General features: G+C 71.5%; 90 protein-coding genes, 1 tRNA gene, 1 pseudogene and 1 riboswitch (1 of these 93 cut by a window edge). Of the genes and pseudogenes, 40 read left to right on the top strand and 52 right to left on the bottom strand.

Annotated features, from left to right (window positions below):
- Nucleotides 1–1,565: the 3' portion of a GTP-binding protein gene (locus ACFY3L_RS07250; RefSeq protein ID WP_389319620.1), read on the top strand. Its footprint begins 403 nt before the window's first position; only the last 1,565 of its 1,968 coding nucleotides appear in the window; its start codon lies off the left edge, out of view; the stop codon is at nucleotides 1,563–1,565.
- Here the strand turns inward: ACFY3L_RS07250 and ACFY3L_RS07245 are convergent.
- A complete protein-coding gene (locus ACFY3L_RS07245) occupies nucleotides 1,533–2,018 on the bottom strand; it encodes an SRPBCC family protein (RefSeq protein WP_389319618.1) in 486 nt (161 codons plus the stop codon). The two genes, ACFY3L_RS07250 and ACFY3L_RS07245, sit on opposite strands and share 33 nt — an antisense overlap.
- Nucleotides 2,019–2,192: 174 nt before the next feature.
- Entirely contained in the window at nucleotides 2,193–2,924 is a 732-nt protein-coding gene (locus tag ACFY3L_RS07240) for a DUF4132 domain-containing protein (RefSeq protein WP_389319616.1), read from the bottom strand.
- On the opposite strand from ACFY3L_RS07240, the gene ACFY3L_RS07235 reads away from it, so the two are divergent.
- Complete coding sequence (locus ACFY3L_RS07235; protein ID WP_389319614.1) at nucleotides 2,919–3,194, top strand: hypothetical protein; 276 nt, start codon at nucleotides 2,919–2,921, stop codon at nucleotides 3,192–3,194. The genes ACFY3L_RS07240 and ACFY3L_RS07235 overlap by 6 nt on opposite strands.
- 31 nt (nucleotides 3,195–3,225) lie before the next feature.
- Here the strand turns inward: ACFY3L_RS07235 and ACFY3L_RS07230 are convergent, their stop codons facing one another.
- Nucleotides 3,226–5,550 carry an ABC transporter permease gene (locus ACFY3L_RS07230; protein WP_389319613.1) on the bottom strand — a complete coding sequence of 775 codons (2,325 nt, stop codon included), beginning with the start codon at nucleotides 5,548–5,550 and terminating at the stop codon, nucleotides 3,226–3,228.
- Between the two features lie 325 nt (nucleotides 5,551–5,875).
- The gene (locus ACFY3L_RS07225; RefSeq protein WP_389319612.1) at nucleotides 5,876–6,598 is read right to left on the bottom strand and encodes an ABC transporter ATP-binding protein; all 723 of its coding nucleotides are present in this window, start codon (nucleotides 6,596–6,598) and stop codon (nucleotides 5,876–5,878) included.
- Between the two features lie 133 nt (nucleotides 6,599–6,731).
- On the opposite strand from ACFY3L_RS07225, the gene ACFY3L_RS07220 reads away from it, so the two are divergent.
- Complete coding sequence (locus ACFY3L_RS07220; protein WP_389319610.1) at nucleotides 6,732–7,787, top strand: sensor histidine kinase; 1,056 nt, start codon at nucleotides 6,732–6,734, stop codon at nucleotides 7,785–7,787.
- The gene (locus ACFY3L_RS07215; RefSeq protein WP_389319608.1) at nucleotides 7,784–8,467 is read left to right on the top strand and encodes a response regulator; all 684 of its coding nucleotides are present in this window, start codon (nucleotides 7,784–7,786) and stop codon (nucleotides 8,465–8,467) included. Before ACFY3L_RS07220 ends, ACFY3L_RS07215 begins: the two co-directional genes overlap by 4 nt.
- 155 nt (nucleotides 8,468–8,622) lie before the next feature.
- Here the strand turns inward: ACFY3L_RS07215 and ACFY3L_RS07210 are convergent, their stop codons facing one another.
- The 3 genes from ACFY3L_RS07210 to ACFY3L_RS07200 all read right to left on the bottom strand — a co-directional run bounded on the left by ACFY3L_RS07210 (nucleotide 8,623) and on the right by ACFY3L_RS07200 (nucleotide 13,316).
- Nucleotides 8,623–10,542 (bottom strand): RICIN domain-containing protein, encoded by a 1,920-nt coding sequence (locus ACFY3L_RS07210; RefSeq protein WP_389319606.1) that lies wholly within the window; start codon nucleotides 10,540–10,542, stop codon nucleotides 8,623–8,625.
- A 359-nt stretch (nucleotides 10,543–10,901) separates the two neighbouring features.
- Nucleotides 10,902–12,830 carry a discoidin domain-containing protein gene (locus tag ACFY3L_RS07205; RefSeq protein WP_389319604.1) on the bottom strand — a complete coding sequence of 643 codons (1,929 nt, stop codon included), beginning with the start codon at nucleotides 12,828–12,830 and terminating at the stop codon, nucleotides 10,902–10,904.
- 192 nt (nucleotides 12,831–13,022) lie between these two features.
- Nucleotides 13,023–13,316 (bottom strand): metal-sensitive transcriptional regulator, encoded by a 294-nt coding sequence (locus ACFY3L_RS07200; RefSeq protein ID WP_389319602.1) that lies wholly within the window; start codon nucleotides 13,314–13,316, stop codon nucleotides 13,023–13,025.
- A gap of 96 nt (nucleotides 13,317–13,412) precedes the next feature.
- Here ACFY3L_RS07200 and ACFY3L_RS07195 point away from each other — a divergent pair, with 96 nt between their 5' ends.
- The 3 genes from ACFY3L_RS07195 to ACFY3L_RS07185 are packed head-to-tail and all read left to right on the top strand — an operon-like array spanning nucleotide 13,413 to nucleotide 16,967.
- Nucleotides 13,413–13,628, top strand: a complete 216-nt coding sequence (locus tag ACFY3L_RS07195) for a heavy-metal-associated domain-containing protein (protein WP_389319600.1) — start codon at nucleotides 13,413–13,415, stop codon at nucleotides 13,626–13,628.
- An 8-nt stretch (nucleotides 13,629–13,636) separates the two neighbouring features.
- Nucleotides 13,637–14,509, top strand: a complete 873-nt coding sequence (locus ACFY3L_RS07190) for a hypothetical protein (protein ID WP_389319599.1) — start codon at nucleotides 13,637–13,639, stop codon at nucleotides 14,507–14,509.
- The gene (locus ACFY3L_RS07185; protein WP_389319597.1) at nucleotides 14,496–16,967 is read left to right on the top strand and encodes an HAD-IC family P-type ATPase; all 2,472 of its coding nucleotides are present in this window, start codon (nucleotides 14,496–14,498) and stop codon (nucleotides 16,965–16,967) included. Before ACFY3L_RS07190 ends, ACFY3L_RS07185 begins: the two co-directional genes overlap by 14 nt.
- 1,433 nt (nucleotides 16,968–18,400) lie before the next feature.
- Here the strand turns inward: ACFY3L_RS07185 and ACFY3L_RS07180 are convergent.
- Genes ACFY3L_RS07180 through ACFY3L_RS07155 form a run of 6 tightly spaced genes read right to left on the bottom strand, consistent with a single transcriptional unit; the run spans nucleotide 18,401 to nucleotide 24,501 of the window.
- The gene (locus ACFY3L_RS07180) at nucleotides 18,401–19,627 is read right to left on the bottom strand and encodes a glycosyl hydrolase (RefSeq protein ID WP_389319595.1); all 1,227 of its coding nucleotides are present in this window, start codon (nucleotides 19,625–19,627) and stop codon (nucleotides 18,401–18,403) included.
- A 40-nt stretch (nucleotides 19,628–19,667) separates the two neighbouring features.
- On the bottom strand, nucleotides 19,668–20,483 hold the full coding sequence (locus ACFY3L_RS07175; RefSeq protein ID WP_389319593.1) for a carbohydrate ABC transporter permease: 816 nt from the start codon (nucleotides 20,481–20,483) through the stop codon (nucleotides 19,668–19,670).
- Complete coding sequence (locus ACFY3L_RS07170; protein WP_389319591.1) at nucleotides 20,480–21,388, bottom strand: carbohydrate ABC transporter permease; 909 nt, start codon at nucleotides 21,386–21,388, stop codon at nucleotides 20,480–20,482. The genes ACFY3L_RS07175 and ACFY3L_RS07170 overlap by 4 nt, the downstream gene beginning before the upstream one ends.
- The gene (gene ngcE, locus ACFY3L_RS07165; protein ID WP_389319590.1) at nucleotides 21,388–22,806 is read right to left on the bottom strand and encodes an N-acetylglucosamine/diacetylchitobiose ABC transporter substrate-binding protein; all 1,419 of its coding nucleotides are present in this window, start codon (nucleotides 22,804–22,806) and stop codon (nucleotides 21,388–21,390) included. The genes ACFY3L_RS07170 and ngcE overlap by 1 nt, the downstream gene beginning before the upstream one ends.
- 16 nt (nucleotides 22,807–22,822) lie before the next feature.
- Entirely contained in the window at nucleotides 22,823–23,545 is a 723-nt protein-coding gene (locus ACFY3L_RS07160) for a sugar isomerase domain-containing protein (RefSeq protein WP_389321094.1), read from the bottom strand.
- A gap of 29 nt (nucleotides 23,546–23,574) precedes the next feature.
- Nucleotides 23,575–24,501, bottom strand: coding sequence for a MurR/RpiR family transcriptional regulator (locus ACFY3L_RS07155; protein ID WP_389319588.1), 927 nt, complete (start codon nucleotides 24,499–24,501; stop codon nucleotides 23,575–23,577).
- Between the two features lie 85 nt (nucleotides 24,502–24,586).
- Between ACFY3L_RS07155 and ACFY3L_RS07150 the strand changes: the two genes are divergently transcribed.
- On the top strand, nucleotides 24,587–25,483 hold the full coding sequence (locus tag ACFY3L_RS07150; RefSeq protein WP_389319586.1) for an N-acetylglucosamine kinase: 897 nt from the start codon (nucleotides 24,587–24,589) through the stop codon (nucleotides 25,481–25,483).
- Here the strand turns inward: ACFY3L_RS07150 and ACFY3L_RS07145 are convergent.
- The 7 genes from ACFY3L_RS07145 to ACFY3L_RS07115 form a co-directional block, all read right to left on the bottom strand.
- Nucleotides 25,447–26,532, bottom strand: coding sequence for a winged helix DNA-binding domain-containing protein (locus ACFY3L_RS07145; RefSeq protein WP_389319584.1), 1,086 nt, complete (start codon nucleotides 26,530–26,532; stop codon nucleotides 25,447–25,449). The two genes, ACFY3L_RS07150 and ACFY3L_RS07145, sit on opposite strands and share 37 nt — an antisense overlap.
- Before the next feature lie 26 nt (nucleotides 26,533–26,558).
- Nucleotides 26,559–28,571, bottom strand: coding sequence for a helicase-associated domain-containing protein (locus ACFY3L_RS07140; RefSeq protein ID WP_389319582.1), 2,013 nt, complete (start codon nucleotides 28,569–28,571; stop codon nucleotides 26,559–26,561).
- Nucleotides 28,572–28,821: 250 nt separating this feature from the next.
- Complete coding sequence (locus ACFY3L_RS07135) at nucleotides 28,822–30,048, bottom strand: RNA polymerase sigma factor (protein ID WP_389319580.1); 1,227 nt, start codon at nucleotides 30,046–30,048, stop codon at nucleotides 28,822–28,824.
- Nucleotides 30,049–30,064: 16 nt separating this feature from the next.
- Complete coding sequence (locus tag ACFY3L_RS07130) at nucleotides 30,065–30,412, bottom strand: YciI family protein (RefSeq protein WP_389319578.1); 348 nt, start codon at nucleotides 30,410–30,412, stop codon at nucleotides 30,065–30,067.
- Nucleotides 30,413–30,450: 38 nt separating this feature from the next.
- Entirely contained in the window at nucleotides 30,451–32,970 is a 2,520-nt protein-coding gene (pepN, locus tag ACFY3L_RS07125) for an aminopeptidase N (protein ID WP_389319576.1), read from the bottom strand.
- A 39-nt stretch (nucleotides 32,971–33,009) separates the two neighbouring features.
- Entirely contained in the window at nucleotides 33,010–34,374 is a 1,365-nt protein-coding gene (locus tag ACFY3L_RS07120; RefSeq protein ID WP_389319575.1) for an MFS transporter, read from the bottom strand.
- A 33-nt stretch (nucleotides 34,375–34,407) separates the two neighbouring features.
- Complete coding sequence (locus ACFY3L_RS07115; RefSeq protein ID WP_389319573.1) at nucleotides 34,408–34,794, bottom strand: hypothetical protein; 387 nt, start codon at nucleotides 34,792–34,794, stop codon at nucleotides 34,408–34,410.
- Nucleotides 34,795–34,995: 201 nt separating this feature from the next.
- On the opposite strand from ACFY3L_RS07115, the gene ACFY3L_RS07110 reads away from it, so the two are divergent.
- Complete coding sequence (locus ACFY3L_RS07110) at nucleotides 34,996–36,348, top strand: FAD-dependent monooxygenase (protein WP_389319571.1); 1,353 nt, start codon at nucleotides 34,996–34,998, stop codon at nucleotides 36,346–36,348.
- 213 nt (nucleotides 36,349–36,561) lie between these two features.
- On the opposite strand, the gene ACFY3L_RS07105 is transcribed toward ACFY3L_RS07110, so the two are convergent.
- Nucleotides 36,562–38,025 carry a multicopper oxidase family protein gene (locus ACFY3L_RS07105; protein ID WP_389319569.1) on the bottom strand — a complete coding sequence of 488 codons (1,464 nt, stop codon included), beginning with the start codon at nucleotides 38,023–38,025 and terminating at the stop codon, nucleotides 36,562–36,564.
- 137 nt (nucleotides 38,026–38,162) lie between these two features.
- Here ACFY3L_RS07105 and ACFY3L_RS07100 point away from each other — a divergent pair, with 137 nt between their 5' ends.
- Nucleotides 38,163–38,861, top strand: a complete 699-nt coding sequence (locus ACFY3L_RS07100) for a permease prefix domain 1-containing protein (RefSeq protein WP_389319568.1) — start codon at nucleotides 38,163–38,165, stop codon at nucleotides 38,859–38,861.
- On the opposite strand, the gene ACFY3L_RS07095 is transcribed toward ACFY3L_RS07100, so the two are convergent.
- Entirely contained in the window at nucleotides 38,826–39,194 is a 369-nt protein-coding gene (locus ACFY3L_RS07095; RefSeq protein WP_389319566.1) for a nuclear transport factor 2 family protein, read from the bottom strand. The two genes, ACFY3L_RS07100 and ACFY3L_RS07095, sit on opposite strands and share 36 nt — an antisense overlap.
- 87 nt (nucleotides 39,195–39,281) lie before the next feature.
- On the opposite strand from ACFY3L_RS07095, the gene ACFY3L_RS07090 reads away from it, so the two are divergent.
- From ACFY3L_RS07090 to ACFY3L_RS07065, 6 genes are all read left to right on the top strand, one after another.
- Entirely contained in the window at nucleotides 39,282–40,064 is a 783-nt protein-coding gene (locus ACFY3L_RS07090) for a helix-turn-helix domain-containing protein (RefSeq protein ID WP_389319564.1), read from the top strand.
- Between the two features lie 101 nt (nucleotides 40,065–40,165).
- Complete coding sequence (locus ACFY3L_RS07085; RefSeq protein ID WP_389319563.1) at nucleotides 40,166–40,567, top strand: hypothetical protein; 402 nt, start codon at nucleotides 40,166–40,168, stop codon at nucleotides 40,565–40,567.
- Between the two features lie 246 nt (nucleotides 40,568–40,813).
- Complete coding sequence (yidD, locus tag ACFY3L_RS07080; protein WP_389319561.1) at nucleotides 40,814–41,257, top strand: membrane protein insertion efficiency factor YidD; 444 nt, start codon at nucleotides 40,814–40,816, stop codon at nucleotides 41,255–41,257.
- Between the two features lie 249 nt (nucleotides 41,258–41,506).
- Complete coding sequence (locus ACFY3L_RS07075; protein ID WP_389319559.1) at nucleotides 41,507–42,442, top strand: AAA family ATPase; 936 nt, start codon at nucleotides 41,507–41,509, stop codon at nucleotides 42,440–42,442.
- Between the two features lie 44 nt (nucleotides 42,443–42,486).
- Nucleotides 42,487–42,768: a YiaA/YiaB family inner membrane protein gene (locus tag ACFY3L_RS07070; protein WP_389319558.1), complete on the top strand. Its 282-nt coding sequence runs from the start codon at nucleotides 42,487–42,489 to the stop codon at nucleotides 42,766–42,768.
- A gap of 569 nt (nucleotides 42,769–43,337) precedes the next feature.
- Nucleotides 43,338–44,435: a hypothetical protein gene (locus ACFY3L_RS07065; protein WP_389319556.1), complete on the top strand. Its 1,098-nt coding sequence runs from the start codon at nucleotides 43,338–43,340 to the stop codon at nucleotides 44,433–44,435.
- Between the two features lie 1,514 nt (nucleotides 44,436–45,949).
- Here ACFY3L_RS07065 and ACFY3L_RS07060 read toward each other — a convergent pair.
- From ACFY3L_RS07060 to ACFY3L_RS07050, 3 genes are all read right to left on the bottom strand, one after another.
- Nucleotides 45,950–46,897 carry a DedA family protein gene (locus tag ACFY3L_RS07060; protein WP_389319554.1) on the bottom strand — a complete coding sequence of 316 codons (948 nt, stop codon included), beginning with the start codon at nucleotides 46,895–46,897 and terminating at the stop codon, nucleotides 45,950–45,952.
- 170 nt (nucleotides 46,898–47,067) lie between these two features.
- Entirely contained in the window at nucleotides 47,068–47,325 is a 258-nt protein-coding gene (locus tag ACFY3L_RS07055) for a UBP-type zinc finger domain-containing protein (protein WP_389319552.1), read from the bottom strand.
- Nucleotides 47,322–48,890, bottom strand: a complete 1,569-nt coding sequence (locus ACFY3L_RS07050; protein ID WP_389319550.1) for a Na+/H+ antiporter — start codon at nucleotides 48,888–48,890, stop codon at nucleotides 47,322–47,324. The genes ACFY3L_RS07055 and ACFY3L_RS07050 overlap by 4 nt, the downstream gene beginning before the upstream one ends.
- 161 nt (nucleotides 48,891–49,051) lie before the next feature.
- On the opposite strand from ACFY3L_RS07050, the gene ACFY3L_RS07045 reads away from it, so the two are divergent.
- The 3 genes from ACFY3L_RS07045 to ACFY3L_RS07035 are packed head-to-tail and all read left to right on the top strand — an operon-like array spanning nucleotide 49,052 to nucleotide 52,388.
- Nucleotides 49,052–50,266 (top strand): PP2C family protein-serine/threonine phosphatase, encoded by a 1,215-nt coding sequence (locus ACFY3L_RS07045; protein ID WP_389319548.1) that lies wholly within the window; start codon nucleotides 49,052–49,054, stop codon nucleotides 50,264–50,266.
- Complete coding sequence (locus ACFY3L_RS07040) at nucleotides 50,263–51,939, top strand: ATP-binding protein (protein ID WP_389319546.1); 1,677 nt, start codon at nucleotides 50,263–50,265, stop codon at nucleotides 51,937–51,939. Before ACFY3L_RS07045 ends, ACFY3L_RS07040 begins: the two co-directional genes overlap by 4 nt.
- Complete coding sequence (locus tag ACFY3L_RS07035) at nucleotides 51,936–52,388, top strand: response regulator (protein WP_389319544.1); 453 nt, start codon at nucleotides 51,936–51,938, stop codon at nucleotides 52,386–52,388. Before ACFY3L_RS07040 ends, ACFY3L_RS07035 begins: the two co-directional genes overlap by 4 nt.
- Nucleotides 52,389–52,556: 168 nt before the next feature.
- Here the strand turns inward: ACFY3L_RS07035 and ACFY3L_RS07030 are convergent, their stop codons facing one another.
- The 5 genes and pseudogenes from ACFY3L_RS07030 to ACFY3L_RS07010 all read right to left on the bottom strand — a co-directional run bounded on the left by ACFY3L_RS07030 (nucleotide 52,557) and on the right by ACFY3L_RS07010 (nucleotide 58,801).
- The gene (locus ACFY3L_RS07030; protein WP_389319543.1) at nucleotides 52,557–53,918 is read right to left on the bottom strand and encodes a dipeptidase; all 1,362 of its coding nucleotides are present in this window, start codon (nucleotides 53,916–53,918) and stop codon (nucleotides 52,557–52,559) included.
- Between the two features lie 10 nt (nucleotides 53,919–53,928).
- Nucleotides 53,929–54,993 carry a M48 family metallopeptidase gene (locus tag ACFY3L_RS07025; protein ID WP_389319541.1) on the bottom strand — a complete coding sequence of 355 codons (1,065 nt, stop codon included), beginning with the start codon at nucleotides 54,991–54,993 and terminating at the stop codon, nucleotides 53,929–53,931.
- A gap of 75 nt (nucleotides 54,994–55,068) precedes the next feature.
- Entirely contained in the window at nucleotides 55,069–55,689 is a 621-nt protein-coding gene (locus ACFY3L_RS07020; protein ID WP_389319539.1) for a uridine kinase, read from the bottom strand.
- A 185-nt stretch (nucleotides 55,690–55,874) separates the two neighbouring features.
- A pseudogene (locus ACFY3L_RS07015) lies at nucleotides 55,875–57,467 on the bottom strand (cobyric acid synthase); the annotation flags it as partial.
- Nucleotides 57,468–57,778: 311 nt separating this feature from the next.
- Nucleotides 57,779–58,801 carry a cobalamin biosynthesis protein gene (locus tag ACFY3L_RS07010; protein ID WP_389319537.1) on the bottom strand — a complete coding sequence of 341 codons (1,023 nt, stop codon included), beginning with the start codon at nucleotides 58,799–58,801 and terminating at the stop codon, nucleotides 57,779–57,781.
- A 120-nt stretch (nucleotides 58,802–58,921) separates the two neighbouring features.
- Here ACFY3L_RS07010 and ACFY3L_RS07005 point away from each other — a divergent pair, with 120 nt between their 5' ends.
- The 8 genes from ACFY3L_RS07005 (at nucleotide 58,922) to ACFY3L_RS06970 (ending at nucleotide 66,347) form a co-directional block, all read left to right on the top strand.
- Nucleotides 58,922–59,461, top strand: coding sequence for a hypothetical protein (locus tag ACFY3L_RS07005; protein WP_389319535.1), 540 nt, complete (start codon nucleotides 58,922–58,924; stop codon nucleotides 59,459–59,461).
- A gap of 153 nt (nucleotides 59,462–59,614) precedes the next feature.
- The gene (gene ssb / locus ACFY3L_RS07000) at nucleotides 59,615–60,427 is read left to right on the top strand and encodes a single-stranded DNA-binding protein (protein ID WP_389319533.1); all 813 of its coding nucleotides are present in this window, start codon (nucleotides 59,615–59,617) and stop codon (nucleotides 60,425–60,427) included.
- A gap of 873 nt (nucleotides 60,428–61,300) precedes the next feature.
- Nucleotides 61,301–61,376 (top strand) — tRNA-Arg (locus ACFY3L_RS06995).
- Nucleotides 61,377–61,665: 289 nt separating this feature from the next.
- A complete protein-coding gene (locus tag ACFY3L_RS06990; RefSeq protein WP_389319532.1) occupies nucleotides 61,666–62,109 on the top strand; it encodes a hypothetical protein in 444 nt (147 codons plus the stop codon).
- Between the two features lie 197 nt (nucleotides 62,110–62,306).
- Complete coding sequence (locus ACFY3L_RS06985; protein ID WP_389319530.1) at nucleotides 62,307–63,833, top strand: alkaline phosphatase D family protein; 1,527 nt, start codon at nucleotides 62,307–62,309, stop codon at nucleotides 63,831–63,833.
- Between the two features lie 11 nt (nucleotides 63,834–63,844).
- Complete coding sequence (locus ACFY3L_RS06980) at nucleotides 63,845–65,053, top strand: hypothetical protein (protein WP_389319528.1); 1,209 nt, start codon at nucleotides 63,845–63,847, stop codon at nucleotides 65,051–65,053.
- 55 nt (nucleotides 65,054–65,108) lie between these two features.
- Complete coding sequence (locus ACFY3L_RS06975; RefSeq protein WP_389319526.1) at nucleotides 65,109–65,726, top strand: DsbA family protein; 618 nt, start codon at nucleotides 65,109–65,111, stop codon at nucleotides 65,724–65,726.
- Nucleotides 65,727–65,870: 144 nt separating this feature from the next.
- Nucleotides 65,871–66,347 carry a GNAT family N-acetyltransferase gene (locus tag ACFY3L_RS06970; RefSeq protein ID WP_344513730.1) on the top strand — a complete coding sequence of 159 codons (477 nt, stop codon included), beginning with the start codon at nucleotides 65,871–65,873 and terminating at the stop codon, nucleotides 66,345–66,347.
- 160 nt (nucleotides 66,348–66,507) lie between these two features.
- Here the strand turns inward: ACFY3L_RS06970 and ACFY3L_RS06965 are convergent, their stop codons facing one another.
- Nucleotides 66,508–67,032 (bottom strand): hypothetical protein, encoded by a 525-nt coding sequence (locus ACFY3L_RS06965; protein WP_389319524.1) that lies wholly within the window; start codon nucleotides 67,030–67,032, stop codon nucleotides 66,508–66,510.
- A gap of 144 nt (nucleotides 67,033–67,176) precedes the next feature.
- On the opposite strand from ACFY3L_RS06965, the gene ACFY3L_RS06960 reads away from it, so the two are divergent.
- The 3 genes from ACFY3L_RS06960 (at nucleotide 67,177) to ACFY3L_RS06950 (ending at nucleotide 69,985) form a co-directional block, all read left to right on the top strand.
- Nucleotides 67,177–68,559: a ferric reductase-like transmembrane domain-containing protein gene (locus tag ACFY3L_RS06960; protein WP_389319522.1), complete on the top strand. Its 1,383-nt coding sequence runs from the start codon at nucleotides 67,177–67,179 to the stop codon at nucleotides 68,557–68,559.
- Between the two features lie 100 nt (nucleotides 68,560–68,659).
- On the top strand, nucleotides 68,660–69,229 hold the full coding sequence (locus ACFY3L_RS06955) for an FMN-binding protein (RefSeq protein ID WP_389319520.1): 570 nt from the start codon (nucleotides 68,660–68,662) through the stop codon (nucleotides 69,227–69,229).
- Between the two features lie 3 nt (nucleotides 69,230–69,232).
- On the top strand, nucleotides 69,233–69,985 hold the full coding sequence (locus ACFY3L_RS06950; protein ID WP_389319518.1) for an FAD:protein FMN transferase: 753 nt from the start codon (nucleotides 69,233–69,235) through the stop codon (nucleotides 69,983–69,985).
- Between the two features lie 961 nt (nucleotides 69,986–70,946).
- Here ACFY3L_RS06950 and ACFY3L_RS06945 read toward each other — a convergent pair.
- The 3 genes from ACFY3L_RS06945 to ACFY3L_RS06935 form a co-directional block, all read right to left on the bottom strand.
- A complete protein-coding gene (locus tag ACFY3L_RS06945; protein WP_389319516.1) occupies nucleotides 70,947–71,318 on the bottom strand; it encodes a DUF1801 domain-containing protein in 372 nt (123 codons plus the stop codon).
- Nucleotides 71,319–71,362: 44 nt separating this feature from the next.
- On the bottom strand, nucleotides 71,363–72,952 hold the full coding sequence (locus ACFY3L_RS06940; RefSeq protein WP_389319514.1) for a serine/threonine-protein kinase: 1,590 nt from the start codon (nucleotides 72,950–72,952) through the stop codon (nucleotides 71,363–71,365).
- 90 nt (nucleotides 72,953–73,042) lie between these two features.
- On the bottom strand, nucleotides 73,043–73,549 hold the full coding sequence (locus tag ACFY3L_RS06935) for a GNAT family N-acetyltransferase (RefSeq protein WP_389319512.1): 507 nt from the start codon (nucleotides 73,547–73,549) through the stop codon (nucleotides 73,043–73,045).
- A 30-nt stretch (nucleotides 73,550–73,579) separates the two neighbouring features.
- On the opposite strand from ACFY3L_RS06935, the gene ACFY3L_RS06930 reads away from it, so the two are divergent.
- On the top strand, nucleotides 73,580–74,299 hold the full coding sequence (locus tag ACFY3L_RS06930; protein WP_389319510.1) for a M50 family metallopeptidase: 720 nt from the start codon (nucleotides 73,580–73,582) through the stop codon (nucleotides 74,297–74,299).
- A gap of 925 nt (nucleotides 74,300–75,224) precedes the next feature.
- On the opposite strand, the gene ACFY3L_RS06925 is transcribed toward ACFY3L_RS06930, so the two are convergent.
- A complete protein-coding gene (locus ACFY3L_RS06925) occupies nucleotides 75,225–76,286 on the bottom strand; it encodes an LLM class flavin-dependent oxidoreductase (protein WP_389319508.1) in 1,062 nt (353 codons plus the stop codon).
- A gap of 150 nt (nucleotides 76,287–76,436) precedes the next feature.
- Between ACFY3L_RS06925 and ACFY3L_RS06920 the strand changes: the two genes are divergently transcribed.
- Nucleotides 76,437–77,084 carry a hypothetical protein gene (locus tag ACFY3L_RS06920; protein WP_389319506.1) on the top strand — a complete coding sequence of 216 codons (648 nt, stop codon included), beginning with the start codon at nucleotides 76,437–76,439 and terminating at the stop codon, nucleotides 77,082–77,084.
- 1,336 nt (nucleotides 77,085–78,420) lie between these two features.
- On the opposite strand, the gene ACFY3L_RS06915 is transcribed toward ACFY3L_RS06920, so the two are convergent.
- Nucleotides 78,421–81,063, bottom strand: coding sequence for a putative bifunctional diguanylate cyclase/phosphodiesterase (locus ACFY3L_RS06915; RefSeq protein ID WP_389319504.1), 2,643 nt, complete (start codon nucleotides 81,061–81,063; stop codon nucleotides 78,421–78,423).
- A 264-nt stretch (nucleotides 81,064–81,327) separates the two neighbouring features.
- Here ACFY3L_RS06915 and ACFY3L_RS06910 point away from each other — a divergent pair, with 264 nt between their 5' ends.
- Together ACFY3L_RS06910 and ACFY3L_RS06905 are read left to right on the top strand one after the other, a co-directional pair.
- Entirely contained in the window at nucleotides 81,328–82,143 is an 816-nt protein-coding gene (locus tag ACFY3L_RS06910) for a hypothetical protein (RefSeq protein ID WP_389319502.1), read from the top strand.
- Nucleotides 82,144–82,367: 224 nt separating this feature from the next.
- Nucleotides 82,368–83,204, top strand: coding sequence for a DUF5753 domain-containing protein (locus ACFY3L_RS06905; RefSeq protein WP_389319501.1), 837 nt, complete (start codon nucleotides 82,368–82,370; stop codon nucleotides 83,202–83,204).
- On the opposite strand, the gene ACFY3L_RS06900 is transcribed toward ACFY3L_RS06905, so the two are convergent.
- The 7 genes from ACFY3L_RS06900 to ACFY3L_RS06870 form a co-directional block, all read right to left on the bottom strand.
- Nucleotides 83,205–86,900, bottom strand: coding sequence for a PQQ-dependent sugar dehydrogenase (locus ACFY3L_RS06900; RefSeq protein ID WP_389319499.1), 3,696 nt, complete (start codon nucleotides 86,898–86,900; stop codon nucleotides 83,205–83,207).
- 216 nt (nucleotides 86,901–87,116) lie between these two features.
- Nucleotides 87,117–88,418 (bottom strand): ABC transporter substrate-binding protein, encoded by a 1,302-nt coding sequence (locus ACFY3L_RS06895; protein ID WP_389319497.1) that lies wholly within the window; start codon nucleotides 88,416–88,418, stop codon nucleotides 87,117–87,119.
- A 22-nt stretch (nucleotides 88,419–88,440) separates the two neighbouring features.
- Entirely contained in the window at nucleotides 88,441–89,541 is a 1,101-nt protein-coding gene (locus ACFY3L_RS06890) for a branched-chain amino acid ABC transporter permease (RefSeq protein ID WP_389319496.1), read from the bottom strand.
- Nucleotides 89,538–90,425, bottom strand: coding sequence for a branched-chain amino acid ABC transporter permease (locus tag ACFY3L_RS06885; RefSeq protein ID WP_389319494.1), 888 nt, complete (start codon nucleotides 90,423–90,425; stop codon nucleotides 89,538–89,540). The genes ACFY3L_RS06890 and ACFY3L_RS06885 overlap by 4 nt, the downstream gene beginning before the upstream one ends.
- Complete coding sequence (locus ACFY3L_RS06880; protein ID WP_389319492.1) at nucleotides 90,422–92,245, bottom strand: AMP-dependent synthetase/ligase; 1,824 nt, start codon at nucleotides 92,243–92,245, stop codon at nucleotides 90,422–90,424. Before ACFY3L_RS06880 ends, ACFY3L_RS06885 begins: the two co-directional genes overlap by 4 nt.
- Nucleotides 92,242–93,006 carry an ABC transporter ATP-binding protein gene (locus ACFY3L_RS06875; protein ID WP_389319490.1) on the bottom strand — a complete coding sequence of 255 codons (765 nt, stop codon included), beginning with the start codon at nucleotides 93,004–93,006 and terminating at the stop codon, nucleotides 92,242–92,244. Before ACFY3L_RS06875 ends, ACFY3L_RS06880 begins: the two co-directional genes overlap by 4 nt.
- A 17-nt stretch (nucleotides 93,007–93,023) precedes the next feature.
- Nucleotides 93,024–93,797, bottom strand: a complete 774-nt coding sequence (locus ACFY3L_RS06870; protein WP_389319488.1) for an ABC transporter ATP-binding protein — start codon at nucleotides 93,795–93,797, stop codon at nucleotides 93,024–93,026.
- A 291-nt stretch (nucleotides 93,798–94,088) separates the two neighbouring features.
- Nucleotides 94,089–94,234, top strand: a riboswitch (cyclic di-AMP (ydaO/yuaA leader).
- 26 nt (nucleotides 94,235–94,260) lie between these two features.
- On the opposite strand from ACFY3L_RS06870, the gene ACFY3L_RS06865 reads away from it, so the two are divergent.
- Nucleotides 94,261–95,229 (top strand): NlpC/P60 family protein, encoded by a 969-nt coding sequence (locus ACFY3L_RS06865; protein WP_389319486.1) that lies wholly within the window; start codon nucleotides 94,261–94,263, stop codon nucleotides 95,227–95,229.
- Nucleotides 95,230–95,292: 63 nt separating this feature from the next.
- Nucleotides 95,293–96,039 carry a methyltransferase domain-containing protein gene (locus tag ACFY3L_RS06860; protein WP_389319484.1) on the top strand — a complete coding sequence of 249 codons (747 nt, stop codon included), beginning with the start codon at nucleotides 95,293–95,295 and terminating at the stop codon, nucleotides 96,037–96,039.
- Nucleotides 96,040–96,513: 474 nt separating this feature from the next.
- Here ACFY3L_RS06860 and ACFY3L_RS06855 read toward each other — a convergent pair whose 3' ends face one another.
- From ACFY3L_RS06855 to ACFY3L_RS06845, 3 genes are all read right to left on the bottom strand, one after another.
- Entirely contained in the window at nucleotides 96,514–97,437 is a 924-nt protein-coding gene (locus ACFY3L_RS06855) for an RNA polymerase sigma factor RpoD/SigA (RefSeq protein WP_389321091.1), read from the bottom strand.
- Between the two features lie 416 nt (nucleotides 97,438–97,853).
- On the bottom strand, nucleotides 97,854–98,837 hold the full coding sequence (locus tag ACFY3L_RS06850) for an NAD-dependent epimerase/dehydratase family protein (protein ID WP_389319482.1): 984 nt from the start codon (nucleotides 98,835–98,837) through the stop codon (nucleotides 97,854–97,856).
- A gap of 154 nt (nucleotides 98,838–98,991) precedes the next feature.
- On the bottom strand, nucleotides 98,992–99,900 hold the full coding sequence (locus tag ACFY3L_RS06845) for a family 16 glycosylhydrolase (RefSeq protein ID WP_389319480.1): 909 nt from the start codon (nucleotides 99,898–99,900) through the stop codon (nucleotides 98,992–98,994).
- Between the two features lie 210 nt (nucleotides 99,901–100,110).
- Between ACFY3L_RS06845 and ACFY3L_RS06840 the strand changes: the two genes are divergently transcribed.
- The 3 genes from ACFY3L_RS06840 (at nucleotide 100,111) to ACFY3L_RS06830 (ending at nucleotide 105,014) form a co-directional block, all read left to right on the top strand.
- A complete protein-coding gene (locus tag ACFY3L_RS06840; protein ID WP_389319478.1) occupies nucleotides 100,111–101,961 on the top strand; it encodes a bifunctional metallophosphatase/5'-nucleotidase in 1,851 nt (616 codons plus the stop codon).
- 132 nt (nucleotides 101,962–102,093) lie between these two features.
- Nucleotides 102,094–102,888 carry an SAM-dependent methyltransferase gene (locus ACFY3L_RS06835; protein WP_389319476.1) on the top strand — a complete coding sequence of 265 codons (795 nt, stop codon included), beginning with the start codon at nucleotides 102,094–102,096 and terminating at the stop codon, nucleotides 102,886–102,888.
- Between the two features lie 14 nt (nucleotides 102,889–102,902).
- Complete coding sequence (locus tag ACFY3L_RS06830; protein ID WP_389319474.1) at nucleotides 102,903–105,014, top strand: putative bifunctional diguanylate cyclase/phosphodiesterase; 2,112 nt, start codon at nucleotides 102,903–102,905, stop codon at nucleotides 105,012–105,014.
- Here ACFY3L_RS06830 and ACFY3L_RS06825 read toward each other — a convergent pair.
- From ACFY3L_RS06825 to ACFY3L_RS06805, 5 genes are all read right to left on the bottom strand, one after another.
- Nucleotides 105,011–105,388: a hypothetical protein gene (locus ACFY3L_RS06825; RefSeq protein ID WP_389319472.1), complete on the bottom strand. Its 378-nt coding sequence runs from the start codon at nucleotides 105,386–105,388 to the stop codon at nucleotides 105,011–105,013. The two genes, ACFY3L_RS06830 and ACFY3L_RS06825, sit on opposite strands and share 4 nt — an antisense overlap.
- A 172-nt stretch (nucleotides 105,389–105,560) precedes the next feature.
- Nucleotides 105,561–106,772: a CehA/McbA family metallohydrolase gene (locus tag ACFY3L_RS06820; protein WP_389319470.1), complete on the bottom strand. Its 1,212-nt coding sequence runs from the start codon at nucleotides 106,770–106,772 to the stop codon at nucleotides 105,561–105,563.
- A 122-nt stretch (nucleotides 106,773–106,894) separates the two neighbouring features.
- Nucleotides 106,895–108,307: a hypothetical protein gene (locus ACFY3L_RS06815; RefSeq protein ID WP_389319468.1), complete on the bottom strand. Its 1,413-nt coding sequence runs from the start codon at nucleotides 108,305–108,307 to the stop codon at nucleotides 106,895–106,897.
- 22 nt (nucleotides 108,308–108,329) lie between these two features.
- Entirely contained in the window at nucleotides 108,330–108,545 is a 216-nt protein-coding gene (locus tag ACFY3L_RS06810; RefSeq protein WP_033358663.1) for a hypothetical protein, read from the bottom strand.
- 12 nt (nucleotides 108,546–108,557) lie between these two features.
- Nucleotides 108,558–111,911, bottom strand: a complete 3,354-nt coding sequence (locus ACFY3L_RS06805; protein WP_389319466.1) for a cyclic nucleotide-binding protein — start codon at nucleotides 111,909–111,911, stop codon at nucleotides 108,558–108,560.
- 109 nt (nucleotides 111,912–112,020) lie between these two features.
- Between ACFY3L_RS06805 and glpK the strand changes: the two genes are divergently transcribed.
- Entirely contained in the window at nucleotides 112,021–113,493 is a 1,473-nt protein-coding gene (gene glpK / locus ACFY3L_RS06800; protein ID WP_389319464.1) for a glycerol kinase GlpK, read from the top strand.
- 185 nt (nucleotides 113,494–113,678) lie between these two features.
- Here the strand turns inward: glpK and ACFY3L_RS06795 are convergent, their stop codons facing one another.
- Complete coding sequence (locus ACFY3L_RS06795) at nucleotides 113,679–114,518, bottom strand: S1C family serine protease (protein ID WP_389319462.1); 840 nt, start codon at nucleotides 114,516–114,518, stop codon at nucleotides 113,679–113,681.
- Nucleotides 114,519–115,343 lie beyond the last annotated feature (825 nt).

Raw genomic sequence — 115,343 nt, 5'->3', positions numbered from 1 at the left:
CCCGGCACGAGGACCTCCTCGCCGACCTCGCGGCCATGCTGACGCCCGCGCTCGCCCCGATGGGCCGCCCGACCGGCCTGGGCACACCCGGCGCCGCGTTCGAGCCCGGCACGGCCCACCTGGCGGAGGCCCTGGCCGAGCACGACGAGCAGGCCATGGCCGCTTTCGTGCACGATGCGGCCGATGTACGGCTGGAGCCCGAGCTCGCCCGGCAAACCGCGGCGGGGCTGGTCCACCCGGTGTACTTCGGCTCGGCGACGACCGGCGCAGGCGTCGATGCCCTGGTGGACGGGCTCGCCACGGTCCTGCCCACAGCGGCCGGCGACCCCGGCGCCCCGCTGTCCGCGACGGTGTTCAAGGTCGAGCGCGGCCCGGCCGGCGAGAAGATCGCGTACGTCCGCCTCTTCGCCGGCACGGTCCACGTCCGCGACCAGCTCCCGGCCGGCAAGGTCACCGCGATCGGCGTCCCCTCGGGCGGCACCGCGGCGCCCGCGGGGTCGGTCGCCGCGGGCCAGATCGCCAAGCTGTGGGGCCTCAGGTCCGTCCGGATCGGCGACACCATCGGCACCGACCCGCCGCGCGCCGGCTCGGCCCAGCTCTCCGCGCCGCCCACGCTGGAGACCGTCGTCGTGCCCCGCGACCCGCGCGACCACGCCCGCCTGCACGCGGCACTCGCACAGCTCGCGGAGCAGGACCCCCTGATCGACCTGCGCCTATCCGACTCCCCGCCCGGCGCTGTTCCGGGCTCGCCTTCGAGTTCGCTGGCCGTCTCGTTGTACGGCGAGGTCCAGAAGGAGGTCATCGAGGCGACGCTCGCCACGGAGTACGGCCTGCTGGTCGACTTCCGCGAGTCGACGATCGTCTACGTCGAGCAGGTCGCCGGCACCGGCTCCGCCGTGGAGCTGCTCGGCGCCCCCGGCAACCCGTTCCTCGCCACGGTCGGCCTGCGCGTCGAACCCTCGGACGGCGGTGTCGCGTTCCACCTGGACGTGCCCGTCGAGTCGATGCCGATGTACGTCTACAACAGGGCCGCCGACTTCGAGGCCGCGATGTCCTCGTACGTGCGCGACACCCTCCGCCAGGGCCTGCACGGCTGGAACGTCACCGGCGCCAGGGTCACGATGACCGCGTCCGGCTACCAGGCCCCCGGCAGCTCCGCCGCCGACTACCGCAAGCTGACCCCCTTGGTGCTCATGCGCGCGCTACGCCAGGCGGGCACGCGGGTCTGCGAACCGGTCCACCGCTTCCACCTCGAGATCCCGGCCTCCACCGCGGGCGTGGTGCTCGGCCTGCTGTCGAAGCTCGGCGCCGTGCCGTCGTCGCAGGACCAGCGCCGCGACTGGTGCGAGGTGACCGGCACCATCCCGGCGGCGCGCATCCGCGATCTGGAGCGCCGCCTGCCCGGCATCAGCCACGGGCTCGGAGTCCTGGAGTACGCCTTCGACCACCACCGTCCTGTCCACGGAACGCCGCCTGTCAGGCCCCGCTCCGACCACAACCCGCTGAACCGCAAGGAGTACCTGCTGTGGGTCTCACGCCGCGTCGCCACCGGCCCCGTCCGTTAACTCCTGCCGCAACCGGGCCAGGGTGATCCGCATGCCCTCCCGGTTGTCCTCGGGCCTGGTCTTCGCGGCCTTCCCGGTGAAGATCCTGCCGAGGATCATCGCTCCGCGAACCCGCTGGTCGATCCAGTACTGGGTGATCTCGGTCCCGCCCTCGACGCCCGAGAGCCGGAACCCCCACCTGGCAACCGGCATCCCGAACGTCGTCACGTCGAACGCGAACTCCACCCCCGGCTCCGCCGCCACCACCTTGCACGTGGTGAACCAGACATACGCCCCGCGGCGGTTGAACCCGACGAACCGCCGCGGCACCCGCCCCGGCGACCGCGTCAGCACCCAGGTGGCGAAGCACTCGGGGCTGAGCTTCGCCATCCGCCGCACGTCCGCCACCGCCTGGAACACCACCTCCGGCGGCACGCCGACGGTGATCCTCTCGACGACCTCGTCAGCCATCATTCAGCCCCCATCCGTTCTTCGAACCGGGCCCGGCCAGGGTAGTCCGCCCCCACGCAGGCACTTGCTCAAGTCGGCGCCACAGGTCAGGGACCGGTCAGGTCACCACCCGCAGATCGTGGATCAGCTCCGATCGGTCGGGCCACCACCCGCAGGTCGTGAATCAGCTCCGCTCGGTCAGGTCACCACCCGCAGGTCGTGGATCAGCTCCGAGAAGAAGACGACCGGCGGCAGGTCCCCGAACGTCCTGCCGCCGGCCCGGGCTAAGACGAGGTCGGCGACCGTCTGCGGCGGTGCGGAGTCGACCGTGTCGGAGGCGTGCCAGCCAGGCTCGGTGTTGAGCACCACGTAGACGCCCCCGCCGATCGGCTTGGCCATCTGCACTGCGGCGTCATACCAGCGGGTCCAGCCGTGCCGCTCAAGACCACGCAGCACCGCGACCGTCACCTTCCGCCCCTCGAAGCGATCGATCGCCCGCGCGCCCCGCTCGTCGTCCCTGATGCGGTGGACCGGCCGCCCCAACTGCTCGAACGGCTGCAGCAGCTCATAATCGGCGAACACCTCACCCCACTCTGTCAGTGTGCTGGCGGGCGACGCTCTTGAACACGGGGAACCTGGACTTCTCGGCGAGCAGGTTGAGCTCGATGAGCGCAGCGTCGGTGCCGCGGTGCCGCAGCGCGTCGAGGGCGGCTGCGCGCGGGCGCTCGCGCCCTGGCCCGGCCAGTGCTTGGCGAGCGCGGCGATGCGGCGCGCGCCCGCGTCGTCGCCGATGAGCCCGACGGCCTGCATGCACCAGCCGTCGGGAGCGGGCGCGCCCGCGGTGAGCCACCGCTCGAACAGCTCCTGCGCGAACGCGGCCCGCGATCCCGGCGTCCACGCGTCGCGGGCGGCGAGGACCGCGGGATGCACCTCGTCGGCGTTGCAGACGGAGAGCCTGGCCAGCAGGTGCTCGACGGCGCCAGGGTCGGCGACGGCGCCGTCGGCGGTCAGCCGGTGTCACTCGGTCGCGGGGACGCCGTCATCCAGTTCACCCGGCCCGACGACACTCCGCGGCGCTGGTTCCTCACGGGCCGCGCCACAGTCGTCTACAAGGAGCTGGTGACGAGGAGCCCGTTGCCGGCGTACCGGCTGTCGAAGCGCCTCACCGTCCCCGCCGCCGCTCTCTCCTCGCGTGGCTGAGGCGGGCGGCGGTGGTCGCGGGTAGGCGGGGTCATTCGGTGTGGAGGACCTCGGCGATGGTGAGGCGGGCGGCGGCGCGGGCTGGGACGAGGGCGCCGAGGACGGCGATCGCGGCGCCCGCGAGGGCCAGGAGCAGCAGGGTGCCTGGTTGCCAGACGTCGAGCAGGGCCAGCGGGATGTCCACCTTCGCGGCGCTGGTCGCCAGGGGGACGACGAGACGGTGGGCGAGGACGCCGGTGGGGACGCCGACCAGGCCGCCGACCAGGCCGAGGCCGGCCATGGACGTCACCGTCATCACGACCACCTGGCGGGGGGTCATGCCGATGGACTTGAGCATGCCGAGGTCTCGGCGGCGCTCCCGGACGTTGAGCAGGACGGTGTTGAGCACGCTCAGCGCGGCCACGACGCCGAGCATCAGCGACAGCGCGGTCGACAGGCTGATCATCGAGACCGTGAACGAGTTGACGCCCACGTTGCTCCACGCGGCGAGGCCGGGGTCGGCGGCACGGACAGCGGCGAGATACGTGGGGATGTCGGTGCCGGGCAGGACGGAGATCTCGAACATGACCTCGTGGTTGGGGATCGGCTGCTGCGGGCCCAGCCGTTGCAGGGTCTCCCAGGTGGTGATCAGGGCGGGGCCTCCGACGGCGGCGCTCATGGTCTCGCCGACGACGGTCACCTCGGTGCGGCGGCCGTCGAGCTCGAGCGTGAGCCGGTCACCGAGGTGGATGCGCCGCTCGTGCAGCAGTGCTGAAGGCACGACGATCTCGCCGGGGGCCCGCAGCCACCGTCCGTCGACGATGGCCTCCTTCAACCCCACCTCGTCATGGTCGCCGCGCAGGAAGTCCACCGGGACCTCCTGGGTCTGCCCGACGACGGAGACGTCGATCCCGAGCACGGCGGTCACGTGCCGAGTGCCGGGCAGCGACCGCAGCAGCCGCTCGATGTCCTCGTCGGAGCGGGTGGTCGTCGCCTGCTGAAACCGCGGATTCCCTGGCCGGACCGCGATCGGGGCCGTCTCGTTGCGGTCGGCGATGCTCGAATACCTGGAGACCGTGGTGGCGAGCCCGCTCGCGAACGTCACGGTCGTCACACCGAGCACGACCGCGGCGACGGTCAGGGCGGTGCGGGCCGGCCGGGCGAAGGGCAGGCCCAGCCCGAGGCTCACCGAGCGCGGCAGCCGGACCCCGCTCAGCCACCGCTGCACCCGCAGCCCCCGGCCGGTGCGGGGGGCGCTGCCGGCGCTGATCGCCTCCGCGGCCGGGAGCCGCCGGGCCCGCGACGCCGGCAGCATTGCGGCGAGCAGCACCACGACGAGGATTCCGAGGAGCGCGGCGATCTGCACCCGAAGCCCGTTGCCCACGTCGCCGTGGAAGCCGAGCCCCTGGAAGGCATTCGCCAGCAACGGTCGTGCGGCGTACTCGCCCCCGATGATGCCGAGCACACCGCCGACCACCGCCGGCACGGAGACCATCGTCAGATACACGCCGACGACCTGTACCGGGGTGAAGCCGATGGCCTTGAGGACTCCGATGTGCCGGTATCCCGAAACGACTGCCCCGCTGACGACGTTGGCGACGACCAGGACGGCGACGAACAGCCCGAGGAGCCCGAAGACGATCAGGAACGGCACGTAGGCGCCAGGTCCCGCCTTCACCGCCTCCTTGATCACCAGGTAGGAGCTGGTGGCGAGCAGACCGTCGGACGGCAGGGCGGCGGTGAACGCGTCGACGGCGGGCTCGGCCGGCTCGCCGCGCAGCCGGTACAGCATCTGGACGGCGGTCGGGTGCAGCTGCGCCATCTGCGCGGGGGCGACCCATGCGTCGGCGGTCCGGCTGACGCTGTAGCCGAAACCGACCACCGTGAGCGGCGGCGCGCCCCGCAGCTTGATGACGGACCCGACCAGCGACGGCGGGTGGTAGCCGGCCGCCGGCGGGAGGTCCGCCACCACGATCTCGCCGGGTGCGGTCGCCCAGCGGCCGTCCCACAGCTCGACCCGGTCGACCGGCCCGGCGGGGTCGGCACGCCCGACGACGGTGAGCGAGTCGGGCACGCGGAACGGGGCATCGTCCGTCGGCGCGGCCAGCACCACCTGATCGAACGGCCCGGCGGACGCCGCGGTGCCGGCCGGCGGTGCGGCGGACGCGGCGCCGGCGGAGCCGGGCTCGTAGACGGCGACGACGTGGGCGCCGGCCTGGTCGTCGAAGACCTGCTCGAACGGCGCCGTCGACGCGTCCAGCAGTCGCAGCGCCACCACGAGCGTCGCGGTTGAGAACAGCACGACGATGCCGATGACGAACGTCTGCAGCCGGCGCCGGCGCACGGCCGCCCGCGCGGCCCGCCAGACCGCGCTCATGCCGTCACCTCCGCTGCGAGCCGGCGCCGCCCCGAACCGACAGCCGCGAACCGGCGCCAGCTCGAGCCGACTGCTGCGAGCCGGCGCCAGTTCGAGCCGGCTGCCGCGAACCAGCGCCGGCCAGAACCGGAGGCTGCCAACCGACGCCAGTCCGAGCGGACAGCTGCGAACCGGCGCCGGGCCGGACCGGTAGCTGCGAGCCGGCGCCAGTCCGAGCGGACAGCTGCGAACCGGCGCCGGGCCGGACCGGCACCTGCGAACCGGCGCCGGACCGGGTGGGCGGCTGCGATCCTGGCGCGCACCCGTCCGACACGATCGGGGGCGCTCACGAGGTGCGCTCCAGTCCGCGGCCGTCAAGCGACAGGCTGCGCTCGCCGACGACGCGGCCGTCGGCGAGGGAGACGACCCGGCTGGCGCAGCGGTCGGCCATGCGCTCGTCGTGGGTGACGAGCAGGAGGGTCTGGCCGATCTGGTTGAGGTCGAGCAGCAGGTCCATCACCTGCTCGCCGGCGTGGCTGTCGAGGGCGCCCGTGGGCTCGTCGGCGAGCAGGAGGGCCGGCCGGTTCATCAGGGCGCGGGCCACCGCCACCCGCTGCCGCTCGCCGCCGCTGAGCACGGCCGGGTAGGCATTGCGGCGGTCGGCGATGCCGAGCTCGTCGAACAGCTCCAGCGCGCGCCGCCGGGCCTGCCTCGCGGAGACCCCGGTGAGCTGGGCGGCGAGTGCCACGTTCTCCAGCGCGGGCAGGTCGTCGAGCAGGTTGAAGAACTGGAAGACCATGCCGATGCGCCGGCGGCGGAAGAGCGCGAGCCCGGTCTCGGTGAGCCTGCCCAGGTCCTCGTCGTGGACGGTGACGCTGCCGGCCGTCGGGCGGTCCAGCCCGGCGATCATGTTGAGCAGCGTGGACTTGCCGCAGCCGGACGGGCCCATGACGGCGACGGCCTCGCCCGCCCGGATCTCCAGCGACACCCCATCGAGCGCGGTCGTGTCGCCATACTCCTTGCGCACACCGTCGAGCCGCACCACGACCCGATCCCCCTCACCACTCATGCCAAGCAACGTAGAGCGGACACGGCCGCGGCGCGTCCTACCACGGGTCCACCCCGCCGCGCGGGGAGTCATACCGTGGACGTAGGTCACCTGACCGATGCGACACGAGCACGGTGTCTGCGAAGGTGGGCGGGTGTGGACCTCAGCGGCGACCTGGCTCGGCATCGCGTTGGCGTGCGCGTGCGCCGTCGCCGCGGTCCTGCTGACGGCCCTGATGAGGACCAGGAAGCGGCTCGCGGCGGCGCTCGGCGAGCGGGGGTGGCTGCTGGAGCGGGAGCGGGAGGCGGCGGCGCGGGCTGCGGTCGACGCGGAGCGGGCCAGGATCGCCAGAGAGCTGCACGACATCGTCAGCCACACGGTCAGCGTCATGGTCGTGCAGGCGTCCGCGGCCAGGGAGGTGCTCGACACGATGCCCAATGAGGCGGCGACCGCGCTGCGGGCCGTGGAGGACGCCGGCCGTGGCGCCCTGACCGAGCTGCGGCATCTGTTAGGCCTGCTCGCACCCGACGCCAACGGCCAGGACGGCGCCACGAGCCAGGCCGGCGCCACGAGCCAGGCCGGCATCGCGAGCCAGGCCGGCATCGCGAACCAGATCGGCGCCGTGAGCCAGGCCAGCACCACGAGCCAGGCCAGCACCACGAGCCAGGCCAGCACCACGAGCCAGGCCAGCACCACGAGCCGGGCTAGCGCCGTGAGCCAGAACGGCGCCGTGAGCCAGAACGGCGCCATGGGCAACGGCGGTGGCAACGGTCAGAACGGCATCGGAAGCCACGACCTGGAGCCGCAGCCGAGCCTGAGCCGGCTGTCGGCGCTGGTGGACCGGGTCGCGTTCGCCGGGCTGCCGGTCGAGGTCCGCATCTTGGGCGAGCCGCGGCGGTTGCCGGCCGGCGTGGACCTGACCGCGTACCGGATCGTGCAGGAAGCCCTGACGAACGCGCTGAAGTACGGCGACGGCGGCAAGGCGGAGGTGACGGTGCGGTACGCGGACCGTTCGCTGCGGGTGGAGGTCCTCAACACGGGCCCGAGCGTGCTGAAGGCGGGCCCCGCCGAGAAGCCGGCCAAGACCACCGGGCGCGGCCTCACCGGGCTGCGGGCCAGGGTCGCGGTGTACGGCGGCGACCTCGACGCCCGCAGGCGGCTGGGCGGCGGCTACCGCGTCCGGGCCCGCATCCCGCTGGACGCCCCGTGAGCGCCGGACCTCCGCGGGTGCTCGTGGTGGACGACCAGGAGCTGATCCGCACCGGCTTTCGCCTCATCCTGACCGCCCGGGGCATCGACGTCGTCGGGGAGGCCGCCGACGGGGCGGAGGCGGTGCAGGCCGCCGCGGCGCTGGAGCCGGATGTCGTACTGATGGACATCCGCATGCCCGGGATGGACGGGCTGGAGGCGACCCGGCGGATCCTGGAGCACCGGCCGGAGTGCCGCGTGCTGATGCTGACGACGTTCGACCTCGACCGGTACGTGTACGCCGCCCTGCGGATCGGCGCCAGCGGGTTCCTGCTCAAGGACGTGACCGCCGACCACCTCGCCAACGCGGTGCGGCTCGTCGGGACCGGGGACGCGCTGCTCGCACCGTCCATCACGCGGCGGCTGGTGGAGCGCTTCGCCAGCCAGGACGACGTCGTGCCGAAGACCGACACCACGATCACCGGGCTGACGCCGCGCGAGCGCGAGGTTCTCACGCTCATCGGGCGCGGCATGTCCAACGCCGAGCTGGCGGCGGCGCTGTTCCTCGCGGAGGCGACCGTCAAGACGCACGTGGCGAGGATCTTCACCAAGCTGGCGCTGCGCGACCGGGCGCAGGCGGTGGTCGTGGCGTACGAAAGCGGCCTGATCACACCGGGGGACCCGGACAACCAGACCACCTGAGAAGCCCACGAGAGCGGCCTAGCCACACCACGAGACCCGGACAACCAGACCACCTGAGAAGCCGGCAGGAGCGGCCTGACCACACCGGGAGGCCTGGACGACCAGCCGGGTGGTCGCCGCGTGAGGAGCCGGCGGCGACACCCGGAGCGGACGGATCAGGCCTGGGCGACCAGGCGGAACGACTGCGCCGCGCCGCCGGTGCACGACCACTGCTGCAGCAGTGCGCCGTCGGCGGTGGAGACGTCACGGACGTCGAGGCACTTGCCGCTGTTGCGGGCGGTGAAGCGGAAGTTCCCGCCGCCGAGCGACGCCGGCAGCCACTGCTGGTTGGTGGCGCCGCCGTACGACCACAGGTGCACCTGCGTGCCGTCGCCCGTGGAGCCGGTGCCGCCGCTGACGTCCCAGACCAGGCTCGGCGCGTAGCGGTTGACGACCTGGTAGTAGCCGTCGCTGGTGGGCCGGAACTGCCACTGCTGGTTGGTCGCGCCGGCCGCGCCGCACGCCCACTGCTGCAGTGCGGTGCCGTTGGCCGTGCCCCAGCCCGCGCCGTCGAGGCACTTGCCGCTGTTGGTGTTGATCACCTGGTACCACTTGGTGGGGTCGATCGAGGTCGCCGGCGGCTGCGAGGTCGGCGGCTGCGAAGTCGGCGTGACCGGGCCGCCGGGCCAGGTGAACGTGGCCATCGAGCCGGCGGGCAGGTTGTAGCCGAAGGACGCGCCGCCGTACGACACCTGGAAGTTCTGGGCGCCGCCGGAGTTCACCGCGACGAGCACGATGGAGCCGTCGGGGTTGCGGAAGGCGACGTTCTCGATGCCGCCCTGGCCGTAGTTGGTCGAGTCGATGCGGACCGCGCCGGGCTTGACGAACTTCGCCAGGTGGCCCAGCACGTAGTATTCGGCGTTGTACGTGACGCTCCCGCCGTTGACGGTGACGACGCCCATGCAGTTGGTGCAGCTGCCGATGACCGGGCCGTGCGACGGGTTGAGCGCCATGTTCCACATGGTCACGGTCTTCGCCCAGTTGCGGGTGGCGCCGATGGCGAGGTTGCGGCCCTGCCACAGCAGCGAGTCGGCGAACGTGTTGCCCGACTCGGTGCCGGAGCACTCGGTGAAGAAGATGTCCTTGTTCGGGTAGGCGCTGCGCACGGTGCTCTGCCCGCTGGGGTTGCCGCCGTAGCAGTGCCAGGCCGTGCCGGCGGTGTTGTTGCCGGTCGCGGCGAGGACCTGCTGCGGGAACGACGTGTTGTCCCAGTTGTGGTCCCAGGCGAGGATCTTCGTGCCGAGGCCGGCGGAGGACAGCTTCGGCGCGAGGTTGTTGATGATCGCGGCCTGCTGCGACGCCGACATCAGCATGCCGGGGTAGCCGGGCGGGGAGAACTGCGGCTCGTTCTGCACGCTGAGGTACTGCACGGGCACGCCCGCCGCCTGGTACGCCTGGACCGACTTCACCAGGTAGTCGGCGAAGGTGCCCTCGTAGCTGGTGCTCAGCGACCCGCCGACCAGGTTGTTGTTGGTCTTCATCCAGGCTGGCGCGCTCCACGGCACGACCATCGTGGACAGCTGCGGGTTGAGCGACCGGGCCTGGGTGAGCAGCGGGAGGATGTACGCCTGGTCGTGCGCGATCGAGAACCGCGACAGGCTCGGGTCGGCGCTGCCGTCGTCGTACGTGTAGAAGTTCAGCGAGAAGTCCGACGCGCCGAGCGGCTGGCGCAGGAAGCTCAGGCCGATCCCGCTGCTGGGGTTGAACAGCGCGGACATGATGCTGTTGCGGGCCGACGAGTTGTAGATGAGGTTGGCCGACGAGTCGGTGAACGACGCGCCGAAGCCGACCATCGACTGGTACGTCGTGTTCGGGTTGACGGTGATCGTCGAGCCGCTGCCCGCGGTGCCGAAGGCGACGTCCGCCTTCTTCGTGAGCTGGTTGGCGCGGTCCGGCGTGGTGAGCCAGACGCCGGCGTCGGTGGCGGCGAGGGCGGGCGACGCCTGGGTGACGACGAGGGCGGCGCCGGCGGCGAGCAGGGCGCCGGCGGCGCACGTGACCAGGAGGCGCTGTCGAGTGACCGGGCGGTCGGTCATGGCGGTTCCCTTCTGGGACGGGGGTGACGGGCGGCGAGGCTGGCGGGCCCCGCCGCCCCCGGTGGTGCGGTTCACGTCCGGCCGCGGCGCCGGATCACGCGACCGGCAGGCAACCGGTCCATGCAAGAACCGGCGGGCGGTGCCGGTCCCTGCAAGAAGCGGCAGGCAACCGGTCCCTGCACGAACCGGCAGGCAACCGGTCCCTGCACGAACCGGCAGGCAACCGGTCCCTGCACGAACCGGCAGGCAACCGGTCCGTGCACGAACCGGCAGGCAACCGGTCCGTGCACGAACCGGCGGGCGGTGCCGGTTCGTACGCGCGGCGTCCGGCCGTCTGCCGGATCGCGACGTCGCGGGGGTCAGGCGTACAGGCGGATGTCGGCGAGGCTCCACCAGCTGCCGCTGCTGCCCGTGTTCGTGACCCGCAGGTAGCGGGCTCGGGCCTGCACGTCCACATTGGTGAGCTGGCCGGTGCCCGTGCCGGAGGCGACGACGCGCCAGGAGGTGCCGTCGTCACTGACGGCGAGCTCCCACGAGCGGGCGTAGTCGCCGACGCTGCCGCCGCTGTCGATGGCGACCCGGCGGAAGCTGGTCCGGTTGCCGAGGTCGACCTGCAGGTACTGGCCCGGCTCCTGCGCCTGGCCGGCGGACCAGCGGGTCGAGGCGTCCTCGTCGACGGCCAGCTTCGCGTCAGCCGAGGCCGACGCGGGCAGCGACGTGGCGGTGGCGCCCTTCAGCGGCAGCAGCTTGAGGCCGTCGTCGAGCACCCGGCTCCGGGGCCAGGTGAACGTGGCGAGCGAGCCGCCGGGCAGCGTGTAGTCGAACGTGCGCCCGCCCGCGGCGACGGTGAACGTGCGCGGGTCGTCGTTCTCGTTGTGCACGACCAGCGCCGTGGAGCCGTCGGGGTTGCGGAACGCGACGTCCATGATCTGGCCGTTCCAGCCGGTGGTGCCGAACGAGGTGCTGGCGATCCGCACGGCGCCGGGCTTCACGAAGCGGGACAGGTGCCCGATCGTGTAGTACTCGGCGTTGGTGGTGAACGTGCCGTCCGGCTGGACGGTGATCAGGCCGGTGCACGTGTCGCAGCCGCCGAGGTGCGGGCCGTTGGCCGAGTCGAGCGCGATGTTCCAGTTGACCGCGGACTTCGCCCAGTTGCGGGTGGTGCCGATCGCGATGGTCCGGGCGTGCCACTTGAGCGTGTCGCGGAAGAACTGCGCCGGCGTGTCGTTCGCGCCGTGCGAGCCGGAGCACTCGGTGAACCAGATGCCCTTGGTCGGGAACGCGTCGTGCAGCGCGGTCTGCGCGGCCGGTTCGCCGTAGTAGCAGTGGTACGCGGTGCCGGCGAGCCACTTCGCGGCGGGGCTGCGCAGCAGCTGGTACGGGTAGTCCGTCTCGGGGTCCTGCCCCGGCGGGACGTTGACGACGTCGTTGGGGTGGGTGGCCCAGTTGTGGTCGTACCCGATGATCTTCGTCCGCGGGCTGAGGAGCCGCAGCAGCGGGCCGAGGATCTCGATGACCTTGGCCTCCTGCGCGACGCGCATGGCGGTCGTCGGGTAACCGTTCTGGCCGCCGTTCTGGGGCTCGTTCTGCACCGTGATGTAGTCGATCGGCACCCCGGCGGCGGTGTACGCGAGGACGAAGCGGGTCAGGTACGCGGCGTACACGGCGTAGATCTTCGGGTCGTCGATGAGCGAACCGCCGACGAGCGAATCATTGGCCTTCATCCAGGCCGGCGGGCTCCACGGCGTCGCCATGATCTTCAGCTGGGGGTTGAGCTGCTTCGCCCGGCGCAGCAGCGGCAGGATCTGCGCCTGGTCGCGGGCGATGCTGAACTTCGACAGCGTCCAGTCCTTCTGCCCGGCCGGCACGTCGTCGAGCGAGTAGTGGCTGCTCGCGGCGGTGAAGTCCGACGAGCCGATCGGCTGCCGCAGGAAGCTCACGCCGTCACCCGTGGCCGGGTCGAACAGGGCGCGCATGGCCTTGTCGCGTTCGGTGGCGCTCAGCCGGTACAGCACGGCGGCCGAGGAGTCTGTGATCGACGCCCCGAAGCCGTCCATGGTCTGGTACTCGCGGCTGGGGTCCACGGTGATGGTGACGTTCGGGTTGCCGGCCACCGGCTTCGTGAAGGCGATCGGGGCCCGCTCGTGCATGAGCTCCGTCTGGTCGACGGTCGTCACCCACACCCTCGCCGACGGAGCGGACTCACCGGCCTGCGCCTGCGTGAACCCTGCCAGTCCGACGGCGACGGCGGCACCGACCGCCACCAGCCGCAACACCTGTCGTGTCATCGCGTCTCTCCCGGGTGCTACCGATGTAACAAATGAAACATCAATGTAACGAAGCGGAGGACAGCACAGCATCGGCCCGCACCGATTGTCAAGGGCAGTTCAGGCGCTTGACGCGTTCGGCGCGGGCCGTGAGATCGGCAGGTTGGCTACCGGATGAAACGAATGGATGAAACAGAAGCGGCGCGGGACCGCTCAGCCGCGGCGCAGGAGGCGGCCGACGGCGGCCATCATCTCGGTGGCCATCTCCTCACCCTTGCCCTCCTCGGCGCCGTGCTGCATGCAGTGGCGGGCATGGTCGTCGAGCAGGCCGAGGGCGACCTTGTCGAGGGCCGCCTGGATGGCGCTGATCTGCGTCAGCACGTCGATGCAGTAGCGGTCCTCGTCGACCATCTTCTCCACACCGCGGACCTGGCCCTCGATGCGGCGCAGCCGGCCCTGGAGCTGGTCCTTCGTGGCGGTGTATCCGCGAGGCGTGGCGGTGGTCATGTCACCCATCCTAGCGCACACCCCCTGGGGGTATGCTAGGTTCGACAGGTACCCATGGGGGGTATCCGTATCCGTGCCGCTTCAGGAGGAGCCGACATGAACACCACGACCTACGCCGTCAAGGGGATGACCTGCGGGCACTGCGTGCAGGCGGTCAGCACCGAGGTCGGCAAGGTGCCCGGGGTCACGGACGTGCGGGTCGACCTGGAGGCCGGTGCCGTGACGGTGACCAGCGAGGGGCCCGCCGACGAGCAGGCCGTCCGCGCCGCCGTCGACGAGGCCGGCTACGAAGTCGTCGGGCTCAGGGCATGAGTCAGGGCATGAGCACGCCTGCACGGCTGGCCACGTTCGGCGCGGTCCTGGCGGTGGTGTTCGGGGCGGCGTTCGGCGTGGGGCGGCTGGTCGGGCCCGACGCCGTCGCCGAGCCGGCCGGGGACACGGCACATCCGGAGTCCGGTGGCGGTCCGAGCGCTGGGCACGGTGGCCATGGCGGACCGACCGCCACGCCGAGCGGCACCCGCCAGTCCGGCCCCGCTGCTCATGGCTACTCGTTGGCGGTCGACTCGTACATCGGCGGCATCAGCTTCAAGATCACTGAGGCCGGAGGTCCGGCGGTCACCGCATTCGAGACGGTGCACGAGAAGCCGTTGCACTTGATCGTGGTGCGCCGGGACCTCTCCGGGTTTCAGCACGTGCATCCGGTCATGGACGCGGACGGGACCTGGCGGGCGGCGCTGACGCTGCCTGACGGCGGGCCGTGGCGGGCGTACTTCGACTTCACCGAGACCGGCGCGGCGCCGACCGTCCTGACGGCGGATCTCGACGCGCCCGGGGCGCCGCACTCGGAGCCGCTGCCGGCGCCCGCCACCAGCACGGTCGTCGACGGGTACACGGTCCGCATCGACACCCACGACGGCGTCACGCTGCGGGTCGAGCGGGACGGGCGGCCGGTCACCGACCTGCAGCCGTATCTCGGGGCGTCCGGGCACCTCGTGGCGATCGCCGAGCGGGACCTCGCCTACCTGCACGTCCACCCTTCCGGCCCCGCGAGCGGCGGACCCGAGGTCAGGTTCGCGGTCGAGGGCGCCGCGTCGGGGACCCACCGGCTGTACTTCCAGTTCCAGCACGGCGGCGCGGTGCACACAGCGGAGTTCACCGTGACCGGGATCGGGGGCGGTCATGCCCACAACTGAGCTCACGATCGGCGGCATGACGTGCGCGGCGTGCGCGGCGCGGATCGAGAAGAAGCTGAACCGGCTCGACGGCGTGTCGGCGAGCGTCAACTACGCCACCGAGAAGGCGCGGGTCGACTTTCCGCCGACCCTGGTGGTGGCGGACCTGATCGCCACGGTCGAGCAGACCGGCTACACGGCCGCTGTACCTGCGGCGCCCTTGTCTTCGTCTTCGTCTTCGTCTTCGCATCCGGATTCGCCTTCGCCTTCGCCAGAAGCTGACCCGCTCGCCGAGGCCCGGCAGCGGCTGCTGGTCAGCGCGGTGCTCGCGGTGCCGGTGGTGCTGCTGGCGATGGTGCCGGCGTGGCAGTTCGAGTCGTGGCAGTGGGCGTCGCTGACGCTCGCGGCGCCGGTCGTCGTGTGGGGCGCCTGGCCGTTTCACCGGGCGGCGCTGCGCAACCTGCGGCACGGCGCGGCGACCATGGACACGCTCGTGTCGGTCGGCACCGCGGCGGCGTTCCTCTGGTCGCTCTACGCGCTGTTCCTCGGCGACGCGGGCATGCCCGGCATGCGGCACCCGTTCGAGTTCACGGTCTCCCGCTCGGCCGGTGCCGACGCGATCTACCTGGAGGTCGCCGCCGGGGTGACGGTGTTCATCCTGGCCGGCCGCTACTTCGAGGCACGCGCCAAGCGCCGGGCCGGGGCCGCACTGCGCGCGCTGCTCTCTCTCGGTGCCAAGGACGCCGCGGTACTGGCGGCCGACGGCACCGAGCACAGGGTGCCCGTCGACCAGCTGGCGGTCGGCGACGCGATCGTCGTCCGGCCCGGCGAGAAGGTCGCCGCCGACGGCGTGGTGCTCGACGGCACGTCCGCGGTCGACGTCAGCATGCTCACCGGCGAGCCGCTGCCCGTCGACCTCGGCCCGGGCGACCCGATCGTCGGCGGCTGTGTCAACACGTCCGGGCGGCTGGTCGTGCGGGTCAGCCGTACCGGCGCCGACACGCAACTGGCCCAGATGGCGCGGCTCGTCGAGGAGGCGCAGAGCGGCAAGGCCGACGTGCAGCGCCTCGCCGACCGGGTCGCCGGCGTGTTCGTGCCGATCGTGATCGGCCTCGCCGTCGGCACGCTCGGCTTCTGGCTCGGCACCGGCGGCTCGGCGACCTCGGCGTTCACCGCGGCGGTCGCGGTGCTGATCATCGCCTGCCCCTGCGCGCTCGGCCTGGCGACGCCGACGGCGCTGCTCGTCGGCACCGGGCGCGGCGCCCAGCTGGGCATCCTGATCCGCGGCCCGGAGGTCCTCGAGTCGACCCGTCGCGTCGACACCGTCCTGCTCGACAAGACCGGCACCGTCACCACCGGCCGCATGTCCGTCCTGTCGGTCCACGGCGACCCGTCCTCGCTGCGGCTCGCCGCCGCCGTCGAGCACGCCTCCGAGCACCCGATCGCGCGGGCCGTCGCGGCGGCGGTGCCGTCCTCGACCCGTCCGGCCGTCGCGTCGTTCTCCAGCCACGCCGGCCAAGGGGTCAGCGGCATCGTCGAGGACCGGACCGTCTGGGTCGGCCGCCCGTCGTTCCTGGCGGCACAGGGCCTGACACCGTTCTCCGGCGCCGCGCTTTCCACCGCGACGGACGGCCTCCCCTCCACCAGCGCGTCCTTCAACAGGGCGGACGGCGCGGCTTCCACCGCGGCGGTCGTCGCTCCCACCACGACGGTCGACGCGCGTCCCACCGCGACGGTCGACGCGCGTCCCACCGCGACGGTCGACGCGCCCCCCACCGCGACGGTCGACGCGCCCCCCACCGCGACGGTCGACGCGGCTCCCACCACGACGGTCGTCGCGGCTTCCGGCGGGACGGTCGTCGCGGCTTCCGGCGGAACGGTCGTCGGGGTTGGCTGGGACGGCGCCGTGCGGGGGTTGATCGAGGTCGGTGACACCGTCAAGCCGTCGTCGGCCGCTGCCGTGCGCCGGATCCGCGACCTCGGGCTCCGCCCCGTCCTCCTCACCGGGGACGCCGCCTCGGTGGCTCACGCGGTGGCCGCGGAGGTCGGCATCGACGAGGTGATCGCCGAGGTCCTGCCCGCCGGCAAGCTCGACGTCGTCCGCCGCCTCCAGTCCGAGGGCCGCGTCGTGGCGATGGTCGGCGACGGGATCAACGACGCGGCCGCCCTCGCCCAAGCCGACCTGGGCCTGTCGATGGGCACCGGCACCGACGCCGCGATCGAGGCCGGCGACCTCACCCTGGTCCGCGGCGACCTGACCGCCGTCCCCGACGCGATCCGCCTGGCCCGGCGCACCCTGGCCACCATCAAGGGCAACCTGTTCTGGGCGTTCGCCTACAACCTCGCCGCGATCCCCCTCGCCGCCGCGGGCCTGCTCAACCCGATGATCGCCGGCGGCGCCATGGCGCTGAGCTCGGCCTTCGTCGTCGCGAACAGCCTGCGCCTGCGCCGCTTCACCCCAGCACGCCCTCCGGCCTAGTCCGGCGACCAGCCCGTCCCGGGCGCCCCGCTCCACCGGGCGCCCGGGGATCGGCCGTAGCCATGGCCGTCGTGATGGCCGGAGATCTCTGCGGTTCGCGGTCCTGGTGGTTACTGTCCGCGTCCGGGTCCGCCGATCCATGCGGGATTTCGCCGTAGCAAGCCCGCACGGAGGGTGGGTTCCTCCCGCCCGGCCTGACCGTTCCCGCTGTCGTAGTTGCCCCTCGGAGCGATCGTGGTCGTGGCCTTCGATGATCGAAGTCGTCTGGTGGTCGTCCGGGCGGCCAGGGCTGTCCTTCGATCACGGTGATGGCGAGGGTGCTCGGCTGAGAGACAGGCGTTCGCCGTCCCGGCGGTGATGTCCGTGTGCGGAAGGAGCGTGCGTCTTCCGCCCAGACCTGGGGGCGGGCGCCAGGTGGCGTGGTCACCGTCCGTGCCGTGGTCGCGGTGATGTTCCCCCGACACCGTCCTCACATGATCCAGCGCCGTCGAGGCGTCATTCGGTGCTTCCACACCGTGGCTGGTTCTCACAACCCAGTGCACATCAGCTGACCGCCGACGCCGTACTCGCCGTCGTTGGCTTTACGAACCAGCGCAGCACCCTCCCCGCTGTCGTAGCCCTTCGGAGTGATCGTGGTCGTGGCCTTAGATGATCGAAGTCGTCTGGTGGTCGTGCGGACGGCCAGGGCTGTCCTTCGATCACGGTGATGGCGAGGGTGCTCGACTGAGAGGTCCGCGTTCGCTGTTCCGGTGGTGATGTGCGGAGGGAGGGTGCGTCTTCCGCACACGGGTCTGGGGGCCGGGCGCCAGGTGGCATGGTTGCCGTCCGGGCCGTGGTCGCGGTGATGTTCCCCCGCCTTCGACCTCACATGATTCAGCGCCGTCGAGGGCGTCATTCGGTGTTTCCACGCCGTTGTTGGTTTCCAGGACCAGTGCACATCCCGCTGACCGCCGGCGCCGTACTCGCCGTCGTTGGCCTCACGAACCAGCGCAGCACCCTCTCCGCCGTCGTGGTTCCCCCTCGGAGTGACCGTGGTCGTGGCCTTCGATGATCGAAGTCGTCTGGTGGTTGTCCGGACGACCAGGGCTGTCCTTCGATCACGGTGATGGCGAGGGTGCTCGGCTGAGAGACCGGCGTTCGCTGTCCTGGTGGTGATGTCCGTGTGCGGAGGGAGCGTGCGTCTTCCGCACGGACCTGGGGGCGGGCGCCAGGTGGCGTGGTCGCGGTGATGTTCCCCGGCCGCCGTCCTCACATGGTCCAGGCGTTGCCCGCGTTGCGGGTTGTGGGCGGCCGTGGGCTGAGGGTCATGATCGAAGGCTTGTGGTGGTCGTCCCGGGCGGCCAGGGTCGATTTTGAAGTTCCATGAGCCGCATGAGAGGGCCGGCACCGTGGTTCGGTGCCGGCCCTGTCCTACAGGTGGTTCAGCGGTGAGCTCAGCAGTGGCCGAGGTCTTCCCAGTTGGCGGTCCAGCCGGGTTCGGAGCCCTGCGTCCACCACTTGGCGCGCCACAGGTGCTTGCCCTGGCCTGAGGCGGGGCCGTTCGGGTCGCCGTACTTGCTCTTCTCGTGCTTCACGGTCTGGCCCGCGGTGTACACGGCGCCGATCGACCACTCGGGGGCGGCCGTGCAGCTGGTGGCCGGCGGGGTGGAGACCGACGGCGACGCCGACGGGGACTTCGACGGGGACGCCGAGGTCGTGGGCGTGGCCGAGCCGGTCGGCGTCACGCACGGGCCGGCCGAGTCGACCGTGTCGGTGAAGGCGTTGCCGGCCGAGCGGTACGCGCCCGCCTGGCTGGTCACCTGCGCCGGCGTGAGCACCTGGTTCTTGGCGAACAGGACCCAGTCGACCTGCTGGATGTAGGTCGACAGCCCGCCGGTGTGCGCCGCCGTGTCGATGAACCAGAGGTTCCAGTTGATGGTCATCGTCTGGCGGGGGTAGAACTTGCCGGAGTGGTCGCCCATCTGGACGCCGTCGATGTAGTAGATGACGTGGCCGTTGGCGACGGTCACGACCAGGTCGTGCCACCCGTCGAAGCTGCGCCGCTGCTCCGAGTGGACGTTGTCGGCGAACCAGGGCTCGTTGCGGTAGGTGTACCAGGTCGTCTGGTAGTTGATGGGGCCGGTCTCGCCCCAGCCGCCGTTCGGCAGGTACTCCGAGATGTCCAGCTCGCTGTAGGTGGGGTCCAGGTCACCGTTGAGCGGGCTGATGGTGAAGAACGTCTCGTTGATGTGGTCGCCGTCGTTGCCGCTGACGGGCGCGTCGGTGAAGCGGACCCGGCTCGCGTAGGTGCCTTCCAGGTAGCGCTTCTGCGACGAGTACAGCTCGGCCTGGTTGGTGCCGCCGCCGGTGCCGTCGGTGGAGGCCTGCAGCTGGAGCACCTTCTGCCCGCCGTTGGTGGGGAAGGTGATGCTGTTGGCCGACCAGGTGGCCCCGGGGACGCCGGGACCGCCGGCGTAGGTGCGCGGCACCCACCCGTGACTGGTCAGGGTGGGGTCGGACGACGAGCTGTAGTTGAAGTCGTCGAACAGGTAGCCACAGTTGTTCGCCGCGGCGGCGGCGGTGCCGACGGTGGCGGCGGTGACGGCCACGGCACCTCCCGCACCGAGCAGCGCGACGCCGGCCGCGACAGTGGCCAGAGATCGACGTTTGCCAATGGACATGGGCACAGTCCTCCTTGAGGGGAAAGGAGTTTGACGGACCTTACTTGACCGCGCCGGCGGTCATACCGGCTCGGATGTGCCGTTGGAACGCGACGTAGGCGACGAGCACCGGCAGCATTGCGATGGTGAGACCGGCGAACAGACCGCTCCAGTCGCTGCGATACCCCTGACTGACCGACAGGGCGGCCAAACCCTGCGCCAGGACATACCGATCTGGGTCGGGGTTGAGGACCAGCGGGAGCAGGTACTGGTTCCAGAGCCCGAGGAAGTTGAAGATGCCGACGGCGACGAGACCGGGACGGGCCATGGGCAGCATGACGCGGAAGAACACCGCGCCGTGCGAGCAGCCGTCCAGGAACGCCGCCTCCGCCACCTCCGTGGGGAGCGTCTTGAAGAACGCGTGCAGGAAGAAGACCGTGAAGGGCACCGCGTACGCGGCGTAGACCAGGATCAGTCCCTGGTAGGTGCCGAGCAGGCCGAGCTGCTGCACGACGAAGAACAGCGGCACCAGCGCCAGGAACACGGGGAAGAACATGGCCGCGACGAACACGTAGTAGATGAAGCGGTTGCCGCGGAACTCGTAGCGCGCCAGGGCGTAGGCGACCAGCGAGCCGAGCAGCATCGTCAGCAGCAGGCCACCGCCCACCACGATCAGGCTGTTGAAGAAGTACCGGCCGATGTTCGCCTGACTCCACGCCCGGGCCCAGTTGCCCCACTGCGGATCCGTGGGCAGTGACCACGGATCGTTCAGGATGTCGTTGTCCTGCTTGAAGGAGCTGACGATCGCCCACAGCAACGGCAGGGCGGTGACGACTCCCCAGGCCAGCATCGCCAGGTGTACCGGAAAACGCTTCATGACAGTTCCAGCCGTTCTTTGCGCCCGGATCGCAGCGCGAGGATCGCCAGGGTGAGGGTGGCGAAGAACAGCGCGACCCCCATCGCGGAGGCGTAGCCGAACTTGCCGTAGGTGAAGGCGTTGCGGTAGAGCGACAACCCGATGACCTCGGTCGCGCCGTCGGGGCCGCCGGGGCCCGCGGTCATCACCTGGACGACCGCGAATCCGTCCAGGGCCACGATGCCCAGATAGACGAACGAGACCTGCACCGTGTCGCGGACCAGCGGCAGCGTCACCTTGCGGAAGGTGGCCCAGCCGCCCGCGCCGTCGAGCAGCGCCGCCTCGAAGAACTCCTTCGGGATGCCGTTGATCGCCGCGCTGAACAGCACCATGTAGAAGCCCACCGACGACCAGACCAGCACCGCCATCACCGCCGGCAGCGCCAGCTGCGGATCGCCCAGCCAGCTGCGGGCCAGGCCGCCGAGGCCGACCGCCCGCAGCGCCCCGTTGAGCAGGCCGTTGGTCGGGTTGTAGACGAACTGCCACAGCACCGCGACGACCACGAGCGACAGCAGCTGCGGGAAGAAGTAGACGATCTGGTAGACGCCCGACCCGCGGACGCCCTTCCGGCCGCTGCCGCCGCCGAGGTGCAGCATGCTGGCCAGGAACAGGCCCAGCCCGACGGTCGCCAGCGGCACGCAGATCAGCATCACCGCGTTGTTGCGCACGGCGTCCAGGAAGAGGGAGTCGCCGCCGAGGCGGGCGTAGTTGCCCGCCCCGACGAAGTGCGCCTCGCCGGCCACGCCGGTCCAGTCGGTGAGCGAGAGGTAGAACGCCTGCCCGTACGGCGACAGCACGAAGACGACGTGCAGCACGAGCGCGGGCAGCAGCGCACCGATGAGGAACCGGAGCCGACCGTGCTTCATCAGCGGGTGTACTTCTTGACGGAGCTGTCCTTGGCGATGGCGTCCGCCGCCTTCTGGATGCGGTCGGCCCACTCGGCCGGCGTGGCCCGCTTGTTGATCAGCTCGCCGGTGGCGTCGTCGACGGCCTTGGCCAGCGGCGCGTACCAGGTGCGGAAGCGGAACGTGAAGGCCTCCTTGCCGGCGGCGTTGACCGCGTCGCGGGTCGAGCCGAGGCCGCTGCTGAGCGTGAGCCCGTCGGTGGCGCCGACGACCGCGGGCAGGGTCCCGGCGCTCTCGGCGAAGCTGCGCGCTGACTGCTTCGAGAACAGGATCCGCAGGTACTCCAGGCCGCCGGCGACGTTCTTCGCCTTCGACGGCACGATGAAGGCCTCGCTGCTCGCGGCCTGGATCGCCGCGGCGCCGAACTTGTCGGAGCTGCCGCGGGCCGGCACGGCGCCCATCACCATGTCGAAGCCCTTGGGCGCGACGTCCTTCTGCTCGGCCTCGAGCCACGAGCCGCAGGGGATGAACGCGGCCTTGCCCTGGCACCACGCGGCCTGCGACTCGGTGTGCGACAGCGCCTCCGAGCCCGCCATGATGTAGCCCTTCGCGGCGAGCTCCGCGAACGCCTCGGCGGCGCCCTTGAACGCGTCGGACTTCCACGCGTTGGGCTGGAGGTTGTCGACGGCCTTGAGCAGGTCCGTGCCGCCGGTCTTCGCCGCCATGCTCAGCAGCGGGTCGTTCATGTACTCCGGGTACTTGCCCTGGTAGGTCCAGGGGGCGATGCCCGCGGCCTTGATCGTGGCGCAGAGGGCGATCATCTCGTCCCAGGTCTTCGGGTACGTCCAGCCCTTGCTGGCGAAGAGCGGCTTGCTGTACCAGAGACCCCACGCGGTGTAGGTGAAGTTGAGCACCAGGGGCGCGCCGTCGAACGTGCCGTCCTCGACGACGCCCGGCAGCAGCGTGTCCTTGACCTTCACCGCCGGGTCGTCGAACGACGGCGCCTCCAGCAGGTCGTTGAGGTTCGACAGCTGCTTCGCACCGACCAGGGTGGCGAGGTCGAGGCGGCCCGCGCCGGTGTTGTCCACGACGTCGGGCGGGGTGTTGGCGACGAAGCGCGGCTGCAGCGCCTCGCCGACCTTCTGGATGCCCTTGTGGTCGATCGTGGCCTTCGGGTACTTCTGCGTGTAGAGACCCTCGGCCTTCTTCGCGTAGTCGTCGCCGTAGCCGCCCTTGAAGATGACCACCTCCAGGGGCGCGTCCTCCTTCACGCCGAGCGGGTTGGTGGAGCTCTTGGCGCCGGTCTCGGCCCTGGCGTCGCTGTCCTTGCCGCTGGTCACGCAGGCGCTGAGCAGCGGAAGCGTGACACCGGTCGCGGCCGCCGCGCGCAGGACGGTCCGTCTTGTCGGGTACGGTTGGGCGGAGGGTGATGGGTTCATGACTGGGCCTTCTCTCCTAAGCGGTACGCCGGATGCGCCCGGCGTACCGCGCTTCGAGTGCTGCGTTGTGCTCCCGCCCGCCTGGAACGTTGTCGGACAGGTAGACCGGCGGCGTGACGCCGAGTGCCAGCAGCCGCGCCACCACTTCGGTGACGATCTGCTGGGCCAGCAGGGCCGCGGTGATCGAGGAGACGGCGCCGACCGCGCCACCGCCCGGCAGGGGCAGCGACGCGTCGCCGTAGGGTGCCCCGTTGTCGAGGACCACGTCGGCGAAGTCGCTGAGCTTCATGCCGCTCTCGTGCCGCGAGTCCACGCGCGCCGAGTGCTCCAGCGACGTGATCGCGATGAGGGCGTGCCCACGCTGCTTGACGAGCTGCGCCATCTCCACCACTGCGCCGTTGACGCCGGAGTTGGAGGCGATGACGAAGGTGTCGTCGGGCTTGACGGGGGCGAGGTCGTAGAGCCGGTGCGCGACGCTCGGCGTGCGCTCCAGCTGCGGGTCGGCGAGGACGGTCGACGGGTCGCCGCCGTAGAGGACGATGTCGCGCAGCGCGATCCTGTTGGTCGGCACGAGCCCTCCGGCGCGGCCGGCGATCTCCATCGCCAGGGCCTCTGAGTGCCCGCACCCGAACGCCTGGATCACCCCGCCGGCCTGCAGCGTGGCGGTCATCAGGTCGGCGGCGTGTGCCACCTGGTCGCCCTGGCTGCTGGTGACGCGGTCGATGGCGGCGCGGATCACCTCGACGTAGTCCCCACTTCTGATGCTGCTCACAGCGGCTTTTCCCTCCGTGGTCGCTTGCGGTTGCTGTTCGTGTCGGGCACCCGGTGCGCGTCCACAGCGCGCACCGTGAGCTCCAGGGCCTCGGCGGTCCGTTCGTAGGTGCGCTGCGCGACCGCCACGTAGATGAGGTCCAGGACCAGCAGTTGCGAGTGCAGTGCGGAGAGGGCCGCGACGCGGAACGTGGTCTCGTGGACCGACGTCGTGAGCACCACGTCGGCGACCTCGGCGAGCGGCGAGCGGCCGAACGACGTCACCGCCACCGTCAGCGCGCCGTGGTCGGCGGCCTCGGCGAGGGTCTCGATCGCCTCGCGGGTGCGGCCGGAGTGCGACAGGCCGATCGCGACGTCGCCGGGGCCGAGCAGCGCGGCGTTGGTCAGCGCGGTGTGGCTGTCCGACCGGTACCAGACCGGGACGCGGATGCGCTCCAGCCGGAAGGCCATCTCCCGGCCGGCGGTGCCGCTGCTGCCCAGCCCGAAGATCTCGACCCGCCCGGCGCCGGCGATCGCGGCGGCGACCCGGTCGACCGCCGCGACGTCGAGACCGGCGGCGGTCGCCTGGATCGCCCTCGTGTCCGCGGCGGTGATCACGTCGAGCACGCCGTCGAGGGGGTCCTCCGGTGCGATGTCGCCGCTGATGTCGGTCTCCCAGCGGGCCTGCTCGGCGCGGCCGGTCTCGGTCGCGATGGCGACCCGCAGGTTGGCGTAGCCTTTGAAGCCGAGCGTGCGGCTGAACCGGGTCACGGTCGCCGTGGAGGTGCCCGACCGCTCGGCGAGGTCGACGATGCTGGCGTGCGCCGCGGTCTCGGGGTCGCTGAGGATGGTCTCCGCGATTTTCGCGAGGGCATCCGGCATGGTCGGCCCCTCGATGCGCAGCCGCCCCAGCAGCCCGCCGCTCTCACCGGTCACTACGGTCATCCTTTTCATCGTCCCGTCTTGGCGATGAAAATTACGACCACTTCAACTTCTAGTCAACAACCATTTTCCATGGTTCGATCGTGCCATGGTGCTCATCCTCGGGGTCGATGCCGGCGGTACGGCCTCCAAAGCGGTCGTCACCTCGGCCGACGGGACGGTCCTGGGGCGCGGAGCCGCGGGTCCGGGCAACCCGGCCGCTGTCGGGTCGGCGGCCGCGGTTGCGATCGGCGCGGCGGTCCGCGAGGCACTCGGCCCGCACGATCCGGGTGGGGTCGTCGCGGGCGTGGTGGGAGTCGCCGGGGTCAGCATCCTCGCTGATCCCGGCGTCGCCGCCGGCTTCGCCGACCAGTGGGCGGCCATCGGCCTGACCTGCCCGGTCGAGGTCGTCGCCGACGCCGTGACCGCGTTCGCCGCGGGCAGCGGGGCGCCGGAGGGTGCGGTGCTCATCGCCGGCACCGGTGCCGTCGCGGCCCTTGTCGACGGTGCGGAGGTCGTGCGCGCCGCCGACGGACTCGGCTGGCTGCTCGGCGACGAGGGCTCGGGCCTCTGGCTGGGTCTGCAGGCGGTCCGGCACGCGGCGCGGCACTGGTCGTCGTCGGGGCTCGCCGTCCGGGTGGCGCTGCACGCCGGCGTCACGTCCGCCGACGACCTCGTGCACTGGGCACAGCGGCTGCCGTTCGGGTCGTTCGCCGCGCTCGCGCCGGTCGTGTGCGAGTTCGCGACCGACGGTGATCCGGCCGCCACCGCGATCGTCGCGGACGGGGTGGCCCGGCTGCTCGCGACGCTCGACGCCCTCGATGCTCCCGATGTGGCGGTCGTACTGGCGGGCGGCCTGCTCACCGGGGCGACACCGGTCCGCGAGGGGGTGCTGGCGGCGCTGGGCGACCGTGGCGTGCAGGTCGGCACGGCCCGCGACCCGGCCCTCGGCGCCGCCAGGCTGGCCGCTCAGCTCTGGTCGAGGCGCACGGTGACGTCGACCTGAAGGAAGGCCCTCAGCCGACCGGCCTCCGCCAGTACCGACGCCGCATCGACATCGGTCAGACGACGGAACGGCGACACGGTCAGGGACGCGGCATCCACCGACCAGACGCCCGCGACGAAGCCGTCGACCAGGAACGTGGGGTGGACCATCGAGTAGCCAGGGCAGACCTTCGCGCGGTCCTCGGCGGCGATGATCCGGCTGCGGTCCTCATGGCTGAGCACCAGGTTGTCGAACTCCGGCAGGAACCGCACCGGCGCCTCCTCGTCGCCGTCGCACACCGGCAGCTCCGGCAGGTCGAACAGCTCCTGCCCGCGCTCGTCGCGGTGCACCCGCAGCCGGTGCCGCTGCGCCTCGACCTCGTCGCGGAGCCGCTTCATCCCCGACCAGTTCTGCAGGTCCGCGACACTTGCCGGGCCGCAGGAGGCGAGGTACCGCCGCAGCAGCATCCACACGTCCGGCCGCTCCTCCATCGGCCCGCCCAGCCAGTCCTCGGCGAGCGCGCAGGTCACGTGCCCGCGGCGGCGCCAGACCCCGGACGGCGGCGGGTGCACCAGGTTCTCCTGATGCTGCACGACCCAGGCGAGGGCGATCCCCTTGCGGCCGGGGAACCGCTCGCCGAGCGCCTTCGCCAGCTTGGGCCGGGTCATCGCCTGGCCGTGCAGGATCTCCCGCCCGGCGGCCCCGATCTCGGCGATGTCCAGCCCTTCGAACTCCTTCGCGAACGGCGACAGCCCGCCGGTCCCCAGCCGCTGCTTGAGCATCGGCCGCAGCCAGCGGTAGTCGGCGCCGGCGGTCAGGTGCTGGGTGCGGCGCAGCAGCCCGCCGCGCACGACCCGCCGGTCGGTGAGCGCCTCGGTGAGGTCCGCGTGCCGCGTGCGGCGGGTCCTGGTCCACAGGCCGACGTAGGGCGCGTCGACCTCCTGCGCCTGCACGGCGACGAGGTGCGCCACGATCTCGTCGACGGGGCGCGGGTCGGGCTCGGCGTCGGGCGTCATCAGCAGTTGCCGCTGCAGGTAGGTGCGGTTGAGCTGCCGCCTGGTGAGGATCACGCCGGTGACGCTATTCGGGATTCCGGTCAGGACCTGTCCTGATCTGGCACGACCCGGTGCTTCGTGATCCGGTCGAAGGCGATCGTGCCGTCGGCGTGCTCGCCCGCCGGGGCGTAGCCGGCCGCCCGCAGCGCCGCCAGGGTCTCCGCCACCGGCAGCACGCTGGCGTAGACGGTCGGGGCGAGCTCCGTCAGGCCCAGTCTGGCGAGGCTCTTCACCCGCGGCAGCTCCGCGAGCAGCGTCGGGTCGTCGCTGCGCAGCACGCACGCGACCGGGCGCACCCGCAGCGACCCGTGCCGGCGGGCGAGGTCGGTGACCAGGTACTGCAGCGGCTGCGGGACGCGCCCGCCGGTCGCCGCCTCGCGCAGCGACGCGAGGAGCTCGTCGGCCGTCGCGCCGGTGTCGAACGCGCGGCGCACCGACGCCTCCGAGAAGCGCCACGTGTGGCCGCCGCCGCGGGACTCCCGGTCGGCGGCGAGGTCGAGAAACGCGGCGAGCTGCGGCGCCGGTGCCCCGGTCGCGACGGCGGTCAGGTCGCTCTGCAGCAGCACGGTGCGCTGCGCGGCCGGGATGAGCCGCTCCAGCTCGGCCCGCAGCGCCGGCCGCTGCGGCGTGCCGTCCAGGCCGGCCTCGGCGGCGAGGGCCCGGCACAGGGCGGTCGGCGCGTGCAGTGCGCCCAGGCCCATGAGCTCCAGCTCCCGCCACAGCATGACCGTCGTCGGGTACGCCTCCTCGGCGTCCGCTCCGGTGAGCAGCGGCCGCATGTACATCTGCAGCGCGTTGATCCCGTCCAGCGACGGCAGCGCGTAACCGTCCGGCAGGCCGTTGAGCAGCGAGACGAGGCTGCGCCGCAGGATGCTGACGGCCTCGTCGCGCTCGGTCCGCAGCAGCGCCGGCACCTGCGTCTCCAGCGGGACCGCGTCCATGACCAGCCAGGCGGTGAGCAGCTCGCCGTACTGCGCGGGCGGGTCGAGCTTCAACCAGTCGTCGTAGTACGCCGACGGCGCGATCCGGTTGTCCGTCACGCCGATCAGACCGGTGACGCCGGCGAGGGTGAGCCACAGCCGCATGCCGGTCTCGTCGCCGCCGAGCGCCTTGCCGAGCCGGCGCAGCTCCCGGGTGCCGACCCCGCCGTCCTTCAGCATCGGCACCGGCGCCCGGCCGCACGCCTCCAGCAGGGCGGTGACGTGCGCGAGCGCGGCCCGGACCGCGGCGGCACCGTCGCGCTCGACCATCTCGACGCTGACCTCGACCGGCACCTGCAGCGGCGGCGCCGGGTCGAAGTCGGCGCGGAAGCCGTCCCGCAGCACGACGCCGACCTCGCTGGGCAGCACCGCGGCCATGCCGACGGGGTTCCACATGAGCAGCCCGTGGTCGACCGCCCACCGCAGCGGCGTGGACCGGTTGGTGCGCAGCGCGCCCATCTGCCGCGGGTCGAAGTAGTACGGGTCCTCCTCGGCCAGCGACAGCAGCAGGTCCTTGGTGGCCTCCGGCGCCTGGGCGAACTTCGCGCGGACGGTCGCCGCGTCGGCGAGGGCGGCGCAGACCGCGCCGAGCAACGACGTGCGGTCCCGGCCGACGGGCGCGTCGAGGTTGTACGCCAGGCGCTGCAGCCGGTCCAGCGGCAGCTGCACGAGCTCCAGGCGGGCCGACGGGCCGAACCCGTAGCCGCCGACGATCACCTCGTGGATCGGCGCGGTGCGGATCCAGTCGCCGTCAGGCCAGGCGAGCGCGTGCCACTCCAGCCGTCCCAGCATCATGCCGAGGTCGGCGTCGTGCTCGGCCACGCCCAGCAGCTCGGCGAGGTCGGCGCGGCGGGTGCCGGCGGCGCGCAGCGACAACGCCTCGGCGACCTGCAGCTCCGGCAGGCTGAGCGCGGCGACCGTCGCCGTCACCGTGGCGGGCTCCAGCAGCAGCGCCGCGAGCTCCTTGAGCGCCTTCGCCCCCCGCGGCGCCGGCCCGTCCGGCAGGTGGACGGCGGCGAGCTCGGCCAGCCGCGGCTCGGACAGGCCGGACAGGAAGTCGAGCATGGTCCTCATGGCGACCATCATCAGCGCCGCGGGTGCGCCACGAAAAATCCCTACAGCGTGTCGGTCGCCCCGACCCGCCCCGGCGAGCCTGCCGGTGACCGGCTCCAGCGGCACGCTGCCCCTGGCCGGCACGGGTGCCGCCCTCGTGGTGGGCGGCGCCACCCTGGTCGCCACCCTGCGCCGCCGCCGGATCACCTTCACCGCCGAGTAGCCCTGAGACGCGGAAGGGGGGAGCCTCCGGGCTCCCCCCTTCCGCGTCTCAGCAGCCGTCGGCGCGGGACAGGAGCAGGGTGCGTTCGCGTTCGTTGCGGGTCAGCGACGCGGCACGCTCGAACTCGGACCTGGCCTCGTCGCGGCGGTCCAGCTTCAGCAGCAGGTCGGCGCGGACGGTCGGGAGCAGGTGGTAGGCGCGCAGCGACGGCTCCTCCAGCAGCGGGTCGAGGACGGCCAGGCCGGCCGCGGGGCCGTCGGCCATGGAGACGGCGACGGCGCGGTTCAGCTCGACGACCGGGGACGGGGGCAGCTCGGCGTACAGCGCGGCGATGCGGCGCCAGTCGGTGTCGGCGGCCGTGGCGGCGCGGGCATGGCAGGCGGCGATCGCGGCCTGGAGGGTGTACGTGCCGCCGCCGAGGCTCTCCGCCGTGGACAGGGCGGCCAGGCCGCGGCTGATGAGGAGCCGGTCCCAGCGCGAGCGGTCCTGCTCCAGCAGCACGATCGGCTCGCCGGACGGGCCGGTGCGGGCCGCGGAGCGGGAGGCCTGGATCTCCATGAGCGCGAGCAGGCCGTGGACCTCGGGCTCGGTGGGCATCAGGCCGGCCAGCACGCGGCCGAGACGCATCGCCTCCTCGCACAGCGCCGGACGCATCCAGTCGTCGCCGGCGGTGGCGGAGTAGCCCTCGTTGAAGATGAGGTAGATGACCTCCAGGACGGAGCCGAGCCGGGCCGTGCGGTCGGCGCCGGGGGGCAGCTCGAAGGGCACGTGCGCGTCGGCGAGGGTCTTCTTGGCGCGGCTGATGCGCTGGCCGGCGGTCGCGCCCGGGACGAGGAAGGCGCGGGCGATCTCGTCGGTGGACAGGCCGCCGAGCACGCGCAGGGTCAGCGCCACCCGGGACTCGGCGGTGAGCACCGGGTGGCAGGCGGTGAAGATCAACCTGAGGAGGTCGTCCTCGATGGTGTCCTCGCCGATCGCCTCGAACTCGTCGCCGGCGGTGGCGGGGTGCAGCAGGTCGGGCATGCGGGCCTCGAAGCGCTCCCGGCGCCTGATCTGGTCGATCGCCCGCCGTTTCGCGGTCGTCATCAGCCAGGCGCCGGGGTTGCGCGGCACGCCGTCGGCCGGCCACTGCTCGAGGGCGGCCAGGAGGGCGTCCTGGGCCAGTTCCTCGGCGAGGCCGACGTCACCGACCATGCGCGCGACCCCGGCGATGACCCTGGCCGCCTCGATCCGCCAGACCGCCTCGATCGCCTGGTGGGTTTCCGCTCGCGTCACGCCGCCAACGTAACGCTCAGCCGAAGTCGGCGACCTTGCGGACCTCCACCTCGACGTCGATCTCGTCGAACAGCGCGGCGAAGCGCTGCGCCCACTCCACCGCCTCGGCGTGGTCGCGGACCTGCACGATCGCGAACCCGGCGATGACCTCCTTCGCCTCGGCGAAGGGCCCGTCGACCACGGTCTGCGCGCCGTTCTGGACGCGGACCATCGCCGCGCCTTCCGAGCTCGGCCGCAGCCCCTCGGCCGCGAGCAGGACGCCCGCCTTGCTCACCTCGGTCATGAACCCGCCCATCCGGGCCAGGAACTCGGGCGTCGGCGACCAGGCGGCCGGGTCGGCGTCGTTGACCCTGTGCATCAGCATGTAGCGCATCGTGGAGCTCCCATCTCGTTGTCCAGCATCTACCGACGCGTCGACCGGCGGCCGCCGTTTTCGACGCCGGCGCCGAACGAAAGTTCCGCCGCCGCGTCGCCGATCTCGCGGCGCAGGATCGGGTCGAGGGAGCGCTCGGCGAGCATGGCCGGGGCGAGCCGCCGCGACTTGGCGGCGTACCGGGGGAACGCCTGCCGCACGATGAGCTTCGCGAACAGCTGGTAGCGCCCGGACACCATCGCGGGCGCGTCGGCGAAGAACCGCTCCACATAGGGGTCGGTGAGCTCCTCCTGACCGGGCTGCCAGAAGCCGGCCGCGGCGGCCATCGCGATCCCGGCCCGCTCGTCGCGCACGATCCGCTCCCACGCCTCCGCCTTCGCGTCCGGGTCGGGCAGTGCGGCGTGGCACTTGGCGGCCTTCTCGGCGCCGCGGGTGCCGGGGTCGCGCCGGGACTCCGCGGTGACGTCGGACGCGGACGCGGCGCCGAGCGCGGCGAGCCGGACAAGCGCGTCCCACCGCAGGTCCTGGCTGACGACGAGGCCGGTGGCACCGGTGGGCGCCGGCAGCAGCGGCGAGGACGCGGGCGCCGCCAGCCCGGTGAGCACGGAGACCGGTGTGGGGGCGAGCCAGCCGGCGAGCATCGAGACGTGCGCCGGCCCGGCGACCGTCGTCAGCGCGGTCGCGAGCGCGAACTGCCGCCCGCTGCCCGGCGCCGCCGCCGACAGGGCCGCGGCGCAGATCGCGGCGAGCGGGCCGAAGGCGATGAGCCCGCGCCGGGCCAGTTCGTCCCGGGCGAACGCGAACACCTCGACCAGCACGCTCGTCTCCGGCTCGCCGGCGAGCGCGGCCTCCAGCAGGGTGAGGAACGCCCCGGGGGACAGCTCGCCCTCGCCGGCCGCGTCCATCGCCGCGGTCCACAGCAGCGCCCGCGCGTGGGGGTCGGCGATCGCGGGCAGGACGGACGGCAGCGCGGCAAGGCTGGCGGGGTCGAGAAGCACCTTCGCGTAGGTGTCGTCGATCAGCAGCACACCGCCGGGCGGCAGGGCGGCAGCCCCGTCCACCGCGACCGACCGGCCGTCGAGGGTGACGGGGGCGGCCCGGACGCACGCGCCGCGCTCGTCGTACACCGCGATCCGGAACCGGTGCGGCCGCAGCGGCGCACCGGTCTGCTCGACGGTCAGGCCCGCCGGCGCGGGCAGCGGGCGCAATGTGTTGCACCCGGTGCTGCGCAGCCACAGGTCGGCCCAGCCGCCGAGGTCGGTGCCCGCCACCGAACCCAGCACGGCGAGGAAGTCGGCGAGGCCGGCGTTGCCGAAGCGGAACCGCTCGAAGTAGGCGCGGAGCCCGGCGAGGAACACGTCGTCGCCGAGGAGCACCGACAGCTGCCGCAGCGCCGCGGCGCCCTTGGCGTAGGAGATGCCGTCGAAGTTGTGGAACGCGGCGGCGGTGTCGGCCACGTCGTCGGGTGCGACCGGGTGCGTGGACGGCCGCTGGTCGGCGAGCATGCCCCAGCGCTTGCGCCACACCACGAAGTCCGCGGCGCCGCCGGGGTGGCGGCCGGTCTCGGCGGCGACCCGCCACCCCATCAGCTCGGCGAACGCCTCGTTGAGCCAGATGTCGTCCCACCATCGCAGGGTGACGAGGTCGCCGAACCACATGTGCGCCAGCTCGTGCGCCATGACCACGAAGCGGCGCAGCCGGTCGTAGTCGGTGGCCACGGTCCGGAACAGGAACTCCTCCCGGAACGTGACCAGGCCCGGGTTCTCGACCGCGCCGCCCTGAAAGTCGGGAATGAACGCCTGGTCGTACTTGCCGAACGCGTACCGCACGCCGAAGAGCTCGTGGTAGCGGTCGAGGTTCGCGGCCGTGGCGGCGAACAGCTCGCCGGCGTCGGCGTCCAGGTGCGGCGCGATGGACCTGCGGCAGATCAGGCCGAGCGGGATGCCGTCGTGCTCGGCGGCACGGACGTGCCACGGCCCGGCGAGCACGGTGAAGAGGTAGGGCGCGATCGGCGGGGTCGGCTCGAAGGTCCACCGGCCGTCGCGGGCCTCCCGCAGCGGAGCGTTGCCGTGCACCGTCCACTGTGGAGGGGCGGTGACGGTCAGCGTGACGGGCGCCTTCAGGTCGGGCTGGTCGAAGCAGGCGAAGATGCGCTGCGCCTCGTCGAGCGGCGCCTGCCCGTACAGGTAGACCTCGCCGTCTTCGGGGTCGACGCTGCGGTGCAGCCCTTCACCGGTCCGCGAGTAGGCCGCGGTGAACGTCACCTCGAGCCGGTTGGCGGCGAGCAGCCCGGAGAGCGGCAGCCGGTTGCCGTCCAGCGTCGACGGGTCCAGGGTCCGCCCGTTGAGGAGGATCCGCTCCGGCCGGACGTCTTTCATCTCCACGAAGGTGGCGGCGCCGGGTGAGGCGCAGGCGAACTCGACGACGGTGCGGGAGACGTACGTGGAGGCGTCGGTGACGTCGAGGGAGACCGTGTATCCGCCGACGCGGATGAGTGCGGCTCGGGTCTGCGCCTCGACCCGGGTCAGGGCGCGGCTCGGGCTGATCATGCCCCCGACGCTACCCGGCCCGCGGCGGCGGAAAAGCGCCTACTCGGCCCGCGACAACGACAGTTCGGGCGCGGCCGGACCGGCAGCGGCGGCGGTCGCCCCGGGTGCCACCCGGCCCGCGAGCAGCGCGCCGGCGACCGCCGGCAGCAGCGCGATCAGGAACGCGGCGACGTAGGCGACCGGCCCGGCGGTGACGAGCGCGGCGAACACCGCCCCGCCGACCGCGAGCACCACCGTCGTCAGCAGCGAGTCGGCGACCGACAGCGCGGAGCTGTTGACGCCCTGCTCGTCGGCCCGGGACAGCTGCAGGACCAGCGTGGACGCCGTCGGCGACGCCAGCCCCATGCCGAAGCCGGCGACGCACCAGCCGGCCACGACCGCCGCGACGGGGACGGCCGGGGCGACCAGCGCGACCGCCGACACCACGCCGAGCGCGATGGCCGACAGGCCGGTCCGCAGCCGCGCGGCGGGGCTGAAGCGCTGGCCCTGCCGGGCCTGGATCCACGAGCCCGCGGACCACAGCAGCGCCCCGGCGGTGAGGGTGAGCCCGGCCAGCGACGGGGTGAGGCCGCGCTCGCGGGTGAGCAGCAGCGGGATGAACACGTCGGCCTGCATGAACGCGGCGCCGGCGAGCCCGCGGACGAGGACGACGCTCGGCAAGCCGCGGCGGGCGCCGAACGTGCCGGCCGGCAGCAGCCGCGGCCCGCAGACGGCGACCAGCAGCAGCCCGCCGGCCACGGCGGCGAGCCCGCCGGACTGGCCGCCCCAGTGCAGCAGCACCACGCCCGCCGCGACGCCGGCCGCCCACGGTATGCGGACGCCTGCCCGGGCACCCGGCGTGCCGGGGCCGCCGCCGATCGAGCGCAGGTGCGGCCCGATCACCGCGGCGGCGGGCAGGGTCGCGATCGCGATCAGCAGGAAGACCCAGCGCCAGCCGAGGTGCTCGACGATCAGCCCGGCGATGGCCGGGCCGACCACGGCGGGCAGGACCCACGCGGCCGACAGCGCGGAGAAGACACGCGGGTGCGCCGACGCGGGGTACGCCCGCCCGACGACGACATAGAGCGCCACCGTGATGAGACCGCCGCCGAAACCCTGGACGAGGCGGCCGGCGATGAGCGTCCAGATCCCGGTGGCGAGGCCGGCACCGAGCAGCCCGAGGCAGAACAGCGCGACGCCGGCGAGGATCGGGCGGGCCGGCCCACGCCGGTCGCACCAGATGCCGGCGGCGACGGTGGCGACGATCCCGGTCGCGAACGGCCCGCCGAACGCGAATCCGTAGAGGGCGAGGCCGTCGAGGGCCTGCGCGACGGTCGGCATGGCCGCCGTCACGGCCACCGCCTCGAAGGCGACGAACGTGACCAGTGTGACCATGCCGACCGTGAGCGCGTTCTGTTTCTGCACCTCGCCACCGTGCAACTTCAACAACGGTTGAGGTCAACTCAGTTGGTGGCCAGCCCTGGAGTCGCGGCCGTCCGGGCCGGTGGTGAGCGTGGTGGTGAACTTCCGCCGGCCGTTGCCGAGGCCGGAGACGCTCGACGTAGCGTGGACAGCACCGCCGGTGCTCTCGATGGTGACCGTGTGCGGACCGGTGAAGCCGGCGGTGGCCCGCGCCCAGAAGGCGACCTGGTGGGTGGTCGAGGGGCAGCCGCCGATGCCGCAGAAGCCGCTGTTGGCGGCGCCGACGCGCGGCCCGGGGCCGTCGCCGGTGACGGTGCGGCGCAGGGCGCGCCGGCTGGCCGCGTTGCGCGGTCCGGCGGCGACCAGCGACCACGACGACGGCGGGTTGGCGGCGCCCTCCTTCATGATGCCGTTGCGGACCACGTCGGCGAGCAGTCCGTCCTCATCGAGTGGGTTGATGTCCTCGATGATGTGGCCGCGGCCTGGAGGCGACCCCAGATGCAGTCAAAGCCCTGGATGTCAACGCTCGCGTTCCCGACATATTTCATCACTCGTTGACATGTACCGACAACCGGGGTCAACATGTGTTGGCCAACGCTTGTTGACATCGACAAGGAGGATGCCATGAAGACCGTCGTCGTCGGTGCCGGGCCGACCGGGCTGCTGCTCGCGGGGGACCTCGCCGCCGCGGGGACCGAGGTGACCGTCCTGGAGCGGCGCACCAGCGAGTCCAACCTGACCAGGGCGTTCGGCGTGCACGCGCGGACCCTGGAGCACCTCGACGCCCGCGGGCTCGCCGACGAGCTCATCGCGACCGGGACGCCGGTGTCGCGGCTGCGGCTGTTCAACCACGTGCGGGTCGACCTCGGCGTGCTGCCGACCCGCTTCCCGTTCCTGCTGATCACCCCGCAGTACCACGTGGAGCGGCTGCTGGAGCGGCGGGCACTCGACCTGGGCGCCCGCATCGTGCGCGGCGCGACGGTCACCGGGCTGCGCGAGGACGCGGTCCTGACCGAGGACGGGGCCCACCCCGCCGACTACGTCGTGGGCGCCGACGGCGTCCACAGCGCCGTGCGCGAGGCGATCGGCATGCCGTTCCCCGGCAAGGCGGTGCTGCGCTCGATCATGCTGGCCGACGTGCGGCTCGCCGACGCGCCGCACGACGTGCTCGCGGTCAACGCCGTCGGCGACGCGTTCGCGTTCGTCGCGCCGTTCGGCGACGGGTGGTTCCGCGTCTTCTGCTGGGACCGGCTCGCCCAGCGGCCCGACAGCGCGCCGCTGGAGCTCGACGAGGTCCGCGACGTGACCCGCCGGGCGCTCGGCACCGACTTCGGCATGCGGGACGCGCGCTGGCTGTCGCGCTTCCACAGCGACGAGCGGCAGGTGCCGCAGTACCGGCAGGGCAACGTCTTCCTCGCCGGCGACGCCGCCCACGTGCACTCCCCCGCGGGCGGGCAGGGCATGAACACCGGCATGCAGGACGCGGCGAACCTGAGCTGGAAGCTGGCCGCGGTCGCGCGGGGCTGGGCCCCCGACGGGCTCCTCGACACGTACCAGAGCGAACGGCATCCGGTCGGCGAGCTGGTGCTGCGCAGCAGCGGCGGGCTGATCCGCCTCGCGATGCTGCACTCCCGCGCCGCGCGGGCCGGCCGCGACCTGCTCGGCGGGGCGCTGCTGCACGTGCCGACGATCATGCGCAAGGCGGCCGGCACGGTGTCCGGCATCGGCATCGACTACCCCGGCGCACCCCGGCAGCCCGACGTGCTCCTCCCGCCGGATTCGCGCCTGTACGAGCTGCTGCGGGCCGGACGGCACGTCCTGCTCGCGCCCTCGGCGCCGGTGGGCTACGACGACCGCCTGACACACGCGGTGAACGACCGTTTTGTCCTCGTCCGGCCCGATGGCCACGCCGCCTGGACCGGCACAGAGCGGGAGCTTCCGGTCGCGCTGCGGCGTCACCTCGGCCCACCACGGTGATCCGCGACACCACCCGTCCACCTGGCTCTTGACATGGGAGCGGTGATCCATGTGTCATGCCCGTCACAGAGCGGCTCTCGTTGGGTTGCCGCCGACGCCGGACCGCCGCCGCGGGCCCGGCGGCGGCGCACACGGGGACGACGGACGCGCCTGCGAGACGTGCCGGGCCCCGCGCCGCCACGGGGGGCCCGGCACCTCGCTTGTCCGCCTGCCTCAGTTGTGGCCCAGCCTCGGCTTGTCGCCCGCGTGCTCGACCACCACGAACTGGCCCATCATCCCCTCGTCCTCGTGCCGCAGGACGTGGCAGTGGAACATGTACGCCGTCGTCGGGTCGGCGTAGTCGGCGAACGCGGCGATCACCGAGTAACGCCTGCCGGGCTCCAGGAACAGGGTGTCCTTCCAGCCGCCGAGCTCCGGCGGGGGCGCGCCGCCGTTGACCGACAGCACCTGGAACTGCACGTCGTGGATGTGGAAGCTGTGTGGGGTGTCGTGCCCGTTGGCGACGGTCCAGACCTCGGTGGTGTCCTTGACGACGACGGCGTCCACCCGGTCCATGTCCATCCCGTCGCCGTTGATCCCGCGCCCCTGGAACGTGAAGGTCCGCCGTTGCGCCGCCAGCTTCGGGTCAAGCCGCTGGACGTCGGCGAGCTTCGCCGGCAGGGTCGCGGCCTTCAGGTCGCCCGCCGCCCGCAACTGCAGCACGTCGAACGTGTCGCGGCCGCCGTGGAACCTGCCGAGGCCGGTCGCCCGGCTGCGCAGCTCGACCCGCTCCCCCGGCCGCATCGCGACGACGACCTCGGCCCGCTCCCCCACCGACAGCCGCACGTGGTCGGTGCTGTAGGGCGCGGCGAGCAGCCCGCCGTCCGTGCCGATCATCGTGAGCGGGCGGGCGTCGGACATCGCGAAGTCGTACACCCGCGCCGTCGACGCGTTGAGCAGCCGCAGGCGCACCAGCGTGGTCCGCACGTCCAGGAACGGGCCCGGGGTGCCGTTGACGAGGATCTGGTCGCCGAGGATGCCCACGTCGCTGCCGAACCGGTCGTTCATGCTCAGCTGGTCACCGTCGAACCCCTTGTCCTGCACGACGACCGGGACGTCGTCGACGCCGTACTCGTGCGGCAGCCCGTCCGGCCCCTGGTCGTCGTCCAGGATGAACAGGCCGGCGAGGCCGCGGTAGACCTGCCGCTCGGTGCGGTCGCTGGGGTGCGGGTGGTACCAGAGCGTCGCCGCCGGCTGGTCGACCGTCCACGCGGCCTGGTAGTCGCCGCCGGGCGGGATCGGGTGGTGCGGCCCGCCGTCGACCTTCGCCGGCAGGTGCATCCCGTGCCAGTGCACGGTCGTCGGCTCGTTGAGCCGGTTGTGCACGTTGACCGCGACCCGCTCGCCGCGCCCGGCCCGCAGGGTCGGGCCGAGGTAGCCGCCGTTGTACCCCCAGGTGCGGGTGTTCGCGCCGTGGCCGAGGTCGCTAGCGCCGGGCTGCGCGGTGAGATCGAAGACCCGCGTGCCGTCCGCGCCGACGGTCGACGCCGCGAGCGGCGGGATCTTGAGCGGCCGGTCGAACGCGACCTTGCCCACGGTGTCCACGGCCGTGCCGGACACGAGCCAGGTGACGACCGCGACGCCACCCCCGCAGAGCAGGAGCAGCAGGCCCAGCCCACCGAGAAGCCACTTGCGCACCGTCGTCCCCTTCGCCGTTCGCCGTCATAAGTAGCTGTGCTACATGTAGCTTCGCTGCTCACGGCGGCCCCCACATCGGGGAAAACCTCAGGGACAACCCCCAATCGCACCGTCCCGGGCTCCGCGATACTTGGCGGGTGGTTATCGACGCGTACGTGACCTCGCTCGGCGCGGCACTTCGCGGCCCGCGCGCCGCGAAGCGGGAGCTGCTGACCGAGGTGCGCGACAGCCTGCACGACGCCGCCGCGCACCACGAGTCGACCGGCCTGCCCGCCCCGGCCGCGGCGCGGCTGGCCGTCGACGAGTTCGGCACGGTCCGCGAGCTCGCCCCGGACTACCAGCGCGAGCTGGCGCTGCTGCAGGGCCGCCGGACCGCCCTCCTCGTCGCCGGCGCCGTCGCCGCCCAGCAGGTGATCTCCGAGGTGGCGTGGCGGTCCGCGGCCCCCGGCTGGTCGTGGCAGCCCAGCCGCGGCTACATGCTGCTCGCCCACACCGTCGACTACGCCGGCTACGCCGTCGTGCTCCTCGGCCTGCTCGCCGCCGTGGCCTGCGGAGCCGGCAGCCGCTACGTCAGCGTCGGCAGCGGCTTCGTCCGCGCGACGGGGATGGCGGCGATCGCCGTCTGCGCGTTCTTCGTGCTCGGCGGGGCGGCCCTGTCGACGCTGAGCCCCACCTGGCACGCCGCGGCGTCCGCCAGCCTGTCCCCGCCGGCGCTCGCCGCGGCGGTCGTCACCACCGCGACGCCGGTGTGGATGGTGTACTCGGGGCTGCGCTGCCTGCGCGCCGCCGCCCCGACGCGGTCAGCCCTGGGCCGGCACCCGGTCCAGGAAGCCTAGGACCTGGTTGATCCGGCCGTCCGCGGCGATCGTGACCACGTCGAAGCCGGCGACCGGCGCCTCCTGCCCCGGCAGGCCCATCTCCCAGCCGAACCGCGCCTGGTCGTGGTGGCCGTCGACGGCGCCGAGCGGGGTGATGACGAAGCCCGGGAACTGGGCCTGCACGCCGCCGATCAGCCAGTCGATCTCCGACTGGCCGCGGGCCGCCGCCATCGGGTCGACGAACGTCACGTCCTCGGTGAACAGCGCGTCGATCGCCACCCGGCGGGCCTGCGGGTCCGTCTCGTTCCACACCTCGATGTACCGCTTGACGATGCTCTCGTAGTCGCTCATGCCGTTCAGCCTGCCGACGCCGGCGGCCCGGGTCGATTCCCCGGGAGGTAATGGCCACGCTTCCGTCCCGGTTCGTACCATCGCGGCATGACGCAACCTGTGGGGGTGCTGCTCCGGGAATGGCGGGAGCGGCGCAGGCTGAGCCAGCTGGAGCTGTCGATCCAGGCGGAGATCTCGACCCGGCACCTGAGCTTCGTGGAGACGGGCCGCTCCAGGCCGACGAGCTCGATGATCCTGCGCCTCACCGAGCACCTGGACGTGCCGCTGCGGGACCGCAACGCGCTGCTGCTCGCCGGCGGCTACGCCCCCGCGTACCCGGAGGGCGGGCTCGACGCGCCGCAGCTGCGGGCGGTGCGGGCGTCGCTGCGGCAGGTGCTGGCCGGGCACGAGCCGTTCCCGGCCGTGGTGGTGGACCGGCGGTGGACGATGCTCGACGCCAACGCGCCCGTCGAGCGGCTGGTCGCCGGGGCGGCGCCGGAGCTGCTGAAGCCGCCGGTCAACGTGCTGCGCCTGTCCCTGCACCCGGACGGGCTCGCGCCGCGGATCGTCAACCTCGGCGAGTGGCGGGCGCACCTGCTGGGCCGGCTGGACCGCCAGGCCCGGGCCACCGGCGACCCGGCGCTGTCCGACCTGCTCGCGGAGCTGTCGGCGTACCCGGGCGACGACGCGGCTCCGGTGACACCCGCCGCGCACGACGTCGTGGTGCCGCTGCGGATCCGCCAGGACGGCGTCGAGCTGCGGTTCTTCAGCATCACCGCGGTGTTCGGCTCGCCGCTGGACGTGACCGTCGCCGAGCTCGCCATCGAGTCGTTCTTCCCCGCCGACGCCGCCACCGCCGCCGCGCTCGGCACGGCGCTCGGGGCCGCGTGACGGTGGCACGTTTCTGGGATTCGTGGGAGTGCGGCCGGCCGTAACGTCATATGCATCGCAAGGCCACACCGAAGAACTTCCCACACCAGAAGGAGCACCAGATGAGCGACTACGACGGCGGCACCGACTTCGGTCACGTCGAGACCGGCGAGAACCACGAGGCGCTGGACCAGCTGCACCAGGTCGACGCCAGCGAGAGCAACTACGACTCGCAGTTCGGCGTGTACGAGCAGGACCACGCCTCGGCCGAGAGCACCAGCTTCGACCAGGGCCACCAGGTGTCGTACACCGACGCGAGCGGCGCGACGTACCAGGAGTCGGACTTCACCTCCTACGACCACTCCGCCGCCGAGACCGACCACGTCTTCGCCGCCGAGGGCTCCGAGTCGGCGTCCTCGAGCGAGTTCCACGAGCTCGAGGCCCTGCAGGCCCGCCTGGACAGCGCGTTCGGTTCGGCGACCGAGCTGCACACCGGCGGCGGCCCGGCCATCGCGGGCAGCTGACCTCCGCACGGCAGAAGCTCCTGACGGTGTGGTTGACCGCGCCGGCCCTGGTTCAGCCCCTGGGGCCGGCGACCCACCAGAGCTGCACAGACCATCTACGCACTCGGTTGTTCGACTTCGTTCGGGTGTCCGGGACTGTCCGGACATTCCCGGCCGCCCGAACGAAGTCGGCCATCAGGGTGCGTTTTGGTGTTCATACGGTAAGAAACCTTGATCACACGGACGATCGACCAGACAATTCCCTCCATGGCGCGAATCGGGATCGGCGACGCCGTGGCGATCTGGCGGCACCGCCGCGACCGCCGCCGCAGGCAGCAACAGCAGCAGAACAACAACCAGCAGCGCCGCCGCAACCGCGACAGCGGCGACGGGTGCGACTGCGACGGCTGCGACTGCAACCCGTTCATGCTCGGCTCGCTGCTCAGCCTGATGGCGATCGCCGCACCCCGGCGGGCACCGCGCCGCACCACGACCGGCCCCGGCCGCGCGGGCGTCGCCGCGATCCGCGGCTACCAGCGCTGGCTGTCGCCGCACCTGCCGACCCACTGCCGGCACTTCCCGACCTGCAGCGACTACGGGTTGCAGGCCGTCCAGCGGTACGGGCTCGTCGAGGGCTCCCGGCTGACCGCGGCCCGCATCCGGCGCTGCAACCCGTCGACCCCGCACGGCACCAAGGACCCCGTGCCGTAAACCGCGCCGCCCGGCCCGACGACGACAGGCGATCCGAGGGTGCTGCCATATCCGGAGGCGGAGGTTTCGTCGTACACCGGCGAAACCCCGGAACCGGAACTGATCCGGGTGCTCGAACGGTGCGGCCGATTCCATGGACAATCAGAATGCATTTCGGAATGCGGCCGCTGACGCCTTGAAAAGCGCGCAACGTGGGCGTGTTAGGCTCCTGACCTGGACTGCCCCGCGGGTCTACCTAGAGAGTTGCGCATGAGCAATCACCGGTCCGTCGTCATCAACGGCGACCTCGGCAGTGGCAAGAGCACCGTTTCGGTGGAGCTCGCCGGCCGGCTCGGACTGCGGCGCATCAGCGTCGGCGACATGTACCGGCAGATGGCCGAGGAACGCGGCATGACCGCGCTCCAGCTCAACCTCCACGCCGAGCTCGACGACGCGATCGACAGCGCCGTGGACGAGCTGCAGAGCAACATCGCCAAGTCCGGCGAGCAGCTCATCGTCGACAGCCGGCTCGCGTGGTTCTTCTTCCACGACGCGTTCAAGGTGCACCTCATCACCGAGCCCAACGAGGCGGCCCGCCGCGTGCTCGCCCGCCCGCACAGCGAGGTGGAGCGCTACGCGACGCTGGAGGAGGCCAAGGAGCGCCTGCACGGGCGCAGCGAGAGCGAGCGGGTGCGGTTCCTGACCCGGTATGGCGCCGACAAGCTGCGCCTGCGCAACTACGACCTGGTCTGCGACAGCACGCGGGCGCGGCCGGACGACATCGTCGCGATGATCGTGGACGCCTTCGAGGGCCGCCTCGGCGGCGACATCCTGCGCGAGCGGCCGCCGCTGCTGCTGCTGGACCCGATGCGGATCTACCCGACCCGTCCGGTCGACTCCCTGGACTCGGTGGACGGCGCCTTCGTCGCCTCGATCGGCGACGCCGGGCCGGAGGCGCTGGAGCCGCTGACGATCGGGCACTCCGGGCCGGACTACTACGTCATCGACGGCCACCGCCGGCTCAGCGCCGCCGTGCAGAACGAGTTCCGTCTCGTGCCGGCCAGCCTGCTGGCGGAGGGCGAGGAGCCGGTGACCGCGCGGCTGAGCGCCAACGACTACTTCCGGGTGCACGTCACCGACGAGGTGGTCGCGGCGTGGCAGCATGCCCACAAGATCGAGCTTCCGGTACCTGCCCTGGTTGAGTAGGCCTACTCAGGCCTTTCGCCGTGGTGCGGACGAGACTCGTCCGCATGACAACACCAGTGCCCACGAAGACCACCACGGCGTTCTTCCTGCAGTCCGCGGTCTCGTTCGGGGTCGCGGTGGTCGGCCTCGGTATCGGCATCGCCTATCTGCCGGTCAACCAGTGGATGCGCGCGTTTCTCGCCATCGGGTTGCTCTACACCGTCACGTCGGCGTTCACCCTTGCCAAGTGCGTCCGCGACCACCAGGAGTCCACGGGCGTCGTCCAGCGGGTCGATCAGGCGCGCCTGGACAAGCTGCTGACCGATCACGATCCGTTCCGCGCTTAGCTCCTGTCCAACTTTTCGGACTTATCAGCTTTATCAGCTTTACCAGCGCTCCGGTCGCCGGCCGGGGCGCTGACGCATGGATGATCGGCTAAGTCACACCCCGCACGACTAGGCCAGACGGCTCAGCGGTTGTATGGTTCACCGCAACGCGGCGACCTTGACGACCGCCATCTCAAGCGCACGCACGATCGAGTGACCTGGACCACTCTCGGCGTCTGTCGATATGCCCGATCCGGGGCTATCGTGCCGCTTTTCAGTCGTACTATTTCTTAGGCATGACTTAAGAATGCCAAAGGTTGCCACGACGGCACTCCGGAGGGTTTCACTCCCCCGGCGAACCGTGGCATGCTTCGACCCGGCAAACAGTTACGCAAGGTTGTGAGCGACATACCGAGTGCCGATCTTGACGGCATTGCCGAAAATGAGTCACGCCCGGTTTCTCGCGGTACATAATGCAGTCGAAGGTAAGGAGCGGAATCACCAACCGACCATTCACGCCGAAAAGCTCCGACAGGCCTGAGGCCGCGTCGACTGACGGATGTCGACTGATCCGGGAGGATTCCCAGCACATGAGCACGCACGACAACGCTTCCATCAACCGCCGCCCGTTACGCCGCACGAGCGTGGGCGTCGCCGCCGTGGCACTCTTCGCCACCGGCGCGCTGACCGCCTGCAAGGACCTGCCGGCGACCGGCTCAGCGCCCCGCCCCTCGGCGAGTGCCGCGCAGCCCACCGGCTCGGCCACGGCCGGCACGGGCACCGCACCGTCGACCTCCGCCAGCCCCGTGGCGTCGCCGTCGAAGAGCGCCAGCACCTCCACCAGCGCCAAGCCGCCCGCGCCCGGTACCGGCGGCGGCGTGCCCGCGACGTACACGGTCGCCGGGTACCCGGCCGCGAACAACACCGGCTACCCGCAGGGCCTGCCGGGCGACACCCGCAAGAAGGTGACGCTGACGCCGTACACCGGCCCCATGACCATCACGGTCGCCGGCACCGTCATCGACGGCAAGGACATCAACGGCCACCTGGAGATCAAGGCCAAGAACGTGACGATCCGCAACAGCCGGATCCGCGTGGCCAACGTGCAGGCCGTGACCTCCACCGACGACAACGCCAACCTGCGCATCGAGGACACCGAGATCGACGGCCAGCTCAAGGACGCGTCGACCGGTGGTATCGCGCTCATCGGCCGCACCGGCTTCACCCTGCTGCGGGTCAATGCCCACGGCTCCGGCGACATCCTGCGCATCGACGGCCGCGGCACGGTCCAGGACTCCTGGCTGCACGACCCGGGCGGCACCGGCTCCGCCCAGCACAACGACGTCATCCAGTCGACGAACGCCATCTACATCCGCATCCTGCACAACCGCCTGGAGAACCAGCACACCCAGACGTCGTGCATCCTGCTGAAGGCCGACATCGGCTCCATCAACGACGTCGTGGTCGACAGCAACCTCATGAACGGCGGCGGCTACTCGTTCTACTGGTACGACGCCAACTACAAGATCACGAACGGCAAGGTCACGAACAACAAGTTCATGCGCCAGTCCGGCGGCGGCTTCTGGCCCAAGGGCGGCTACTACGGCACCCAGGCCTTCCAGGCGTCCCAGCTCCCCCAGTGGAGCAACAACACCTGGAACGACAACGGTCAGCAGATCAAGATGTGACCTGGCGGGACCATCAGGCAGGGGCGCGGCGCCATCCTCCGGCACCGCGCCCCTGCCTTTCGTCCGTTCCCATACGCATCCGGCGCCCCGCAAGCGGACAGCAACCCCATCCGCGCGACGTCAGCGACCGGGCCTGTTGCGCTGGTCATGAACCAACGACGGCGAGCGCAGCGCCAGCCGCCGGAGCGGCATGCACCGGTTGTGACGGTGTGGAGGCACCGAACGACGCCCTCGACGGCGCTGAACCATCCGAGAACGGCGCCCGGGGAACGCCACCGCGACCACGCCACCTGGCGCCCGCCCCCAGCCCCCTGCGGAAGACCCACGCTCCCTCCGCACACGGACATCACCGGGACAGCGAACGCCGGTCTCTCAGCCGAGCACCCTCGCCATCACCGTGATCGAAGGACAGCCCTGGCCGCCCGGACGACCACCAGACGACTTCGATCATCGAAGGCCACGACCACGATCGCTCCAAGGGGAACTACGACGGCAGGGACGGTGCTGCGACGAGAGCGCGTTGCACTGGTTCGTGAATCCAACGACGGCGCTGGACCATGTGAGGACGGCGGCCGGGGAACATCACCGCAACCACGGCACGGACGCTAACCACGCCACCTGGCGCCCGACTCCCAGGTCCGTACGAAAGACGCATGCTCCCTCCGTACACGGACAAGGCCACTGGGACAGCGAACGCCGGTCTCTCAGCCGAGCACCCTCGCCATCACCGTGATCGAAGGACAGCCCTGGCCATCCGCACGACCACCAGACGACTTCGATCATCGAAGGCCACGACCACGATCGCTCCAAGGGGAACTACGAACGCGCGGACGGTGCTGCGACGAGGGCTGGTTTGTGAAGCCAACAAGCACCGAATGACGCCCTCGACGGCGCTGGATCATGCGAGGACGGCGGCCGGGGAACATCACCGCTACCACGGCACGCACGGCAACCACGCCACCTGGCGCCCGGCCCCAGGCCGGGCGGAACGAACCCACCCACCGCGCTGGCCTGCCACTGCGAAATCCCACACGGATCGGCGAACCCGCACGCGGACAGCAACCACCAGAACCACGCCCGGCGAGCGCGGCGCCGCGGTCAGCAGCCGATACCCTCGCCATCGCCATGATCGAAGGACAGCCCTGGCCATCCGCACGACCACCAGACGACTTCGATCATCGAAGGCCACGACCGCGATCGCTCCGAAGGGGAACTATGAACGCGCGGACGGTGCTGCGACGACGGCTGGTTTGTGAAGCCAACAAGCACCGAATGACGCCCTCGACAGCGCTGGATCATGCGAGGACGGCGGCCGGGGAACATCACCGCGACCACGGCACGGACCGCAACCACGGCACCTGGCGCCGGCCCCAGGCCGGGCGGGAAGGACCCACCCACCGCGCTGGCCTGCCACTGCGAAATCCCACACGGATCGGCGAACCCGCACGTGGACGCCGGGAATCAGCGAACCGAGACCATGCAGGCCCCGCGACCGGGGCCCGACGGCGGAGGGGTCAGCTGGCGTTCTGCAGGCCGTTGACCTGGACCACGACCGACTCGGCGGCGGCGACGGCTTCGGCGGCGACCAGGACCTCGATGGCGGCCAACGGCTCGGCGGCGGCCAGGGTCTCGACGGCGGACCGGCGGCAGCGGCGGCGAACGGGCTGGGGAGCGGTGGCGACGACAGGCATGCCACCGGCGGCGCGCGCGACCAGTCCGACCTTCGCCAGGCCCGCGCCCACGAATGAGCGGCGGGGGTTGGTGAAGTCCTTGGCGTCTGCCCGGTCCGATCCTGCCGCCATCGCTGCGGGGGCCGCCGGCGCGGACCCGGCAGACGCCAGCGCGAGAGCCGGGACGGGAGCGGAGCGGCGGCGGAGGCGGCCGATGAAGCCGAGCAGCGGGGCGCCGGCGAGGAAGAGCAGCGCGGCGGCGGCCACCAGGACCAGGGGGAGCCAGGACGAGTCGGCGATGGCCTCGCCGCCGAAGTGGCCGAGGAGGGCGCCGTAGGTGGCCCAGAGGGTGGCGGCGACGACGTCGTACGAGGCGAAACGGCGGGTCGACATGCCGTTGCGGCCGGCGTAGATGGCGGTGATCATGCGGCCGGCCGGGACGAAGCGGCACAGGAGGACGGCCAGGAAGATGTGCTTGCGCATGGCTTCGTTGAGGCGCAGGGTGATCGCCCTGGGCTTGCGGCGGGCCAGGCGGTCGGGAGTGCCGGCGTCGCGGCGGGCCAGGCGGCGGCCGAGCAGGAACGCCAGGATGTCGCCGGAGACCGCGCCGAGGGCGCCCGCGGCGACGAGCAGCAGGAGCTGGACGTGGCCGGTGGTGGAGAGGATGCCGCCGCCGATCATCAGGGCCTGGGCCGGGACGACGGGGATGAACGCATCGACGGTGAGTAGGACGAGAATCGTGCCGTACAGGACGCCGGGAGCTGCCACCAGGTCCATGACCGCGTCTACCATGTCCCGCTCACCATGGTCCGCCCCCTACCCCGTCGTCAGTCGACCATTCCCCGTTGACCATGGCAACACGAATGCGCCCCATTCCATGCCCAACTGATGATGATTGTGTCGGGCGTCTCCTTAGAAACCGCTGAGAAACGCATACCCGCAGGTAGGAAGGGCGGGAAAAGCTAGCCGATGGTCTCGTCCAGGTAACACCAGCGCCAGAACTCGCCGGGCTCGATCGAGCACATGACCGGGTGGTGGGTGGTGAGGAAGTGCTGCGTGGCGTGCCGGCGCGGGGATGAGTCGCAGCACGCGACGTGCCCGCAGGTGAGGCACTGGCGCAGGTGAACCCAGTCAGTGAAGCCCATCTCGATACATTCCGGGCATCCCTCGACCTCCGGGACGTCCAGCTTCTCCGCGGCTTCGATGTGGGGGCAGGTCACAGATCTCCTCGCTCCAGCAGTGACTCTTCCAGGTCCATGTCGCGCTGCGCCTGGCGCAGCGTCTCCTCGGGGATCTTGCCGGTGTCGCGGGCCCGCCGGAAGACCTCACGCTCGGCGTTCAGCATCTCGCGCCGCAGGCGAGCGTACGCGGCGGACGGCGTTTCCCGGTCGGATCGGCCGAGACGCTCCCAGGCGAGGTTGGAGCGGCTGAGCGCCACCTGCCGCAGCCGCTCGACGACCCCGTCGGGCGCGTCGTCGGCGACCTCCTCCAGGCGGGCCTTGCCGGCCCGGCTCGCCTCGTGCTGCACCGACGCCTCGGCGAGCGCGTCCTCCTTCTGGTCGTCGCCGGGGACCTTCAGCCAGCGCGCCACGGTCGGCAGGGTCGCGCCCTGCAGCACCAGCGTCGCCACGATCACCCCGAAGGCCATGATCACGAAGAGTCCGCGCGGATAGGCGCCGGCCTGCTGCGCTGACGGCAGCGAGAGCGCCGCGGCGAGGGTCACCGCGCCGCGCATGCCGGCCCAGGAGATGACCGCGGGCGCCGCGAACGTGGGCGCTGGGTCGCGGCGGCGGACCCGTGGGATCAGCCGGGCGAGGTACACGGTGGGGAACAGCCACACGATCCGGGCGATGATCACGACCCCGACGACCGCGGCGAGGCAGCCGATCGTGAACCAGAACGACCGCTCGACCTGCTCGATGAGCGCACGCAGTTGCAGGCCGACGAGGAGGAAGACCGCCCCTTCGAGGAGGAACTTCACCATCCGCCAGAAAGCGTCCATCTGCAGCCGGGAGGCCGCGGACATGAGTGTCGGCATCTTATGGCCGAGCGCGAGGCCGGTGACGACGACCGCGACGACGCCGGAGGCGTGGATGCTCTCCGCCGGCAGGAACACCACCCACGGCGTGAGCAGCGAGATCGCGTTGTCGATGAGCGGGTTCTCGATCTTCTTGTGCACGAACCCGAGGACGATGCCGCCGATGATGCCGATGCCGACACCGCCGAGCACGGCGATCGACGCCGTCCGGGTGATCGACCAGGCGTCGACGGCCTCGCCGACCGCCGCGGCGACCGCCACCCGCAGCGTGACGAGGGCGGTCGCGTCGTTGATGAGGCTCTCGCCCTCCAGCACGGTGACGATCCGCCGCGGCAGGCCGATGCGGCGGGCGACAGCGGTGGCCGCGACGGCGTCGGGCGGCGCGACGACGGCACCGAGCGCGAAGCACATGGCCAGGGGCACCTGCGGCAGGAGCGCGTGGAGCGTGAAGCCGACGGCCGCGGCGGTGAAGAGGACCAGTCCGACCGCGAGCAGCAGGATCGGGCGAAGATTGAAGCGGAACGCGGGAACCGAGGTCTCCAGCGCTGCCACGTACAGGATGGGCGGCAGGATCCCGAGCAGCACCATCTCCGGGTCCAGCTCGATCTCCAGCACCCCGGGAATGAAGGAGATCCCGATCCCGACCAGCACCAGCAGGATGGGTGACAGCACACCGATGCGCCGGGCCACCACGGAGGTGGCGACGACGACAGCGATCAGTCCGACGATGTTCTCGAGCCCGTGCACGCCGCGAAGCCTATCCACAGGTAGGACGCAGCGGACATGTAGTGACGGCGGCCACTACGGCTGAGACACTGCCCCGCACGTGCACCAAGTCGTCAGGTAGGGAAGGATCGTCCCCATGTGTGCCGCGCGACAACTAGCCCACCCACCGGGAGGGTGTGCGCATGCCTGACGTCGGCACAACGGCTGATCTGCGCAACCGGCGCCTCGGCCTGCACGCGGGCGAGCGCATCCGGGTGCTGCTCGTCGAGGACGACCCCGGCGACGCGTTCCTGGTCCAGGAGCTGCTCGCGGAGGCCGACGCCCCGTTCGACGTCAGGGTGGCGCAGACGATGCGGGAGGCCCGGCCGCTGCTGCGCGAGGTGCACTGCGTGCTGCTCGACCTCGGGCTGCCCGACGCGAGCGGCCTGGACGGGCTGCGGCAGGTGCTGCACGACGCCGGCCGGGTCGCGGTGTGCGTGCTCACCGGCCTGGAGGACGAGCACCTGGGCACGGCGGCGGTCGCCGAGGGCGCACAGGACTATCTCGTCAAGGGCGCCGTCGACGGCACGGGTCTGTCGCGGGCCGTCCGATACGCGGTCGAACGCAAGCGGGCCGACGAGCAGGCCCAGCTGCTGCGCGAGTCGGAGCTGCGGCAGGCGGAGTCGGCCCGGCTCGAGCGCGGCCTGCTGCCCAAACCGATCATGGCGGGTGTACAGGCGGACCTGTGGTCCATCTACCGGCCCGGCCGCGACCGGGGGCTGCTCGGCGGCGACTTCTTCGACGCGATCGGCGCCGACGGCACCCACCTGCACCTGCTCATCGGCGACGTCTGCGGGCACGGCGTCGACGAGGCGCCGCTCGGGGTGGCACTGCGCGTCGCCTGGCGGGCGCTGGTCCTCGCCGGCGTGCCCGAGGACCACATCCTGGACTCGCTGGAGCAGGTGCTGGTGAGCGAGCGGCGCTCGGACGAGCTGTTCGCCACGGTCGCGGTCGCCACCGTCGACCTGGTCGAGGGCACCGCCCGGATCCGTCTCGCCGGCCACCCGCCCCCGATCCTGATCGCCGGCGACCGGGTGGAGCCGTGTGCCGTACGGCCAGGGCTCGTGCTGGGCGTGATGCCCGGCGTCCCGCGCCCGGCCACCGAGGTGCGCCTGGGTGCGCCCGGCTGGCAGCTCCTGCTGTACACCGACGGCCTCATCGAAGGCAGCGCCACCCCGGACGCGTCCGGCGGCGAACGCCTCGGCATCGAGGGGATCGTCGACGTCCTGAAGGACCCCGGCCGCGCGCTCCCCCGCGACCTGCCGGCCTGGCTCGCGGCGCAGGCCGAGGGCCACAACGGCGGGCCGCTGTCCGACGACATCGCCGTGCTGCTGCTGGACCCGAGGAGTTCGCGTTGAACCCCACCGGATGGTCGCTCTGGCACCGGATCATCACACTCTGCGCGGTCGTCGCGGGCCTGCTGGGGCTCATCGCCGTCAGCGCCACCGTCACCGCGGCCGCCAACCGGGCCGACACGACGAAGGTGATGGACCGGCTCACGCCCGCGCTGGTCAACACCGAGCAGCTGAACTCGCAGCTGCTGCGCCAGCAGACGAGCGCCCGCACGTTCCTGCTGACCGGCAGGGAGAGCGACCTCGACTCGTACAAGGCCGCGCAGCAGTCCGAGACGAAGATCCTCGCCGCCACCGAGCGGCTCCTCTCCGACGAGCCCGCCCTGCTCAGCGCCGTCCAGGACGTCGCGGCGGCGACCTCGCGGTTCCGGCGCGAAGTCACCGAACCGTTGATCGCGCAGACCCGCGCGGACGGCCCCAGCGCCGAACGCGCGACGCCGACCGACGCCTCGCGGGCCGTCTACACCGCGGCCTCGAGCCAGATCGACGCGTTGCGCAGCGGGCTGGCCACCCGTCGTGACACCGTCAGCGCCGAGGTCCGGTCCACCGGCAACGTGCTGATCGTGCTGCTCGTCTTCGCCGGGATCGTGATCATCTTCGCGGGCGTCGCGCTGGCGCTGCTCCTGCGGCGGCTGGTGACCCAGCCCGTGACCGCGCTCGCCGCCGAGGTGCGCATCGTCGCGGGCGGCAACTACGACCACGCGATCACCGGCGGCGGCCCCCCTGAGCTGGCCGCGCTCGCCGCCGACGTCGACACGATGCGCCGGCGGATCAACACCGAGCTGCGCGACGTCGTCGAAGCACGCCGGCTGGTCGAGGAGGCCAACCGGATGCTCGAGCAGCAGGCCGCGGAGCTGACCAGATCCAACCGCGACCTCGAGCAGTTCGCCTACGTCGCCTCCCACGACCTGCAGGAGCCCCTCCGGAAGGTCGCCTCCTTCTGTCAGCTGTTGCAGCGTCGGTACGCGAGGCAGCTCGACGAACGGGCGGACCAGTACATCGCCTTCGCCGTCGACGGCGCCCAGCGCATGCAACGGCTGATCAACGACCTGCTCGCCTTCTCCCGCATCGGCCGGCTCACCAGCGGCTTCTCCGACGTCGACCTCAACAAGGTCGTCGTCGACTCCGCCGAGCAGTTCGAGTCGCTGCGCGAGTCGACCGGTGCGGAGATCACCTTCGTCGAGCTGCCCGTCGTACGAGGGGAGGAACCGCTGCTCGGAGCCCTCTTCAGCAACCTCATCGGCAACGCGCTGAAGTTCCGCCACCCCGACCGCACCCCGCACATCCTCATCGACAGCCGGCAGGTCGGCGAGGAGTACGAGTTCAGCGTCGAGGACAACGGCATCGGCATCGAGCCCGAGTTCGCCGACAAGGTCTTCGTCATCTTCCAGCGCCTCCACGCGAAGGACGCCTACCCCGGCACCGGCATCGGCCTGGCGATCGCGAAGAAGATCGTCGAATACCACGGCGGCAGGATCTGGATCGACCCGTCGCAGACCGAAGGTACGCTGTTTCGGTTCACGCTTCCTGTCCCCGCGCCTGATCCCGCCGACCCTGCGCATTCGTCGTCATCTGCGCCTTCGTCGTCGTCTTCGCCTTCGTCGTCTTCGCCTTCGTCGTCGTCTTCGTCTTCGCCTTCGTCTTCGTCTTCGTCATCGCCTGAGGAGTCCGTTCAATGACCGCACCCAGGGAGTCGTCCCTGCCCATCGAGGTGCTCCTGGTTGAGGACGACCCGGGCGACGTGCTGATGACGCAGGAGGCGTTCGAGGAGCACAAGGTCCGCAACAAGCTCAACGTCGTCCAGGACGGCGAGGAGGCCCTGGCCTACCTGCGCCGCGAGGGCCCGCACGCGGACGCCTCCCGGCCCGACCTCATCCTGCTGGACCTCAACCTGCCCCGCGTCGACGGCCGCCAGGTCCTGCAGGCCATCAAGGAGGACCCGGACCTGCGCCGCATCCCCGTGGTCGTGCTGACCACCTCGCAGGCCGACGAGGACATCCTGCGCAGCTACTCCCTGCACGCGAACGCCTACGTGACGAAGCCGGTCGACTTCGACAGCTTCATCGCCGTCGTCCGCCAGATCGACGAGTTCTTCGTCAGCGTCGTGAAGCTCCCCCCACGGGGGTGACCTCACCTCGCCACCCTCGGGGCCGCGGCCCTGTTGCCTGACGTTCGACTCCACCACTTCGGCGCGGTGGTCCGGCTCGGCGTCGCGACCTGGGCGGTTCGACCCAGCCGGCGGGCGGGCTGGTGTTCCGACCCGGCTCAGCGGCCGGGCCGGAACGCTCGGAGTGCGTCAGGCGGCGTCTGCGACCTTGGCCACCTTCGCCAGCAGCAGGGCCTCGGCGACGCAGACCCGCTCGAACTCGCCCAGGTGCAGGCTCTCGTTGGGCCCGTGCGCCCGGGTGCTCGGGTCCTCGACGCCCGTGACCAGGATCGCGGCCTTCGGGAACATCTCCTGGAACGTCGCGATGAACGGGATCGACCCGCCCACGCCCATGTCGACCGGGCTCACGCCGTCCCACGCCTCGGTGAACGCCTGGCGGGCCGCCTCGTACACCGGCCCGGTCGCGTCGATCACGCACGGCTCACCGAGCTGCTCGAGCGTCACCGTCACCTTCGCGCCCCAGGGCACGTGCCGCTCCAGGTGGGCGACCATCGTGTCGTACACCCGCTGCGCCGAGTCACCGGGCGCGATCCGCACACTGAACTTGGCCTTCGCGGCCGGGATCAACGCGTTGGGTGCGCCTTCCGTGGCCGGCGCGTCGATGCCGAGGATCGAGATCGCCGGCCGCGTCCACAGGCGCTCGACCAGCCGCCCGCTGCCGATGAACTGAACCCCGTCGATCATGCCGGCCTCCTCGCGGAACCGGTCCTCGGGGTAGTCCAGCGGCGCCGACTGCGTGCTGACCAGGCCTTCCACCACGACGTCGCCCGCATCGTCGTGCAGCGTCGAGATCAGCCGGGACAGGGTGATCAGCGCGTCGGGCACGGCACCGCCGAACATGCCGCTGTGCACGGCCTGCTCGAGCACCCGCACCTCGAAGAACCCGTTGACGATGCCCCGCAGCCCGGTCGTCAACGCCGGCTGCCCGACGTCCCAGTTGCCCGAGTCCGCGATCACGATCACGTCCGAGGCGATCTCGTCGCGGTGCTCGCGCAGCAGGTCCTCCAGCGACTCGGAGCCGAACTCCTCCTCGCCCTCGATGAACAGCACCACGCCGACCGGCAGGTCGTCTCCGAACGCGCGCAGCGCCGCGATGTGCGCCATGACGCCGGCCTTGTCGTCGGCGGTGCCGCGCCCGTACAGGCGGCCGTCGCGCTCCTCGGGCTCGAACGGCTCGCTCAGCCACTGCGAGCGGTCGCCGATCGGTTGGACGTCGTGGTGCGCGTAGAGCAGCACCGTCGGCGCTCCGGGCGGCGCGGGCCTGCGACCCAGCACCGCCGGCTGCCCACCCTTCCGGACCAGCCGCACATCCGGAATTCCGGCGCCACGCAGGAGCTCCGCCACCGCTTCGGCGGAGCGCTCGACGTGGCTGTGGTCAAACCCCGTGAACGCGATGCCTGGGATGCGCACGAGCCGCTCCAGATCGGCGCGGACCCCTGGCATCTCCCGCCGGATCGCGGCGCGGAGCTCTTCTTCGGTGAGCACTGTCATACCCGGGAACTTACTGCGCCGACTGATCGTCTGTGCCGTTGGACCCGTTTCCGCGCATCCAGCCGCGCATCTTGCCCGCGCCGGCGCCGACCCAGTCGCCGACCTCCGACGCCCCGTCGCCGAGCTTGCGCAGCAGCGACACCAGCGGGTCCTGCGACCGTGAGAACGCCTCCCGGTACGACGCGGCCGCAGCCTTGATCTCGTCGCTGACCGACGCGTCCTTGTCGTCGGCGCGACGCGGATAGTCGCCGCCGAGGATGCGCTGGTACTCCCCGCGGTCGATCCACGCCCGGACCTCGGCGGCGCGCGCCACCGGCATCGGGTGCGACCGCGCCGTCACCATCCGGATCTTGATCAGGCTGTCCCGCAGGTCACCGGCCCGCTCGAACTCCGCGGCCTGCTCCAGGAACGCGGTCGTGTCGACCTCGGACAGGTCACCGCCGCCGGCCAGCTTCATCGACAGCCGCAGCGACGCCGCCGGGTCCTGGCACGCGAGCAGCCCGGCCCGGTCCGCGGACAGCTCGGCCTTGCGCCACCACTCCATGAGGGCGGCCACGATCGCCCGCAGCACCATCGACCCGACCGGCAGCCACGCGAGCCGCACCGCCCAGTCCGTCAGGATCAGCACCATCGTGCGGTACACCGCGTGCCCGCTCACCAGGTGCCCCAGCTCGTGCCCGAGCAGGCAGCGCAGCTCCTCGTCGTCGAGCAGTTCCAGGCAGCCCCGGTTGATCACGATGAACGGCTTCGACATGCCGATGCACATGCCGTTGATCGAGCGGTCGCTGTGCACGTACAGCTCGGGCAGGTCGGCGATGTCGAGCGACGCGGCGGCCTCCGCCATCAGCCGGTGCACCCGCGGGAACTGCCGATGGTCGACGCGGATCGCGTTGCCGAGGAACTCCAGCCGCCACGCCCGCTCGTTCCACAGGGCGTGCAGCGACTTCAGCGCGTCGTCGAACCCGCGCAACTCCCGCAGCGCCACCAGGGCGCCCCTGTCCGCCGGGTGCTCCCACGCCCGGGAACTGATCCCGGTCAGCACCACCCGCCGGCGTTGCACGTCGTTCGTGGTCATTCGCTCCGCCTCCCCGTCGCATCCGGATCGTGTCCGGCCGCCTTCCGGATCGTCCCGCACCTGCGCAACGCCCGTCTACCCGCCCGCGAGGATGAAGTACTCATTCTGCGGGTCGTGCTCCTCGCCCGGCGCCCCGTCGACGTGCACGTCGATGCTCTGCGGCGCCGTGCCCTCACCGAAGAACCGGTCCTCGTCGGCCATCCACCGCTCCCACTGCGGCCGTAACGCCTCGCCGTCGCGGATCAGCCCCCGCTCCAGCCGCAGCTCCCGCGGCGCGTGGACGCACACGGCGAGGGTCAGGTCCTGCACCCCCGCGCTGCCGACCCCCTCGACGACCAGCACGTCCGGCCGCCGTAACGGCTCCCATTCGTCGCGCAGCCGCTCCCGCACCCAGTCGTACCGCCGGTATCGCGCGTCCTCACCCGCCTTGAACGGCGCGAACACCCACCGCTCCAGCCTAGGCCGCCACGCCTCCAGCTCCGCCCACCCATCCAGGAAGTCGTCGGTGTGCAACTCGGCGACGTCCACGCCGGCGTGCCGCAACGCCCGCGCCAGCCGTCCCGCGAACGTGGTCTTCCCCGACCCCGCCCGTCCGTCGACCGCCACGAGCCGCACTTCACCGAGGCGCGCCTGCCGGCCGAGGATCTCCTTCGCCAGCGCGCTGTACGTGCCGATGCCCCTGTCGGCGGCGCTCATGACACCCCCAGACCCGCCGTGGCACGTCCGCCTTCCGTCCCGCCGTCGGCCACACCCTCGCTCCCGCCGTCGGTCCCGTCGTCGCTCTTGCCGTCGGTCGCGTCGTCGCTCCTGCCGTCCGTCCCGCCCTCGCTCCTGCCGTCCGTCCCGCAGTCCGTCCCGCCGTCGCTCCTGCCGTCCGTCCCGCCGTCGCTCCTGCCGTCCGTCGCACCGTCGCTCCCGTCCGTCGCGGCGGCCGGCGACCTCGGGACGTCGCCGGACGGCACCAGCGCGGGCTCGTCGCGGGGCGTCTTCGGGGCGGTCGCCGACAGGCCTGGGACGACGGTCGGCAGGCCGCCGGGTGCGCCACCCTCGATCAGCCGCCACAGCGCCTCCGTGTCGAGGTGCTCCTCGACCAGGTCACCCAGCACGTCGACGGTCCGCTCCCGCAGCGCCGCGAACGACGTGTCCGGCGCGACCTGGAACCCGTGCCGACCGGCCAGGCGCGCGGCCTCGGTCAGGAACGCCCGCCGGAACCCGTCGGTCTCGAACGCTCCGTGCCAGTGCGTGCCGAACACATTGCCGGACACGACGCCCTCACCCGTGCCGTCGGCCAGTCGGATCAACGGCGTCAGGCCTTCCGCCGCCCGGCTCACCACCCCATGGTGGATCTCGTACCCCCGCACCGGCTGCGACCCGAGCCCCGTGCCGGCCACGCGTCCGAGGGTCTTGCGGTCTGCGAACGTGACCTCCACCGGCAGCAACCCCAGCCCCGGCACCGCGCCGCGGCGGCTCTCCACGTCGTCGAAGATCCGCTCGGACAGCATCTGGAACCCACCGCAGATCCCGAGCACCGGCCGGCCGGACGCCGCGTGGGCCAGCACCGCGTCCGCCAGACCCCGCTCCCGCAGCCACTGCAGGTCGTCCACAGTGGACTTGCTGCCCGGCAGCACGACCAGGTCCACGTCGGCGAGGTCGGCGGGCTCGACCGTGAGCCGCACCTGCACGCCCGGCTCGGCGGCGAACGCCTCGGCATCGGTGGCGTTGGACACCCTCGGCAGGCGGACCACGGCGACCCGCAGCCACTGCCCGCCACGCGGCGCCGCGGGCCGGCCGAGGACCCGCCCGTCATACGCCAGCGAGTCCTCGCCGTCGAGCCACAGCTCGGTGGACCAGGGCACCACCCCGAGCGTCGGCCGCCCGGTCAGCTCCGTGAGCGAGTCGACGCCCGGCTGGAGCAGCCCCGAGTCCCCGCGGAACTTGTTGATCACGAAGCCTGAGACGAGCGCCTGGTCCTCGGCGTCGAGGAGAGCGAGCGTGCCGTACAGCGCGGCGAACACCCCTCCCCTGTCGATGTCGCCGACCACGATGACGGGCAGGTCCGCCGCCCGGGCGAGGCCCATGTTGGCCAGGTCGCCGGCCCTCAGGTTGATCTCGGCGGGGCTCCCGGCGCCCTCGCAGATCACCACCTCGTGCTTGGCCCGCAGCTCGCGCAGCGTCTCCAGCACCGTGCCGCGCAGCCGGTCCTTGATCTCGTGATAGTTCCGGGCGCCGATGTACCCCGTCGCCTGCCCGAGGACGACGACCTGACTCTGCCGGTCGGAGCCCGGCTTGAGCAGCACCGGGTTGAACCTGACGCTCGGCTCCAACCCGCACGCATACGCCTGCAGCGCCTGTGCCCGGCCGATCTCACCACCGTCCACCGCGATCGCCGAGTTGTTGGACATGTTCTGCGCCTTGAACGGAGCGACGTCCACGCCCCGCCTGCGCAGCCAGCGGCAGATCCCCGCGGTGAGCATGCTCTTGCCCGCGTCAGACGTCGTGCCGGCAACCAGGAGCCCACTCACGCCGTCACCGCCGCCACGCTCCAGCACCGGCGCGAACCAAGCACCACACCCACGGCCCGCTGCCCTCCGCTCCACTCCCGGTCGCTCACGCCATCGCCTCCGCCACGCTCCAGTGCCGCCGCGAGCCAGACGCCGTACCCACGGCGTGCAGCCCCCCACTCCACTCCCGGTCGCTCACACCATCACCTCCGCCATGCCCGTACACCCCGCGAGCCCAGCTATCACACCCACGGCGCGCAGCCCTCCGCCTCGCTTCCGACCACTCATGCCACACCCACGTCCCGGCCCGCGCCCCGCGGCCCGGCACCGGTCGACTTGGCGCGGCGGTTTGCGGTGCGGCGGCCCGCGCTGCCTGCCCGGAGCGCGCACGCGAGTCCTAAAGCCGCCGCGCCGACGACCACGGACAAGGTCGCGGCCCGGCGGACGTCACGCGGGGCGGGTGGCCTGCCGTCGCCGAGGTGCGGCCTGTGCTCGACCCGGGACCCGTACACGTTGCGGCCGCCCAGCCGAATCCCCAGCGCGCCCGCGGCGGCCGCCTCGCACTGCCCCGAATTCGGGCTCGGGTGCCGGCCTCCGTCGCGCAGCCACACCCGCAGTGCCTCGCCGGGCCGCCCTCCGACAGCCGGCGCCGCGGCGACCGTCAGCGCCGCCGTCACCCTCGACGGCACCAGGTTGGCCAGGTCGTCGAGGCGCGCCGAGGCGGTGCCGAACCTCGCATACCGAGCCGACCGGTGACCGACCATCGCGTCCAGGGTGTTGACCGCCCGATACCCGACGATGCCCGGCAGCCCCGCGACCGCGCCCCAGAACAGCGGGCCGACGACGGCGTCCGACGTGTTCTCCGCGACGGACTCCACCGTCGCTCGGGCCAGCTCGGGCGCACCGAGCGCGGACGGATCCCTCCCGCACAGGTTCGGCAGCTGCGCTCGCGCGGACTCCAGGTCGCCGCCGTCGAGCCGGTCGGCCATCACCCGTCCCTCCCGCGCGAGGCTCGTGCCCCCCAACGCGGCCCAGGTCGCACCGGCCACCATCAGCGTGCGGGCGATCGGCTTCCGCCTGGTCAACCAGGTCGCCGCCGCGGCTACCAGTACAGGAGCACCCACGGCGACAAGAGTGAACCGTGCTCCCGCGGCCCGGTCGTCGGCATAGGTGCGCCGCTCGACCGCTCCCGCGAACCGCCCGAACCCCGCGACAGGGTGCCACCTGCGCGGATCGCCGAACACGGCGTCCAGCACACCGCCCAGCAACATCCCGATCGCGTCGGCGTGGAGTCTTCGAATCACCATGGGCGGGACACTACCGACCCCCACCGACAATTTTTTCCGGCGGCCCGGCGACGCACTAGCAAGCAAATGGTGCGAAAACAAGAGCTTGTCTCACATCCGTCAGCGTCCTACTTTGCATGCGTGCAGCCCATGCTCCTCCCCGTTCTCGTGCCGCTTCGCGACATCCGTCGCGAGGATGTGCACGCGCCCGTGGTCGACGAGTTCCTGGGTGGCCTCGGGGTCGGTTACAGCTACGGTCCGCCGTACGGGCAGCGCCTCGTCACCTGGGCCGACCTGCAGCGCATGGAGATGCCCCGCCGGATGCTGCGCCGCCAGGCCGCGCACAACCTCGACCACCGGCTCGGTGCCGCGCAGGTCCACGGGCAGCCGCCCGCCCTGATGCTCCAGTTCGACGGGGTCGCCTCGACGCTGCTGCTCGCCGAGCCGTTCTGGGCAGGTCTGGAGCGTGCCGTGCCCGGTGAGCTCGTGGTCGGCGTGCCGGCGCGGGACGTCGTGATCGTGACCGGCTCTCAATCTCCGCCCGGGCTCGCGAAGGTCCGGCGCGCGATCGACAGGATCTTCTTCGCCGGCGACCCGCACCTGCTGTCGCGCAAGTTGCTGGTGCGCCGCCGCGGGGTCTGGGAAGTGTTCACCTCGAACCTCGCCCATGCGGCCTTCTGAGGTGTACGGGCAGCGCTTAGCAGATCATCGGGGCTGACGCGCGCCTGTCCACAAGCGGTCGGTTATCCACAGATCTGGCGTCGGCCGCGAGCGGGGCAGGACCGATCTGACCGATGCTCCCTCCCGAGTCCTTAACACGGGAGGGAGACGGACATGAACGAGACGACGATGACCATCGTCGGCAACGTGCTCAACGAGCCTGACTGCCGTCGGCTGGAAGAGAGCAAGGCGATGGTCGCGCACTTCAAGGTCGCCGCCACGACACGGCGCTACGACCGCAGCGAGGGGCAGTGGGTCGACGGCGACCAGCTCCGGCTGCGTGTCACCTGCTGGCGCCAGCTCGCGGAGAACGTGGTCCGCAGTGTCCACGTCGGCGACCCGGTGATCGTCACCGGCAGGCTGTCGAGCCGCAACTGGGAGACCGACGACCACGCCAAGCGGGTGGCGTACGAGCTGGAGGCCACCTCCGTCGGCCACGACCTGGCCCGCGGCCGGGCGAAGTTCGCCCGGGTCAAGGCCAACACGGCGACCAGCTCGATCGACGACGAGCTGTCGGACGCCCGCATCGCGGGCCAGCCGAGCACACCGGTGGCGGCGATCAACGCACTGCCGCGGCAGCGCGACTACGACGCCGAGCTCGGCGGCTTCGTCACCACCATGGCGGAGCCGGCGGACGCCGACCGGGACCCGTTCGCGGAGGACGTCCTGACCGAGCTCGACAACGCGATCAGCGCCGCCTTCGACGGCGCGACGTTCGCCACGATGGAAGGCTTCACCGCGCCTGACAACGCGGCGGAGCTGACGACCGGTGCCGAGGCGGCGGAGCCCCCGGCGGTTTCCGACTCGGAGGACGACGGGGGCGAAGGGTCCTCGGCCGGGGACGACGAGACCTCGGCGGACGGGCCTGAGGAGCCGAGCGGCGCCCGGCGCCGGCGCAACCGGGGCAAGGTGCCGGTTCCCGCCTGACGGGCCAGGTGGGTCGCGGCACCGAGGCATCCGGCGCCACGACCCACCGCCGGCGCCGCCGTGAACGACCATGCGGACCGGTCAGGAGCGCGCTGCGTAGGCGGACGCGGCGAGCAACCTGGCCGGTGCGCACGGCCGTGGGCCGGCGCGGTGGGGAACTGGCGGTGGGGACTGTCGCGCGGGCAGGCGCGGCAAGCGACCTGACCGGTGAGCACCGCCATGAGTCGACCAGGCATGGAACGGGCCGATGGAGCACGTCGCGCGGATGGAACCGGCGAGTGGCTGGCTGTTAGGGATGGTGGTGGGCTGACCTGGCAAGGGGCTGGCTGGTGAGGCCAGCGGTAGGCGGACCTGGCGAGGGTCTGGCCTTGCGCACCGCTTTGGACCAGCCTGAGCACGATGCTGAGCGCGGTCAGCGAGACCAGGCCAAGCACGACCGGGACCAGCCGGGTCACGGACAAGATCAGGCCAAGCGCGTGCGGGACCGGCCAGAGCATGGACGAGACCGGGCGAAGCGCGTCGCGACCCGGCCAGTGGATGGGCGGAGCCCGGCCGAGGGCGCTCGGGACCGGCCTGGGGTGCGGAGAAGCGAGCGTCTCAAGCGCCGTCGGGGGCCGGCCGAGCACGGCGGAGAGCAGCGTCAGTGCGCGCATGCGTCAGGTGGAGTGGCTGCGGGTAGTGGGCTGTGGGGTGGACCCTTTGGGAAGGGTCCGAACGACCCGAAGCGTGATCCTGTCGCCACCCGGAGCGAAACGGGCGGCGCGACAAGGGAACCCGCTTGTGTCGGAAGGCGAGGAATGTTGTCCTGAGAACGTCGATTTGGCTCCCCACAAGCGAATCCTTCGCTGCAGGCGGTAGCCTGTCCGACGACATGCGCTCGTAGCTCAGCGGATAGAGCAGGGGACTTCTAATCCCAAGGTCGTAGGTTCGATCCCTACCGGGCGCACCAACTTCAGCGCTGCTCAGGCGCCTGTTCGGTCTCTACGACCGGAGAGGCGCCCACGGGTGTGGGCATCGCCGCGCGCCGGAGCCGGCCAGGAAGTGCGGCGATCATCTCGCCCTGGTGGCTGCGGGGCGGACCAGGGCCGTCGACCTACCCCCGCAGCGGCGAAGACGCCTGGGCCGAAGGGCGGGTGACGTCTGAGCCGGCACAAAGGCCGGCACGGGGGTTAGCCGCAGCATGAAGACGGTGGTCAGGGGGTGTGTGGGGCGCGGCGCGGCGGCGGACAGTGAAGGGCATGACTCATCTGGGCTCCGGCCGGCCACCCGTCGCGGTGCGCGCCGCGACCGGGTTGTGGATCGCCGCCGTCGCGCTCGGCGCGGTGGAAACCGTGATCGTTGTGGGGGCGCAGCAGGCCGGCGAGCATCCGCTGGTGGGGGTGCTGTTCCGGTGCGTCGTGTACGCGGCGGTGGTGCTGACCGCACTGCGGATGCGGGCGGGGCGGCGGTGGGCCCGGATCGCGCTGGCGCTGGTGCTCGGCATCGCCGGGACGCTGTCGCTGGTCGTCGGGCCGGTCTTGTGGCTGGTCGACGGACACTCGCTGAGCGCCGCGGCCGGCGACGCGGACCTGACCTGGTGGGCGATCGCCGCGGCCAGGGCGCTGCACGTCGCCGCGGTCTGGACCGCCGTGCCGCTGATGTTCACCAGGTCGGCGAACCGCTACTTCGCGCAGTGTCGGTGACGGTGCTGGAAGGCCAGGATCAAGGTCGACACGGAGGCACGCGGACGGCTTCCACCAGGCGTTCCGCAAACAGTTCGGCCGGACGCCCAAAGAAGCACGTGAGTGAATGCAAGAACGCGCCCAGCCATACACCGAATGCAGATCGCGGCTAGCTGCAGGACACCGGGCGTTCATCGACTCTGATAAAAGTGTGCGGCATGAAGAGGCTCAGCCGCCGCACGTTCGTCCTCAGTGGACTGGCCACCGCCGGGGCCGTCGCACTGCCGTTGACCAGCGCTCAGGCCGCCGTCCCGTTCCCGTTCAAGCTCGGCGTCGCCTCGGGTGAGCCCGCGTCCGACAGCGTCGTGCTGTGGACCCGGCTCGCGCCGTCGCCGCTGAACGCCGACGGTCAGGGCGGCATGGCCGACGCCGACGTCACCGTGGACTGGCAGGTGTCGACGACCGACACGTTCAGCTCGCTCGTCGCGTCCGGGTCGGTCACCGCCCGCTACGCGGACGCGCACTCCGTGCACGTCGTGGCGGGCGGGCTCGCGCCCGACGCCGAGTACTACTACCGCTTCCGCGCGCAGGGCCACCTGTCGCCGGTGGGCCGGACCCGCACCGCGCCCGCGCCGGGCACCGTGGGTCGCAACCTGGTGATGGCGTTCGCGTCGTGCTCGCACTTCGAGTCGGGCTACTTCACGGCCTACCGCCGCATGGCCGAGGACCGCCCGGACCTGATCCTGCACCTGGGCGACTACATCTACGAAGGCGGCACGGGCTCCAGCGGCGTCCGCCAGCACGCCGGCGCCGAGATCGTCTCGCTCGCCGACTACCGCCGCCGCTACGCGCAGTACAAGTCGGACCCGGACCTGCAGGCGGCGCACGCGATCGCGCCGTGGCTGGTCGTGCCCGACGACCACGAGGTCGAGAACAACTACGCCAACATGGTGCGCAACGACAGCAGCCCGGTGCTGACGGCGGCGCAGTGGGCCGCCCGGCGCACCGCCGCGTACCGCGCGTACTACGAGAACATGCCGCTGCGGCCGAGCCAGGCGCCGACGGGCAACAGCATCCCCCTGTACCGCCGGGTCCGCTGGGGCACGCTCGCCACGTTCCACATGCTCGACACCCGGCAGTTCCGCGACGACCAGGCCTGCGGCGACGGCTGGAAGGTGTGTGCCGCCGCGGACACCGCGTCGCGGTCACTGACGGGTGCGGCGCAGGAGGCGTGGCTGCTCGACGGCCTCGCCCAGCACTACGGCACCTGGGACATCCTCGGCCAGCAGGTGTTCTTCGCCCGGCAGTACGACGCGAGCGGTGCCGCCAACATGGACGCCTGGGACGGTTACCGCGCGTCCCGGTCCCGCATCCAGCAGGGCTGGATCGACCGATCGGTGCGCAACCCGCTGGTGCTCACCGGTGACGTACACGCGGCGTGGGGCAACGACCTGAAGGCCGACTACGCCAGCAGCTCCTCCGCGACCATCGGCACCGAGCTGGTCTGCACGTCGATCACGTCCGGCGGCAACGGCTCGACGACCACCACGATCCCCAACGCCGGCACGAACCCGCACCTGAAGTTCTACTCCAACCTGCGCGGCTACGTGCGGACCACGATCAGCCCCGCGCAGGTGCGGGCCGATTTCCGCGCGGTCAGCTCGGTCACCGAGCACGGCGCGGCCGCCACCACCCTCAAGTCGTTCGCGATCCTCGACGGCCAGCCCGGCCTTCGGGCCCTGTAGGAGAACCTTCAATGGCAGCCATCACCTCGGTCGCGCTCGCCGCGACCCTCGCCGCCACGTCGATGACGTGGACGACGGCCAACAGCGTCGCCACCGGCGACCAGGACACGCCGGCCATCGCCGCCAACCGCAACGGCCAGGTCGCCGTGGTCTGGGAGGACGACCGGGACAGCACCGCGCCCGAGAACAACTCGCACTCCGACATCTGGCTGCGACTGTTCACCGACGGCGTCGCGAAGTATGAGCTCAAGCTGTCGGCCGGCGGCACGTCCGGCACCAACTGGAAGCACATCAGCCCCGACGTCGGCCTCGACGACAAGGGCAACGCCGTCGTGGTCTGGGCCGAGGACCCCGACGGCAACGGCGCGTTCAACATCGTCTACCGGGTCGTCTCCCCCACCGGCACGGTCACCGCCTCCGGCCGGGCCAACGCGGACGCCGCCGGCGACCAGATCCTGCCGAAGGTGGCCGTCGACCCGGACGGCGCGCCGGGCACCGCGGCGGTCGCGTTCAGCGTCGTGTGGGAGGACGTGCAGGGCAGCACGTACACGGTGAAGGCCGCCGGGTACACGGGCCCGACGACGAAGGCGTACGAGGTCTTCGCGTCGCAGACCACCGGCACGCACCACCGGCCCGATGTCGCGGTCTCGGCGTCCGGCGACGCCCTGGTCGTCTGGGACGAGGACGCCGACGCCAACGGGTTCTTCAACATCGGTCTTGTACGACTGGCGAAGGCCAACGGTGCGGTCAACCTCTCCCGCCGCACCGCCAACAGCCTCGGCGACGGCCAGCAGCGGCAGGCGGCGATCGCGGCGTCCTTCTCGGGCGCCTTCTCCGTCGCGTACGAGTCGGACCACACCGGCACCGCCGGAGTGTGGACCCGCTCGTTCCTCGCCGACGGCACGCCGCGGCACGTGGAGGTCCTGTCGGCGAACGGCGGGGCCGCCCCCTCGATCGGCATCGACGACCAGGCGAACACGGTCGTCGGCTGGACCGTGGGCGGGCTCGACGTGTGGGTCCGCGGGTTCAACCCCGACGGCACCGGCGCGGGGCGCCTCACCTCGCAGGTTCTCAGCCAGACGGCGACGGGCCGGCAGGAGCAGCAGGTCGTCGCGGTGTCGCCGTGGGGCGAGGTCAGCGTCGCGTACACCGACGACAACGACGGCAACACGTTTGACCAGGTCATCCTCGGTACGGGAGGCAGCAACTCCGACTGGTGACGTCTTCGACCTGATGTGCGCGCTATTGTTGAACCGTCAACGAACAGGAGCGCACATGATCACGATCGAGGTCTGGTCCGACATCGTCTGCCCGTGGTGCTACATCGGCAAGCGACGCCTCGAAACCGCCCTGTCGACGTTCGACGGGGCGGTTTCGGTGCAGTGGCGCAGCTTCCAGCTGGACCCGTCGACGCCGGTCGGCGACCCGCGGCCGGTCGGCGAGTCGCTGGGCGCGCGGCTGGGGCTCCCCCGTGCCCAGATCGACGGCATGTTCGCGCACGTCACGCAGCTCGCGGCGGCCGAGGGCCTGGCGTACGACTTCGACCGGGCCCGCACCGCCAACACCTTCGACGCGCACCGGCTGCTGCACTTCGCCAAGGCCCATGGCCTGCAGGCGGAGCTGAAGGAACGGCTCATGCACGCGTACTTCACCGAGGGCGCCGACATCGGCGACCAGACGGTGCTCGCCGGGCTCGCCGCTACTGTCGGGCTGGATGAGGCGGCGGCCAAGCAGGCCCTCGCCGACGGCTCGTACGAGGCCGACGTCCGTCAGGACTTCGCGCAGGCCCGCGCGTACGGCATCAGCGGTGTGCCGTTCTTCGTCTTCGACCAGCGGATCGGCGTGTCCGGCGCGCAGCCCGTCGAGGTGTTCGAGAAGGCGCTGCGTTCCTGATCGCTTCACGTGCACTTGCGGGTGCGGATGGTAGAGCCCCCGAGCGCACAGTCAAGTGGCAGGTTTGTGATGCACGTGCACCGCGGACGTGAATGACTGCGCTCAGGCCCACACAAACCGCGTCACCGGTTCTACGCTGCATACATGAGCGCTGACGTGCTGCACGCCTACCGGATGCAGGTGGCCCGCGGAGTTCGCCGGTTGTCCACCGACGATACCGAGCAGGTGGCGACGCTGCTGGAGCAGCTGGGCTATCCCCAGGAGGGGACCGACACCGCCGGACGCCTGCGCTCCTGGGTCGACCACCCCGACGGGGGCGCGTTCGTCTGGGACGAGCGGGGCCGTCTGCTGGGGGTCATCGCCGCGCACATCATCCCGTCGTTCGAGAAGGACGGGTCGTGGCTGCGGATCGTCGCGCTCGCCGTCGCCGACTCGGCCCGCGGGCGCGGGATCGGCACCAGTCTGGTCGCCGCGGCGGAGACGTTCGGCCTCATGCGCGGCTGCCACAGCGTCGAGGTGACAAGCCTGCGGACCCGCGAGGGCGCGCACGCGTTCTACAAGGCGCTCGGGTACTCGGACCGCTCCGACGCGGCGGGGCGCTTCCTGCGGCAACTCCCCTGATGTCCTTTTCACACCCTTTGTGATTTTGTGCAGGGCGGGCGAGATTCGCTGCCGCGGCCGCGCCGCTGTCCACAGCTTCGTCGCTGTCGCCGCGCGGCCTCGCTGCTTTCCGTCGGCGGGCTGGATTCGCGGCGCGGCTTCGTCGGCCGCTCGCCTCGGGTCAGCGGTTGAGGTTGACGGCCAGGGTCTTGGCCACTTCGACGAGGCCGGTGTCCGCGGCGGCGGGGAGCTCGCCGCCGCCGAGGTTGGCGACGGACAGCACCACGATCAGGTTGCTGACGCGCATCGTGATGATCTGCGGCTGGCCGATGGCGCGGACCCGCTGGCGGACCGCCTGGTCGCCGACGCCGTCGAGAGGCTCGCCGTCGGTGCCGCTGGTCACCTCGAGGTAGCGGGAGGCCAGCTCCGGGCCGCCGACCGTGCCTTTCTTCGGCACGACGGTGAAGCCGACGTTGAGCTGGGTCTTGCCGTCCCCCGCCGTGCAGTTGGCGCCGTCGGTCTCGACCTTCGCAGCCGGTACCACCGCCGCAACCGCTGAGACGTCGAGCACGGCGCAGTCGGGAGCGGCGCTGAAACGCCCCGCTTCGGTGAAGGCACCGAACGTGTATGCCACGCCGAGCCCCGTCGCAGCGAACGCCGCCACCACCGCGAGGACGATCAGCGAGATTCGCCAGAAGCGCTGCATCGCGTCATTCTATGGGCGCCTGCCCGCCGGCCGGTCGTGCGAGCATCTTGTGCGCAAGTTGAAGTCCGGCTTAAGCCCATGGCCCTTGACCAGCGGGCTCTGATACGACCAATGGCAGTGGAACCGCATGAGACACGATCAACCATGACCGTCCCTCGGCAACAACGCCAGACGGGCAGCCTCGCCGCCCCGGCGGCACGACCCGTCGAGCACAACAGCGCCGGACGGTTCCTCCTGCGCACCCTGTTCTGGGGCGGTCTCGTGCTCGCGCTGCTGCCCTGGTGGCTCGGCACGAAGGCCGGCTCGATCGACACCGGCGCGGAGATCTTCCAGTCGGCCGGCCGGGTCACCGGCCTGATCGCCGGCTACCTGCTGCTGGTCCAGGTGATCCTGATGAGCCGGCTGGCCGTCCTGGAGCGCTGGATCGGCGCCCGCCACCTGGGTCTGTGGCACCGCGAGCTCGGCGGCTCCGTCCTGATCATGATCCTGGCCCACGCGGCGCTGATCACCGTCGGCTACGCGTACGCCGACCGGGTCGGCTTCGTCAGCGAGCTCGGCACGATCCTGACCGAGTACGAGGACATGGTCACCGCCTTCCTCGCGGCCGGCATGCTGGTGTGCATCGGCCTGCTGAGCATCCGCGGGCTGCGGCGGGCCCTGCCCTACGAGCTGTGGTACTTCCTGCATCTGACCGCGTACCTGGCGTTGCTGCTCGGCTTCGCCCACCAGTTCTCCAACGGGCAGGAGCTCTTCAGGCCGGGCCTCGGCCGGACACTGTGGATCGTCTTCTACGTCGTCATGGCCGCCGCGGTCGTCTGGGGGCGCGTCGTGGCGCCGCTGGCGTTCAACCTCCGGCACCGGCTGCAGGTGGCCGACGTGGTCGCCGAAGGCCCCGACATGGTGTCGATCTACATCACCGGCAACCGCCTGCACGACATGGACGCGCAGGCCGGCCAGTTCTTCCGGTGGCGCTTCCTGTCGCGCGGACTGTGGTGGCAGGCGCACCCCTTCTCCCTGTCCGCCGCGCCGAACGGCCGCTGGCTGCGCCTCACCGTCAAGACCGTCGGCAGCCACACGATGGCGCTGCGCGACCTGCGCCCCGGCGTGCGGATCTTCGTCGAGGGCCCGTGGGGCGACTTCACCGCGAGCCGCCGGGTCAGGTCACGGACCGTGCTCATCGCGGCGGGCAGCGGCATCGGCCCCATCCGCGCGCTGCTGGAGGAGCTGCCGCCCGGCGCCGTGGTGATCTACCGGGCGTCCGCCGTGCACGACCTGCACCTGCGTGACGAGCTGGAGCACCTGGCCGACCTGCGGCACGCCACGCTGTGGTTCGTGGTCGGCGACCGGCGCGACCCCGGCCCGCGGCGCCTGTTCACCCCCGCCGGGATGCGGGAGCTGGTGCCTGACATCGCCGAACGCGACATCTACCTGTGCGGCCCGGACGGGCTGGTCACGCAGTCGCTGCAGGTGCTGCGGCGGCTGCGGGTCCCGCGCCGGCAGATCCACCTCGACCCTTTCGAGTTCTAGTGTCCGCCGTTTCTAGCGTTCTTCGTTTTCTAGCGTTCCTCGTTTTCTAGCGTTCTTCGTTGAGAGTTGGTCTTCCGTGAGACGCGCGATGATCGCCCTGATGGGCACCGCGGCGGGCACCGTCCTGCTGGTGAGTGCCAAGGCCGGTTTCAGCAGCCCCACCGACCGCCCCCTGAACCCACAGGCCGCCGGCGCGACCGGCCCCGTGCCGTCGGCGTCCGGGGGGCCGGCCCCGGCGGCCACGATGCCGCCCGGCAACGGCGCCGCGCCCACCACGACGACGGCCACGACCACGACCGCAGCGCCCCCTGCCGGTGGCGGCGGCACGAAGACGACCAGCGCGCCGAAGCCGACGACGGCGGCGCCGAAGCCACCACGTACCACGATGAAAGACGGCACCTTCGGCGGCAACAGCGTCTACGTCGAATACGGCTCGGTCGAGCTCTCCATCGTCGTCTCCGGCGGCAAGATCACCGACATCAAGGTCCTGGACTCGCCGAGCGAGCACTCGCGCTCCGTACAGATCAACAACAACGCCCTGCCGAAGCTCAAGGCCCAAGCCCTCTCGAAGCAGAGCGCGGACATCGACACCGTCTCCGGCGCCACCTACACCAGCTCGGGCTACAAGCTGTCGCTGCAGTCGGCGATCGACCGCGCGTTCCAGGCCTGACCCGTGCTCGTGCGGGTCGAGCACGTCATGGGGATGGCGGTCAGCCTCGACCTGGCCGACCCGCTGCCGGTGCCCGAGCTGGAGCGCCTGGCCGACGAGGTCTTCGCCTGGCTGCGCCTGGTCGACACCACCTTCAGCACCTACAAGGCCGACAGTGAGATCAGCCGCCTCGGCCGCGGCGAGCTGCGCCGCTCCGATTGTTCGCCACTGGTCGGCGAGGTCCTCGACCGCTGCGCCCAGCTCTGGGACGAGACCCGGGGCTACTTCGACATCATGGCCGGCGGCCGCCTCGACCCCTCCGGCTACGTCAAGGGCTGGGCGGTACAGCGCGCCTGCGACCGCCTCCTACTGCTCGGCTCCTCCCACCACTGCCTGAACGCCGGCGGCGACGTCTTCGTCCGCGGCGCCGCCCCTGGCCGCTCGGCGTGGCGGGTCGGCATCCGGCACCCCTGGGACGCGTTGTCCCTCGCGTGGGTTCTGGAGGTCACCGACATGGCGGTGGCGACCTCTGGCACGTACGAGCGCGGCCTGCACGTCGTCGACCCCTTCACCGGCGAGCCGGCCGCCGCCCTGCGCTCGGTCACCGTGGTCGGCCCCGAGCTCGGCACGGCGGACGCTTACGCCACGGCAGCCCTGGCCATGGGCGAGGCGGGCATCGACTGGCTGGCCCAACTCCCCGGCCACGAATGCGCCGTCGTCACCGAAGACGGCCGCGCGATGCGCTCCGACGGCCTGCCGGTGTCCCTCACCACCTGACCGCACCCCCGGCGGCACGAATTACAGGACGGTCCTCGGGCTGCTTTGAGCACCGCTCCCACCCGACCCGGCGACGATGCCGACTTCCCACCCACGATCGGCTTCGCGCCCGAGGCCCGCGTACAAGACCTGCTTCCGCCGACTCCGGCCCTCGACAGGCTTCACGGCCACCTCCAGCCCGCGACCTGCTCAGCCCCCGACTCCGACCCCGTCTACGAGAACCTTCCGCACCCGACTCCAGCGCAACGCCAGCGCGACTCCGCCCACGACGGTCCTCACGCCCATCTCCGACCCGTCTACAAAACCCGCCCGGACCCGACTCCAGCGCGACTCCGCCCACGACGGTCCTCACGCCCATCTCCGACCCGTGACCCGCCTCGACCCGCCTACGAGACCAGCCTCCGCCCGGCTCCGGCCCGCGACCTGCTTCGCGCCCAGCTCCGGCTCCGCCTACGAGGCCCAGCCGCACATGCAAGGCGCGCAGCGCCTCCAGGGCCGCGACCGCCCGCTTCCGCCCGACTCCAGCGCGGTTTCGCCCGCGACTGGCTCCAGCACGACTCCGGCCGCGACCGGCCTGCCCCCTGACTCCAGCCGCGCGACCCGGACCTGGCTCTCCTACGAGACCCGCTTCCGCGTGACTCCGACCCGTGGCCAGCCCCGCGGCCCTACCCCAGCCCGTGTCCCGCCCCGCGCCCTACCCCAGCCATGGCCCGCCCCGCGGCCTACTCCAGCCCGCGTGGCCAGCCCCGCACCCTACTCCAGCCCCTGGCAGGCCTCACGGCCGTCTCCAGCGCGCCTTCTGTCGCGACCTGCTTGCCACCCGCCTTGAGCCCGCGAGCTGCTTCGCACCCAGCCACAGCCCGGCTCCAGCCCACGGCCCGCTACGCACCTAGCTCCGACCCGCCGACGAGACCCGCCCCAGGCTCAGCTCCGGCCCGAGACCCGCCTCACACCAGCCCGCCTACGAGACCGGCTTCGGCACGGCGAGGCCCAGGTACTCAAGTAGGTGCTCATGGGTCGGCGCGGACATGTCGGGCGTGAAGTGCAGGTAACGCAGCCGCTTGCCCGTCCCCTGCAGCAGCCCGTGCGGATCGGGCAGGTCGGCGCCGTGCTCGAAGCCGACCGACACCGAGTCGGCGCCGGGGAAGATGGCCGCGACATAGCCCCGCTCAGGATGGTGGAACCCTAAGCCGTGCCAGCCCTGATAGACACGCTCGGTCAGCTCGGGCCGGGCTTCCACGATGACGTCCCGCAGGTGCCGGGCGAGTGCGGCGATGTCTGCGCGGTGGTCGGCGAGAAGTTGGTCGAGGCCGGGAGGCTCGATGGCTATCATGCCGACACCTCACCACATGGGTACGACAATTTCCCGCGGCTTTCCTACCAGTCGAACGTGGGCCCCTGGACCGCCCCGCCGGGCAGGATCGCACGGTTTGTGTAGACCCACTTCTCCACCACGTAGTACCGGTGGCCGCGCGGTGGGGTGACGTCGAACGGGCCGCAGTCGTGGTTGGGCGCGAAGTCGGTGAACATCAGCTCACGGCACACACGCGGGCCGTCGACGACATTCTTGGTCTCAGCGTCGACGAGCGACAGCGAGATGTCCGCCTGGATCGCCGGGAGCGCCGAGACGTGCCCGACCATGCGGACCGCGGCGGAGCTGGTCTGATGGCACGGCTTCGCGAGGACCGGATGGCCGATGTCCCACGTGTACTCCTCGGCGCACTGCCACGCACCCCACACGATCGCCTCGACAGGCCCGGCCGAGCGACTGGGTACACCTCCTCTGATTTTCTCTCCGCCAGATGTACGACTTACGCCCACCGACGGCGTAACACCTAACTGCGGCTTCGCGGCCCGACCGTCGGCGCTCGGCGGCAGCGCGTCTGGACGCTGGACCGCTGTCTGTGCGCTGGGCCGGTGCACGACCCGCCAGGCGGGGACCGCGGCGACCGCGAGCACCGCGAGCACGACGGCCAGAATTGTCATACGTGAGCGCGATGATGTCGGCGGTCGGGGCTTCGGCACCGGCGGTTCGAAGGAGGGCAGCAGCTCATGGATCACAGGCTGGGGCGGCAGAGCGGGGTCGTCGGCGGTGCGCTTCGCCACCACGCGCAGCGTGTGCGCGAGTTCCTTCGCCGTCGGGCGGCGGCTTGGACGCTTGTCCATGCATGCCTCCACGACCCGCCAGACGGCCTCCGGCATCCCCTCGACACGCTGCGGCGACTCGTCCACGTGCCGCCGCAGGATCGCCCAGGCGGGGCCCCCGGCGTAGGGCGGCCGTCCTGCGACGAGCTCGAAAAGCACCACGCCGAGGGCGTAGACGTCCACCGACGGCGCGGGCCGGCCGCCGTAGACGGTCTCCGGCGCGATGTAGTTGGCGGTGCCGACGAGCGCGCCCGGCGTCGTCATGCTCGGCGTGTCGAGCACCCGCGCGATGCCGAAGTCGGTGAGGCGGGTGTGCGGCTGGCCACCGTCACGGTCGAGCAGGATGTTGTCGGGCTTCAGGTCGCGATGGACGATGCCGCGCCGGTGCGCCGCCGAGAGAGCGTCGGCGACCTGGGCGAGCAGTGTCGCGGCCTCGGCCGGTGGCAGCGTGCCGCGCTCGTGCAGGTGGTCGTGGAGACTGCCGCCGTCCACGAGGTCCATGACGAGGCCGAGCGACGTGCCGACGGTGACCAGGTCACGGACCCGCACGATGTGCGGGTGGCGGAGCATGAGGAGGATCGCGCGTTCCTGGATGAAGCGGTTGACCGCCTTCGGCTCCGCCATGAGGTCTTCGCGCAGCAGCTTGACGGCGACCTCTTCGTCACCCTGCAGCGCGCGGGCACGCCACACGGTCCCGGTGCCACCGCCGCCGATCGGCTCGATCAGCTGGTAGGCGTCACCGATGCGGTAACCGGTGAGGTCCTCGCTGAGCGATCGGAGACCGTCGTCGGTGTCGTCGCGCGCTTCGGGGGGAGTACGCATCGGGGTATTCGTACAGAATGCAAGATGAAGGTCACAACCGTTACCAGGCAATACTCCCCTTGCGGGGGACTCCTTGGGCGACGCAGACCTTCACAGGTGCCGATACATGATATGGAAGTCGACCAACCCGTACTTGGTGCTGCGGAAGCCGTCCGGAATCGTGCCGACGATGATGAAGCCGAGCGAGCGCCAGAGCCGCACGGCGACGGTGTTGGTGGACACGACCGCGTTGAACTGCATCGCCGTGAAGCCGAGCTCGCGGGCCCGGTCGAGGCAGTGCTCGCCGAGGGTGCGGCCCAGACCGCGTCCCCGGGCTCGGGTCGACACCATGAAGCTGGCGTTCGCCACGTGGTCGCCGAGGCGACCCTTGTTGGGGCCAACCTTGTAGGTGCCGAGCACGTCGCCGTCCTCGACCGCCACCCAGACCTCGAACGGGGGCGGCAGCAGCCAGTGCGATCTGGCGTCCTGCTCGGTGGATTCGGGATCGTTGTCATAGCTCTCGCCGGCGGACACGACCTCGTGCCACACGTCCCAGAGGCCCGAGTGCTGGCCGTGCCAGTCGTCGTCGACAAAGCGCCTGATCTCCACGCTGTTCATTCAACACGTCAGGTGGCAGGCTCTGCATTCGTGTTCGATGTGTTGAGCGACGCATTCAGCCGGTTGCCCGCGCCCCCGCGCGAGGTCGTCATCGCCACCGCCGTCGCGGCGCTGCTGGCGGTCCTGCTGCGGCCTGTCTGGCGGGTGATGCGCAACTTCATCACCATCGCGCACGAGGGCGGCCACGCTCTGGCGGCGGTGCTCAGCGGACGGCGGCTCTCCGGCATCCGGCTGCACTCCGACACGTCGGGCCTGACGCTGTCGAGAGGCCGGCCCAACGGGCTCGGCATGGTGGTCACCGGACTCGCCGGCTACATCACGCCGTCGCTGCTGGGCCTCGGCGCGGCCGCGATTCTCGGCGCGGGCCGGATCACGGTGCTGCTCTGGCTCCTACTACTGCTCCTCGGCGCCATGCTCATCATGATCCGCAACGTCTACGGCATGGTCTCCGTCGTGATCGCAGGTGCCATCATCTTCGCGGTCTCCTGGTTCGGCTCGCCGGAGGTGCAGGGCGCGTTCGCGTACGCCTTCTCCTGGTTCATGCTGCTCGGCGGCGTGCGGGCCGTGTTCGAGCTGCAGCAGTCACGCTTCCGCCGCCAGGCACCCAACTCCGACGCCGATCAGATCGGCCGGCTGACCCGCGTGCCAGCGATCATCTTCGTCACGTTCTTCGTCATCGTGACGCTGGCGTCGCTCGCGTTCGGCACCCGGCTCATGCTCGGCCCCGTGTCGGACCTCATCTCGGGCTGACATCCCCACCGCCCCGCCCACCGACCTGCTCAAGACCGAACCGCTCAGGACCAACCTGCTCAAGACCGAACCGCTCAGGACCGAACCGCTCAAGACCGACCTGCTCAAGGCGGTTGCGGGCTGCCGTGGTCGCGGTGCCTGTCGTGGTCGCGGAGCTCACGTCAACTACCGCACCCGACGGAGTGCCGTTCGGTGATGATCTCGTGGATCGACTCGTCTTCGTCCAGCAAGCCCGCGACCTCATCGAGGAGCGCCGCATCGGCTGCCCTGTTCGAGATCGACCCGCTCAAGACCGACCGGTTTGAGGCCGACCGATTGAGGCCAAGCGACTGGGGCCGAGTTGGCCAAGGCCAAGCGACTATGGCCGAGCGGCTCGACCCACCGACTCCGAAGACCCCGCCGCGGTGGCAGTCGATTCGCGGCGGGCCCCGCAGCGCCACACGACGGAGAGGCGCCGCCACAGCCGAGCAACCGCCGACGATCGATCGCCACGCCCTACAGCACCGAGGTGCGGCATCGCGCCGGTCGGCGGGCAGCGTCTCGCTCGGCGATCGCGGCGCTCACCGCGGGTCCAGGAGCAGTGAAGTGAGCCGGGCGGGACGGGGTACGGCCCGTCCCGGTGCATCGATCGCTACGAGCCGTCTCAACGCAGCTCGGCGCGGATCGATCGCGACGAGCAATCGCCCCCGGACCAGACCGAACCGGAACAGGCTCAGCAACGGCGCCACGTCCGGATGCCGCCCGCGCCTCCAAGCCGATGCAGACCTCGGAGCGAGCACCGTCGATTGCCGTACCCAGGAAGATGCCACCTCGCAGCGCCGGTCTTCGCGCGGTCGGTTGATTCAAGGACAGAGCCGGCCGCAGGCAGGGCCGGATCCGTCCTGTGATCATGCGTCGACGGGCGGCGCGTCGTCGAAGGGGCGGGTCAGGCCGGGACCGGGGCCAGCACCGCTGCGGCGACCCGGTGGGCTTCCTCGAGGTGGGGCCAGCCGGAGAGGATGAACTCGTCGACGCCTTCGTACTCGGCGAGGCGCTGGCGGATCTCCTCGGGGCTGCCGACCAGAGCGGTGCCGGCGCCCTCGCGGACGAGGCCGATGCCGGCCCACAGGTTGGGGGCGATGACCAGGCCGTCGGTGGTGCCGGCGTTGAGCGCGGTCATCCTGGCCTGGCCGACGGAGTCCATCCTGGCGAACCGGGCCTGCGCCGCCGCGATCCTCGCGGGATCCATGCCGCGCAGCAGCCGGTCGGCCTCGGCCCACGCCTGGTCGGCGTCGTCGCGGACGATGACGTGGATTCGCAGGCCGAAGCGCAGCGTCCGGCCGTACGCCGCGGCCTTGGCCCGCATGCGCTCGACACGCTCGGCGATGGCGGCCGGCGGCTCGCCCCACATGAGGTAGACGTCCGCGTGACGTGCGGCCACGTCCTCGGCAGCGGGCGACGCGCCGCCGAAGTAGATCGGTGGGACGTCGGCGAGTGGCGTACCGAGGCCGCCGCACTCGACGTGGTAGTAGTCGCCGCGGAAGTCGAACCGCTCACCCTTCCACGTGTTGCGGAGCACCTGGAGGTACTCGGCGGTGCGGGCGTAGCGGGCGTCGTGTTCGACGAAGTCACCGTACGCTCGCTGCTCCTGCTGGTCACCGCCCGTGACGACGTTGAGCGCGAGGCGGCCGCCGGAGATCCACTGGAACGCCTCGGCCTGCTGGGCGAGGAGGGTCGGCAGGGTGAAGCCGGCCCGGAACGCGACGAGCATCCGCAGCGTGGTCGTGTGCTGGGCGATCGCAGTACACATGACGAGAGGGTCCAGGCAGCCGGCGCCGACGGGTGTCAGCACCGACGCGAACCCGGCCTCCTCGGCAGCGCGGGCGACCTCCGACAGATACGCGACGGTGGGTGTCCGGACGTGTGCGGCGGCGCCGGCCGAGACGGTCGCCGCGCCGACCTGATCACCGTCGCCGGTCGTCGGCAGGAACCAGTGGTACGTCGTCATGCCGCCACCTTACCTACTTAACCGGTGTGTTTCACAGACAGTCCGCCGAGACTGGGAAATACGGCTCCGATCGATTAGAATGTGTGTACGAAAGTCGCTCTTGAGCTGGGGTTCTTGAGCCGGTTTCGTTGGCTGGGAGGAGAGCGCAAAGTGACCGTGTCCACCGTCACCCCGGGGTCCGTTCCGTATGCGACGCTGTTGAGTTTCACGCGCTATGTCGGCCGCACCGGCCCGCGCAAGGCGAGCTTCGTGGGCGGGCTGCGCCGCCAGCGGGAGTCGGGATCCGGCTTCAATCCACATGGCCAGTTGGTCAAGGCGCTGAAGGCCGACATCCGGTTCCGCACCGGAGGCACCTACCTCAACGCGGTCGTCGAGCAGGTCAATTCGCGGTGGCGGCCACTGTACGAGTCGGTCGTCCCCGGCGCGCTGCGCTACATCGAGTCGATCGGCGACCTGTCGCAGGTGGAGGTCGCTCCGACGCGCGACACCCTCGGCATGCTGGGCAGCCTCCCCGTGAAGATCAACCCGCACTTCGGCCTGCGGTATGCGGACGGTCACGGCGAGGCGGTCCGCCTGCACTTCGACGAGGACCCGCCGCAGGACGAGGCCGCGGTCGCCACCCTGCACCTCATGACCCGCCACATGGACCTCGTCCTGCCCAACGCCACGGCCGTCCTTGTCGACCTGCGCCGCGGCGACGTCCTGCGCCCCGACCCGGCCGTCAAGCCTGCCGAGGTGGAGCGGTGGCTCGCCGGCGAGGCGGCCGCGTTCGCCGCGATGTGGGGCACGACCGCCTGACGCTTCCCTTCGCCAGCGGCAGCGGACCGGAGTGCGTCTCCCCTCAGGCGCACCCTGGTCCGCTGCCGCGCCTTGAGCGCTCACCAGACACGAACTCGCTGTGCCGGCCCGCGCCGCGCCTTCCCCGCACCGCGCAGTGTCCTTACGTCCCTACGCCATGACATCCCGCCCACAGCGTCCCCGCGTCACGACATCCACACGTCGGGGCGTTACGGCGTCCCTGCGTCGTCGCTGGGTCCCAGGGTCACGGCGCCACGACATCCACACGTCGGGGCGTCACGGCGTCACGGCGTCCCTGGGTCACGGCGTCCACACGTCACGGCGTCACGGCGTCCACACGTCGGGGCGTCCACACGTCGGGGCGTCCACACGTCGAGGCGCCCACACATCGGACATCCACACGTCGGACATCCATGCGTCGGACATCCACATGTCGGCATCCATGCGCCATGGCAGTGACGTGAAACCTAAGGGCGCCACGCGATCGTCCGACGGTAGTTGGCTCAACACCTGCTGCGACCCGCGCCGCGCATCACCTCGTCATGGCACTTTCCGCGCCCTGAGGTTCTCGCGTCGCGGTATCCCGTGTCATGGCGCCTCCGCGTCGTGGAATCTCCCGTCATGACATCCCCGCGTCGTGGCGCGGTCGTGACGCTTCGCGTGATGGCACTCTGCGTCATGGCGTGCTGCGTGATCGCGCGACGCCGTGGCATCATCCCCGCATCGTGACGCCGCGTCGTAGCGTTTCCGCGTGCTGGCATCCACGCGTGATGACGTACTGCGTGACGGCACCCACCCAGCGGCATCCCCGAGTCGTGGTGCCGTCGTGGTGTTCCCGCGTCTTGGCGCTGTGGCGCTGTGGCGGCTCCGCGTGATGGCGTCCCGCGTGATGGATCGCTGCGTGATGGCACAACACGTTGTGGCGTTCCCGCCTCGTGGCATCCAGGTCGTGGCGCTTCCGCGTCATGGGATCCCGTCTCAGGGCGGCTCCGCGTCATGGCATTCCTGCGTCGTGGCGCCACGTCGTGGCTGCTCTCGTGAAGGCGCCCGCGTGAAAGGCACCTACGTGAAGGCGCCCGCGTGAAAGGCACCCGCGTAGGCGCCCGCGTGAAGGCACCTACGTGAAGGCACCCGCGTGACGTGTCCTGCGTGGTGGCACACGTTGGGGCGTCCTCGCGTTGTGACGTTCCCGCGTCGGGGCGTTTCCGCACCGTGGCGTCTCCGGCGGTGTGGGATCTCGTGACGCCTGAGAGTGCCGTGTGGTTTCCCGGTGGTGACCGGGTCAGTTCCTGTTGTAAATCCGCACGCGGTTCGATCCGCAGGGCGTTCGTGGTGGTCAGTGGGTCAGGTCCGGGACGGCGGTGCGGGTGCAGAGTGGGGCGATCTCGTCGGGTGGGAGGGGGCGGGCGAAGTGGAAGCCCTGGGCCAGGTGGTAGCCGAGCTCCAGCAGGCGGGCGGCCTGGGCGGCGGTCTCGACGCCCTCGGCGACGGCTTCCAGGCGGAGAGCCTGGGCGATCTCGCTGATGGAGGTGGCGATGGCCTCCTGCTCGACGGTGCCGGTGACGCCGTCGACGAAGGACTTGTCGACCTTGAGGACGTCGACGGGGCAGGTGCGCAGCAGGCCCAGGGAGGAGTGGCCGGTGCCGAAGTCGTCGAGGGCGATCTTCACGCCGAGGGCGTGCAGGGCGCGGACGGTGTCCAGGGCGCGGCCGCCGCCGAAGACCGCCGTCTCCGTGATCTCGATGGTGAGGCGGGCGGGGTCCAGGCCGGTGTCGGCGAGGGTGGAGGCGACGGTGGCGACGAAGGAGGGCTCGAGCAGCTGGCGGGCGGAGGCGTTGACGCTGATCTTCCACGGAGCCAGAGGACCCAGGTCAAGAGCCCACTGGGCGCCCTGGGCGCACGCCGAGCGCAGGATCCAGGCGCCGATGGGGACGATGAGACCGGTGCGTTCGGCGACGGGGATGAACGTGACGGGTGAGACGAGGCCGCGGGTGGGGTGGCGCCAGCGGACGAGGGCCTCGACGCCGCGGACCTCGCCGTCGGGGAGGCCGACGATGGGCTGGTAGAGGACGAAGAGCTCGTCGCGGTCGAGGGCCTGGCTCAGCTCCGCGGCGACCTGGGCGTGTTCGACGGCGTGGGCGTCGAGCTCGGGGCCGTACTCGACCCAGCGGCTCTTGCCGAGCTCCTTCGCGGCGTACATGGCCATGTCGGCGCGGCGCAGGAGGTCGGAGGCGTCGCAGTCGGCGGTGTGGCGGGCGACGCCGATGCTGGCCTGGATGAGCAGCTCGTAGCCGGCGGCGCGGACGGGGACGGCGAGCGCGTCGATGAAGGTCTCCGCGATGCGGGCGCTCTCCGCGGCGGTGGCGTCGGGCAGCAGGACCGCGAACTCGTCGCCGCCGAGGCGGGCGACCGTGTCGCCGGGGCGGACGCTGGCCCGGAGGCGCTCGCTGACCTCGACGAGGAGGGCGTCGCCGACGGCGTGGCCGAGGCGGTCGTTGATGGCCTTGAAGTCGTCGAGGTCGACGAGGGCCAGAGCGAGCCCGCAGGAGGAGGACTGGGCCTCGCGGACGGCCTGGACGGTGCCGGCGTTGAAGAGGGCTCGGTTGGCGAGGCCGGTGAGGGCGTCGTGGGACGCCTGGTACGCGAGCTGGTCCTGATACCGGCGGCTCTCGGTGATGTCGCGGGCGTTGCTGACGATGCCGCGGACGCTGGGGTCGTGCAGGAGGTTGGTGGTGACGACCTCGAACCAGCGCCAGGTGCCGTCGGCGTGCCGCAGGCGCATCTGCGCGGTGCGGGGGGTGCCGGGCAGGGCGGGCTGCCGGCGCAGGGCCGCGAGGTCGTCGGGGTGGACCCGGTCACTGACGGTGCTGCCGAGGAAGCGGTCGGCGGGCTCGCCGAAGAACCGCGTGAGGCTCGGGCTGGCGTAGGTGACGCGGCCGCCGGCGTCGGTGATGGCGAAGATGTCGCTGGAGTTCTGCACGAGGGAGCGGAACCGGCGCTCGTGCCGCCGCAGCTCCAGCATGCTGGCGTCGACGCGGGCCAGCAGGTTGCTGTTCTCGTAGAAGGCGACCAGCTGGCGGGCGACGACGAGCAGCGTGAGCAGGACGGACCCGCCGACGAGGATCCGGGTCTGGGTCCGGTCGGGCCCGATGCCGGCCAGGACGAAGCCGTCGGCGGCGATGACCGCCAGGTACGGCAGCAGGCTGAACGGCCGGGACGGCTTGCTCGGGGTGGCGAGGGACCCCGGGGTCGAGTGCCGCTGGACGAGAGCGGCGAGGACGATGCCGGCGGCACAGATCGGGATCGACAGCTGGCAGTCGTTGAGGTAGGGCCGGGACTCCAGCAGCGGCGTGGCCGCGCCCAGGCCGGCGCCCGCCAGGACGGTGCCGCCGAGGACCCACAGGGCGGCGCGGTCGAGGCCGCCGCTGCCGGCGAGGGCGACCTTCGCGACGGCCAGCAGGCCGGCGAACAGCATGAGCAGGATGCCGAAGATGGTCCAGACGGTGCCGGTGACCCGGGCGACCTCCAGCGACTGCTGCACGGCGAAGAACCACGCGACGAGGGTGGTGGCGCACACCACCACGGCGAGGTCGAGGCTGAAGGTGATCATGCGGCGCCGGACGGGCAGGCGGAGCAGGGCCCAGACGAGGACCAGCACTGCGCCGATGTACAGCGTCATCGAGACACCGCTGGCGCGCTGGCTCGGCGCGTCGGGGCCGGTCAGGCTGTCCACGGCGCTGCTGATGACGCCGGCGAGCAGGATGAGCATGATGACGCCCAGATGGCGCCAGAAGCGTCCGGCCTCGGCGGCGAGGCGGGCGGTGCGGAAGCACACGGCGGCGGCGAGGCCCGCGCTGATCGGCACGGGGATCCAGCCGATCGCCGGGTGCACGAGCGCGTGCGGCCACTGCGCGACGAGCCAGCCGGTGCTGAGCACGGCGAGGATCACGGCGGCGCGCAGCGCGCGATGCGACCGCACCGACCGCACATCGACCGACATCGACAGAGCCACCACCAATACCGAATGCCCGCCCGAACGTGCAGGACATTCGGCCACACAGCGCCAGATCTGAGGGATTCCAGAGAATTGTCCTGATTGTGCGATCCTCAGATACCGCTAAGGACCTTTGATCAAGGAGTAGCCGAGCGGTCACACATCGACGGCTCCCGGTGCTAGGTTGACCGCAGCGTGCTTCCTCATCCTTGCGCTACGTAGCGGCCTCGCCGACGAGAAAGGAACTCGATGACCGAGGGCCGGCACCACAGACGTCGCGACGACGACCATGCGGAGGACGGGATCTACTTCCCGCCGCCGCGTGAGGTGCCTCGCTCACGGACAGCGCCGCAGGTCCGGCAGGTGGACCCCTCCCCCTGGGCACCGACCGCACCGGATCGTCAGGCACCGGAGATCCCGCCGGCCCCTCCACCCGGGACGCCGCCGCCCGCCCGCGAGCCACCACCCAGGCAGCAGGCCGGCGACTCGCACCCGCCGGAGGCACCGGTCTACTACGCCCGCGCGTCCAACTGGACCGTCCGCCCCTCCCCCTGGGCGACGACCGAGGACGACGAGCTCCTGGACGAGGACACGTATGCACCGGCGGAGGTCCAGCCCCCACCTCCGCCGGTGCGACCCCACAGGAAACACCAGGAACAAGAACAAAGAGCCACAAAAGCGACGACGGCACCTGTACCGACGCAGCGCCCGCACGACGAGCAGGTGCCGGGATCCGTGACCACGCAGCTGTCGACCCAACCGCTCCAGCAGCCACTCGAACGGCCGCCCGCACCGAGGGCCGTCCCGGCCGCGCCGCCGCCGGACCGGATGAGCAGCACCACGGCCTGGTGGATCGCGGTCGGCGTGGTGGTCGTCGCGCTCGCGGTCGCCGCCGGGGTCCTGGTCGGCCTGAACCTCGCCCGCCGCGGCTCACCCAGCGGCGCCGCCGGCGCGACCTGCGGCGGGCCCGCGGCGCTGCGGCTGGCCACCGGCCCGGAGTTCGCGCCGGCGGTCGAGCGGGCCGCGACGAACATCGGCGGCTGCGAGCCCGTCCGGGTGGTCTAGCGCCCGGTCGCGGAGCGCTACCAGGCGGTGCCGGACCCCGCCGGTCGGGGCGCGCACCGTCGCGTCCGACGACCCGGGTGATCTCGCCAGCGCGATGGCCGAGATCTTCCTGGCGGCGCACGCCCCCTCATAAGCAGACGTGGGCTGAAATCACCAGGTGCATTCGCCGCGAATCGGGTAGAGACGCCGCGTTGCCATCTGGACGCGATTTGGGGGAACAGTCCATGAGTGGACCGATCGTGGGCAAGCGTCGCCTTCGAGCCGAGTTGCGCCGGCTCCGGAGAGAACGTGAACTGACCCAGGACCTGGTGGCCGCCGAGATGGAGTGGTCACTGTCGAAGCTGATCCGGATCGAGAACGGCACCGTCGCCATCTCGGTCAGCGACCTGCGCAGCCTGCTGGCGTACTACCGGCTGCACGACACCCAGCTGGTCGACGACCTGCTGGAGCTGGCTCGGGCGGCGAAACGGCGGATGTGGTGGGACGAGTACCGCTCGACCCTGCCCGGTCCCCTGCTCACCTATGTGGGGTTCGAGGCGGAGGCGGTGTTCGTCGGCACGTTCGAGCCGATGCAGTTCCCCGAGCTGATGCAGACCCGGCGGTACGCGACCGCGACGACCGCCGAGCAGAAGGCCGGGGAGCACGAGCAGCGCGTCGAGTTCCGGCTGCGGCGGCAGAGCGAGCTGTTCGAGCGCGACGAGCCGTCCAAGTTCCAGGCGCTGATCGACGAGTCGGTGCTGCGCCGGCTGCCGCTGCACGACGACGAGGCCATCCTCGTCGACCAGATCGAGCACGCGGTCGAGTTCGCGCATCGGGAGTACGCCGACGTGCGCATCGTGCCGTTCAACGCCGGCTACCACGTCGGGTGGGACGGCGCGTTCACCGTGCTCGAGTTCGGCGCCGACGACGGCATGCTGCACAAGGGCGGGCAGCTGCTCGAGGAGCCGGAGCTGATCGCCCAGCACGCCGAGGGGCTGCGCCGGCTGGCGGCGAAGGCCCTGCCGCACGAGGCCTCGATCGACCTCATGCGGCAGGTCGCCGCGGAACTGAAGAGGGGATGATCAGGCAGGCGGGTGGAAGAGCACCCCGTTACCGCTGACCAGCACCGGCTGGTTGTTGGCGTACTGGTAGGCGACGGTCCCGGCCGCGTTCTCGATCCCGACCGTCGCGGTGCTGCCCTGCTCGAACGCGTTGTCGAGCTCCTTGTACGCGAACGCGATGTCGCCGTTCTCGTAGAAGACCGCCTCGAACGTGAGGCGCCGGGACGTGTTGCCGTAGAGGTACACGTTGCGCCACTCGATGACGTACGCCCGGTTCGGCGCCGCACCCGTTGTCCCGGTGCGGACGCTGGACTGGCCGTCCACGACGAGGTCCGACCAGAACGGGTAGACCGTCGCGTTCGGCGCCGCCGTGGTCGGCAGGGTCGTGTGGTCGGCGTTCGCCGCGCCGGGGTTCACGAAGCTCGCCTTGCCGTTCGTGTCGACCCAGACCGAGGTGTACGACGTGCCGTACAACTTGACCGGGAACGGCGTGGTCAGCTGGGCGATCGCGTCGTCACCGGTGAGGGTGAGCGGCGTGTCGGCGTCGATGAACGCGCGCGGCCCGTCGGCGCAGGTGTAGCCGAACGCGTCGGCGCCCTGCGTCAGGGCCAGGTTGACGGTCGAGGTGCCGGCCGTGACGGTCACCGGGGCCGAGGCACCGCTCCCGCCGCACTGCCCGCCGGACCCGACCGAGGCGGTCACCGTGTACGACCCGGCCGGTACATCGGTGAACGTGTAGGTGCCGTTGGCCGCGGTGGTCTTCGTCGTCCCGCCCGGGGTGAGCGTCACCGTCGCGCCGGCGACCGGCGTGCCGCTGCCCTGGTTGGTCACCGTGCCGGTCACGGTGCCGGTGACTGGCGGCGGCTCCTCTCCGCCGCCCGGCGCCTTGAACAGCACGCCCATGCCGTTCTGCAGCGCCGAGGTGTTGTTGGAGTACTGGATGCCGACGGTGCCGGTGGCGTTCTCGATGCCGACCGTCGACGACGCGCCGGCCTCGGCGGTGTTGTCGATGCCGGAGTAGTTCGTGACGACGTCACCGTTCTCGAACAGGATCGCCTCGGCGTTGATCCGCCGGGACGTGAACCCGTACTGGTACGCGTTGCGCCACTCGACCACGAACTGCCGGTTGGGCGCGGAGCCCACCACGGCGGTGCGGACGCTGGCCGAGCCGTCGACGACGAGGTCGGTCCAGTAGGCGTACACCGACGAGTTCGGCGTCGCCGTGGACGGGATCGCGCCGTGCTCCGTGCTGGAACTGCCCTGGTTGGCGAAGCTCAGCCGGCCGTTGGTGTCGATCCAGGCCGAGGTGTAGGTCGTGCCGTAGAACTTGAAGCCGAACGGCAGCGTCACCTGGCTCATGTTGTCGTCACCGGTCAGCGGCAGCACCGTGCCGTCGGCCGGCACGAACGCCCGCGGCGCCGCCGAGCAGACGTAGCCGAAGGTGTCCTTGCACGAGGATGCGTAGGTCGCGGTGTACGTACGCGCCGTCGCCGGGGCGGTGATCACGTGGGTCTGCGCCCCGCCGTCGGACCAGCTGCCGAAGGCCTGCGGCACGTTGTTGTACAGCTGCGGTGTCGGCGCGCTGACCGTGTTGGTCGAGCCCTGGATGACGGTGCGGGTGAAGGGCGCCGCCTGGCTCGTCGCGCCGACCGCCAGGTTGAGCCCGGCCGGGTTGCTGACGAACGTCAGGTCGACCGTCTTGGGCTGCACGTTGACGGTGGTGGTGCTGGTCAGCCCGCCCGAGTCGGTCGCCGTCATCCTGAACTCCAGGTATGACGGGTACTCGTGGTCGGGCCCGGTGAGCGTGCCGCCGGCGACGCCGTTGAGCGTCTGCAGCGGGTGCTCGTGGCACACGCCCGGCGACGAGCAGTGGTGCAGGATGATCGTCCAGCTGAGCGCGGACTCGGGCAGCGTGCCCTGCTGCGGGTCGGTCGCGTGACCGGTGAAGCCGATCGCGTCGCCGACGGCCCAGGTGTACGCGGACGCCGGCGTGTCGATGATCGCGGTCGGCGCGTCGTTGCCGGCCGTGATGGTGATCGTCTTGTCGTTGGTGACGCCGAGGGTGTCGGTGACGCGCAGCCTCGCCGTGTAGGTGCCCGGGGTGGTGTACGTGTAGCTCGCGGTCACCCCGGTGGCGTCGACGGTCGAGTCGTTGGTGAAGTCCCACTGGTACGTGAGCAGGCCCTGGTCGGCGGGGTCGGCGTCGGAGGACGTCGAGCCGTCGAAGGTCACGGCCAGGGGCGTGCCGCCGGAGGTGCGGTTCGCGGTGATCGCCGCGACCGGCGGCTGGTTGCCGTTGTAGTAGCGGATCCGCCGCACGGTGCCGCCGGCGAGGTCCACGTAGTACAGCTCGTTGCCGGGGCCGACGGCGAGGTCGACCGGGGTGGCGGCGCCGGCGGCGAACGTGATGATGTTCGACGTCGACGGCAGGCCGCCGGCGATCGCGGGCATCATGGCCCAGATGCAGCCGCGGCTGTAGTCGGAGAAGAACAGCGCGCCGCGGTAGGCGGCCGGGTAGGGGCCGCTGTCCGGGTAGAACGCCACGCCGGAGGACGACGAGCCGCCGCTGGGGCAGGTCTCGCCGGCGACGACCTTCGCGTTGTGGTTCCAGGAGTAGTACGGCTGGACGTTCGGCACCGACGGGTTCGCGCCGTACATCGACTCGCACAGGTTGAGGTTCGCGCCGTCGTAGCCGCCCTGCGGGTTCGGCCCCTCGATGCATGGCCAGCCGTAGTTGCCGATCGTGCTGGCGACCGGGTTGGCGATCCGGTTGATCTCCTCGTACGTGTTCCAGCCGACCTCGCCGCTCCACACCTCGTTGGTGCCGGGCTTCATGGTGAACCGGAAGGGGTTGCGCATGCCGTAGGCGACGATCCGCCGGGCGTTGGCGTCGGCCGAGCCGAAGTTGGGGTTCGTCGGCAGCGCCGCGCCGGTGACCGGGTCGATCCGGATGACCGTGCCGTTGAGCTGGGTCGCGTCGGCGGTGGTGCGGATGTCCTGGGAGCGCAGAGCGCCGCCCTCGGCGGTGGGCGGGCTCAGCGCCGTGCCGGCCGGCGACGGCGGGTCGGCGCACGGGTTGGCTGGGCTGCCGAACTGGCCGTAGTCGGTGGCGCTGAAGCTGGCGCCGTCACCGGCGGAGGCGTAGAGCGCGCCGTCGGCGCCGAAGTGCAGGTCGCCGATGGAGTGGCTGGGGAACTGCTGGCACCAGTCGGTGATCAGCACCTGCTCGGTGCCGACCATCTGGTTGCCGCTGGCCTGCAGCTTCGACAGCCGGCCGGTGACGACGCAGTTGCCGTTGTTGGCGTCGGCGCAGACGTCGTTCCACTTCGGCGCGGTGCCACCGGGCAGCGCGTCGTAGGAGTAGAGGACGTAGACCCACGGGTTCGTCGGGAAGCCGGGCGCGAGCGCGAGGCCCAGCAGGCCGCGGTCCCACTGGTCGTGGACGTTGGTGCGCAGGTCGGCGAAGATGTCGGCGGTCGGGTCCGACAGGCTGTCGTAGACCTTGATCACGCCTCGCTTCTCCGCGACGAAGACGCGGCCGTCAGGAGAGAACTCGATGTTGGTCGGGTTGGTCAGGCCGCTGAAGACGACCTGCTCCTGGAAGCCGGTCGGGAGGGTTGGCGCGGCGGCCGACGGCGAGCCGGCGAGCGGCACGAGCGTGCCGGCGGCGAGCAGGGCGGCGAGCAGGGCACGCACGGTACGTCGACGCATCGACATGGACCGACCTCTCGATGGGGGTTGCAGAGAGACGGGAGTCCCGCGGAAGTTGCGCCAGCCTACCGATCGCCACATGGCGAGGAAATGTCGCGTTGGCGACCCGTGGCGCGCGACTCACCGCGAACCGGCTCACTCCGGACACCGGCCGGCGACAAACGACCCGTTCGGCCGGCCGGCCGAACGGGTCGTCGTCACTGCAGGGGTTCCAGGGAAGTGTTACAGCTTCTCGTAGCAGGGCTTGTCGAGCTTGTAGTCCTTCGCGACCGAACCGGTGAAGTAGTCCTTCTCCAGCTTGATGTCGTTGGGGCCGCCCGCGCCGACGGTCGGGTTGTAGATGAGCGACTGGCGGAAGATGCCGTCGGTGCCGCCGGCGTAGTTGCCGGCACCGTCGGGCAGCATGCCCTCGTAGTCGACCTTGGTGAGCGACTTGGCGGCCTTGAGCAGGCCGGCCCGCGTCAGGTCACCGTCGGCCTGGGCCTTCTTGAGCGCGGCGAGCAGCGGGTACGACCAGACCCAGCCCGACGTGTAGCCGTCGTTCGGCGTGACGGACGAGCCGAGCGCCTCACGCATCGCCTTGTGCCCCGGGGTGTCGGAGGCCCAGGACTTCCACGGCGAGGACTGCAGGTAGAGCGCCTTCAGCGCGGGCGCCGCGGCGGTCGCCAGCAGGCCCTGGTTCCACGACGGGCTGGTGCCGATGAACTTGCCCTTGTAGCCGCGCTGGGCGGCACCACCGACGATCGCGGCCGCGTCCGCCGGCCCGGTGGTGAGGATGACCAGGTCGGGCTTCTGCGTGACGATCGCGGTGATCGCGCCGGCCTGCTTGTCGGTGCCGGAGTCGGTCTTCACGTTGACGAACGTCATGCCGAGCTTCTCCGCGGCGATCTTCGCCCCGGCCGCGGCGTCGTCGCCGTAGTCGCCGGCGAGGTGCACCGCCATGACCGTCTTGGGCTTGAAGGTCTCATTGGCGTAGTCGACGGCGTTCATCGACTCGATGCAGTAGTTGGCGCCGGACTCGAGGATGTTGTCCTCGAACGCGTACGCCGACGTCCACGCCGCGGGGGCGGCGATGACGTTGTTCTGCTTCATGTCCGGCAGGATCGCCGCGGTGGTCGGCGAGCCGAGGCTCTGCGCGAGGGCGAGGACCTTGCCCTTCATCTCCTGGTACGCCTCGTTGTGCGTCTGCGGGTTGTACTTGTTGTCCCGCACGTAGGTCTCGGCGTCGATGTCGTAGCCGCCGATGCCGCCCTGCGCGTTGACCCGCTTCCAGAACGCCTTCTGCGCGTCGGTGATCGGCACGGCGAGGACGTGGAACGGTCCGACCGTCAGGTCGGAGATGATGCCGAGGTAGATGCAGCCCCGGTCCTTGTGCTCCGACTTGGGGCAGGGTTCCTTGGTGATCCCGACGTCCGACTTCGGGCCCGACGAGCCCTTGTTGTCCGTGTTGTCCCCGCCGCGGCATCCGGCGAGCGAGCCGACGGTCAGCACCGCGGCGAGGGCAATCATGCCCAACCTCTTCATTGAGGATCTCCTTACGACGAGGTCAGTACGAGAACGGCCAGGCTTTCCAGTACGTGCGGAGGCGCATCCAGATGCCGAACAGCCCGCGCGGCTCGAAGATCAGGAACACGATGATCAACACGCCGTACAGGACGGTTTCGAGCTGGTAGGCGTTGGGGGACTCCGCGGGCGAGTTGCTGATGAAGGGCAGGAACGACGGCACCTCGCGGATCAGCCGCGGCAGCAGCGTGATGAGGAAGGCGCCCAGGATCGCGCCGCTGACCGTGCCGGCACCGCCGATGAGGACCATGGCGATGTACTGCACCGACAGCAGCAGGTTGAAGGTCGTCGGGTCGAAGTAGCCGACCCCCACGTAGAGCAGCGCACCGGCGCAGCCGGCGTAGAACGACGACACCCCGAAGGCGATCGTCTTGTACCTGGCCAGGTTCACGCCCATCACGCCGGCCGCGATGTCGCGGTCCCGGATGGCCGTGAACGCCCGGCCCACCCGCGAGCGCGCCAGGTTGCGCGCCGCGAGAGCCGCGAGGACGAGCAGCACGAGCATCAGCAGGTACAGCTTCTGATCTCTCGTGAGGAACGCGTCGGACGTGTTCAGGTCGTAGCCGAGCAGCTTCGGCGCCGGGGGCTGCCGGCCGATGCCGGGCCCGCCGGTCAGCTCCGACCACTCGTTGATGACGTGGCCGCCGATGAAGACCAGCCCGAGCGTCACGATCGCCAGGTACAGGCCGCGGAGGCGGGTCGCGAGCGGCGCCACCAGTACACCGGCGACCGCGGCGACGAGACCGGCGGCGGGCAGCCAGACCAGGATCTCCTGGACCCCGAACCCGATGGTCCGCGCGTCCGGGTCGCCGGCGATGGCGGCCGCGGTGTAGGCGCCGATGGCGAGGAAGAACGCGTGCCCGAGCGACACCTGCCCGGCGTAGCCGGTGACGATGTTGAGCCCGATCGCGCCGATCGCGGTCACGCAGGCGAGCCCGATCAGCTGGAGCAGCTGGTCCTCGACCAGCCAGGGCAGCGCCGCCCCGACCGCAAGCAGGATGCCGACCGCCACCTTCTTCGAGGTGGTGTCCAGCAGCGCCAGCTCCTGGTTGTACGAGGTGCGCAGCAGCGGACGGTTTCTCATACCCTTTCGACCTCCCGGGTGCCGAACAGGCCGTAGGGGCGCACGAGCAGGACCAGGAACATCACCACGTAGGGCGTGACGACCGAGACGTTGCCGCCGAGCCAGGGCACCGAGCCCTGGTAGGTGGCGGTGAGCTCCTGCACGGTGCCGACGACGAGGCCGCCGATGACGGCGCCGGGCAGCGAGTCCAGGCCGCCGAGGATGATCACCGGCAGCGCTGTCAGCGCGATCAGCCACAGCGACTCGCTGACGCTGCCGCCGACGGCCGCGAACGTGCCGGCGACCGCGGCGAGCGCGCCGGCGAGGGCCCACGACAGCGCGAACACCGAACCGACGCTGACGCCCTGGGCGAGCGCAGCCTCCTGGTCGTAGGAGGCGGCCCGCATCGCCAGGCCCGTCCGGGTGTACCGGAAGAACACGAACAGCAGGGCGATGAGCACGGCGGTGGTGAGGAACATCGCGACGTGCCGCTGCTCGACCTGGACGCCGCCGGGCAGCTTCCACACCTTCAGGCCCCACGGGTCGCCGACCTGCCGCACGTCCAGGCCGATGGCGCCGTTGACGACGACCCGGACGGCGATGTCGATGCCGAGCGTGATGATCGCGACGGTGAAGACCGGCCGGCCGATCATCGGGCGGACCGCGAGCCGCTCGACGCCGAGCGCGATGCCGCCGGTGAGCACGGCGGACGCGGCCAGGGCGAGGAAGAAGCCGAGCGGGCCGACGAGGTAGGTCACCAGGACCGCGCCGGCCAGCATGAACGCGGGCTGGGCGAAGGAGATGACCCGCGTCGCCTTGTAGATGATCACGAACCCGAGGCCGAGCAGCGCGTAGACGCTGCCCGTGCCGACGCCACGCAGGACGCTCTCGAGGAAGTCCTTCACACTGCGCTCCCGTTCAGGCTCCCGGTCCGGCTCCCGTACATGTCATCGACGAGCGCCGAGAACGTCGTGGCGACGGCGCCGCGGCGGACCTTCTGCGTCGCGGTGAGCTCACCGTCGGTGTGGTCGAGCTCCTTGGGCAGCATCCGGAACGTCTTGACCTGCTCGACGGGGTTGTGGCCGGCGTTGACCGCGTCGACGACGCCCTGGATCAGGGCCACGACCTCGGGCTTGCCGGACAGGTCGCGGTACGTGGTGTAGGCGATGCCGCGGCGCTGCGCCCACTCCCCCACGGTGTCGAGCTCGATGCCGATGAGCGCGGTCAGGAACGCGCGCCGGTCGCCGATGACGACGGCCTCCTTGATGAAGGGCGACGCCTTCAGCGCGTTCTCGATCTCGCTCGGCGCCACGTTCTTGCCACCGGCCGTGATGATGATGTCCTTCGACCGGTCGGTGATCTTCAGGTGGGTACCGTCGAGCAGCTCGCCGACGTCGCCGGTGCGCAGCCAGCCGTCCGCCGTCATCGCCTCGTCGGTCGCCGCCTGGTTGCGGAAGTAGCCGGCGAACGTGCCGGGGTGCCGGGTCTGGATCTCTCCGTCGTCGGCGATGCGGATCTCGACGCCGCGGTGCGCCTCGCCGACCGTGCCGAGCCTGATCCGGCCCGGGCGGTTGGCGGTGCTGATCGCGGTGTTCTCGGTCATGCCGTACACCTCGTACATCGGCACCCCGATGCCCATGAAGAACCGCAGCACGTCGGGGGCGATCGGGGCGGCGCCGCTGGCGGCGTAGCGGACCCGGCGGAGGCCGATGCGCTCCTTCAGCGCCCGGTAGCACAGCAGCCAGCCGATCGCGTACCGCAGCCGGCTGCCGGCGGTGTGCCGCCCGCCGTTGGCCTCCAGGGTGGCGCCGATGCGGTCCGCGACCCGCAGCCACAGCCGGGCGTTGGCCCGCTTGAGCAGCGACGCCCCGCCGAGCCGGACGGTGACGCCGGCCATCATCTTCTCCCAGATGCGGGGCACCCCGAACAGGATCGTCGGCTGCACCTCGCGCAGGTCGGCCTGCACGGTCGCGATCGACTCGCCGAAGTGGACGGTGACGCCGGCGGCGGCGTTGAACCAGACCGTGAAGACCCGCTCCGCGACGTGGCACAGCGGCAGGTACGACAGGGACAGGTCGTGCGGCCCCGGTGGCGGGTCGGTGAACCCGCCGCCCTCGACCAGGACCCGGATCGCGAAGTCCACGTTGGCGACGGTGAGCATCGCGCCCTTGGGCCGCCCGGTCGTGCCGGACGTGTAGATCAGCGTGGCGACGTCGTGTTCTTGAGACTCCAGCTCGATCTCCTCTGAACCCTCGTGGGACGCGAGGAGATCGCTCCACCCGATGAGCTTCGGGTGCTGGTACCGGCCGCGGATGCCCCTGGGCTCCAGGTAGACGATCCATTCGAGGTCGGGGCAGTCGTCGAAGACCTCGAGGGCCTTGTCGACCTGCTCCTGGTCCTCGGCGAAGAGGATCCGGGCGCCGGAGTCGGCGAGCATGTGCCGCACCTCGTCCGGCGGGTTCGTCGGGTACAGCCCGACGGTCGCCGCCCGTACCGCGACGGTCGCCACGTCGACGAAGAGCCACTCGGAGCGGTTCTCCGACTGGATCGCGACCCGGTCGCCGGGCTGGACGCCGAGCGACCTGAGCGCCCGGGCGACGGTCTCCGCGGTCTTCCAGTAGTCACGCCAGGTGATCTCGCGCCAGATGCCGCGGTGCTTCTCCCGCATCGCGACGGCGTCGGGCGTGCGCTCCGCGTGCCGCTTGACCAGTTCCGCGATCGTCATGCTCGCTCCACCTCCCCCAGGTAGGCACGCAGGACGTCGGGGTTGGTCTGCACCTCGGCCGGGGTCCCGGTTGCCACCGGCACGCCGAAGTCGACGACCATCACCCGGTCGGCGAGGTCCATGACGAGCCCCATGTCGTGCTCGACGAGGATCATCGGGATGCCGAGCTCCTCGCGGACGTCGAGGATGAAGCGGGCCATGTCCTCGGTCTCCTCCAGGTTCATCCCGGCGACCGGCTCGTCCAGCAGCAGCAGCTTCGGCTCCATCGCGAGGGCCCGGCCGAGCTCGACGCGCTTCTGCACGCCGTACGGCAGCAGCCCCACCGGCAGCCGGCGCCACTGCGCCAGTTCGAGGAAGTCGACGATGTCCTCGACAACGGCCCGGTTGGCGATCTCCTCGCGCCGGGCCCGGCCGAGCCACGCGATGGCGGCGAGCGTGCCGTAGCGGATGTGGTGGTGCCGGCCGAGCATGAGGTTCTCCAGCACGGTCAGGTGCTGGAACAGCTCGACGTTCTGGAAGGTGCGCGCCACGCCCAGCTTGGCGACCTTGTCCGGGCGCAGTCCGGTGAGGTCGGTGCCGTCGAGGGACACCTTGCCCTTCTGCGGCCGGTACACCCCGGAAATCACATTGAAGATCGACGTCTTTCCGGCCCCGTTGGGCCCGATGACGGCGAAGAGCTCGTCCTTCGCGACGGTGAACGAGACCCCGTCGATGGCTTTGACGCCGGCGAAGCTGAGCCGGACGTCTTCGAAACGCAGCACGGCTACTCCTGATTTTTCTATGACAGCCAGCGCTTGCGACGCTTGTAGTGCTTCACGTCGCGGAAGGACCGCTCGGCCCGTCCCAGGTAGAACTCGCGGATGTCGTCGTCGGCGAGCAGTTCGGCGGCGGGCTTGTCGAGCACGACCTTGCCCGTCTCCAGCACGTATCCGTGCTCGGCGATGGACAGCGCCATGGTCGCGTTCTGCTCGACCAGCAGCACGCCGGTGCCGGCCTGGTTGATCTGCACGATCAGGTCGCGGACCTGCTCGACCATTCGCGGCGCGAGTCCGAGGCTGGGCTCGTCGAGCAGCAGGTACGCCGGGTCCGACATGAGCGCCCGCCCCATCGCCAGCATCTGCTGCTCGCCGCCGGAGAGGTAGCCGGCGATGCTGCCGCGGCGCTGCGCGAGGACCGGGAACAGGGTGTACATGCGGTCCATCGCCTCAGCCCGGCCCTTCGGGCGGGTGTGGGCGCCGAGTCGCAGGTTCTCCTCGACGGTCAGTTCGGCGAAGGTCCTGCGCCCCTCCATCACCTGCGAGACGCCGTGGCGGACCACGGCGGCGGGTTTGAGCCGGTGGATGGGCTTCTCGTCGAGCGTGACGGAGCCCTTGGTGATGGCGCCGTCGTGGACGCCGAGCAGGCCCGACAGGGCCCGCAGCAGCGTGGTCTTGCCCGCACCGTTCGCGCCGAGCAGCGCGACGATGCGTCCTGGTGGGATCTGCAGGCTGACGCCTCGCAAGACCAGCATCACGTCGTCGTAGACGACCTCGAGGTTCTGGACACGCAACATCCGGTGACGCTCCTCCGGGGGTGTTCGGAGTGGGCGAACTATGTGCATCGACGGTGAATAAAGTTACGTGTATTTAACCGGGTCTGAGAGCAGAATCAAGCCCCAATTGTGTGTCCGTCAACACCATCTTCTGTGGTGCATCACTGTCCGATGTGGAGCGACAACCCGCCGTGATTCGGACTTTTGGGGTAATCAATGTTCAACAACGCTCGCGGGTTTCGCTTCGCCGGTGATCACGTTAAGTTATGTCCTGGCCTGCACGGCAGTCCGTCGCCCACCCCGGGCGGCGCCGGGCAAGCGCCGCCGAATCGAGCGCCGCTCTGGCGCTGTCGAGCCGGGGACCCAGAGTCCTTCGGGGTGAATCCGCACAGCGCGGTAGGGCGCACTCTTCCCGCCCGAACCCGTCAGCTAACCCGGTAGGCGGTCGGTGAAGAAGGGTCATCCCTTGTCCCCAGGACGGTCCTTGCTGCGCACACTCGTCATCGGCGTGGTGTCGCTGGCGATCGTGGCGCCCGCGAGTGTCGCCAAGGCAGATCCGACCCTCGCCGAGATCGAAGCCCAGCTCGACAAGGTGGGCGACGAGTTCGAGGCGACGGTCGAGGCCTACAACAAGGTCAACGAGGATCTCGCCATCGCGCAGGCCGCCAACGCGGACCTGCAGAAGCGGCTCCAGCCGCTCGCCGACAGCGCGGCCACGGCCACCGCGAACGTCGACGTGCTGGCGGTCGCCGCGTTCAAGACCTCCGGCAACTTCGGCAGCCTGTCGGTGATTCTCAACTCGCAGTCCTCCGACACGCTGATCGACCAGCTCTCCACCCTGCAGCAGATGAACAAGCACCGGCAGGCGGAGATCGGGGCCTACAAAGAGGCCCAGACGAAGCTCGCCGACGAGCAGAAGAAGATCGACGAGACGCTCGCCGCGGAGAACGCGAAGAAGGCCGAGCTCGAGACGAAGAAGAAGAAGATCGAGGGCGACGTCAAGAAGCTCGAGGATCTCAAGCGCAGGGCCGCCGCGGCCGGCAGCACCAAGACCAACGCGGTCACCAAGCCGGCCGGCCCGCCGCCCGCGGTGTCAGGCGTCGCGGGCCAGGCGGTCACCTTCGCGTGGAACCAGATCGGCAAGCCCTACAAGTGGGGCGCCGCCGGCCCGGGCAGCTACGACTGCTCAGGCCTCACGCTGGCCTCGTGGAAGGCCGCGGGTAAGACCATCCCCCGGGTCGCCCAGGACCAGTACAGGGGGACCGCCCGGGTCTCGCAGGCCGACGCCGCCGCGGGTGACCTGGTCTTCTTCGGCACCTCCACCAGCAACATCACGCACGTCGGGCTCTACATCGGCAACGGTCAGATGATCCATGCGCCGACGACCGGCAAGACGGTGCAGGTCTCCTCGACCAACCGCAGCAACCTGCGGGGCTTCGGCCGGGTCAGGTAGCCCGCGCTTCGGCGCCAGCACTTCAGTACTTCAGCGAGAGGCCATGCCCGGCAGGATTGGGGCATGGCCTCTTGGGATCCTGAGCAGTACAGCCGCTTCGCCGAGGAGCGGGCGCGGCCCTTCCACGAGCTGGTGGCGCGCATCCAGACCACCGCGCCGGTCGCGGTCGTGGACCTCGGGTGCGGGCCCGGCACGCTGACCGCGACCCTGGCGACACGGTTCCCGGACGCGGCGGTGCTCGGCATCGACTCCTCCCCCGAGATGCTGGCCAAGGCAGCGTCGCTCGGCACGTCGCAACTGTCGTTCCAGCTCGGCGACATCGCCGGGTGGCGGCCGCAGCGCGGCTCCGTGGACGTCATCGTGGCCAACGCCTCCCTGCAGTGGGTCGACGACCACGCCGCACTGATGCCGGTGCTCGCGGCGGCGCTCGACGACGGTGGCACGCTCGCGTTCCAGGTCCCGACGGGCGGGCCGATCCTCGACGCGGACATCCTGGACCCGACCGTCCTGGGGCCGCGCGGTGCGACGCCGGTGCAGGAGCCTGCCTGGTACGTGCGGACCCTCGCCGGGCTCGGCCTGGTCGTGGACGCGTGGGAGACGACGTACTTCCACGTCCTGCCCGGCGAGGACCCGGTGCTGGAGTGGTTCAGCGGGACCGGCCTGCGGCCCTACTTCGACGCGCTGTCCGGCGCGGAGCTGGACGACTTCCGGGCGAGGGTGGCCGCCGCGCTGCGCGAGCGCTACCCCCGCGAACCGTTCGGCACGATCCTGCCCTTCCCGCGCCTCTTCGTGGTGGCCCGGCGCCCCTGACCTCGCCCATCGGCCGTGGAGCCGCCGAGGCGGCCCTGACGCCCGCCCACCGACCGCCGCGCCGAGCCGACCCCGGCGCCCTGACAACCGGCCGTGGGGCCGCCGAGCCGATCTCGAGGCCGCGATCAGCCGGGAGGCCCGCCGACCAGCCGCGCCACCCGGGCTGCGACGCGGCCCGGACCGGCCTGGACGCGCCGCCGGCGGTCGACCGGACGACACACCATCGAACGGACCCAAGAGGCGATTCCTGACAGCGCCCCGCCAACCGGACACCGCCGCTGTTGACGCTGCGTCACGGGGCGGGGCATCGGCGGCCGGTCCCGTGGCGTCCGCGCCGGGTGGCGCGGACGGGCCGGCACCGCTACGGGACGTGGGCACAGATCGATGATCGGTGACCTAAACGATACCTAAGCGTCCCAACATGCGGAAGCAGCCCCCGACCGGGACGGTCAGGGGCTGCGGGTCGTCTGTGGGCTAGGCGGCCTGGAGGCCTTCGGCACGGGCCAGCTCGCGGAGCCGGCCGAGGGCCTGGATCTCCAGCTGGCGGATGCGCTCACGGGAGAGGGAGAACCGGCTCGCGACCTCGGTCAACGAGTGCTCGCGGCCGTCCTCCAGACCGTAGCGGGCGCGCATGATGCCCGCGGACCGGTCGTCGAGGTGATTGAGCAGACCCTCGATGCGCTGCCGCTCCAGGGCGGCGAGGACCACGTCCTCCGGCGACGGCGCGTCGGAGTCGGAGACCAGGTCGCCGAGGCTGGTGTCGCCGTCGTCGCCGACCGGCGTGTCGAGCGAGACGGTGTCCTGGGACCAGCGCTTCAGCTCGTGGACGCGCTCGACGGGGACGCCGAGGGCGGTGGCGAGCTGCTCGGGCTCGGGGTCGTTGCCGAGCTCACGGGTCAGCTGACGCGCGACGTTGCGCATCCGGTTGACGTCTTCGACGAGGTGGACGGGCAGCCGGACCGTGCGCTCCTGCTGCGCGATCGCCCGGCTGATCGCCTGGCGGATCCACCATGTCGCATATGTCGAGAACTTGTAGCCGCGCACGTAGTCGAACTTCTCCACGGCGCGGACCAGGCCGGTGTTGCCCTCCTGGATGAGGTCGAGCATCGGCATGCCGGACCGCACGTAGCGCCGTGCGATCGACACGACGAGCCGCAGGTTGGCCCGGATGAACCGGTCCTTGGCCCGCTCGCCCTCGTCGACGAGGCGCTGCAGTTCGGCGGTGCTCACACCGTCGGGCACCCTGCCCTCGTCCAGCAGGTGCTCCGCATAGAGACCGGCCTCGACCGCCTTGGAAAGCTCGACCTCAGAAGCGGCGTCGAGCAGCGGCGTGCGGGAGATCTCATGCAGGTACACACCAACCAGGTCACGCTCTTCGGCACCTGTATCGGGTCGCATCTCCACTTTCACGTTCTCCACCTTCGGGCCCCTCCCCGTCCATCCTTCGCCTTCCCCGTTTCACCCTGCTAAAACGGGTGCCCCCCGGGTATGCCCCCTACACAACGGTCACGTGGCCTGCGGAATTCCACCCTCGCGGGCGATTCCGGTGACGACCCGTGAGAGTTGCACCACTTACCTAGACGACTCGGGAGCAGCTCCGGTTCGCTTCGGTTGCAACAAGTGATACGTGGTGTTCCTGCCCGTCAGACGCCTAAACTCGCTGTGAGTTCCCTGGGAACGACGTTCGATGGGACCGGGGTCACCGCTGTTCATCGGCAAGAGTCGCCCGCATGACAGGCAAATGCACATGTATCCGCAGGAATCGACGCGGGCAGCGGTCTGTCGAAATGCTGACTGGCTCGTCACACCATCCCCTACCGAGCGTGCCATTCCCGCAACAGCTCGACTTCTTCCTCTTCCGTGAGCCCAGTAATGTGGCGAGTGTCACCGAAGGCTGCGAGTGTGTCGGCCGCCGTTTCGGGAAGGGGCCGCGTCCGCAGGCCGGCGGCGAGCGACCGGGTGACGTCCCGGGTGAGGAAACCGCCGTACTCCGGCAGCGGCAGCCACAGGGGCAGCGACCGCGCACCTGACCAGGGCGCGACCGCGTGGCCGACCAGGAAGTCCTGCGGCACCCAGGTGAGGGTCCCGGTGCCCCCGGTCCCGGCCTGCAGCCCGGCGTGGAAGTCGCGGCGGGTCATCGGGGCGCCGATGCCGTCGTAGGTGCCGGTGCGGCCCTCCTCGGCGCAGCGCAGGATCCAGTCGGCCAGGTCGCGGACGTCCACGTACTGCAGCCGCTCGTCGGGGTCGCCCGGGGCGAGGATCTCGCCGCCGCGGGCGTGCCGGGCCACCCAGTAGTCGAACCGGCCGGTGGGGTCCTCGGGCCCGACGATCAGCCCGGCCCGGTTGACGAGGACCTCGCCGAAGCCCTCGCGGACCAGCTCCTCGCAGGTGACCTTGCAGCGGCCGTACTCCTCGGCGCCGGCGGTGGGGTCCTCGTGGCCCGGGTCCGCCGGCGGGAGCAGCGGCGCGGTGTCGGCCGTCTGGCCGGGTGTCACGGCGTCGGCGTACGCGGAGCAGCTGGACACAAACGTCACGTGGCCGGCGCGACCGGCCAGCTCGGCGACCATGTGCCGGACGTGGCTCGGCTTGCGGGCGACGTCGACCACCGCGTCGAACGTGCCCTCGACGGCGCCGAGGCCGCCGGGCTCCTCCCGGTCGACGGTGACGAACGTCGCGCCGCCGACCGGGTCGCCGGACGTGCCGCGGGCGGCGCAGGTGACGTCGTGGCCCCTGGCGAGGGCCTGCCGGGCGACCGCCCGGCCGAGGAACACGGTGCCGCCGAGGACGAGGATTCTCATCCGGCGATCTTTCGCCGCCCCGCGCCGATCCAGAAGCCCTGTTCGCCGTGAGCGTGACCGTTCAGCGTTCAGCATGAACCGTGAACCGTGAACCGTGAGGCGTGCGGCGGGAGGCGTGCGGTGGGAGGCGTGCGGCGGGAGCCGGCTCGGAGCGCTACGCGCGGTGCGACGGAGGCGGCCGGTGCGGGCGGGTCTTGTGCACCACCAGGGCGAACAGGGCGATCGCCGCCATCACCGTCGCCACGACCGCCAGCCACAGCGACCACCGGTGGCCGCCCGGTGAGCCGGCCATCCCGTTCTGCGCGGTCGACGGCTGCGCCGCCACCGCCGGCAGCGAGGAGACCGGGGCGAACGCGTACACGCGCAGATAATCGACCTGGAACTCCGCGGGCAGCGTCGTCGATGTGCCCGGGGCGCCCGATTCGCTGGTGGTCACCGCGAAACCGAACCAGCGCTGCGCCGGGGACGCACCGGGGTCGGCGGCGCGCTCCTTGCCGTCGACGAAGACCTTGAAGCCGGCCGGGGACCACTCGAGGGCGTAGGAGTGCCAGTCGCTGAACGGCCCGGGCACCGTGTGCACCGAGGTGCCGGTGCCCGACCCGTTGCGCACCAGGGCGGTCTCGTCGCCGGGCCGGGCGGTGATCTCCAGCTGCGACTCGTGCTGGGGTGCCTGCTGGTCGACGGGGCGCAGCATCGCGATCGAGGCGATGCCCGCGCCGACGGGCACGCGCGCCCGGAATTCGTAGCGCCCGTACTGCTGGGCGGCGCCGAGGCAGCGCAGCTCGCCGGTGACGAACGGTTTGCCCCCGTACGTGCGCCGGTGCAGCGCGAGGTGCAGGAGGCCGCCGGAGACGGTGACCGCCTCGGGGCGGAAGTAGGTCGGCTCGGCGCCCTCCGCCGAGCCGTCATAGGCGGCGCAGCCGGACGGCAGCGTGCCCGGGTCGTCGAAGGAGTCGGAGAAGACCGGCGCCCAGTCGGCCTGGTCGACGGCGAGGACCGGCGCGGGAGCCACCCAGATCGCGGACGCGACGACGACCATGATGGTCGCGGCTCGCCTCAGCATGGTGTCTGCCTCCTTTCGAAAAACCTACCGGATACCTTGCGTCCCCACAGCGCTGCGGAGCGTCGACGATCGTGTGTACTTCGCGGCCCGATCGGACACGGACCCTCGCATTCACCCGCATGCAATCCAGCCGTATCCCGCCGACGCTCGTGCCGGATCGACGGCTACGGAAGGATGTCCGTCGACGCATGTCTTCCAAAAGGAGAGATCATGGCCCAGCCCCGCGCCCGCGCGTGGCGGATCGCTCAGCACCTCGCGGTGCCGGCGCTCGCCGTCGCGGTTGTCGCCTTGCTGCCCTTAGCCAAGTCCGGCGCGCCCGAGCGGTCCGAGCAGTGGACCCCGCTCACGCCGGCCAACGTGTCGTTCGCCCAGAAGACGGGTCCGACGACCTCCGCGCAGTTGCTCGGGTTCAACGACTTCCACGGCAACATCGACCCGCCGACCGGCAGCGGCGGGCTCATCAACGGCACGCCCGCGGGCGGCGCCGAGTACCTGAGCACCTGGCTGACCAAGCTGCGCGACGCGGCGAAGGCCGACGGCGTGCGCAACAGCGACACGGTCGTGGCCGGTGACAACATCGGCGCCACCCCGCTGGTCAGCGCCGCGTTCCACGACGAGCCGGCGATCGAGACCCTCAACGCGATGGGTGTCGACATCGCCTCCGTGGGCAACCACGAGTTCGACGAGGGCATCGACGAGCTCAAGCGCATCCAGTTCGGCGGCTGCCACCCCGTCGACGGCTGCCAGGACGGCGACGGCTTCGCCGGCGCGAAGTTCCCCTACCTCGCGGCGAACGTCACCAGCAAGTCCACCAAGCTGCCGATCCTGCTGCCGTTCACGATCAAGCTCTACGACGGCGTTCCGGTCGCCTACGTCGGCATGACGCTCGAGGGCACGCCCGGCATCGTCAACCCGGCCGGCATCAAGTCCGTCGACTTCCACGACGAGGTGCAGACGGCCAACCAGTACGCGACGCTGCTGGGCTGGCTCGGCATCAAGTCGATGGTCCTCGTGATCCACGAGGGTGGCCTGCAGAGCAGCCCGCCCGCGCCGCTGGACCCGTCCGGCTGCGCCAACTTCGCCGGCCCGATCACCGACATCGTCAAGGGCCTCAGCCCGGCCTACGGCGTCGTCGTGTCCGGCCACACGCACCGCTTCTACACCTGCCAGCTGCCGAACTCCTCCGGCGCCAACTCGCTGGTGACGAGCGCGGGCACGGCCGGCACCCTGGTCACCGACATCCGCGTGACGCTGGACAAGAAGTCGCGCAAGTTCGTCGACGCGTCCGCGACCAACGTCATCGTCGAGAACGGCGTGAAGAACGCCGACGGCACGTGGCAGAAGGACGCGGCGGGCAACTTCGTGCGCAACGCGGCCCTGGTCGACCCGAAGATCAAGGTCATCGCCGACAAGTACCGCACGGCCGTCGCGCCGCTGGCGAACAAGGTCCTCGGCAGCATCACCGCCGACATCACCAACATCGCGCTGGCCAACGGCGAGTCGACGCTCGGTGACGTGATCGCCGACGCGCAGCTGAAGTACACCGCGTCCGCCGGCGCGCAGATCGCGCTGATGAACCCGGGCGGCATCCGGGCGTCGCTGATCTACTCGAACTCCCCCGGCGGCGAGGCGCCCGGACAGGTCACCTACGGCGAGGCCTTCACGGTCCAGCCGTTCAACAACCTGGTCGTCACCCAGCCGATCACCGGCGCCCAGCTGAAGAAGGTCCTCGAGCAGCAGTTCACCGGCTTCGAGGGGCAGACCACGCAGAAGATCCTGCAGGTGTCCGCCGGGTTCACCTACACCTACAGCGCGTCGGCCCCGCTCGGCTCGAAGGTCAGCAATCTCGCGCTGAACGGCACGCCGATCGACCCCGCGGCGACGTACCAGCTGACCACGAACGACTTCCTGGCCAACGGCGGCGACGGCTTCAGCAACCTGAACCAGCCGAGCGCCACGCGGGTGTACGCGCCGGGCTTCGATGTCGACGCCCTCACCGCGTACCTCACGCCCGGTCCGGTCGCACCGGGCCCGGGTAACCGGATCACGAAGATCGCCTGATCTCCGCTGATCGATCGACCGTGTGGGCGGGCGGGTTTTGCTCCCGCCCGCCCGCACGTATGCTCGCAGGCGCCCGAAGAACCGCAGGACGCACGTGCGGACTGCACGACCGAGGTCGAAAGGCGTTGATCGGTGGAGCGACCGAGCTGGGCACCCGCGGACATCGACCTCGATCGGCCGAGTGTGGCCCGCGTCTATGACTACTACCTGGGCGGCTCGCACAACTTCGCCGCCGACCGGGCGTTCGCCGAGCAGGTCCTCAAGTTCATGCCGGCCGTGGCGGCGCTGACCCGCAGCAACCGGGCCTTCCTGCGCCGCGCCGTGACCATGCTGGCCGCGCAGGGCGTGCGGCAGTTCATCGACCTCGGCTCGGGCATCCCCACGGTGGGCAACATCCACGAGCTCGTCCCGGGCGGCAAGGTCGTCTACGTCGACAACGACCCGGTGGCGGTCGCGCACAGCCGGGCCATCCTGGCCGAGGTGCCCGACACCGCCGTCGTCGCCGCCGACCTGCGCGCCCCCGCGGACGTGCTGGCCGCCCCGCAGGTCCAGGGACTGATCGACTTCACGCAGCCGGTCGCGTTCGTGCTGGCCGCGGTGCTGCATTTCGTGCCCGACGAGGACCGCCCCGCCGACATCGTCAGCGGGTACGTCGCCGCGGGCGCGCCGGGCAGCCACGTCGTGCTGTCCCACGCCGGCCTCGACCGGCCGCTCACGCCCGCCGAGGACGCGGCGTGGGAGGTCTACCGCAAGTCCCCGACGCCGCTGATCCTGCGCAGCCGCGATGAGGTCACGAAGCTGCTGGGCGACCTCACCCTCCTGGATCCCGGCGTGGTCGCGACCCACGAGTGGCGGCCGGACCCGGACGACGAGACCCCAGCCGACGGCAACGCGATCGGCTGCGCCGCCGTCGCCCGCAAGGACTAGTGCACCCACTGATCATGACCGCCCTCAGCCCCACGCCGACGTCGTGGGACCGCCCGCACCGAGCCGCCGAGCGGCTCGCCCGCGTCTGGTCGCTGGCCATCGCCGGCACCAGCTACGTGTCGATGAGTGGCATGGAGGTGCAGGACTTCCTCACCGCCCTGTCGACCCGGCTCATCCACGCGCTCACGGCCGAGACCCTCGACCTGGACGACGTGCGCGAGGTCGGCTCCACGCTCGTCGCCGCGCACTTCACCGAGCCGACGACCCTGGAGCGGACCGTCGCGGTGCTCAGCGAGCAGTTCGCGAAGGCGCCGACCAGGCGGGTCGCGGAGATCCAGGGCGCGCTCGCCGCCGGCTACGCGCAGGCGCTGCGCGACCGGATCCTCGACGAGCAGGAGGAGATCCGCACCGCGGCGCTGTGGGCCCGGGCCCGCGCCGAGGAGAGCCGCCGGGTCAGCGAGGCCCGCTTCCAGGCGGTCTTCGCCGGCGCCGCGATCGGGATGTGCATGAGCACCGTCGACGGCGTGGTCATCGAGGTCAACCAGGCGCTGTGCGACATGCTCGGCTACACCGCCGACGAGCTGCGGGCGATGACCTTCGAGGACTTCATGCACCCGCAGGACCCGCCGGTCGCGACCGGGATGTTCGAGGAGCTGCTGTCCGGCGGGCGCGACCAGTTCCGGATCGAGAAGCCGTACATCCACAAGGACGGCCACCAGGTGTGGACCGACCTCGTCGCGTCGGTCATCCGCGACGAGGACGGCGAGCCGAAGTGGCTGGTCTCGATGGTCGAGGACATCACCGAGCGCTACCTGCTGCAGCTGCGCCTGCGGCACCAGGCCCTGCACGACCCGCTGACGCAGCTACCCAACCGGACGATGTTCTTCGACCGGCTCGCCGAGCTGCTCGCCGGCGCCGAGGAGGAGCCCGGGTCCCGCGTCGGCGTGTGCTACCTCGACGTCGACGGGTTCAAGGTCATCAACGACACGCTCGGGCACGACGTCGGCGACCAGCTGCTGCAGACCGTCGCCCGGCGCCTCGCCCGCTCGATCTCCGGCGACGGCCAGCTGGTCGCCCGGATGGGCGGCGACGAGTTCGTGGTGCTCATCGAGCGGGCGGGCGGCACCGACGAGGTCGTCGCGGTCGCCGAGCGGGCGCTGGACACCGTCCGCGCGCCGGTGCACGTCGGCGGGCACGAGATCAGCATCTCGGCCAGCATCGGCGTGGTCGAGCAGCCGCTGCGCGGCACCAGCACCGGCGAGCTGATGAAGGCCGCCGACACGACGCTGTACTGGGCGAAGGCCGACGGCCGCAACCGGCTCGCGCTCTTCGACGCCGAGCGGCACGCCCGCGAGGTGACCCGCTACGAGCTGTCGGCGAGCATGCCGGCCGCGCTGGAGCGGCGCGAGTTCTTCGTCGAGTACCAGCCGCTGGTGCGCCTCGGCGACGGCGTGACGATCGGCGTCGAGGCCCTCGTCCGGTGGCGGCACCCGCGCTTCGGGGTGCTGGGCCCGGACGCGTTCATCGGCATGGCCGAGGAGACCGGGCTGATCGTGCCGCTCGGCCGGTGGGTGCTGCACGAGGCGTGCAAGCAGGCCGCCCGCTGGCACCGCGAGCACGGCGACCGGGCGCCGCTGATGAGCGTCAACCTGGCCGTCCGGCAGATGCGCGACCGCACGATCGTCAGGGACGTGAAGGCGATCCTGGAGCAGACCGGCCTCGCCCCCGACCGGCTGCAGCTGGAGCTGACCGAGAGCGCCGTCATGGGCAGCGGCGGCGAGCCGACCGAGGCGCTCAACGCGCTCGCCGCGCTCGGCCCGCGCATCGCGATCGACGACTTCGGCACCGGGTACAGCAACTTCGCCTACCTGCGGCACCTGCCCGTGCACAGCCTGAAGCTGGCCGGCTCGTTCGTCGCCGGGCTGCGCCCGCCGGAGGGCGCCGACCCGGTCGACCAGAAGATCATCGCGGCGGTGATCGGCCTCGCCCACGCCCTGAACCTGAGTGTCACAGCCGAGGGCGTCGAGACGGCGGAGCAGGCCGACCGGCTCCTGGCCCTCGGTTGTGACACCGCACAGGGGTGGTACTACGCGAGCGCCGGCCCCCCGTCCGCGATCAGGCTCTAGCCCAGCGCGTAGGGGTTGACGTCCTCGTTCATGTCGACCATCAGCTGCGACCACAGGTCCGCCTCGTGCCGGTCGGCGCCGACCAGGTCGTAGGACCCGTCGGTGAAGCCCGGATCGATGTGGAACTCGGGCAGGTCGGTCTCGTCGATGTACTGCGACTCGTCGCTCACATCGCCGAAGGTCGGCTGCTCGTCGTGGAAGTCGCCCAACGCGTCCGCGTCGACGGCGTGCGCACCGTCGTGGCTCTCGGTGTCGACGCCGAAGTCGTCGTGGTGCTCGTCGAACTGCTGGTCGGAGGAGAGCAGGTCAGCGCCACCGTCGGGGTCGACGTGGAGGCCGTCCTCCATCTCCCAGTCGATGTCGTAGTCGCTCATGGCCCGCTCCCGGCTCGTCTGGTTACCTGGAAAACGGTAGGCGGATCCGCCGATCGGCTGATCCCCGAAACGTGCCATGACCGACTGCGGGCCTTCACGGCCTTACGGCTTTTGCGGCAATGGCCGTACGGCTGTACGGCCCTACGGCTTGCGCCTTTTTGCGGCTTACAGCTTACGGCTGGAGCCACCAGGGGCTGGTGTACGCGAGGCCGAAGTCGTTGCAGGGGTGGCCGTTGGGGCCGGGGCTCGGGTTGGGCCGCGTGGGGTCCGAGACGCGCAGGACGACCCAGTCGCCCATCGCCACGTCCAGCGGCACGGTGAAGCGCACCACCTGGTTGGCGACCGTGTCGATCACGTCCGCGACGGTCGGGGCGGTGACGCCGGGCCGCAGGACCTGGATCCGGACCGGCTTTCCGTTCCAGTCCGGGCCGCGGTCGAGGTCCAGCGCGAAGCGCACGTCGCCGCGGGCGAGCGGCAGCACCCCGCCCATCCGGACGTCGTTGGCGGTGGCGTCGACGCGCAGGCCGGAGACCCGCGTGGCGAAGAAGCGGCGGGCCCGCATCGCCTCCAGGACCCCGGCGCGGGTGTTCTGCGTCACCCACAGCCCGGTGCGGCCCTTGCCCTCGGGGAAGCCCCAGTCGGTGCCGTGCTCGTCCGAGACGCCACTGAGCCCGGTCCGCCACCCGGCGTTGAGGCAGGCGTTGAGGGCGGAGGTGCGCCCGTCGGACCAGCCGTCGAAGAGGTAGTCGTCGCCGCGGTTGAACATCTCCAGGCTGACCATGGCGTCGCGGGCGGCCGCGGAGTAGGAGAAGTTACCGAAGCGGGCGATCTCGCGGCCGGGGTGGTTGAAGCTGGCGATGCCCCCGTTGCCGGTGATCCAGTTGTACAGGCCGCCCATGTTGCTCGATCCGCCGAGATCGGTGAACCCGTTGGTGAACCAGACGTTGACGTGGCCGAGCAGCGGGTGCGACCACTCGAAGCCGCGGATGGCGGTGTAGTTGCCGGGGTCGTCGGCGGCGTCGGCGAGGGCGCCGGTGCGGTCCCACTCCGGCTTCGACAGGCCGCCGATGCCGAACAGGGTGGTGTGGTCGGTCAGCGCGGCGACGTCCAGGCCGGCCGAGCGCATCGAGGCGAAGGCGAGGGCCGGGTCACCGTCGCCGTCCGACATCACGGTGTGGTTGTGCAGGTCGGCGTGGACCAGGCCGGTGCCGGCGGTGATGGCGGACGCCCGGGCGGCCCCGGCCAGCGCGGCCGGGCCGGCGCCGACGGTCGCGGCCGTGCCGGTCTCGGCGCGGGTGGTCCGGCCGTCCGCGGCCGCGACGCCGGGGGTGGCGAGGACGAGCAGACCGCCGGCGCCCGCGGCGAGCAGCCCCCGGCGGTCCATACCTTCATGACGGCCTTCGTGACGGTGATGGGAGTGGTCTCCAGTCATGCCCCACAGCACACGCCACCCGGCGCAACACGTCGATACATGTTGATGTCCGCCAGGCGAAATCCGTTCACATTTCAGCGGGTGCGGCGGTCCAGCCAGCCGTCGCCGTTGAGGTCCTCGTACCGCTGATCCATGACGCCGTCGTGGTTGGTGTCGATCTCGGAGGAGTTGATGAGGCCGTCGCGGTCCGTGTCGTGCCCGACGAACTCGGCCCGCCCGTCACCGTCGGTGTCCACGACGATGTCGACGCCGCCGTCCGCCCGGTTCACGTAGGTGTGCTGGTCCCACTTGCCGTCGCCGTCCCAGTCGACCCGGGTGTGGTAGCCGTCGGTGGGCGCCTGGCCCGCCCCGTTGGGCGCACCGTCATGCAGCACGCCGGCGATGCCACCCGCGACACCCGCCCCGTGGCCTGCCTCGCTCCCGTGGCCCGGCTGGTGCGCGCCGGCGATGGCGTCGAGCGCACCGGCGATCCCGTGCCGCCCGCCGCCCGCGGCGCCGCCGGCCTGCGCCTCCCCGAGCCCGGCCTGGGCGTGTGCCTGGCCGAAGCCGGCTGACGCCTCCGCCTGCCCGAAGCCGGCGTGCGCGCCCTGGCCGCCGGCGACCGCCTCGCCGATGCCGGCGCTCGCGCTGCGGTACACGGTGCCCTGGCCGCTGGAGTGGACCTCGCTGACGCCGTACGGGGACGCCTCGGCGAGCCCTTCGCTGCCCTGCGGGTCGGGCGCCTCGGCGAGACCGCCGTAACCATCCTGACCGTCGCCGTATCCCGCCGACGCGTACGAGCGGGGATCATCGGGCGCCTCGGCGAGACCGCCGTGACCGCCACCCTGGCCGTCATCGGACGCCTCGGACAGACCGCCATAGCCGCCGTCCTGCGGGTCAGGCGCCTCGGCGAGCCCGGCACCGCCGTAGCCCGGCTGCGCCTGGTCGAAGCCCGCGCTGCCGTAGCCGGCCTGCGCCTCGACGCCGCCCGCGGACGCGTACGCCCCACCGGGACCGGCGTGCGCCTCGACACCGCCGGCCGACGCGTGCGCGCCGTGGTCGATGGCGCCCTGCAGGTGCGCGGCCAGGCCGCCGTGCTGGACCTCCGGCTCGGGGGCGGCGTGCCGGCCGCCGGCCTGCTCCAGCGCGCCCAGCCCGTGGGCCGCGCTGTGCGCCACGCCGGAGCCCTGGCCGCCGCCACCCAGGTCGTGCCCGACGCTCTGCCCGCCGCCGTGATCGAACGACGGACCGCCGCCGCCGTGGCCGTGGACGACGTCGCCGATGCCCGAGCCGATCGAGGAGAACAGGCCGAACACGCTGGCCTTGCTCGTGCGCTGCTCGACCCGCGACTGCCCCACGTCGCCGCCGCCGACCTGCGCCTGGAGCAGCTCCAGTTCGTCGTCGCTCAGCCGGTACCCCGCGAGCGCGCCCGCCGGGTCCGCCGCCAGGCGCGCCTGGAAGCCCGGGTCGGTCAGCAGCCGCTCGAGTACGTCGTCGAAGTCGCTCATCGGAACAGTCCCCCAGGTTTGGTCAGTCGAGCTCGGGCATCGGAACGGGCTGCGGGCGGGGCCGGCAGGTGCCGCACTGCACCGCGTCCTCCACGACGAGCCCTTCGGCACGGCCGCGGCTCTGCGACCGGTGCACCTCCAGCAGGTACGGGCCGAACTTCGCATGGTCCTCGCACAGCCCGCGCGCGCAGAACCGGCACGACCCCCGCGCCGCCTTGGCACAGAACCAACAGAGCACGTTCGAACTCCCTCAGCCGACGATGCATTGCGAGTAGTAGGTGACGGTGATCGTTGCGGAGCCGGCATTGCCCGCGGGGTCCACCGCGCGCGCTGTCACGACGATTTTGGCGTCGGCGGTCAGTGTCACCCCGCCGAACGTGGCGGCGAACTGGTTCCCACTGGAGTACTTCGCCGAGCCGTTTCCCACCCTGGCGCTGATCGTCACCTTCAACGTCGATGTGGGGTCGACCTTGTCCACAGCGGTGACGGTGAGCGGCACGGTCGACGGGCCACCGTAGCGGCAGCCAGGCGGGTAGACGTAGGTCTGCTCGCTCGCGAAGGTCAGCCGCACGGTCGGCACCGTGGTGTCCCTCGGTGGCGGTGGCGACGTGGTCGGCGGGGGGCCGGCGGTCGTCGTGGTGCCGCGGGTCGGGGTCGGGGTCTTCGTCTTCGTCGGGGTCGGGCCGGTGGTCGGGGTGGCCGGCGCGCTCTCCGACGCCGATGCCGACACCGACGGTGACGGGGACTCCGACGGCGTGTCCGAGGGCGACGGCCCCGGCGACACGGTCGGCGTGCCGCCCGGCTTCGGCAGGGCGATGCCGTCGCCGCAGGTCAGGTCGGCGGAGGGGTCGGCCGCGACGGTCGAGCCGCCCTGGGTGACGGCGCCCGAGCCGACCTCCGGGGACGCGCTGCCGGCGGTCAGGGCGAACCTGGCCCGCCCGTCGTTGGCGACCGGGTCGCCGGCGCCGGTGACCGTGAGCTTCAGCGGCTCGAAGGCCGTCGTGGTGCTCGCGGTGTCGACCAGGGTGCGGCCGGAGCGCAGCGTGTACGCGCCGGTCGGCTGGATCGGGCGGCGGTCGACCGAGCTGACCAGCTCGCCGACGTCGAGCCGGGTGCCGGCGCACAGGACCGTGACGCTGCCGCCGCGGAACGTCATCGTGGCGGTGGAGCGGTCCGCGACGGAGACGGAGTCGCCGAGCTCGACGTACATCTTGCCGTCGCGCCGCAGGGTGTGCTCCTCGCCGTGGATCGTGACCGTCGTCTGCCCCCGCGTTGCGGTGATCAGGGCCTGGTCGGTCGGCATCTCGGCCCACACGGGCGCGGAGAAGAGGTTGCTGCCGGTCAGGAACAGGGCGAAGATCAGCAGCAGCACGAGCAGCCACCACAGCTTGCGTTCGAAGCGCTTGTCGACCGAGTCGTCGGACGGGCCGTAGACACCGGGCGGCGCGGCGAGCGGCGGGTACACCGACGGCGGGTGGGCGCCCGAGGACGGCGCGCGACCGCCGGCCACGGCGACGACGGCCGTGGGGCCGCCGATGAGCAGCGGCAGGCCGGCGACGGCGGGCAGCGTCCAGACGCGGGCGGCGGAGCGGGCGGTGGCGACCGGGCCGGACGGTGCCTCACCGTACGGGCCGATCATCGCGCCGCGGCCCACCTGCTCGCCCTCGGGCAGCAGCAGCGACCCGGACGCGACGACGATCGCGTCGGTGCCGCTCTTCAGGTACACCGGCTGCCCGGGCATCAGCTGTGCCGGGTGCGCGCGGCTCATGAGCCCGAGGCGGTCCTCCGGGCCGAGATCGGCGAGTGCCGGCGCATCCGCCAGCAGCGCCTCCAGCTCGGCCCACTCCACCGGCGGCGGGCCGGACACCGGGCCGACGGCCGCGGCGACCGTGGACGGCGGGATCGCGAGCAGGGTCGTGCCGGCGGTCAGCCAGCCGAGTGCGGCGGGCGCGCCGGTGATCGCGTTGGCGAGGCCGACGACGCCACCGCGGCCGACCCGCTCGCGGACGGTGCCGGTCGGATCGCCGGGGCGGCGGGCCTCCAGGGCGCCGTCGACGACGACGTAGACCGACTGCTGCGCGGCGCCGGCGAAGACCAGCTGCTCACCGGTCCGCGGGTGCACCCAGCGGGCCTGCTCGGCGAGCTTCGCGAGCGCGGCCGGCGGCAGGTCGGCGAGCTTGGACGCGCGCAGGGCGGCGAGCCGGCGCGGCTCGTCGCGGGACAGCTTGCGCTCGCCCATCCGGTCCCGTATCCGCCGGGCCCGCCGGCGCAGCCACGAGAACAGCAGGTAGACCAGCGGGGCGAGCAGCCCGGCGACGATGACGGCGAGCAGCGCGCGGGCGGCCCAGCCGGCGTTCCACAGGCCGGTGACGACGCCCGCGACCCGGTCGGTGTAGATCCGGTACATCAGGTTGACGGCGATGGCGAGCCAGACGACGGCGAGCATGCCGTACAGGGCGACGAGGCGGCCCTCCCGGTCGAGCTCACCGAAGCGGGGCGGGCGCCGGCGCAGGCGGGCGATGACCCAGGCCAGGCCGCGGGCCCGCAGGTTGGGCACCTCCAGCCAGTCCATGAGCAGGTAGTAACCGTCGAGCGCCATGAACGGGTTGAGGTTGAACAGCGCGTTGAGGTACCACGCGAACGCCAGCTTGAACGTCCACGGCTCCAGCTCCGGGTAGAACAGCCCGACGAGCTGGCAGGCGCCGGCGAGCACCAGGCCGGTCGCCGGGCCCGCGATCGTGGTGACGAGCCGCGCGCGCCGGCCGGCCATCCAGACGTCGGTGGTGTCCACGAAGACGGACGGGATCCCGAAGTACACCAGGAAACCGGCGACCGGGACCTTCCTGCCGGCGTGCTTCGCCCCCAGCGCGTGCCCCAGCTCGTGGCAGGCGAGCGCGACGACGTTGAGGCCGAGCAGCACCAGGGCGCCGGTGAAGTAGGAGTCGTCGGTCAGGAACACCGACTGGTCGGCGCGGAACCAGTTGAAGACGAAGACGCCGAGGCCGGCGAGCGCGATCAGCCCGGCGAGCACCGCGACGACCCGGGTGAAGAACAGCCGGCCGCCGGCCTTGTACAGGAACGTGACGATCGGGTCGACGCGGGCGATGACGACCCGGCGGCCCTGGGCGGTCGCGACGATCGCCTTGCCGAGCCGGATCGGCCACGGCCGCCGGTGTACGCGCTGCAGCCGGTGGAACGCGTCGACCGGCAGCTCGTCGAGCATGCGGTTGCCGGCGAGGTCGGCGACGACCCGGGTGACCTGGTCGGGGGCGAGCCGTCCGGCGATGCGGGCGAAGTCGGCGACGAGCCGTGCGACGGTCCGGGTGCCGTCCATGAGCTGCGCCAGGCTCCACTCCTCCGGCGTGAGCCGCAGGTAGCAGGCCTCGCCGTGGTCGGGCGAGCGCACCATCACGTAGTCGACGCCGCGGGCCGACGTGAGCGTGACCGCCTCGACCGACTTGCGCAGCACCGGCCGGGCCCTGGCAGGGTTGAGCCGATCCGTGACCGCCTGCCACAGACCCTGGTCGGCCGGGCCCAACGGAACTCCTGGGGCGCGCCCGGCGAGGGCCTCCCAGACACTGATGCGCGTCTCGATGACGGCCACGATCGCTCCTGATAGGGGCCACTGATTCCCGGCAGGGAGCGTAGGCCGCGAATGCGACCACGGGAAGGTTCCGTCCCGAACGTGACAACTCTTCGGCGAAGATGGCAGCGTGTACATCCTCGCCATCGACCAGGGCACGACCTCCTCCCGTGCGATCGTGTTCGACGCCGACGGCGCCATCGTGGCGCTTGACCAGCGCGAACACCGCCAGAGCTTCCCGAGACCGGGCTGGGTCGAACACGACCCCGTCGAGATCTGGCACCAGGTCCAGGCCGTGTCGACCCGCGCCCTCGACCAGGCGGGCCTGTCCCGCGCCGATGTCGCCGCCATCGGCATCACCAACCAGCGCGAGACCACGATCCTGTGGGACGCCGAGACCGGCGAGCCGGTGCACCCGGCGATCGTCTGGCAGGACACCCGCACCGACGCCCTCATCCGTTCCCTCGCCGGCGACGCCGGCCCCGACCGCTTCCGGGAGCGGTGCGGGCTGCCCCTCGCGACGTACTTCGCCGGACCGAAGGCGGTCTGGCTGCTGGACAACGTGCCCGGCCTGCGCGCCCGCGCCGAGGCGGGTGAGATCCGCTTCGGTACCGTCGACACCTGGCTCATCGAGAAGCTCACCGGCCGGCACGTCACCGACGTCACCAACGCCAGCCGGACGATGCTGATGAACCTCACCACGCTCGACTGGGACGACGAGCTGCTGTCGGCGTTCGGCATCCCGCGCGCGATGCTGCCGGAGATCGGCCCCTCCTCGCACGTGTACGGCGAGGCGAAGACGATGCTGCACGGCGTGCCGGTGGCGAGCGCCCTCGGCGACCAGCAGGCGGCGCTCTTCGGCCAGGCCTGCTTCACGCCCGGTGAGGCGAAGTGCACCTATGGGACCGGCTCGTTCCTGCTGCTCAACACCGGTCACCAGCCGGTGGCGAGCACGCGTGGCCTGCTGAGCACCGTCGGCTACCGCATCGGCGACGCCCCGGCCGTGTACGCGCTGGAGGGCTCCATCGCGATCACCGGCTCCCTCGTGCAGTGGCTGCGCGACAACCTGGGCCTCATCGGCTCGGCGCCGGAGATCAACGACCTGGCCGCCACCGTCGCCGACAACGGCGGCTGTTACATCGTGCCCGCGTTCTCCGGCCTGTTCGCCCCGCACTGGCGCCCCGACGCGCGCGGCGTCATCACCGGCCTGACCGGTTACGTCACCAAGGGGCACCTCGCCCGGGCCGCCCTGGAGGCGACCGCCTGGCAGGTCAAGGACGTCGTGGACGCCATGATGGCCGAGTCCGCCGTGCCGCTGGAGACCCTGAAGGTCGACGGAGGGATGACCGCCAGTGACCTCTTGATGGCGTTTCAGGCCGATGTACTGGATGTGCCGGTGGTCCGCCCGACGGTGTCAGAGACGACGGCGCTGGGTGCCGCGTACGCGGCGGGTCTCGCCGTCGGGTTCTGGCCCGACACGGAGACGCTGCGGGACAAGTGGCGGGTGGACCGGCAGTGGTCGCCGTCCATGTCCGCGGAGACCCGGGACAAGGGGCACGCGTCCTGGCTGAAGGCGGTGGAGCGCTCGTTCGGCTGGGCCTGAGCCGTCCAGCTGCGACCGGACCCGGTTATGTCGACTCGCTCCGCTCCCCGACATAACCGAAATTTCGGGTATGTCCGCGCAGCGGCATACCCGAAATTGGTCTGCAGTACTGCGGATACAGAGATCCGGTGGGCGCCCCGCCAGGCGCACCACCGGATCTCTTTTCTGGAGGGGAAACCAGCTTCTTAGCTCAGGAGGCGCTGAGCTACGGCCTTGGCCGTGTTGCTGCTGATGGCGAAGCCGACGCCGATGTTGCCGGCGGTGTCGCCCGAGGTCGCGATGGCGGTGTTGATGCCGACGAGCTGACCGGCGGTGTTGACCAGCGCGCCGCCGGAGTTGCCGGGGTTGATCGCGGCGTCGGTCTGGATTGCCCCGGTGATCTTCGCGGCGGCGGACTGGCCGTCGTTGCCCTCGTCGATCGTGCGGTTGACGGCGCTCACGATGCCGGCGGTGACGGACCCGTCGAGGCCGAGCGGGCTGCCGACGGCGAGCACCGTGTCGCCGACCTTGACGGACGAGCTGTCACCGAACACGAGCGGCTTGTACGTTCCTCCACCCACGATCTTGACCACGGCCAGGTCGGTGGCGGGCTCGGTGCCCACGATCTTCGCCTGGGCGGTCTGCCCGCTCGGGAACGTCACCTGCACCGACGTGCCCCGGGCCGTCGCGACCACGTGGTTGTTGGTGAGGATCGCCCCGTCGTCGGTGATGACCACACCGGAGCCGACCGCGTTGCCCGTGCTGATCGAGACCACGCTGGGCAGCACGTGCGCCGCGACGTCGGACAGGGTGGTGTTGGCGCCGGCGGTGCCGGACGAGTTGGCGGCGCCGACGACCGCTGGTGAGGCCGCGGGGCGCAGCTCGAGGGCCGCGAGCCCGCCGCCGAACGCCGACACCGCCGACAGCCCGATCGCCGCGACGATCCCCGCCACGGCGAGACCGACCCGGTTGCGCCTGCGCACCGGGCCCGGCACGAACACCGACCCGGGCTGCGGCTGCTGCTGCCAATGGAGCGGCCGGTGCATGTGCGGCACGTGCGGTGGCAGCTGCGCCGTCGGCAGGTGCGGCTGCTCCTGCCCGCTGTTGGGCTGTCCGCTGTTGTACTGCCCGGCGTTGGCCTGTCCCGCGTGGAGCTGCCCGGCGTGGGGCTGTCCGGCGTTGGTCTGTCCCGCGTGGAGCTGCCCGGCGCTGGTCTGCCCGGCTTGGGGCTGCCCGTATTGTCCGGAGAAGGGGTACGGCCCGTTCTGTCCGGCTGCGATGGGGCCGCTCTGCGCCACGGAGCGGAGGTTGCCGGCCTGCGGAGCGCCGTGCTGCGACGCCGGCCAGGTCTGGATGGGTCCGTTGACGCCGGCCTGAGCGCCTGGCGCGGGGTGCGCGGCTGCCTGGAAGCCGGCCGCGGCGGGCCGGGAGTCGTGTGCGGCGAGCTGCGAGCCGAGGGCGGCGGGCTGCGAGCCAGAAGCGGCGGGCGCGGCAGGCCAGGTGCCGTGACCAGTGGAAGCGGCGGGTTGCGGGTCGGAAGCGCCGGGCCAGGCGTCCTGACCAGCGGAGGCGGTGGGCTGCGAGTCGTGACCAGCGGACGCGGCGGGCTGCGAGCCAGGAGCGGCGGGCGCGGCAGGCCAGGCGCCGTGACCAGTGGAAGCGGCAGGCTGCGGGTCGGAAGCGCCAGGCCAGGCGTCCTGACCAGCGGAGGCGGTGGGCTGCGAGTCGTGACCAGCGGACGCGGCGGGCTGCGAGCCAGGAGCAGCGGGCGCGGCAGGCTGCGAGCCAGGAGCAGCGGGCGCGGCAGGCTGCGAGCCAGGAGCAGCGGGCGCGGCAGGCTGCGAGCCAGGAGCAGCGGGCGCGGCAGGCTG

Origin of the sequence: Dactylosporangium sp. NPDC000521 (genome assembly GCF_042898305.1) — a bacterium.
Taxonomy (GTDB): domain Bacteria; phylum Actinomycetota; class Actinomycetes; order Mycobacteriales; family Micromonosporaceae; genus Dactylosporangium.
The sequence above is the reverse complement of the archived record's forward strand: the minus strand, read 5'-3'. Positions and strand labels throughout refer to the sequence as shown.

Excerpts from the sequence above, each read along its gene's own strand:
- yidD (WP_389319561.1), top strand. The coding sequence starts at position 40,814 with ATGGCGCGAATCGGGATCGGCGACGCCGTGGCGATCTGGCGGCACCGC.
- ACFY3L_RS07170 (WP_389319591.1), bottom strand. The coding sequence starts at position 21,388 with ATGAAGCACGGTCGGCTCCGGTTCCTCATCGGTGCGCTGCTGCCCGCG.
- ssb (WP_389319533.1), top strand. The coding sequence starts at position 59,615 with ATGAACGAGACGACGATGACCATCGTCGGCAACGTGCTCAACGAGCCT.
- ACFY3L_RS07075 (WP_389319559.1), top strand. The coding sequence starts at position 41,507 with ATGAGCAATCACCGGTCCGTCGTCATCAACGGCGACCTCGGCAGTGGC.
- ACFY3L_RS07060 (WP_389319554.1), bottom strand. The coding sequence starts at position 46,897 with ATGGTAGACGCGGTCATGGACCTGGTGGCAGCTCCCGGCGTCCTGTAC.
- ACFY3L_RS06880 (WP_389319492.1), bottom strand. The coding sequence starts at position 92,245 with ATGACGATCGCGGAACTGGTCAAGCGGCACGCGGAGCGCACGCCCGAC.
- ACFY3L_RS07235 (WP_389319614.1), top strand. The coding sequence starts at position 2,919 with ATGCACCTCGTCGGCGTTGCAGACGGAGAGCCTGGCCAGCAGGTGCTC.
- ACFY3L_RS06985 (WP_389319530.1), top strand. The coding sequence starts at position 62,307 with ATGAAGAGGCTCAGCCGCCGCACGTTCGTCCTCAGTGGACTGGCCACC.
- ACFY3L_RS06980 (WP_389319528.1), top strand. The coding sequence starts at position 63,845 with ATGGCAGCCATCACCTCGGTCGCGCTCGCCGCGACCCTCGCCGCCACG.
- ACFY3L_RS07195 (WP_389319600.1), top strand. The coding sequence starts at position 13,413 with ATGAACACCACGACCTACGCCGTCAAGGGGATGACCTGCGGGCACTGC.
- ACFY3L_RS06830 (WP_389319474.1), top strand. The coding sequence starts at position 102,903 with ATGACCGCCCTCAGCCCCACGCCGACGTCGTGGGACCGCCCGCACCGA.
- ACFY3L_RS07090 (WP_389319564.1), top strand. The coding sequence starts at position 39,282 with ATGACGCAACCTGTGGGGGTGCTGCTCCGGGAATGGCGGGAGCGGCGC.
- ACFY3L_RS07025 (WP_389319541.1), bottom strand. The coding sequence starts at position 54,993 with ATGACCACGAACGACGTGCAACGCCGGCGGGTGGTGCTGACCGGGATC.
- ngcE (WP_389319590.1), bottom strand. The coding sequence starts at position 22,806 with ATGAACCCATCACCCTCCGCCCAACCGTACCCGACAAGACGGACCGTC.
- ACFY3L_RS07225 (WP_389319612.1), bottom strand. The coding sequence starts at position 6,598 with ATGAGTGGTGAGGGGGATCGGGTCGTGGTGCGGCTCGACGGTGTGCGC.
- ACFY3L_RS07210 (WP_389319606.1), bottom strand. The coding sequence starts at position 10,542 with ATGACCGACCGCCCGGTCACTCGACAGCGCCTCCTGGTCACGTGCGCC.
- ACFY3L_RS06945 (WP_389319516.1), bottom strand. The coding sequence starts at position 71,318 with ATGATAGCCATCGAGCCTCCCGGCCTCGACCAACTTCTCGCCGACCAC.
- ACFY3L_RS07110 (WP_389319571.1), top strand. The coding sequence starts at position 34,996 with ATGAAGACCGTCGTCGTCGGTGCCGGGCCGACCGGGCTGCTGCTCGCG.
- ACFY3L_RS07030 (WP_389319543.1), bottom strand. The coding sequence starts at position 53,918 with ATGACAGTGCTCACCGAAGAAGAGCTCCGCGCCGCGATCCGGCGGGAG.
- ACFY3L_RS07245 (WP_389319618.1), bottom strand. The coding sequence starts at position 2,018 with ATGATGGCTGACGAGGTCGTCGAGAGGATCACCGTCGGCGTGCCGCCG.
- ACFY3L_RS06975 (WP_389319526.1), top strand. The coding sequence starts at position 65,109 with ATGATCACGATCGAGGTCTGGTCCGACATCGTCTGCCCGTGGTGCTAC.
- ACFY3L_RS06840 (WP_389319478.1), top strand. The coding sequence starts at position 100,111 with ATGGCCCAGCCCCGCGCCCGCGCGTGGCGGATCGCTCAGCACCTCGCG.
- ACFY3L_RS06965 (WP_389319524.1), bottom strand. The coding sequence starts at position 67,032 with ATGCAGCGCTTCTGGCGAATCTCGCTGATCGTCCTCGCGGTGGTGGCG.
- ACFY3L_RS06860 (WP_389319484.1), top strand. The coding sequence starts at position 95,293 with ATGGCCTCTTGGGATCCTGAGCAGTACAGCCGCTTCGCCGAGGAGCGG.
- ACFY3L_RS07200 (WP_389319602.1), bottom strand. The coding sequence starts at position 13,316 with ATGACCACCGCCACGCCTCGCGGATACACCGCCACGAAGGACCAGCTC.
- ACFY3L_RS06990 (WP_389319532.1), top strand. The coding sequence starts at position 61,666 with ATGACTCATCTGGGCTCCGGCCGGCCACCCGTCGCGGTGCGCGCCGCG.
- ACFY3L_RS06795 (WP_389319462.1), bottom strand. The coding sequence starts at position 114,518 with ATGCACCGGCCGCTCCATTGGCAGCAGCAGCCGCAGCCCGGGTCGGTG.
- ACFY3L_RS06820 (WP_389319470.1), bottom strand. The coding sequence starts at position 106,772 with ATGGACCGCCGGGGGCTGCTCGCCGCGGGCGCCGGCGGTCTGCTCGTC.
- ACFY3L_RS07035 (WP_389319544.1), top strand. The coding sequence starts at position 51,936 with ATGACCGCACCCAGGGAGTCGTCCCTGCCCATCGAGGTGCTCCTGGTT.
- ACFY3L_RS06825 (WP_389319472.1), bottom strand. The coding sequence starts at position 105,388 with ATGAGCGACTACGACATCGACTGGGAGATGGAGGACGGCCTCCACGTC.
- ACFY3L_RS07020 (WP_389319539.1), bottom strand. The coding sequence starts at position 55,689 with ATGAGCGCCGCCGACAGGGGCATCGGCACGTACAGCGCGCTGGCGAAG.
- ACFY3L_RS06970 (WP_344513730.1), top strand. The coding sequence starts at position 65,871 with ATGAGCGCTGACGTGCTGCACGCCTACCGGATGCAGGTGGCCCGCGGA.
- ACFY3L_RS07010 (WP_389319537.1), bottom strand. The coding sequence starts at position 58,801 with ATGGTGATTCGAAGACTCCACGCCGACGCGATCGGGATGTTGCTGGGC.
- ACFY3L_RS06910 (WP_389319502.1), top strand. The coding sequence starts at position 81,328 with ATGACCGAGGGCCGGCACCACAGACGTCGCGACGACGACCATGCGGAG.
- ACFY3L_RS07070 (WP_389319558.1), top strand. The coding sequence starts at position 42,487 with ATGACAACACCAGTGCCCACGAAGACCACCACGGCGTTCTTCCTGCAG.
- ACFY3L_RS07180 (WP_389319595.1), bottom strand. The coding sequence starts at position 19,627 with ATGTCCATTGGCAAACGTCGATCTCTGGCCACTGTCGCGGCCGGCGTC.
- ACFY3L_RS06890 (WP_389319496.1), bottom strand. The coding sequence starts at position 89,541 with ATGAGAAACCGTCCGCTGCTGCGCACCTCGTACAACCAGGAGCTGGCG.
- ACFY3L_RS07150 (WP_389319586.1), top strand. The coding sequence starts at position 24,587 with ATGGTGCTCATCCTCGGGGTCGATGCCGGCGGTACGGCCTCCAAAGCG.
- ACFY3L_RS06935 (WP_389319512.1), bottom strand. The coding sequence starts at position 73,549 with ATGAACAGCGTGGAGATCAGGCGCTTTGTCGACGACGACTGGCACGGC.
- ACFY3L_RS06895 (WP_389319497.1), bottom strand. The coding sequence starts at position 88,418 with ATGAAGAGGTTGGGCATGATTGCCCTCGCCGCGGTGCTGACCGTCGGC.
- ACFY3L_RS07190 (WP_389319599.1), top strand. The coding sequence starts at position 13,637 with ATGAGCACGCCTGCACGGCTGGCCACGTTCGGCGCGGTCCTGGCGGTG.
- pepN (WP_389319576.1), bottom strand. The coding sequence starts at position 32,970 with ATGATCAGCCCGAGCCGCGCCCTGACCCGGGTCGAGGCGCAGACCCGA.
- ACFY3L_RS06900 (WP_389319499.1), bottom strand. The coding sequence starts at position 86,900 with ATGTCGATGCGTCGACGTACCGTGCGTGCCCTGCTCGCCGCCCTGCTC.
- ACFY3L_RS06905 (WP_389319501.1), top strand. The coding sequence starts at position 82,368 with ATGAGTGGACCGATCGTGGGCAAGCGTCGCCTTCGAGCCGAGTTGCGC.
- ACFY3L_RS07185 (WP_389319597.1), top strand. The coding sequence starts at position 14,496 with ATGCCCACAACTGAGCTCACGATCGGCGGCATGACGTGCGCGGCGTGC.
- ACFY3L_RS07230 (WP_389319613.1), bottom strand. The coding sequence starts at position 5,550 with ATGAGCGCGGTCTGGCGGGCCGCGCGGGCGGCCGTGCGCCGGCGCCGG.
- ACFY3L_RS06845 (WP_389319480.1), bottom strand. The coding sequence starts at position 99,900 with ATGCTGAGGCGAGCCGCGACCATCATGGTCGTCGTCGCGTCCGCGATC.
- ACFY3L_RS07065 (WP_389319556.1), top strand. The coding sequence starts at position 43,338 with ATGAGCACGCACGACAACGCTTCCATCAACCGCCGCCCGTTACGCCGC.
- ACFY3L_RS07140 (WP_389319582.1), bottom strand. The coding sequence starts at position 28,571 with ATGAGGACCATGCTCGACTTCCTGTCCGGCCTGTCCGAGCCGCGGCTG.
- ACFY3L_RS07045 (WP_389319548.1), top strand. The coding sequence starts at position 49,052 with ATGCCTGACGTCGGCACAACGGCTGATCTGCGCAACCGGCGCCTCGGC.
- ACFY3L_RS06940 (WP_389319514.1), bottom strand. The coding sequence starts at position 72,952 with ATGCGTACTCCCCCCGAAGCGCGCGACGACACCGACGACGGTCTCCGA.
- ACFY3L_RS07205 (WP_389319604.1), bottom strand. The coding sequence starts at position 12,830 with ATGACACGACAGGTGTTGCGGCTGGTGGCGGTCGGTGCCGCCGTCGCC.
- ACFY3L_RS07130 (WP_389319578.1), bottom strand. The coding sequence starts at position 30,412 with ATGCTGATGCACAGGGTCAACGACGCCGACCCGGCCGCCTGGTCGCCG.
- ACFY3L_RS07085 (WP_389319563.1), top strand. The coding sequence starts at position 40,166 with ATGAGCGACTACGACGGCGGCACCGACTTCGGTCACGTCGAGACCGGC.
- ACFY3L_RS06855 (WP_389321091.1), bottom strand. The coding sequence starts at position 97,437 with ATGCGACCCGATACAGGTGCCGAAGAGCGTGACCTGGTTGGTGTGTAC.
- ACFY3L_RS06850 (WP_389319482.1), bottom strand. The coding sequence starts at position 98,837 with ATGAGAATCCTCGTCCTCGGCGGCACCGTGTTCCTCGGCCGGGCGGTC.
- ACFY3L_RS06925 (WP_389319508.1), bottom strand. The coding sequence starts at position 76,286 with ATGACGACGTACCACTGGTTCCTGCCGACGACCGGCGACGGTGATCAG.
- ACFY3L_RS07095 (WP_389319566.1), bottom strand. The coding sequence starts at position 39,194 with ATGAGCGACTACGAGAGCATCGTCAAGCGGTACATCGAGGTGTGGAAC.
- ACFY3L_RS07175 (WP_389319593.1), bottom strand. The coding sequence starts at position 20,483 with ATGAAGCGTTTTCCGGTACACCTGGCGATGCTGGCCTGGGGAGTCGTC.
- ACFY3L_RS06955 (WP_389319520.1), top strand. The coding sequence starts at position 68,660 with ATGGGCACCGCGGCGGGCACCGTCCTGCTGGTGAGTGCCAAGGCCGGT.
- ACFY3L_RS06815 (WP_389319468.1), bottom strand. The coding sequence starts at position 108,307 with ATGAGCGACTTCGACGACGTACTCGAGCGGCTGCTGACCGACCCGGGC.
- ACFY3L_RS06960 (WP_389319522.1), top strand. The coding sequence starts at position 67,177 with ATGACCGTCCCTCGGCAACAACGCCAGACGGGCAGCCTCGCCGCCCCG.
- ACFY3L_RS06870 (WP_389319488.1), bottom strand. The coding sequence starts at position 93,797 with ATGTTGCGTGTCCAGAACCTCGAGGTCGTCTACGACGACGTGATGCTG.
- ACFY3L_RS07155 (WP_389319588.1), bottom strand. The coding sequence starts at position 24,501 with ATGACCGTAGTGACCGGTGAGAGCGGCGGGCTGCTGGGGCGGCTGCGC.